This window comes from Janthinobacterium sp. EB271-G4-3-2 (assembly GCF_020858035.1).
GTDB classification, from domain to species: Bacteria; Pseudomonadota; Gammaproteobacteria; order Burkholderiales; family Burkholderiaceae_D; genus Janthinobacterium; species Janthinobacterium aestuarii.
Genome location: NZ_JACYMG010000005.1, coordinates 249,872 through 362,970, shown reverse-complemented (window position 1 = coordinate 362,970; position 113,099 = coordinate 249,872). Strand labels below are relative to the sequence as shown.

At 64.2% G+C, this 113,099-nt stretch carries 107 protein-coding genes and 2 tRNA genes (2 of these 109 running past the window's edge); 52 read left to right on the top strand and 57 right to left on the bottom strand.

From position 1 onward, the window contains the following. Positions 1-88, bottom strand: the 5' portion of a protein-coding gene (locus IGS55_RS13895; RefSeq protein WP_230519506.1) for a LysR family transcriptional regulator. It extends 833 nt beyond the left edge of the window; 88 of the gene's 921 nt are visible here — the first part of the coding sequence; it begins with the start codon at positions 86-88; its stop codon lies off the left edge, out of view. A gap of 118 nt (positions 89-206) precedes the next feature. On the opposite strand from IGS55_RS13895, the gene IGS55_RS13890 reads away from it, so the two are divergent. Together IGS55_RS13890 and IGS55_RS13885 are read left to right on the top strand one after the other, a co-directional pair. Continuing rightward, positions 207-1,145, top strand: coding sequence for a zinc-dependent alcohol dehydrogenase family protein (locus IGS55_RS13890; protein ID WP_230519507.1), 939 nt, complete (start codon positions 207-209; stop codon positions 1,143-1,145). Positions 1,146-1,216: 71 nt separating this feature from the next. Further along, positions 1,217-1,540, top strand: coding sequence for a tetratricopeptide repeat protein (locus IGS55_RS13885; protein WP_230519508.1), 324 nt, complete (start codon positions 1,217-1,219; stop codon positions 1,538-1,540). 11 nt (positions 1,541-1,551) lie between these two features. Here the strand turns inward: IGS55_RS13885 and IGS55_RS13880 are convergent, their stop codons facing one another. From IGS55_RS13880 to IGS55_RS13820, 13 genes are all read right to left on the bottom strand, one after another. Further along, positions 1,552-2,520: an IS1595 family transposase gene (locus IGS55_RS13880; RefSeq protein WP_230537215.1), complete on the bottom strand. Its 969-nt coding sequence runs from the start codon at positions 2,518-2,520 to the stop codon at positions 1,552-1,554. A gap of 93 nt (positions 2,521-2,613) precedes the next feature. Next, the gene (bla, locus tag IGS55_RS13875) at positions 2,614-3,576 is read right to left on the bottom strand and encodes a subclass B3 metallo-beta-lactamase (protein WP_230517586.1); all 963 of its coding nucleotides are present in this window, start codon (positions 3,574-3,576) and stop codon (positions 2,614-2,616) included. 57 nt (positions 3,577-3,633) lie between these two features. Beyond that, positions 3,634-5,391: a M56 family metallopeptidase gene (locus tag IGS55_RS13870; protein WP_230517585.1), complete on the bottom strand. Its 1,758-nt coding sequence runs from the start codon at positions 5,389-5,391 to the stop codon at positions 3,634-3,636. After that, the gene (locus tag IGS55_RS13865) at positions 5,388-5,780 is read right to left on the bottom strand and encodes a BlaI/MecI/CopY family transcriptional regulator (protein WP_034757543.1); all 393 of its coding nucleotides are present in this window, start codon (positions 5,778-5,780) and stop codon (positions 5,388-5,390) included. Before IGS55_RS13865 ends, IGS55_RS13870 begins: the two co-directional genes overlap by 4 nt. Before the next feature lie 61 nt (positions 5,781-5,841). After that, entirely contained in the window at positions 5,842-7,362 is a 1,521-nt protein-coding gene (locus IGS55_RS13860) for a hypothetical protein (protein ID WP_230517584.1), read from the bottom strand. Positions 7,363-7,435: 73 nt separating this feature from the next. Continuing rightward, positions 7,436-8,782, bottom strand: coding sequence for a DUF3422 family protein (locus IGS55_RS13855; RefSeq protein ID WP_230517583.1), 1,347 nt, complete (start codon positions 8,780-8,782; stop codon positions 7,436-7,438). A 121-nt stretch (positions 8,783-8,903) separates the two neighbouring features. After that, entirely contained in the window at positions 8,904-10,112 is a 1,209-nt protein-coding gene (locus tag IGS55_RS13850; RefSeq protein WP_230517582.1) for a multidrug effflux MFS transporter, read from the bottom strand. Beyond that, positions 10,109-10,783 carry a CerR family C-terminal domain-containing protein gene (locus IGS55_RS13845; RefSeq protein ID WP_230517581.1) on the bottom strand — a complete coding sequence of 225 codons (675 nt, stop codon included), beginning with the start codon at positions 10,781-10,783 and terminating at the stop codon, positions 10,109-10,111. The genes IGS55_RS13850 and IGS55_RS13845 overlap by 4 nt, the downstream gene beginning before the upstream one ends. A 123-nt stretch (positions 10,784-10,906) precedes the next feature. Continuing rightward, positions 10,907-11,377 carry a copper chaperone PCu(A)C gene (locus tag IGS55_RS13840; protein ID WP_230517580.1) on the bottom strand — a complete coding sequence of 157 codons (471 nt, stop codon included), beginning with the start codon at positions 11,375-11,377 and terminating at the stop codon, positions 10,907-10,909. Positions 11,378-11,396: 19 nt separating this feature from the next. Next, the gene (locus tag IGS55_RS13835) at positions 11,397-11,993 is read right to left on the bottom strand and encodes an SCO family protein (protein WP_230517579.1); all 597 of its coding nucleotides are present in this window, start codon (positions 11,991-11,993) and stop codon (positions 11,397-11,399) included. Between the two features lie 61 nt (positions 11,994-12,054). Continuing rightward, the gene (locus IGS55_RS13830; protein ID WP_230517578.1) at positions 12,055-12,441 is read right to left on the bottom strand and encodes a DUF2946 domain-containing protein; all 387 of its coding nucleotides are present in this window, start codon (positions 12,439-12,441) and stop codon (positions 12,055-12,057) included. A 35-nt stretch (positions 12,442-12,476) separates the two neighbouring features. Further along, a complete protein-coding gene (locus IGS55_RS13825) occupies positions 12,477-13,070 on the bottom strand; it encodes a helix-turn-helix domain-containing protein (RefSeq protein WP_230517577.1) in 594 nt (197 codons plus the stop codon). Positions 13,071-13,132: 62 nt separating this feature from the next. Continuing rightward, complete coding sequence (locus IGS55_RS13820) at positions 13,133-13,804, bottom strand: Crp/Fnr family transcriptional regulator (RefSeq protein ID WP_230517593.1); 672 nt, start codon at positions 13,802-13,804, stop codon at positions 13,133-13,135. Positions 13,805-13,948: 144 nt separating this feature from the next. Here IGS55_RS13820 and IGS55_RS13815 point away from each other — a divergent pair, with 144 nt between their 5' ends. Further along, a complete protein-coding gene (locus tag IGS55_RS13815) occupies positions 13,949-15,583 on the top strand; it encodes an acyl-CoA synthetase (protein WP_230517576.1) in 1,635 nt (544 codons plus the stop codon). A 2-nt stretch (positions 15,584-15,585) separates the two neighbouring features. Here IGS55_RS13815 and IGS55_RS13810 read toward each other — a convergent pair whose 3' ends face one another. From IGS55_RS13810 to IGS55_RS13800, 3 genes are all read right to left on the bottom strand, one after another. Next, positions 15,586-16,992 (bottom strand): MFS transporter, encoded by a 1,407-nt coding sequence (locus tag IGS55_RS13810; protein WP_230517575.1) that lies wholly within the window; start codon positions 16,990-16,992, stop codon positions 15,586-15,588. Positions 16,993-17,073: 81 nt separating this feature from the next. Next, positions 17,074-17,790, bottom strand: a complete 717-nt coding sequence (locus tag IGS55_RS13805; RefSeq protein WP_230517574.1) for a ribonuclease T2 family protein — start codon at positions 17,788-17,790, stop codon at positions 17,074-17,076. Positions 17,791-17,857: 67 nt separating this feature from the next. Then, positions 17,858-18,958: a branched-chain amino acid aminotransferase gene (locus IGS55_RS13800; protein ID WP_230517573.1), complete on the bottom strand. Its 1,101-nt coding sequence runs from the start codon at positions 18,956-18,958 to the stop codon at positions 17,858-17,860. A gap of 330 nt (positions 18,959-19,288) precedes the next feature. On the opposite strand from IGS55_RS13800, the gene IGS55_RS13795 reads away from it, so the two are divergent. From IGS55_RS13795 to IGS55_RS13780, 4 genes are all read left to right on the top strand, one after another. Beyond that, the gene (locus IGS55_RS13795; protein ID WP_230517592.1) at positions 19,289-21,667 is read left to right on the top strand and encodes a PepSY domain-containing protein; all 2,379 of its coding nucleotides are present in this window, start codon (positions 19,289-19,291) and stop codon (positions 21,665-21,667) included. A gap of 111 nt (positions 21,668-21,778) precedes the next feature. Next, entirely contained in the window at positions 21,779-21,964 is a 186-nt protein-coding gene (locus IGS55_RS13790; protein WP_139143467.1) for a hypothetical protein, read from the top strand. Between the two features lie 151 nt (positions 21,965-22,115). Further along, positions 22,116-22,271, top strand: coding sequence for a hypothetical protein (locus IGS55_RS13785; protein WP_219328335.1), 156 nt, complete (start codon positions 22,116-22,118; stop codon positions 22,269-22,271). Positions 22,272-22,474: 203 nt separating this feature from the next. Beyond that, a complete protein-coding gene (locus tag IGS55_RS13780; RefSeq protein ID WP_070304367.1) occupies positions 22,475-22,873 on the top strand; it encodes a bacteriohemerythrin in 399 nt (132 codons plus the stop codon). 3 nt (positions 22,874-22,876) lie between these two features. Here the strand turns inward: IGS55_RS13780 and IGS55_RS13775 are convergent, their stop codons facing one another. Continuing rightward, on the bottom strand, positions 22,877-23,737 hold the full coding sequence (locus tag IGS55_RS13775) for a hypothetical protein (RefSeq protein ID WP_230517572.1): 861 nt from the start codon (positions 23,735-23,737) through the stop codon (positions 22,877-22,879). Positions 23,738-24,062: 325 nt separating this feature from the next. On the opposite strand from IGS55_RS13775, the gene IGS55_RS13770 reads away from it, so the two are divergent. Then, complete coding sequence (locus IGS55_RS13770; RefSeq protein WP_230517571.1) at positions 24,063-26,297, top strand: TonB-dependent siderophore receptor; 2,235 nt, start codon at positions 24,063-24,065, stop codon at positions 26,295-26,297. On the opposite strand, the gene IGS55_RS13765 is transcribed toward IGS55_RS13770, so the two are convergent. Continuing rightward, positions 26,294-27,043, bottom strand: a complete 750-nt coding sequence (locus IGS55_RS13765) for a nucleotidyltransferase domain-containing protein (RefSeq protein WP_230517570.1) — start codon at positions 27,041-27,043, stop codon at positions 26,294-26,296. The genes IGS55_RS13770 and IGS55_RS13765 overlap by 4 nt on opposite strands. Before the next feature lie 94 nt (positions 27,044-27,137). On the opposite strand from IGS55_RS13765, the gene IGS55_RS13760 reads away from it, so the two are divergent. After that, on the top strand, positions 27,138-27,704 hold the full coding sequence (locus IGS55_RS13760) for a methylated-DNA--[protein]-cysteine S-methyltransferase (protein ID WP_230517569.1): 567 nt from the start codon (positions 27,138-27,140) through the stop codon (positions 27,702-27,704). 59 nt (positions 27,705-27,763) lie between these two features. Beyond that, positions 27,764-28,138 (top strand): DUF1294 domain-containing protein, encoded by a 375-nt coding sequence (locus IGS55_RS13755; protein WP_139092482.1) that lies wholly within the window; start codon positions 27,764-27,766, stop codon positions 28,136-28,138. A 2-nt stretch (positions 28,139-28,140) separates the two neighbouring features. Here IGS55_RS13755 and IGS55_RS13750 read toward each other — a convergent pair whose 3' ends face one another. Next, complete coding sequence (locus IGS55_RS13750) at positions 28,141-28,860, bottom strand: hypothetical protein (RefSeq protein WP_230517568.1); 720 nt, start codon at positions 28,858-28,860, stop codon at positions 28,141-28,143. A 164-nt stretch (positions 28,861-29,024) separates the two neighbouring features. Here IGS55_RS13750 and IGS55_RS13745 point away from each other — a divergent pair, with 164 nt between their 5' ends. After that, entirely contained in the window at positions 29,025-29,204 is a 180-nt protein-coding gene (locus IGS55_RS13745; protein ID WP_230517567.1) for a hypothetical protein, read from the top strand. Between the two features lie 80 nt (positions 29,205-29,284). Here IGS55_RS13745 and cydX read toward each other — a convergent pair whose 3' ends face one another. The 5 genes from cydX to cydD all read right to left on the bottom strand — a co-directional run bounded on the left by cydX (position 29,285) and on the right by cydD (position 35,607). Then, positions 29,285-29,410 carry a cytochrome bd-I oxidase subunit CydX gene (gene cydX, locus IGS55_RS13740; protein WP_070258990.1) on the bottom strand — a complete coding sequence of 42 codons (126 nt, stop codon included), beginning with the start codon at positions 29,408-29,410 and terminating at the stop codon, positions 29,285-29,287. 22 nt (positions 29,411-29,432) lie between these two features. Then, entirely contained in the window at positions 29,433-30,587 is a 1,155-nt protein-coding gene (gene cydB, locus IGS55_RS13735) for a cytochrome d ubiquinol oxidase subunit II (protein WP_230517566.1), read from the bottom strand. A 13-nt stretch (positions 30,588-30,600) separates the two neighbouring features. Beyond that, a complete protein-coding gene (locus tag IGS55_RS13730; RefSeq protein ID WP_230517565.1) occupies positions 30,601-32,178 on the bottom strand; it encodes a cytochrome ubiquinol oxidase subunit I in 1,578 nt (525 codons plus the stop codon). A 67-nt stretch (positions 32,179-32,245) separates the two neighbouring features. Continuing rightward, on the bottom strand, positions 32,246-33,928 hold the full coding sequence (locus IGS55_RS13725; RefSeq protein WP_230517564.1) for an amino acid ABC transporter ATP-binding/permease protein: 1,683 nt from the start codon (positions 33,926-33,928) through the stop codon (positions 32,246-32,248). Next, positions 33,925-35,607 (bottom strand): thiol reductant ABC exporter subunit CydD, encoded by a 1,683-nt coding sequence (cydD, locus tag IGS55_RS13720; protein WP_230517563.1) that lies wholly within the window; start codon positions 35,605-35,607, stop codon positions 33,925-33,927. The genes IGS55_RS13725 and cydD overlap by 4 nt, the downstream gene beginning before the upstream one ends. A gap of 139 nt (positions 35,608-35,746) precedes the next feature. Between cydD and IGS55_RS13715 the strand changes: the two genes are divergently transcribed. The 3 genes from IGS55_RS13715 (at position 35,747) to IGS55_RS13705 (ending at position 37,526) form a co-directional block, all read left to right on the top strand. Next, entirely contained in the window at positions 35,747-36,298 is a 552-nt protein-coding gene (locus IGS55_RS13715; protein WP_230517562.1) for a GbsR/MarR family transcriptional regulator, read from the top strand. 321 nt (positions 36,299-36,619) lie between these two features. Further along, the gene (locus tag IGS55_RS13710; RefSeq protein ID WP_230517561.1) at positions 36,620-37,186 is read left to right on the top strand and encodes an FxDxF family PEP-CTERM protein; all 567 of its coding nucleotides are present in this window, start codon (positions 36,620-36,622) and stop codon (positions 37,184-37,186) included. A 160-nt stretch (positions 37,187-37,346) separates the two neighbouring features. After that, positions 37,347-37,526, top strand: coding sequence for a hypothetical protein (locus IGS55_RS13705; RefSeq protein WP_034757449.1), 180 nt, complete (start codon positions 37,347-37,349; stop codon positions 37,524-37,526). 81 nt (positions 37,527-37,607) lie between these two features. Here the strand turns inward: IGS55_RS13705 and IGS55_RS13700 are convergent. From IGS55_RS13700 to IGS55_RS13675, 6 genes are all read right to left on the bottom strand, one after another. After that, positions 37,608-37,682, bottom strand: a tRNA-Arg gene (locus IGS55_RS13700). 94 nt (positions 37,683-37,776) lie between these two features. Then, positions 37,777-37,853, bottom strand: a tRNA-Pro gene (locus IGS55_RS13695). A gap of 81 nt (positions 37,854-37,934) precedes the next feature. Further along, entirely contained in the window at positions 37,935-39,272 is a 1,338-nt protein-coding gene (gene glmM, locus IGS55_RS13690) for a phosphoglucosamine mutase (RefSeq protein WP_072454632.1), read from the bottom strand. A gap of 39 nt (positions 39,273-39,311) precedes the next feature. Next, complete coding sequence (folP, locus tag IGS55_RS13685; protein ID WP_230517560.1) at positions 39,312-40,145, bottom strand: dihydropteroate synthase; 834 nt, start codon at positions 40,143-40,145, stop codon at positions 39,312-39,314. Between the two features lie 115 nt (positions 40,146-40,260). Continuing rightward, positions 40,261-42,141 carry an ATP-dependent zinc metalloprotease FtsH gene (gene ftsH / locus IGS55_RS13680; RefSeq protein ID WP_077402824.1) on the bottom strand — a complete coding sequence of 627 codons (1,881 nt, stop codon included), beginning with the start codon at positions 42,139-42,141 and terminating at the stop codon, positions 40,261-40,263. Positions 42,142-42,343: 202 nt separating this feature from the next. Further along, a complete protein-coding gene (locus IGS55_RS13675; protein WP_034757436.1) occupies positions 42,344-43,027 on the bottom strand; it encodes an RlmE family RNA methyltransferase in 684 nt (227 codons plus the stop codon). A 42-nt stretch (positions 43,028-43,069) separates the two neighbouring features. Between IGS55_RS13675 and IGS55_RS13670 the strand changes: the two genes are divergently transcribed. Further along, positions 43,070-43,540, top strand: coding sequence for a YhbY family RNA-binding protein (locus tag IGS55_RS13670; RefSeq protein WP_010397237.1), 471 nt, complete (start codon positions 43,070-43,072; stop codon positions 43,538-43,540). A 195-nt stretch (positions 43,541-43,735) separates the two neighbouring features. Here the strand turns inward: IGS55_RS13670 and IGS55_RS13665 are convergent, their stop codons facing one another. From IGS55_RS13665 to IGS55_RS13640, 6 genes are all read right to left on the bottom strand, one after another. After that, entirely contained in the window at positions 43,736-44,179 is a 444-nt protein-coding gene (locus IGS55_RS13665) for a DUF4149 domain-containing protein (protein ID WP_230517559.1), read from the bottom strand. Beyond that, the gene (greA, locus tag IGS55_RS13660; RefSeq protein WP_034757428.1) at positions 44,179-44,655 is read right to left on the bottom strand and encodes a transcription elongation factor GreA; all 477 of its coding nucleotides are present in this window, start codon (positions 44,653-44,655) and stop codon (positions 44,179-44,181) included. The genes IGS55_RS13665 and greA overlap by 1 nt, the downstream gene beginning before the upstream one ends. A gap of 163 nt (positions 44,656-44,818) precedes the next feature. Continuing rightward, the gene (carB, locus tag IGS55_RS13655) at positions 44,819-48,049 is read right to left on the bottom strand and encodes a carbamoyl-phosphate synthase large subunit (RefSeq protein WP_230517558.1); all 3,231 of its coding nucleotides are present in this window, start codon (positions 48,047-48,049) and stop codon (positions 44,819-44,821) included. Then, a complete protein-coding gene (gene carA / locus IGS55_RS13650) occupies positions 48,042-49,220 on the bottom strand; it encodes a glutamine-hydrolyzing carbamoyl-phosphate synthase small subunit (protein ID WP_230517557.1) in 1,179 nt (392 codons plus the stop codon). Before carA ends, carB begins: the two co-directional genes overlap by 8 nt. Before the next feature lie 295 nt (positions 49,221-49,515). Next, on the bottom strand, positions 49,516-49,923 hold the full coding sequence (locus tag IGS55_RS13645; protein ID WP_034786036.1) for a GlcG/HbpS family heme-binding protein: 408 nt from the start codon (positions 49,921-49,923) through the stop codon (positions 49,516-49,518). A 59-nt stretch (positions 49,924-49,982) separates the two neighbouring features. Next, positions 49,983-50,894: a patatin-like phospholipase family protein gene (locus IGS55_RS13640; protein ID WP_230517556.1), complete on the bottom strand. Its 912-nt coding sequence runs from the start codon at positions 50,892-50,894 to the stop codon at positions 49,983-49,985. A gap of 184 nt (positions 50,895-51,078) precedes the next feature. On the opposite strand from IGS55_RS13640, the gene IGS55_RS13635 reads away from it, so the two are divergent. From IGS55_RS13635 to IGS55_RS13620, 4 genes are all read left to right on the top strand, one after another. Further along, a complete protein-coding gene (locus tag IGS55_RS13635; RefSeq protein WP_230517555.1) occupies positions 51,079-51,522 on the top strand; it encodes a hypothetical protein in 444 nt (147 codons plus the stop codon). A 77-nt stretch (positions 51,523-51,599) separates the two neighbouring features. Further along, positions 51,600-51,887 (top strand): barstar family protein, encoded by a 288-nt coding sequence (locus IGS55_RS13630; protein ID WP_230517554.1) that lies wholly within the window; start codon positions 51,600-51,602, stop codon positions 51,885-51,887. Between the two features lie 351 nt (positions 51,888-52,238). Next, positions 52,239-53,945, top strand: coding sequence for a 2-isopropylmalate synthase (leuA, locus tag IGS55_RS13625; RefSeq protein WP_230517553.1), 1,707 nt, complete (start codon positions 52,239-52,241; stop codon positions 53,943-53,945). A gap of 168 nt (positions 53,946-54,113) precedes the next feature. Then, positions 54,114-55,706 (top strand): methyl-accepting chemotaxis protein, encoded by a 1,593-nt coding sequence (locus tag IGS55_RS13620; protein WP_230517552.1) that lies wholly within the window; start codon positions 54,114-54,116, stop codon positions 55,704-55,706. Between the two features lie 5 nt (positions 55,707-55,711). Here the strand turns inward: IGS55_RS13620 and egtB are convergent, their stop codons facing one another. Together egtB and egtD are read right to left on the bottom strand one after the other, a co-directional pair. Then, positions 55,712-56,953, bottom strand: a complete 1,242-nt coding sequence (egtB, locus tag IGS55_RS13615; RefSeq protein ID WP_230517551.1) for an ergothioneine biosynthesis protein EgtB — start codon at positions 56,951-56,953, stop codon at positions 55,712-55,714. Positions 56,954-56,960: 7 nt separating this feature from the next. Further along, positions 56,961-57,953, bottom strand: a complete 993-nt coding sequence (gene egtD, locus IGS55_RS13610) for an L-histidine N(alpha)-methyltransferase (RefSeq protein ID WP_230517550.1) — start codon at positions 57,951-57,953, stop codon at positions 56,961-56,963. 322 nt (positions 57,954-58,275) lie between these two features. Here egtD and IGS55_RS13605 point away from each other — a divergent pair, with 322 nt between their 5' ends. The 3 genes from IGS55_RS13605 (at position 58,276) to IGS55_RS27890 (ending at position 65,169) form a co-directional block, all read left to right on the top strand. Continuing rightward, positions 58,276-58,968, top strand: coding sequence for an ABC transporter ATP-binding protein (locus IGS55_RS13605; RefSeq protein ID WP_070219534.1), 693 nt, complete (start codon positions 58,276-58,278; stop codon positions 58,966-58,968). A gap of 180 nt (positions 58,969-59,148) precedes the next feature. Then, on the top strand, positions 59,149-59,436 hold the full coding sequence (locus IGS55_RS13600; protein ID WP_034757399.1) for a hypothetical protein: 288 nt from the start codon (positions 59,149-59,151) through the stop codon (positions 59,434-59,436). A 267-nt stretch (positions 59,437-59,703) separates the two neighbouring features. After that, positions 59,704-65,169, top strand: a complete 5,466-nt coding sequence (locus tag IGS55_RS27890; protein WP_268991946.1) for a DUF7379 domain-containing protein — start codon at positions 59,704-59,706, stop codon at positions 65,167-65,169. Here the strand turns inward: IGS55_RS27890 and IGS55_RS13590 are convergent. Then, positions 65,102-65,863: a GNAT family N-acetyltransferase gene (locus IGS55_RS13590; protein WP_046683713.1), complete on the bottom strand. Its 762-nt coding sequence runs from the start codon at positions 65,861-65,863 to the stop codon at positions 65,102-65,104. The genes IGS55_RS27890 and IGS55_RS13590 overlap by 68 nt on opposite strands. A gap of 144 nt (positions 65,864-66,007) precedes the next feature. Between IGS55_RS13590 and IGS55_RS13585 the strand changes: the two genes are divergently transcribed. Further along, positions 66,008-68,332, top strand: a complete 2,325-nt coding sequence (locus tag IGS55_RS13585) for an FdhF/YdeP family oxidoreductase (protein WP_230517549.1) — start codon at positions 66,008-66,010, stop codon at positions 68,330-68,332. On the opposite strand, the gene fdhD is transcribed toward IGS55_RS13585, so the two are convergent. From fdhD to IGS55_RS13565, 4 genes are all read right to left on the bottom strand, one after another. Then, positions 68,308-69,135, bottom strand: coding sequence for a formate dehydrogenase accessory sulfurtransferase FdhD (gene fdhD, locus IGS55_RS13580; RefSeq protein WP_230517548.1), 828 nt, complete (start codon positions 69,133-69,135; stop codon positions 68,308-68,310). The genes IGS55_RS13585 and fdhD overlap by 25 nt on opposite strands. Before the next feature lie 68 nt (positions 69,136-69,203). Beyond that, positions 69,204-69,902 (bottom strand): hypothetical protein, encoded by a 699-nt coding sequence (locus IGS55_RS13575; protein WP_230517547.1) that lies wholly within the window; start codon positions 69,900-69,902, stop codon positions 69,204-69,206. A 100-nt stretch (positions 69,903-70,002) separates the two neighbouring features. Continuing rightward, positions 70,003-71,460 carry a Ppx/GppA phosphatase family protein gene (locus tag IGS55_RS13570; RefSeq protein WP_139092521.1) on the bottom strand — a complete coding sequence of 486 codons (1,458 nt, stop codon included), beginning with the start codon at positions 71,458-71,460 and terminating at the stop codon, positions 70,003-70,005. 163 nt (positions 71,461-71,623) lie between these two features. After that, the gene (locus IGS55_RS13565) at positions 71,624-72,706 is read right to left on the bottom strand and encodes a calcium:proton antiporter (RefSeq protein ID WP_230517546.1); all 1,083 of its coding nucleotides are present in this window, start codon (positions 72,704-72,706) and stop codon (positions 71,624-71,626) included. Positions 72,707-73,010: 304 nt separating this feature from the next. Here IGS55_RS13565 and IGS55_RS13560 point away from each other — a divergent pair, with 304 nt between their 5' ends. Then, entirely contained in the window at positions 73,011-73,355 is a 345-nt protein-coding gene (locus IGS55_RS13560; RefSeq protein WP_230517545.1) for a hypothetical protein, read from the top strand. Positions 73,356-73,376: 21 nt separating this feature from the next. Here IGS55_RS13560 and IGS55_RS13555 read toward each other — a convergent pair whose 3' ends face one another. Both IGS55_RS13555 and IGS55_RS13550 read right to left on the bottom strand, forming a co-directional pair. Then, entirely contained in the window at positions 73,377-74,528 is a 1,152-nt protein-coding gene (locus tag IGS55_RS13555; RefSeq protein ID WP_230517544.1) for a GGDEF domain-containing protein, read from the bottom strand. Between the two features lie 37 nt (positions 74,529-74,565). Further along, a complete protein-coding gene (locus IGS55_RS13550; RefSeq protein ID WP_034757372.1) occupies positions 74,566-74,841 on the bottom strand; it encodes a hypothetical protein in 276 nt (91 codons plus the stop codon). 157 nt (positions 74,842-74,998) lie between these two features. Between IGS55_RS13550 and IGS55_RS13545 the strand changes: the two genes are divergently transcribed. Continuing rightward, on the top strand, positions 74,999-75,775 hold the full coding sequence (locus IGS55_RS13545; protein ID WP_230517543.1) for a transferase spermidine synthase: 777 nt from the start codon (positions 74,999-75,001) through the stop codon (positions 75,773-75,775). 154 nt (positions 75,776-75,929) lie between these two features. Further along, positions 75,930-78,815 carry a bifunctional diguanylate cyclase/phosphodiesterase gene (locus IGS55_RS13540; RefSeq protein WP_230517542.1) on the top strand — a complete coding sequence of 962 codons (2,886 nt, stop codon included), beginning with the start codon at positions 75,930-75,932 and terminating at the stop codon, positions 78,813-78,815. A gap of 16 nt (positions 78,816-78,831) precedes the next feature. Here the strand turns inward: IGS55_RS13540 and IGS55_RS13535 are convergent, their stop codons facing one another. The 4 genes from IGS55_RS13535 to IGS55_RS13520 all read right to left on the bottom strand — a co-directional run bounded on the left by IGS55_RS13535 (position 78,832) and on the right by IGS55_RS13520 (position 83,228). Beyond that, a complete protein-coding gene (locus tag IGS55_RS13535) occupies positions 78,832-79,713 on the bottom strand; it encodes a LysR family transcriptional regulator (protein WP_230517541.1) in 882 nt (293 codons plus the stop codon). An 80-nt stretch (positions 79,714-79,793) separates the two neighbouring features. Beyond that, complete coding sequence (gene trhA / locus IGS55_RS13530) at positions 79,794-80,411, bottom strand: PAQR family membrane homeostasis protein TrhA (RefSeq protein WP_230517540.1); 618 nt, start codon at positions 80,409-80,411, stop codon at positions 79,794-79,796. A gap of 101 nt (positions 80,412-80,512) precedes the next feature. Then, entirely contained in the window at positions 80,513-81,985 is a 1,473-nt protein-coding gene (locus IGS55_RS13525) for an NYN domain-containing protein (RefSeq protein ID WP_230517539.1), read from the bottom strand. Positions 81,986-82,097: 112 nt separating this feature from the next. Continuing rightward, positions 82,098-83,228 carry a dienelactone hydrolase family protein gene (locus IGS55_RS13520; RefSeq protein WP_230517538.1) on the bottom strand — a complete coding sequence of 377 codons (1,131 nt, stop codon included), beginning with the start codon at positions 83,226-83,228 and terminating at the stop codon, positions 82,098-82,100. A gap of 225 nt (positions 83,229-83,453) precedes the next feature. Between IGS55_RS13520 and IGS55_RS13515 the strand changes: the two genes are divergently transcribed. Continuing rightward, complete coding sequence (locus IGS55_RS13515; RefSeq protein ID WP_230517537.1) at positions 83,454-83,825, top strand: flagellar basal body protein; 372 nt, start codon at positions 83,454-83,456, stop codon at positions 83,823-83,825. Here IGS55_RS13515 and IGS55_RS13510 read toward each other — a convergent pair. After that, the gene (locus IGS55_RS13510; RefSeq protein ID WP_230517536.1) at positions 83,815-84,450 is read right to left on the bottom strand and encodes a TetR/AcrR family transcriptional regulator; all 636 of its coding nucleotides are present in this window, start codon (positions 84,448-84,450) and stop codon (positions 83,815-83,817) included. The two genes, IGS55_RS13515 and IGS55_RS13510, sit on opposite strands and share 11 nt — an antisense overlap. 140 nt (positions 84,451-84,590) lie before the next feature. Here IGS55_RS13510 and IGS55_RS13505 point away from each other — a divergent pair, with 140 nt between their 5' ends. From IGS55_RS13505 to IGS55_RS13455, 11 genes are all read left to right on the top strand, one after another. Further along, positions 84,591-85,652: a sugar phosphate isomerase/epimerase family protein gene (locus IGS55_RS13505; protein WP_230517535.1), complete on the top strand. Its 1,062-nt coding sequence runs from the start codon at positions 84,591-84,593 to the stop codon at positions 85,650-85,652. 13 nt (positions 85,653-85,665) lie between these two features. After that, positions 85,666-86,520 (top strand): alpha/beta fold hydrolase, encoded by an 855-nt coding sequence (locus IGS55_RS13500; RefSeq protein WP_230517534.1) that lies wholly within the window; start codon positions 85,666-85,668, stop codon positions 86,518-86,520. After that, positions 86,517-87,446: an alpha/beta hydrolase gene (locus tag IGS55_RS13495; protein ID WP_230517533.1), complete on the top strand. Its 930-nt coding sequence runs from the start codon at positions 86,517-86,519 to the stop codon at positions 87,444-87,446. Before IGS55_RS13500 ends, IGS55_RS13495 begins: the two co-directional genes overlap by 4 nt. Positions 87,447-87,732: 286 nt before the next feature. Beyond that, positions 87,733-88,557, top strand: a complete 825-nt coding sequence (locus IGS55_RS13490) for an IclR family transcriptional regulator (RefSeq protein ID WP_230517532.1) — start codon at positions 87,733-87,735, stop codon at positions 88,555-88,557. A gap of 50 nt (positions 88,558-88,607) precedes the next feature. Beyond that, on the top strand, positions 88,608-89,762 hold the full coding sequence (locus tag IGS55_RS13485; RefSeq protein ID WP_230517531.1) for an acyl-CoA dehydrogenase family protein: 1,155 nt from the start codon (positions 88,608-88,610) through the stop codon (positions 89,760-89,762). 11 nt (positions 89,763-89,773) lie between these two features. Further along, positions 89,774-91,312, top strand: coding sequence for a class I adenylate-forming enzyme family protein (locus IGS55_RS13480; protein WP_230517530.1), 1,539 nt, complete (start codon positions 89,774-89,776; stop codon positions 91,310-91,312). A gap of 60 nt (positions 91,313-91,372) precedes the next feature. Then, on the top strand, positions 91,373-92,539 hold the full coding sequence (locus tag IGS55_RS13475) for an ABC transporter substrate-binding protein (protein WP_230517529.1): 1,167 nt from the start codon (positions 91,373-91,375) through the stop codon (positions 92,537-92,539). A gap of 106 nt (positions 92,540-92,645) precedes the next feature. Further along, a complete protein-coding gene (locus IGS55_RS13470; protein ID WP_034757323.1) occupies positions 92,646-93,518 on the top strand; it encodes a branched-chain amino acid ABC transporter permease in 873 nt (290 codons plus the stop codon). After that, complete coding sequence (locus IGS55_RS13465) at positions 93,515-94,477, top strand: branched-chain amino acid ABC transporter permease (RefSeq protein WP_230517528.1); 963 nt, start codon at positions 93,515-93,517, stop codon at positions 94,475-94,477. Before IGS55_RS13470 ends, IGS55_RS13465 begins: the two co-directional genes overlap by 4 nt. Next, complete coding sequence (locus tag IGS55_RS13460) at positions 94,470-95,183, top strand: ABC transporter ATP-binding protein (RefSeq protein WP_034757316.1); 714 nt, start codon at positions 94,470-94,472, stop codon at positions 95,181-95,183. The genes IGS55_RS13465 and IGS55_RS13460 overlap by 8 nt, the downstream gene beginning before the upstream one ends. Further along, on the top strand, positions 95,176-95,877 hold the full coding sequence (locus IGS55_RS13455) for an ABC transporter ATP-binding protein (protein ID WP_230517527.1): 702 nt from the start codon (positions 95,176-95,178) through the stop codon (positions 95,875-95,877). The genes IGS55_RS13460 and IGS55_RS13455 overlap by 8 nt, the downstream gene beginning before the upstream one ends. Positions 95,878-95,903: 26 nt before the next feature. Here the strand turns inward: IGS55_RS13455 and IGS55_RS13450 are convergent, their stop codons facing one another. Next, positions 95,904-96,899, bottom strand: a complete 996-nt coding sequence (locus IGS55_RS13450) for an HDOD domain-containing protein (protein WP_230517526.1) — start codon at positions 96,897-96,899, stop codon at positions 95,904-95,906. A gap of 151 nt (positions 96,900-97,050) precedes the next feature. Here IGS55_RS13450 and IGS55_RS13445 point away from each other — a divergent pair, with 151 nt between their 5' ends. After that, positions 97,051-97,635 (top strand): DinB family protein, encoded by a 585-nt coding sequence (locus IGS55_RS13445; protein ID WP_230517525.1) that lies wholly within the window; start codon positions 97,051-97,053, stop codon positions 97,633-97,635. 1 nt (position 97,636) lies between these two features. Here the strand turns inward: IGS55_RS13445 and IGS55_RS13440 are convergent, their stop codons facing one another. Continuing rightward, positions 97,637-98,029, bottom strand: a complete 393-nt coding sequence (locus IGS55_RS13440) for a VOC family protein (RefSeq protein WP_230517524.1) — start codon at positions 98,027-98,029, stop codon at positions 97,637-97,639. An 83-nt stretch (positions 98,030-98,112) separates the two neighbouring features. Between IGS55_RS13440 and IGS55_RS13435 the strand changes: the two genes are divergently transcribed. The 9 genes from IGS55_RS13435 (at position 98,113) to IGS55_RS13395 (ending at position 103,947) form a co-directional block, all read left to right on the top strand. Continuing rightward, on the top strand, positions 98,113-98,652 hold the full coding sequence (locus IGS55_RS13435; protein ID WP_230517523.1) for a GNAT family N-acetyltransferase: 540 nt from the start codon (positions 98,113-98,115) through the stop codon (positions 98,650-98,652). 130 nt (positions 98,653-98,782) lie between these two features. Then, positions 98,783-99,034 (top strand): hypothetical protein, encoded by a 252-nt coding sequence (locus tag IGS55_RS13430; protein WP_230517522.1) that lies wholly within the window; start codon positions 98,783-98,785, stop codon positions 99,032-99,034. Beyond that, a complete protein-coding gene (locus tag IGS55_RS13425) occupies positions 99,031-99,276 on the top strand; it encodes a hypothetical protein (protein WP_230517521.1) in 246 nt (81 codons plus the stop codon). Before IGS55_RS13430 ends, IGS55_RS13425 begins: the two co-directional genes overlap by 4 nt. 161 nt (positions 99,277-99,437) lie before the next feature. Further along, positions 99,438-100,109 carry a signal peptidase I gene (gene lepB, locus IGS55_RS13420; RefSeq protein WP_070304325.1) on the top strand — a complete coding sequence of 224 codons (672 nt, stop codon included), beginning with the start codon at positions 99,438-99,440 and terminating at the stop codon, positions 100,107-100,109. Between the two features lie 48 nt (positions 100,110-100,157). After that, on the top strand, positions 100,158-101,021 hold the full coding sequence (locus IGS55_RS13415; RefSeq protein ID WP_230517520.1) for an NAD-dependent protein deacetylase: 864 nt from the start codon (positions 100,158-100,160) through the stop codon (positions 101,019-101,021). A 56-nt stretch (positions 101,022-101,077) separates the two neighbouring features. Further along, on the top strand, positions 101,078-101,950 hold the full coding sequence (gene fghA, locus IGS55_RS13410) for an S-formylglutathione hydrolase (RefSeq protein WP_329958143.1): 873 nt from the start codon (positions 101,078-101,080) through the stop codon (positions 101,948-101,950). Between the two features lie 297 nt (positions 101,951-102,247). Next, entirely contained in the window at positions 102,248-102,631 is a 384-nt protein-coding gene (locus IGS55_RS13405) for a hypothetical protein (RefSeq protein ID WP_230517519.1), read from the top strand. A gap of 72 nt (positions 102,632-102,703) precedes the next feature. Beyond that, positions 102,704-103,729 carry a hypothetical protein gene (locus tag IGS55_RS13400; protein ID WP_230517518.1) on the top strand — a complete coding sequence of 342 codons (1,026 nt, stop codon included), beginning with the start codon at positions 102,704-102,706 and terminating at the stop codon, positions 103,727-103,729. Then, a complete protein-coding gene (locus tag IGS55_RS13395) occupies positions 103,726-103,947 on the top strand; it encodes a hypothetical protein (protein WP_230517517.1) in 222 nt (73 codons plus the stop codon). The genes IGS55_RS13400 and IGS55_RS13395 overlap by 4 nt, the downstream gene beginning before the upstream one ends. 36 nt (positions 103,948-103,983) lie before the next feature. Here IGS55_RS13395 and IGS55_RS13390 read toward each other — a convergent pair whose 3' ends face one another. The 4 genes from IGS55_RS13390 to IGS55_RS13375 form a co-directional block, all read right to left on the bottom strand. Then, entirely contained in the window at positions 103,984-104,649 is a 666-nt protein-coding gene (locus tag IGS55_RS13390) for a dienelactone hydrolase family protein (protein ID WP_230517516.1), read from the bottom strand. 138 nt (positions 104,650-104,787) lie between these two features. Beyond that, positions 104,788-107,106: a xanthine dehydrogenase family protein molybdopterin-binding subunit gene (locus IGS55_RS13385; RefSeq protein ID WP_230517515.1), complete on the bottom strand. Its 2,319-nt coding sequence runs from the start codon at positions 107,104-107,106 to the stop codon at positions 104,788-104,790. Continuing rightward, complete coding sequence (locus IGS55_RS13380; protein ID WP_230517514.1) at positions 107,099-107,566, bottom strand: (2Fe-2S)-binding protein; 468 nt, start codon at positions 107,564-107,566, stop codon at positions 107,099-107,101. The genes IGS55_RS13385 and IGS55_RS13380 overlap by 8 nt, the downstream gene beginning before the upstream one ends. Positions 107,567-107,581: 15 nt before the next feature. Next, positions 107,582-108,880 (bottom strand): c-type cytochrome, encoded by a 1,299-nt coding sequence (locus IGS55_RS13375; RefSeq protein ID WP_230517513.1) that lies wholly within the window; start codon positions 108,878-108,880, stop codon positions 107,582-107,584. A gap of 191 nt (positions 108,881-109,071) precedes the next feature. On the opposite strand from IGS55_RS13375, the gene IGS55_RS13370 reads away from it, so the two are divergent. From IGS55_RS13370 to IGS55_RS13355, 4 genes are all read left to right on the top strand, one after another. Beyond that, complete coding sequence (locus tag IGS55_RS13370) at positions 109,072-110,724, top strand: Na+/H+ antiporter (protein WP_230517512.1); 1,653 nt, start codon at positions 109,072-109,074, stop codon at positions 110,722-110,724. Positions 110,725-110,919: 195 nt separating this feature from the next. Beyond that, positions 110,920-111,501 (top strand): YfiR family protein, encoded by a 582-nt coding sequence (locus tag IGS55_RS13365; RefSeq protein WP_230517511.1) that lies wholly within the window; start codon positions 110,920-110,922, stop codon positions 111,499-111,501. A gap of 8 nt (positions 111,502-111,509) precedes the next feature. Then, positions 111,510-112,769 carry a diguanylate cyclase domain-containing protein gene (locus tag IGS55_RS13360; RefSeq protein ID WP_230517510.1) on the top strand — a complete coding sequence of 420 codons (1,260 nt, stop codon included), beginning with the start codon at positions 111,510-111,512 and terminating at the stop codon, positions 112,767-112,769. A gap of 16 nt (positions 112,770-112,785) precedes the next feature. Then, positions 112,786-113,099 carry the 5' portion of an OmpA family protein gene (locus tag IGS55_RS13355; protein ID WP_230517509.1) on the top strand. 190 nt of this gene lie beyond the right edge of the window, so 314 of the gene's 504 nt are visible here — the first part of the coding sequence; the start codon lies at positions 112,786-112,788; its stop codon lies off the right edge, out of view.

Here is a 113,099-nt window from a genome sequence, read left to right as displayed (position 1 = left end):
TCGAAATACCGAGGCGCTGCGCCGCCTTGCTGAAACCGCCCGCCTCGACCACGGCGCAAAACACTCGCATCGCTTCCAGCCTGTCCATGCATTCCCTCCTGTTTGACTATGATTATCCACGATATCGAAATAGTGCATGGGGCCGCGCCCCGTTTTTCTTTGCGCCATCTCCGCCTAGACTGGGGCATCAACCACAGGAGAACCCCATGCAAACCCTCGTCCTCACCACCTTTGCCGCCCCCATGACCGTCGCACACCTGCCCGTGCCGCAGCCCGGTCCCGGGCAAGTCCTCGTGCGCATCGCCGCCAGCGGCGTCAACCCGCTCGACACGAAAATCGCGGCCGGCGCCGCCCCGCACGCCCGGCCCCGCCTGCCCGCCATCCTCGGCATCGACGTGGCCGGCACGGTGGAAGCCGTCGGCGATGGCGTGACGACTTTTCATATTGGCGAAACAGTGTATGGCATGGCTGGCGGCATCGGCGGCATCCAGGGCTCGCTGGCCGAGTACGGCGTCTTCGATGCAGCCCTGCTGGCGCCCGTGCCGCCAGCGCTGAGCATGCGCGAAGCGGCCGCCCTGCCCCTCGTCTTCATCACGGCCTGGGAAGGTTTAGTGGACCGCGCTCACGTGAAAGCGGGTGACAGCGTGCTCGTGCATGGCGGCGCGGGCGGCGTGGGCCACATGGCCGTGCAGCTTGCCGTCACCCTTGGCGCCACGGTGTATGCCACGGGCAGCGCCGCCAGCCGCGATGCCATCGAAGCGCTGGGCGCCCGCTTCATCGATTACCGCACCAGCACGGTGGATGACTACGTGGCCGAACACACGGGCGGCGCCGGCTTCGACATCGTCTATGACACGGTGGGCGGCGCCACCCTCGACGCCAGCTTCCAGGCGGCACGCCTCTACGGCGGCCACGTCGTCAGCTGCCTCGGCTGGGGCACATTCACCCTGCTGCCCCTGTTGAGCGGTGAGCATCATGCGCGCCATGGCGCCATCTTGCGCGAAGCCAACAAGTTAATCGAGGCTGGCAAGCTGCAGGTGCGGCTCGATCCACGCCGCTTTACCTTGCACACGGCGCACGATGCACATGCGGCGCAAACCGACGGCAGCGCGCGCGGCAAGCTCGTGGTGGAGCTGCGGGATTGAACGCGGGCTTGTTACTTGCAAGCGGAAACGCTAATATACAAGAATAGACTTGCATATTAACGGGACTCTTGATGCGTGAAAATCTGGAAAAACTGCTGGCGCAGGGGCGCGACAACGCGCTGCTGCGCTTTGGCTTGGGAGATGCCTGCCTAAAAGACCATGACGCCGAGCAAGCGGCCCTGCACCTGGCGCAAGCCACCGTGCAACAGCCCGGCTATTCCGCCGCCTGGAAACTGCTGGGCAAGGCCATGCACCAGCTGGGCCGGCTGGACGAAGCGCAGGCCGCGTGGACCACCGGCGTGACAGTGGCCCAGCAGCAAGGCGACCTGCAAGCCGTCAAGGAAATGACGGTGTTCCTGAAACGCCTGCACAAACAGCGCCAGGCGGCAGAGTAAAAAACTTAAGGCTATGTCACCGTCAGATGTGGGAATGCGCCCAGCGTTGCTTTCAACAGCGTTTCCGGTGAACGGATGCGCCCGGCGTCGAGTATCCAGCGCCAGCCCAGGTAGTTCGGCAGGTAGCGCGTCGCCACGCCGTGAAACGGCCCCATCCATTGCCGCAGACGGCGGTGATAGGCGTTGACGTTCTGCACGTGGGCGGCGCCCTGCACGCGGATGCCGGCACGCAAGTTGACGGCCTGGTGGCTGATACGAGCTTCACGGGCGAAGGCCCGGTAGGCGGCATGGCCGTCGGTGACTAGCAAGACATCCTTGTCGATCATGGGCAACAAACAATGGTGCAGCTGCGCCTTGGTCAGCGCTCCTTTGCCCGTGACGAAATCGAGGGTCTGTCCCGTGCGGTCGCGCGCCACCAGGATGCAGACCTGTTCGTTCGATATGCCGCGTTTATGGGCATGGCCGCCCCGGCGGCGCGCCGGACGCATCATCTGCCGCGCTCCCTTCTCCGATTCCAGTACATACAACTCGTCGGCCTCGGCGATGCCGTGCAGGCCATGCGGCCGGTCCGTCTTGGCCAGCGATAAAAACCGGTGGCGCCAGCGAAACGTGGTGTTGCGGTGCACGCCCAGTTGGCGCGCCGCCTTGCGCACGGAATCCGATGCCAGCAGGCAATCGGCGTAGTCGAGCCACAGCGATTTATGGCGCAAGCGCGCCAGCGGCGTGCCGGTGAGCGCATTGAAGGTGCGCCCGCACGGCACGCAACGGTAGCGCTGCAGGCCGTGCGCATGGCCATGCCGGTGAGCATGGTTGCTATTGCAGGCAGGACAGTGCAATCGCTGCCGGGCCACGCTTTCGACCAGTGCCACGATTACGTCTTGCGATGCGGCCCCGCGCAGCAGAGCGATGCCCGCCAGGCGCTGGCGGCGGTTCAATTCGGCGAACTGGACGATGAACGTTTTCCATTGGGCTGGCTGCATGGAAGGCTCCCGTTTGTCTGGTATACACAGTCAGACAGCAGGGACACGGGAAGATTCCTGGACTTCCCCTACTTAGCGGAGACAGAGCCAAACTTAATGCACGTGCGCGGCGCCCTTGGCGTCAAGAGGCGCCGGCTCACCCCGCTCTTTCGCCAGGCGCTTGGCCAGCAAACCGCCCGCTTCGGCCGCATAGGCGCGGCAGGCATTGGCGTCGATCAGGGGATTGTCCGAGCCGCTGCGCCTGGCGGCCTTGCCCAGTACGTCCGTCGTGCCCGGATGCACGGGGATGATGATGTCGCATGGTAAGGCGGCCACCTTGGCGATGCTCGCTTCGAACGAGGCCGAGATATCGGGCGTGCCGCCTTTGCCCGCGCCTTTGCCCGTATAACGGAAATCGCCGCTCGCATATGGGTTCAGGCTATCCGCATACACGACGTCCAGGCAGCGCTGGCCTTCGCACGACGTCCACGTCCACGTCGTGCCGCCGGGAGTGTGGCCCGGCGTCATGTGGGCCGTCAGGGTCAGCGGTCCTACCTTGACGGTGTCGCCCTCGCCCACCAGGCTGACCTTGCTCACCTTGGCCACATGCACGACGGGATTGGCCTGGTACTGCGGATCGTCCTTGCCATTGGTGCCGCTTTGCAGCACCGGCGCGGCCGCCGCGCTGGCCATCACGGTGGCGCCGCTGGCCCGCTGCAGCGCGGCGATGCCGCCCGCATGGTCCCAATGCGCGTGCGAATTAAGAATGTATTTCACATCCTCGATGCGAAAGCCCAGCGCCTTGATGTTTGCGATGATCAACGGCGCCGATTGCGGCAGCGCGCCGTCGAGCAGGATATGGCCTTGCGGACTCGTCACCAGCACGGCCGACAGGCCGGCCGTGCCCACATACCAGGTATTGCCAAAGACATTGAACGGCTTGACGGGCGCGTTCCATTCCTTGCAATTGTCGCAATTAACCGGTTTATCCTGCACAGCCGCCGGCGTCTTCGCCTGCACCGTGCCAGCCGCCATGGTCGCAACCGCAGCCAGCATCAACTTCGCCAATAGTGTCATCTTCATCTCCAGAGTGTAAAAAGAAGGGCGCCCGCACTGGCGCGCCCGGGGGGGGTATCAATGCATGCGGCCGGTCCTGTCGGCCAGAGTGTCGCGGATGTGCCCGGCGTCGAGCGAGCGCCGCTGCGCGCCATCGGCGTCCAGCAGCACGACGGTGACGTGCTTGCCGCCGCTGCGCATGCGCATGCTCAGGCAGCTGCCCGCCTCGCTGCTGCTGCCCGTCTTTGACAGCACAATGTCCCAGCCCTTGCCACCGACCAGCGGATTGGTGTTGTGCAAGGTGCGTGTCTTGCCATTGACCGCCACGCTCGCTTGCGGGTGACTGGTGATGCGCGCGATGTCCGGATAGCGCGCGGCGGCCGCGACGATCTTCGCCACCTCGCTGGCCGTGGAGGTATTCGCGGGCGAGCTGCCGACGGGGTCCAGCAAGGTGGTACGGCTCAAGCCCAAGCTGCGGATCTTCGCTTGCAAGGCGTCATTAAAAGCCGCGCTGCCGCCCGGATAGGTGCGCGCCAGCGCGGCGGCGGCGCGGTTTTCGGATGGCAGCAGCGCCAGTTGCAACAGCGCGCCGCGCGACACGGCCACGCCATCGGCCAGCAGGCTGTGGCGCTGCAAGGACGCATCGCCGTCGGCGCGCACGATGCGCACCTGCTCATCCCTATCCTGCCCCGCATCGAGCACCACCATGGCCGTCATCAGCTTGGTGATCGAGGCGATGGGCACGACGGCGTCCGCGTCTTTCGCCATCAATACCTTGCCGCTGGCGTCATCGAACACCAGCATGTGTTTGGCGCTGACAGGCAAGTCCAGCATGCCGGCGGCGGCCTCGGCCAGGGTCGCCCCGCTGACGGCAGGCTTGCCCTGCGTCTGCAGCAACAAGGTGGCGCAGGCCAGCAACAAGGCGGGCACGGCCATCTTCCAGCTGCCGGTGTCAAGGCCGGGCGCCATCAAGCGTTCTATGCGCGTGAGCAATGCTCCGCCCCGGGCCGACATCAGCAAGCCAGAATGGTTTGGCGCGGCCGTCTGCAAGGACAGCGCATGCAGCGCCGTGGCCAGCTGCTGCGGATCCTGCAGCGCTTGCGCAGCCAGGGCGTCGGCCACCTGTTCGCGCTCGGCCCGCATGCGCGCCGACAGCCACCAGACGACGGGGTGAAAGAACAGCAGCGCCTCGGCCACGCTTTGCAGCAGGTTGACCAGGTAATCCCAGCGCCGCACGTGGGCCAGCTCATGCGCCAGCAACGCTTCGAGCAAGGCGACGGGCATGCCGCTCAGCAAGGCGGCCGGCAGCAGGATGACGGGGTGCCAGAAGCCCACAGTCACAGGACTGGCCAGGCCCGCATGCAGCTTCAGCGGCGGCCGCCGGTGCAAGCCCATGCGCTGCGCCAGCGCATCGAGGCGCGCCTGCCAGATGGCCGGGGCGGCTACGGCCTGGCGGCGCAGCTTGCCGACCCACGCCAGGCCCAGGCACAGTCGCAAGCTCATCAGGCCAACGCCGGCGCTCCAGGCCAGCACCAGGGCCGGCATCCACGCTTGCAGCGCGGCGCGCCAGGCGGGCGGCGCGTCCACGGGCAGCTGGGCCGGCGAAATGCCCGACAGCAGAGACAGCAGGTGGACGATGGGAATACACAGGCACAGCAGCAGCGCCAGCGCGCAGACGGCATAGCGCCAGCGCGCGCTGGCGTGGCGCAGCAGCCAGAGCAGGACAGCGGAAACGGCGCCGACGATCACGCCCTGCCAGACGAAATACAGCAAGACCCAGCCCAGCGCAGGGACAAGCTTGCCCAACTCAATGCCCAAGCTCGTATCCAGGCTCATGGCGCGCCGCCATCCTTGCTGCGCAGGATTTTTTCAATTTCCAGGCGTTCCGCGTCGCTCACGTGCTCGCGCAGGGCCGTCAATACGAGCGCCTTGCCGGAACCGGAAAACACCTTGCCGATCAAGTCCTTGAGCAAGCTGGTCTGTAACTTTTCCTGCGCTTCGACGGCCGCATACAGCTGGGGACGCTGGCTTTCATCGCGGCTCAGCAAGCCCTTGCCATGCATCAGCTGCAACTGGCGCAGCACGGTGGCGTAACTGGCGTCGGCACGCTCGGCGGCCAGGGCGTCGTACACGGCGCGGGCGTCGGACGGACCGCGCTGCCACAAGATGCGCAGCAGGTCCAGTTCGGCGGCCGTGGGATGGGGAGTGGAGGTATTTTTTAACATGCCGCCAGAATACCGATTCTAGAACTCGATGTCTAGAACTTTTTTTCTAGTTCGTGAAAAACTAAAATTCGCGCAAGCGGTTGAACGAGTCCAGCAAGGCCGCCTCATCGACGAGCGCCGCACCCTGCCCGCCCAATTGCTGCCGCAGCTGTGCCAGCAGTTCCGCCAGCACCGAGTAGATTTCCTCGCGCTCGACCGTCTCGATGATGCTGGCCCGCCGCTCGATCTTGTTGAATGCATCGACATAGGCGGCGACCATCGCCTCCAGCGCGGCGGCGGCCGCCGTCGCGTCCATGGCGGCATCGATGCCGCGCGTCACGGCCAGCAAGTTCTTGTAGGCCAGCGCGGCCTTTTTTGCATACGCAGGAGAAATATGTTCGCGGCCATCCCAGTCGCGGAACGGGTTGAGCAGGTTGTCCGCCAGCCATTCCGGCTTGCGCGCCTTGGTCACCGACAAGTCCAGTCCCAGAGCCGCCGCCCTCTTGTAACCGGTCTTGATGGCCTTGGCCACATCGGCGGGCAAGCTGGTCAGCCACAAGGCCGACAGCTGCGGCAATTGCGTGGCCGATGGAAACTCCTCCGCCGTGTAACCGAACAGGTCACAGGCGGTGAACATCCGCAGCTGGCTCAGCTGCGCCAGGCTGGCTATCTGCGACGCCAGCCCCGGCTTGCCCCAGATGCGCAAGGCCGTCAGATGGGGAAAACGCCGCGCCACTTGCGCCAGGTCAACTTCCTTCATGCTCACCAGCGACAGGCCGCCCAGCTGGCCGAGACCGTGGAACGGCGGCAGCGTCTGCGTGCACTGCAGTGTCAGATGGCGGCCATCGGCGCCATCGTCGATGCCCAGCGCCGGCGATGGCGCGCCGCGCAGCGCGAGCAAGCTCAAGCCTTCGTTCAAGACCAGGCTGGTAACGCCATCGGGTTGCAGGATCAGCCGGCTCAAGCCGCTGCCGCTGAAATCGAGCGCATGCACCGTCGATGACTGCCACTGCAGCTCATTGATGAAGGGATTGCCCTGGATAAACTCCATCAAGGCTTGCGTGCCTTCGCTGGTCTCGATCGACATCAGGCAAGGCAGTTGCTCCAGCTCGGATATGTCGCCCAGCGCCTGCAAGACGCTGTCATCGATTTTCGTCGCGTCCTGCCGGAAGACCTGGCCGCCGACTGTTACTTCACGCTCGTCCGACGCAGCCTTGAATTGCTGGCGCCGCAACGGATCGATGCGCTCCCAGTTGCGCTGGCGCAGCACGCTGTCGCCCACGTTCCAGCCGCTGCGGTAGCTGTTGACTTCCACATCGACCAGCGGCGCGATATTGCCCACGAGGGTATGGCCAGGCGGCACGTTTGCCGTGGCATAGCAGTGGTCGTGGCGATTATTCCAAAAGAAATAATCGCACAGCAGCGGCCGCATGGCTTGCACGGCCGCCGCATCGGGCAAGGCGTCGCCGGTCCAGTCCAGCTCCAGCACGGCAGCGACCGGCCTGGACGATGAAACGTCCTTGATGCGAGTGACCTGGCAAGCCACATACTGCTGCAGCTCGGACGAAAACACACTGTAAACATCGCCAACATTCGGTAGCACGCAACTTCCTTTCAAAACACCTGACGGTCAAATGTTGAAAGATAGCAAAAATGACAGCGTAGTGTCGTCCTGCTCAGTCCGCGTGCAGCTTGTGGTGCATGCGCCGCAATCCCAGCCAGACGGCGGCCGCCACGAACGGTACCAGGGCGCCGACGAGGATTTCCGGATTCACGGGCAGCCCCATCACCTTGGCCGCCTTGCCCGTATAGCTGAACAGGCCGATCACGTAATAGGAAATGGCGGCCACGGACAAGCCTTCCACGGCTTGCTGCAAGCGCAACTGCTGGGCCGCGCGCGCGTTCATCGATTGCAGGATTTGCCGATTCTGCAATTCCTGCACGATGCCCACGCGCGTGCGCAGCAAGTCGTTGGTGTTGGCGATGCGCTGCGCCATCGCTTCCTGGCGGCTGGCCATCGCTTCGCACGTGTTCATGGCGGGCGTCAAACGGCGGTCCATGAATTCCTCGACCGTCGGGATGCCTTCGATGCGCACTTCGCGCAACTCGTCGATGCGCGCCTTGACGAGGCCCATGTAGGCTTTCGAGGCGGAAAAACGGTAGCTATTATCGAGTGACAGCTTTTCAATACGGGCGGCCAGGCGCGTGATGCGGTCGAGCAAGCCTTGCTCGGAGACGCCGTCGTCCGTCTTGGCCAGGCCCGGTGCGTTGTCCGTGTCGACCATGGCGGCGGCCAGGGTCGCCAGTTCGTTTTCGATGGCGTTCAACGATGGCGCCGCCTGCATGGCGTAGGGCAAGCCCAGCAAGGCCATCATGCGGTAGGTTTCGATTTCCAGCACGCGCTGCACGAGGCGGCCCGACTGCTGCGAGCGCATGCCCGCGTCGCGGATGACGAAACGGCTGAAGCCATCGGACTGGATCGTGAAATCCGTCCACAATTCTCCACCCTGCAATACTTTGCTGCCGGCCAGGGTATTGCCCTCGAACACGCGCGACAAACCCTGCATGAAGATCTCGGCAGGCTCGGTCGCCTGCTCGAGCACCACGTGGGCCGCCACCATCAGCTTGCCCTTCAAGCCCACCAGCCACTGCTGCGGCAATTGCTCTAGGGGCATGCGCTCGAACGCTTGTTCCAGGGGCAAGGCCTGGCCCGGATGCTCGGCAAAGGTAAACGTGGCAAATTCCGTGTGGCATTCCCATTTCAGGCGGAAGCGTCCAAAGTCGTAATAAAAATACTTGGCTTCGGCATTTGGCGGCGTGACGCCGAAATGCGTGCACAGGGCCGCCAGGGTGGCGTGCTGGGCCGCCATATTCGACGCGCCAGTCACCGCGCTGTCATCTTTATACACGGCCAGATGGGTGATCAGCTCGGGGGCGTCGAGCTGCAAAAACGGCCGCGAGTGGATTTCCGCAGCCAGCGGCACGCGCAAGGCGTGGTTCAAACTGGAGTTAATCAAGTGCATGATAGCCAAAGGTAAAGTTGCAAAACTGCTTAGACCCACGCGGGTGCTGCGCTGCCGCAGCAGGGGTCTGATTGTCACAGTGTAACAAAGCAGGAAGCATGCCTACCTTTTCAAACCCCGATCATGCCGCTTTGGCAACTCCGGTAGCACCGTGCGCCGCGGTCTGGCGCGTGCCCAGCCACCAGAAAAACGCGGCCAGCGCCACGGCCGAGGCTTGCCCCAGCGCCAGCTTGAATGCGCTGTCGAACAGCAACGGCGCGACAAAACCGGACACCAGCGCAAACACCAGCATTTGCACGAAGTTTTGCAAGGAGGCGGCCAGGCCCCGCATCTGCGGGAATATGTCGAGCGTGGACATGGTCATGCCCGGCAAGGCCAGCGACATGCCGAACGCGTACAGCATCACGGGCACGACGGCGAACGGGATGCTGGCCGCGAACCAGTGGTTGTAAGCAATATTGAGCGCGCCCGTGGCCGCCATGGCCAGCAAGCCCCAGCGCACCAGCACGGTGCTTTTCACCGCGTGGGCCAGCTTGCCCGACAGCGCCGAGCCGCCCACCAGGCCCGCCACCATGGGGATGAACATCCAGCCGAACGCCGTTTCCGGCAGGCGCAGCAGTTCCAAAATAAAATGCGGTGCCGACGCGATGTACAGGGCGAAGCCGCCAAAGGCGAAGGCGACGGCCAGCGAACGCAAGAGGAAAGCCCGGTGGCGCAAGGCCAGCCAGTAATTGCGCGCGATGTTGCCCGGATGAAAAGGCTGGCGCTGTTCGACGGCCAAACTTTCCGGCAAGCCTTTCAGGCAGGCCAGCAACAGCAGCACGGTGACGGAAAAGGTGAACACGAACGTCGATTGCCAGCCGTAGGCCACATGCAGCCAGCCGCCGATGATGGGGGCGATGGCCGGTGCGATGCCGAACACCATCATGATATTGGCCAGCATCTTTTGCGCGGCCGCGCCCGACAAGCTGTCGCGCACGATGGCTTGGCCGATCACCCTGCCCGCCCCTGCCGAAGCGCCCTGCATGCCGCGGAAGAACAGCAACCAGCCAAAGCTGGGCGCGAACGCGGCGCCGATGGAGCCGGCCGCAAAGATCAGCAGGGAAGCGAGGATCACGGGACGGCGGCCAAACGAGTCGGACAAGGTGCCGTAGAACAAGGTCATGAAGGCATAGGCGGCCAGGTAGACGCTCAGGGTCTGCTGCACCAGCACGCTGCTGACGTCGAAATGCGTGCCGATCGCGGGGAACGACGGCAAGAAGGTATCGGTGGCGAACGGGCCCAGCATGGCCAGCCCGGCCAGCACGAGGGTCAGGTTTCTCGTCTTCATGCGACCGCCTGCGCAGCATATTGGCGGCGCAAGCCGTCGAGGGCCGCCAGCGAAAACGCGGCGACATGCCGCGCGATGCTGGCGGTGCCCGCCTCGTCATAGGTGATCTCGGGCGCCACCAGCTCATGCACGATGCGCGAACGGGCATAGAACACGGCCTGGCCGATCACGCTGAACACGCATTTCTGCACCACGTCGTCCGGCAAGGCCTCCCCCACCACGCCACGGATCAAGCCAGTAAACAGCGCATGGTGCGCGCGCACGTCGCGTTCGGCCAGCAGGTGGATGGCGGCCGTCGGCTCGATCAGTTCGCGCGCCACCAGGCGGCTGAACAGCGAAGCCGCACCCGGGCGCAGCATGTCGCATACCATCGCTTCTATCGCCAGGCGCAACTGCTCCACGGGCGCCACGGCCACCGCTGGGCCCGCATCCGGCGCGGCAGCGGCCGAGGCACGCGCCAGCGCGCGCGCATGGTCGAAGGCGGCCAGATACAGCTCTTCCTTGCCATGAAAGTAATAATTGACCATCGCCACGTTGACGTGGGCCGCCTCGCAGATCCTGCGCACGGATGCGAGCTTGTAGCCCTCATCGGCAAACAGCTGGACCGCCGCCTGCAGGATGCGCATGCGCGCCGGTTCGCTTTCTCTTTCGTTTCCCTTGTCTTGCCTCATGCCATTCCCATCGTTTAAACAACTGTTTAATATTGTGCGGAATTATATCAAACAGTCGTTTAACTTTCAGGCTGGCGCAAAAAAGCCCGGCGAACCGGGCTTTCAAGGGGGTAGCGGCAAAGCTTAGTGCTTCATCGCCGGCATCGGCGCCGAAGTGGCGCCCAGCGGACGGGCCACGGCGTGGACTTCGATGGTTTCGCGGCGCTTGTCCTCGCCTTCGACGACGAGGGTCAGCGGGATATTGTCGCCCGCCTTCACCTGCCCTTTCAGGTCCAGCAGCATGACGTGGTAGCCGCCCGGCTTCAGTTCGACGGCCTTGCCGGCTGGCAAAGCGATTTCCTTGACCTGACGCATGCGCATCATATTGTCCGCCATGCTCATTTCATGGATTTCCGCCACGCCGGCCACGGGCGAGCGCACTTCCAGCAGCCGCATGGCTTTCGGCGCCGTGATCTGCATGAAGGCGCCCGTGGCTTTTTGCTGCGGCACGGTGGCGCGCACCCACGGGTCGGTGATCTGCACGGAAGTCTGGGCAGCGGCGGAGAAGGACAGCACGGCCAGGGCCGTGGCCAGCAGGGTTTTCAGATGGGTCATGATTATTTCCTCGCAATGGTTATAAGGTGTATTTCGATTTCATCAGGGTCTTGATGTCCCGCACGCACTCGTCGCCCGTCAACTGGTGCTTCAAGCCCAGGCGCATGCGTCCCTCGGTATCGAGCACATAGCTGATGGCCGTGTGGTCCATCGTGTACGAACTGCCGCTGGGCACGCGGCGGTAGAAGACCTTGTAATTGAAGGCCGTCTGTGCCGTCGCCTGCGGGTCCGTGCGCAAGCCGAGGAAGCTGGGGTCGAAGGCGCGCATGTACTCGCTCAGCAACTCTGGTGTATCGCGTTCGGGGTCGATGCTGATGAAGATCACTTGCAACTTATCGGCGTCCGGCCCCAGCTTCTGACGGATTTCCAGCGCGCGCGACAGGGCTGTCGGGCACACATCCGGACATTGCGTGAAGCCAAAGAAGACCATCACATACTTGCCCTTGAAGTCGGCCAGGGTATACACCTTGCCGTCGGGGCCGCTCAATTTGAAGTCGGGCTTGTAATCGCCTCCCGTCAAGTCGAGGCCGTTGTAATGGGGTTTCGGCGCTTGTTCGCAAGCGGCAAGCGTGAGCAATCCCGCCGTGCCGGCGAGAAGGAAAAGACGACGTTTCATGGCATTCTGGCCCGAGGGGCGTAGTGGATACAGTTAAGACAGGGAAGGCGTGACTGGGCGTTCAGGCAGCCGAAGGGGGACCGCGGGGGCTGGCGGCCAGCCACGCGAACGGGGCTGGCGGCGCCTGGTAAAACACGGGCGGATAGTGGTCGTGGCCCGTGATGACGGGTAGCGGCGAGGAAGATGGCGGCGGCAGGCCCACGCTGCCCGCATGGCTGATGCAGAACGGGCAATGCTCGATGTGGTGCAGCACGGAACCGGTGGTGGATGTAGCGGCAGGCGCCAGATCGGCCTGCGTGTAGACGGCGCCGCTGGCCGAGCAGATGTCGACGGCGGCATTGTTCGCGTTCGCATGCTGCGAGGCAAACGCATATGACAGGGACGGCGACAGCGCATTGAGCAGTATCGCCAGGCAGGCGAACCACATGTGCCACTGTTTGCGCTTCAATAAATATCCCATGGCCCGATTATAACGGAGTCTGGCTATCCGGGCGCCTGGCCGCGCAGGAACAGGCTGGGGCGCACCCCGGCCACGTCCACGCAGGCGTCGCAAAACGCGGGGATCGAGGCAAAACCGGAGCCGGCCGCCACTTGCGCCAGGTCGCGCCCGCCGTCTTTGCCATCGGCGCCCGCTTGCGCCGCCGTGTGCAGCGCATGCGCGAGGCGCTGTTCGCGCACCAGGCTCAACAAGGCCTCGCCCTCGGCAAACAGGCGCGCCCTGGCCTTGTGCGGCGTCACTTGCCACAGGGTGGCCAGGCGCGCCGCCGTCCATTTGCCTTGCGGCGTATCAAAGATGTGCTGTGCCAGCGCCTGGCTCCAGCGCTTGCCGCCGCCGTGGCCGCCATCGGACTCATCGTCTTCCAGCGCCAGGGTAAACACGGCCGGCTTGCCCCGCCCCGGCATCACGTCGCAGGCGAAGCGCAAGAAGGCGGGCACGACGAAACTGTCGCCGCTGGCCAGCTTCTTGGTGGTGATTTCATTGTGCAAGGTCACAAAACCCTGGCGCACGGTGACGCGCAGCCGGAGCGGAAAGCGCAAGCCCAGCAGGTGCAAGGGATGATCGGAAACGAGGGCCATGCGTCAGGTCAATATGGTGAACGAGCCGCCAGCATGCCACACATCGCGCGTCCGGTCTGTCATCACAGCGACGCTACGCCATAACGGCGCAAGCCATCGAGGTCGACGACGCGGATCGACTGATAGGCAATGCTGATGAGTTTCAATTCGGCCAGATGGCCCAGCGCCTGGTTCACGCGCTGGCGGGAAATGCCGGTCAACAAGCCGATTTCTTCCTGTGACAGCTCAAGCACGCTGGAGGTGCGCGGATATAACATGGGGTGGAACAGCTGCGCGATGGCTTGCGCCACTTGCGCGTCGACGGCCAGCAGGCGCTGGTTCTGGATGGTGGCGATGAATTGCCCCATGCGTTCGTTCAGCTGGCGGATGACGAAGGCGTTAAAGGAGAGGCTCTCGGCCAGCAGCAGATGGAACAGGTCCACCGGCACGAGGATGATGCTCGATGCGCGCACGGCCACCACGTCGTAGCGGCGCAATTCGCGCTTGAGCACGCTGCCCTCGCCGCACCAGCCACCGGCCGGCACGCCGGAAAAGGTGGCGCCGCGCCCATCGGCGTTGTAGACGGCCAGCTTGATCAAGCCCGTGTGCACGCCGATCCAGTGCACGGACGGTTCGCCGCGCCGCGTGATGACGGCGCCCGCCTCGTAATGCCGGAGCACGCTGCCGGCACGCAACAGGGTCTGATGCCGGGGATCAAGGGCCGCGAACCAGTCGTGACTGTCGAGTTCCGGCATCGCACGTTCTACACTATCGTTGCTATCCATTCCATCCTTCAGACCTGTCACTAAGATGACAGTGATTTTCCAGCACCGGTGCTATGCTAACCGGTATCAATCCCGAAACAGGGAGCTACAAGATTCTTTTACCAGGAGACAAGCATGACAGCTGATTTCAACACCGGCCTCGGCAAAAACAGCGCCAACTACGCCGCCCTCACCCCGCTCGACTATATCGCCAGGGCAGCCGCAGTATATGGCAATCGCCTGGCAATTGCACATGGCAGCCTGCGCCAGACGTGGCAAGAAACGTATGCGCGCACGCGCCGCCTTGCGTCCGGCCTCATCAAGCTGGGCGTGGGTACGGGCGATACCGTGGCCGTGATGCTGCCGAACACGCCCGCCATGGTGGAAGCGAGCTTTGGCGTCCCCATGGCCGGCGCCGTCCTCAATGCCTTGAATATCCGCCTCGACCTGGCTTCGCTGACCTTCATGCTGCGCCACGGCCAGGCGAAAGTCTTGCTGGCCGACACGGAATTTGCCGAACTGGCGCGCCAGATGGCGGCGCAGATTCCCGGCCTGCGCGTGATCCAGGTCAACGACGTGCTGGGACCGGAGGTGGAAGCATTTTCCGACCTCGACTATGAAAGCTTGCTGGCCAGCGGCGACCCCGATTACGACTGGCAGCCGCCAGCGGACGAGTGGGACGCCATTGCATTGAACTACACGTCCGGCACCACGGGCGACCCGAAAGGCGTGGTCTACCACCACCGCGGCGCGGCCCTGAACGCCCTGTCGAACATCCTGGAATGGGACATGCCCAAGCACGCCGTGTACCTGTGGACCTTGCCGATGTTCCACTGCAATGGCTGGTGCTTCCCGTGGACCGTTGCCGCGCGCGCCGGCGTGAACGTGTGCCTGCGCAAGTTCGAGCCGAAACTCGTGTTCGACCTGATGCGCGAATTGCGCATCACCCACTATTGCGCCGCGCCCATCGTGCATGCGGCCCTGGCCAACGCGCCCGCCAACTGGCGCGACGGCATAGCCTGGACCGTGCGCGGCATGGTGGCCGGTGCGCCGCCGCCGGCGGCCATGGTGGCGAAGATCGAAGCCATGGGTTTCGACTTGATCCACTCGTATGGCTTGACGGAAGTGTATGGCCCGGCCGCCATCTGCGCCGAGCAGGACGAGTGGGCGGCGCTGTCGCAGGAAGAGCGGGCCGTATTGAAATCGCGCCAGGGCGTGCGCTACCACTTGCAAAGCGCCGTCGCCGTGCTCGATCCGGACACGATGGAACCCGTGGCGGCCGACGGCGAACAGATCGGCGAGATCATGTTCCGTGGCAATATCTGCATGAAGGGCTATCTGAAAAATGAAAAGGCGACGCTGGAAGCGTTCGCCGGTGGCTGGTTCCACACGGGCGACCTCGGCGTCATGTATCCGGACGGCTATATCAAGCTGAAGGACCGCAGCAAGGACATCATCATTTCCGGCGGCGAAAACATTTCCAGCGTGGAAGTGGAAGATGCGCTCTACCACCACCCGCAAGTGCTGGCCGCCGCCGTCATCGCCCAGCCGGACGAGAAATGGGGCGAGACGCCGTGCGCCTTCGTCGAATTGCGCGAGGGCGGCACGGTGACGGAAGCGGAATTGATCGCCTTTTGCAAGAACAACCTGGCCGGTTTCAAGGTGCCGAAAGCCATTTATTTCGGCCCCCTGCCCCGCACGTCGACGGGCAAGATCCAGAAGTTCGAACTGCGCAAGCGCATGCAGTCGGACAAGGCCATCGACGTCTAGACTTAACCGCCCTTGCCCGACAGCCACGCCGGCTGCGACACCACCAGGCGCGAGAAGCTGGCGATGCTGGCCACGGCGGCGAATCCTGCCGCCAGACACAGCGCATACGTCGTGCCCCGGCTGGCTGAAACGGTAAAGCAGTACGCGACCAGCGCCGCGCCCGTGGCTTGCCCGATCAGGCGCGACGTGGCGACCACGCCGCTGGCGCCGCCGGCCCGCTCGGGCGGCGCGCTGCCCATGATGGCTTTCAGATTGGGCGCCTGGAAAAAACCGAAGCCGATGCCGCACAAGGCCATGCGCCAGCCGATATCAAAGACGCTGGGGTGCGCCGGGATCCACACCAGGGTCAGCAAGCCGCCGGCCAGCGCCGCCAGGCCGATGCCGCCCAGCACGCCCGGCGAATACCGGTCGCTCAGCCGTCCCGCCACGGGCGCCATCACGGCCACCAGCACGGCCCACGGCGTCATCAGGAATCCTGTCTCGACGGGCGAGCGGCCCAGTGTCACTTCAAAATAGAATGGCAGCGAGACGAAGGCCAGCCCCTGCGCGGCGAACGTGCAAATGGCCGTCAGCGACGACAGCAGGAATAATGGACGGCGAAACAGGTCGATCGGCAGCATCGGTGCAGCGTGCCCCGCCTGGCGGCGCAGCAGCAAGACAAAGAAAATCACCACGGCCACCAGTTCCGGCAGCAAGGTCGACAGGGCCGCGTGATGGGCCGCGTCGCCAAACAACAGGATCAGCAAGCCGAAGGCGCCCACGTTGTACAGCGCCGTGCGCGCATCGAGGATGTGGCCGGACAATTTGGTGGCCGGCAACATGCGGCTGGCGAGGAAAAAGCCGGCCACGCCCAGCGGCACATTGATGGCGAACAGCCATGGCCACGAGGCCGTCGCCAGGATCAGCGACGCGGCCGTGGGCCCGATGGCGAACGCGACGGCCACCACCAGCGCATTGTTGCCAAACGCGCGGCCCAGCAAATGTTTCGGATACAGGGCGCGCAGCAGCGCCGTGTTGACGCTCATCATGGCGCTAGCGCCGACGCCCTGGAACAGGCGCGCCACCACCAGCGACGGCAAGGACCAGGCCAGCGCACAGGCGAGCGACGCCAAAGTAAATAAAAACATGCCGGAGATAAACACGCGCCGGTAGCCGGTGATTTCGCCGAGTGCCGAGAACGGCAGCAAGGTCGCCACCATGGCCAGTTGATAGACATTCACGATCCAGACGGAGGCGGCCGGCGTCGTGTGCAGCTCGCTGGCGATGGCCGGCAAGGCCGTGTTGGCGATCGCCGTATCGAGCGAGGCCATGCCCACGCCGATGGCCAGCGCCAGCATGGCCCATAAACGGGCATTCGGCGGCAAGCCGTCCTCGCCTACCATGACGGCTTGCGTGTGCTGCTTCTGCATAAATACACTACCTGTTCATCTTGCTGATCCGGGCAATACACTAGCATGGATGGGCGGACTCTGCCGGGCAGGCAGGCGCCATCACTTCTGGCAGTCGATCACCTTGAAATCTTTCGAATAACAGATGCGCAATTCTCCCGAGTGCTTTTCATAGCCGAGCCAGCGGCCTTTCAGCTGCGGGTTATGCTGCTTCATCCACTGGAACAGCTCATTCTTTGGCATGGTGGAATCCGGCAACTTCAAGGCCTGGAACAGTTCGCGTTCCTTCTCGAAATATTCCTTCGCCGTATCGAAATCGCAGGCGCCATGCTTTTCCCATTCGCCCTGCAGCAAGGCTTCGCCCGGCTGCATGCACATGTAGGGCAGGATGTCGGACGGCGCCAGTTTCGGCAAATTGCCCTTGCAATAGCGCGGGTGCATGTCCGTCTTGCGCGGTGGCGTCACGGAAATGTCTTCGCACGTGGCAGGATTGTTCGACTGCGCCCACAGCCCATGCACGATCCAGCCGAACTGATTGCTCTCGGCGCACTGGAAGGCCGCTTTTTTCGACACGGCGCCACGGCGGCGCTGGCTGTCGCAAAAGCCTGGCGACCACGACAGCGCCAGCATGAAGTAATCGGTGGGCACGTTCGTGCTTTGCTTGTAGCAGGTGTTTTTCTCGTCCGACGGCTTGACGTCGTAATCGTAGTAACTGACGTTGCGCGGAATGGCGCAACTGGCGTCGGCCGCATGGACGGCGCCAGCGGACAGACTGAGAAAAACGGCGGCCAGCGCGGGCAGGACAGAGCGAATTTTCATCGTATTCCTTCAAGATATAAAAACGCCGGCAACTGGGTGCCGGCGCGGTAGCAGTCAAACAAATGCATTAACAGACTTTATGCATCCAGCCGTGGGTGTCTGCGGCAGTGCCATGCTGCAAGCCCAGCAGCGCTTCGCGCAGGGCCAGGGTGACGGCGCCGTTTTCATTGTTGTTGATGGTCATTTCAAAGCCGTTGGCCTTGGCCACGCCCACCGGCGTGATGACGGCGGCCGTGCCGCAGGCGAACACTTCCGTCATGCGGCCCGAGGCGATATCGTCGCGCCATTGCTGGACGGACAATTTACGCTCTTCCGTCGCGTAGCCGAGGTCTTTTGCCATTTCCAGCAGGCTGCGGCGGGTGATACCTGGCAGCAAGGTGCCCGTCAGTTCCGGCGTCACGACGGTGATCTTTTCGCCATCCTTGTAGACGAAGAACAGATTCATGCCGCCCATTTCCTCGATGAACTCGCGGTGCACGGCGTCCAGCCACACGACCTGGTCGCAGCCTTTCTCTTGCGCTTGCGACTGGGCCATCAGGCTGGCCGCGTAGTTGCCCGCGCACTTGGCTTCACCGGTGCCGCCCGGCGCGGCGCGCACGAAGTCTTCGCTGATCCACACGGTGACGGGTTTCACGCCTTTCGGGAAGTAGGCGCCGGCCGGCGAGGCGAACAGCACGAACAGGTATTCTTCCGATGGACGCACGCCCAGGTACGGGTCGGTAGCGATCATCAGCGGACGCATGTACAGGCTCTCGCCCGTATTCTTCGGCACCCAGTTGCGGTCTTGCGCAATCAGCGCGTCGCCCGCTTCCAGGAACAGCTCGACAGGAATGGCCGGCATGGCCAGGCGCGCGGCGCTGCGGTTGAAGCGCTCCGCGTTTTGTTCCGGGCGGAAAGTCTTGATGCTGCCGTCCGGCTGGGCAAACGCCTTGTAACCTTCGAAGATGGCCTGGCCGTAGTGCAGGGACGAGGCGGATGGGTCCAGCGTCAAAGGGCCGTAAGCCTTCAGTTCGCCCTGCTGCCACTTGCCGTCGCGGTAAGGAATCACCACCATGTGGTCGGTAAAGATGCGGCCAAAGGCGGGATTGACCATGCGCGCGGCGCGCTCGGCGTCGGACAAGGGGTGGGCGGACGGGGTGACGACGAGATTCGGTGTGGAAGTGGTCATGGCGGCAATGGGAACTAGTGAACAGTATCCCTATTGTAGCGCCTATGACGCCCGATCAGGCAAACGGGGATGGCGCCCGCCTCGTGAACACAGGCTGCCATCATTTGCGAATGATTCTCGTTTGCGTTAAAATGTCAGCCTTCCTTCTTCCCGCCATGCCTGACGCACTGCATAGCGGCGCTATCGAAAGCCGCCATGACCACTTCCTCCCTCCCCCAGTTGCGCGCCAGCACCGACGCCGTGTCCGCAGTGCGTCAGCCAAGCGCCGCCCCACAACAACGGCGCTGGCACTGGACCTGGAAGCAGGTATGGTTTCAATTGCACTAGTTTATCGGCATCACTGCCGGCACGGTGCTCGTGATCATTGGCCTGAGCGGCGCCACCCTGGCCTTCAAGGATGAGTTACTTGATGTCATGAACCCCGGCGTGCGCCATGTACCCGTGGAAACGCGGGCCCCGCTGACGCCGGCCCAGTTAAGTAGCATTGCCGCAGCCGAACACGGCCAGCGCGTGGCCTCGATCACCATGTATGCGCAAGCGGGCACGGCGCCACGGCTGTTCTTCGCGCCGAAGAACGGCCAGCGGCGCGGCGAGTCCATCTATATGCATCCGTACACGGGCGCGACCCAGCCTGCGCTGGCGGGTGCGGAATTTTTCGAGTGGACGGAATCGCTGCACCGCTGGCTGCTGCTGCCGCGCGATCCGGGCCGGCAAGTGGCGGGGGCGCTGGCGCTGTGCCTGCTGGGCCTGGCATTGTCGGGCCTGTATCTGCGCTGGCCCCGCCGTCCGCTGGACTGGCGCACATGGCTGACCTTCGATCCCGCCCTGAAGGGCCGCTCGTTTTTGTGGAATCTGCATGCCGTGGCCGGCACCTGGTGCCTGGTCGTCTACGTGGCGCTGACCCTGACGGGCATTTACTGGAGCTATGACGTGGTGCGCGACAATATCGACGCCTGGGCCGGCAAGCCGCCAAGGATGGCACAGGCGCCCGCGAAAAAAGGCGGCGGCAAGGAGAAGACGCCGGCCGCCGACATCAGCCTGGCCTGGACCAGCTTCCAGCGGCACGCCGCCGGTTGGACGCTGGCCAGCGTGCGCCTGCCCGTGCGCGCCGGCGAAGCCGTGCAATTCACGTGGCTGGCCAGCGACGCGCCGCACGAGCGGGCGCGCGGCCGCATGAGCATTGCGCCGGCCGATGGCACGGTCACGGAAAACGAACCGTACGGCCAGCAGGCGCTGGGCTCGCGCCTCGTCAACATCATTTATCCGCTGCACATGGGCACGTATTTTGGCTTGCCCGGCCGCATCATCGTCACCTTGGCCAGCCTGGCCCTGCCCCTGTTCGCCATCACGGGCTGGATGCTGTACCTGGGCCGCCGCAAAGCCAAGCGGGCCGTGCAGGCGCAGCGCGCGCTGCTGGGCGCCGGCGCAGCGGACAAGCAAAATACCGGCTTGCCCACCCTCGTCGCCTACGCCAGCCAGTCGGGACAGGCCGAGCGCCTGGCCCTGGAAAGCGCGCGCGCCCTGCAGCAGGCCGGGGGCGCCGTCGACGTGCGGTCGCTGGACCGGTTTGATCCCGCGCAATTGCGCCAGTACGAACGGGCCCTGATCGTCGCCAGCACCTTTGGCGAAGGCGAGGCGCCGGACGGCACGCGCCGCTTCGCGCGCCTGCTGCACGCAACATCGGGCACGCCGCTGGCGGGCCTGGAATTCGGCATGCTGGCCCTGGGCGACCGCCATTACAGCGCCTTCTGCGGTTTTGGCCATGCGCTGGCGCAGCAATTGCAAGCGCTGGGCGCCCATCCGTTATTCCCGCTGATCGAAGTGGACAAGCACGACCCCGCCGCCCTGGCCGGCTGGTCCCAAGCGCTGGCCCGCTGCAGCGGCAGCGCCATCGACGCCATCGGCGTACAGGAAGAAGCGTCGTATGCCGAGTGGCGCCTGGCGCGCCGCGTGCTGCTCAACCCGGGCAGCCTGGGCGGCGAATTGCATGAAATCACCTTGACGGGTCCTGCCGGCGCCACCTGGGAAGCGGGCGCGCTGGCCGAAATCATCGGGTGCAACGCGGATGGCAGCGATGGCGATGCAGACCATACCCACCACGCGCCCCGCAGCTATTCGCTCGCTTCGCTGCCGTCCGATGGCGAACTGCAGTTGCTGGTGCGCCAGGAACGCCATGCGGGCGAGGACAACCAGGGATTTGGCGTCTGTTCCGGCTGGCTCACGCGTTTCGCCCCTCTGGGCGGTCCCATCCGCTTGCGCCTGCAAGCCAATCCCGCCTTCGCGCCCGCCCTGGTCGATGTGCCCTGCATTTATATCGGCAACGGTTCCGGCCTGGCAGGCCTGCGTGCCCACCTGCGCGCGCGCCAGCGGGCGGGGCTGGCCCGCAACTGGCTGCTGTTCGGCGAGCGCCAGCAAGCTTTTGACAGCGTCTGCGGCGAAGAGTTGCAAGGCTGGCTAGACGCTGGCCACCTGGCGCGCCTGGACAAGGTCTTTTCGCGCGATGGTGAAACCCGGCAATACGTGCAGGACCGCCTGCGCGCCAACGCTGACGAGCTGCGCGAGTGGCTGGCGCAAGGCGCCATCGTCTACGTGTGCGGCAGCCTGCAAGGCATGGCCACAGGTATCGATGCTGTACTGCAAGAAGTGCTGGGCCAGGATGGCGTCGACGCCCTGCTGGCGGCCGGACGCTACCGCCGCGACGTGTATTGATCTGCCTCAGCCTATCGCCAGTACCGCCCGGCTATGTGGGCAGGCGCACGGACAGCGCCCGCCATCGGACTAGAGTGGAGTCATCCCCACCCACTGCCTGCGAGGCTAGTCATGAAAAACCCCTGGATGAGCATGTACCTGAGCGCGGCCAACCGCATCGCCAACACGGCGCGCGGCCATGCGACGGCCGCCGTCAAGCGCGAGGCGGCGAAAAATACGCGGCAGTTGACGCAAGTGTGGTTCGATTCCTTCCTGCCTCCCGCAAGCAAGCCACGGCGCAGCCGCAAGGCAAAATAGGCCGCTGGCAGCGGGCGAACTGGTGCAGTGCACCACAGCAATAAGTTGAAGTTACGACCAGATGAACTAAACTGCAAGCATGGTAGTACATAAGGAAGTGACCGGCAGGCGCCGCATCCCCGCGCCGCCGCCGGGACACCGGGAGACGACCATGTTGACGCTCAAAGTGCTGGCCTGCCTTGCCCTGTCGGCCCTGATGCTTGCGCCCCTCGTGTTGAGGGATACGATGCAGCTATCCGCCGGGCAGCAGTTGCAGGTGCCCAATGTCGATGCGCATGCCATGTGGAGTCATTGGCCCAAGCAATAATACGCGCTCGGTAACACGTCGCATCGAGGAAAACCGCTATATTGCGGATGGGGATTTGTTCCCCATTTTCCTTCATTTCTCAGTGCCTCAGCCCTCCCCCTCTTCAGCATATTTTTGATCCAGGTCATGGATTTGAAGCGTGGCTGCGTCCACACTGGAACAGTCCGCTTCGCACCGCGACGGACTTAACCGGGAGCATCGGCATGGGTAAATCGCATTGGAAGGATGAGATGGCGCTGGGTGTTCCCGTCATCGACGAGGCGCATGAGGCGCTGTTTCAGGAGCTGGCGCGGCTGCAGCAATTGGGCGACCAGCATTTCAGCGTGGCGTTTCGCGAGCTGATTGCGGCCGTCGAACGCGATTTCCGCGAGGAAGAGGATTTGATGGAACAAATCGCTTTTCCCTCGCTGGCCAACCACCGCGAACAGCATGCGCGCGTGCTCAGCGGCTTGCACCATGCCTGGGCCGCCGTCGATGAAGGCGACCTGGAACAGGGACGCCATGCGCTGTCGCTGTTGCCGCAATGGCTGATCTTCCACCAGGCCACCATGGACCTGGCCCTGGCGGCGGCGCTGGAACTGGTGCAGCGCCAGCCCAACTAGCCTCTACAGCAACAGCACCGTCGCCTGCTCGGGCATGACCACGCGGTAGTGTCCCGGGTACTTGTCTTCGCCATCGAAAATCTTGCAAAACACGGGCTGGTTGATGTCGTTGACGGCCGCTTCGTTCATGGGCAAGGTGGCAATCAATTGCTCGCCATCCATCAACTGCAAGGCACTGCCCCGCTCGGCCGCGCAAAAGGCCAGCGATTGCACGTCGCTGGCGAACGGCCGCTTGTACCACGGCGTGATGGCCCGCACGGCGCGCCGGGCGTCGTGCAAGACTTGCCCCACGCGCGTGACGTTCCACGCATCGCGCGCCACGGCGGGCTGAAGCACGATATTCGCCGTCAGCTCGCCCCTGCCCTTGTTCACCAGGAAAGTGCCATCTTGCGCGGCGATATCGTCGTTGAGCGGCACGACAAACACGCCGCCGTCGGACACCTTGATCGGCATGGGCGCGCCATTGCCTTGCAAGGCCACGCGCACGTCGTCGATGGTGGCGCTCAGCTTGGCAGGAATCAGGCGCAGGGCCATGACCACGCTGCCGCTCGACACTTGCCACACTTTCCTGGCGGTCAGATAACTCTCGCGGTAAGCCGTGAAGCGCACGCGCGGCGCCTTGGCGTCGCTGCTGGCCGTGATCGTCACCGTTTGCGCAGGCAAGGCTTCCTCGGCGGGCGCCGTTACCTCGGGCGCCGACGCTGCGGATGTGGCTGGCGCAAGGGGTGGCGACACGGTATCGGCGGCGGGCGGCACGCTGGCGCTTTGCAGCGGCGCGGGAACAGCCGGCGGCGCCGCGTGGTCCTGGGCCTGGCCCAGCGACACGACACACAACCATCCGGCACAAGCGATCCATGTACGCATGCATTTCTTTCAATGAGGAAAATATTTTGTCAGCGCCTGCATTATCGCAGAAGGCCAGACGTTACGCCGCCATGGGCTTTCTGCACAGTTTTGGTGCGCACGCTTGATTATTTGGCAAATACCACCTATATTGATAATGATTCCTATTCAATAAATTGACGGGAATCGCGCGCCTTTCCTTTCCACTGCCCGTCCGCGCCGGGCCTTGCGGTGGAACTGCTATCCAAGCCAGACCACGGGCCAGCGTCACGCCATCCCCCCAGCTACTGCGCACCTCGCCAGACGAGATAGGAACACACACGACTAAAAATATTCCAGGAAAATGATGCAATCAACGACAGTCCTCCCTTCTTCGCGCCAGCCCGCCTTGCGCCCCCTCCCCCATCTGTTACACCTTGCCCTGCTGAGCCTTGCGGCCGGCGCGGCCCTGCCGGCACAGGCTGCCGACGCCGCCGCGGCCGACGTCACCATGCCGGCCGTCACCGTGCTGGGCCAGTCGACGGCGACGACGGAAGGCACGCAGTCGTACACGGCAGGCGAAGCGCGCAGCGCCACGCGCATGGAGCTGACTTCGCGCGAGACGCCGCAATCGGTCAGCGTCATCACGCGCCAACTGCTCGACGACCTGGGCGCCGTGCGGCTGGACCAGGCGCTGGCGCAGACGACGGGTATCCAGGTGGGCCAGAACGACACGGAACGCACGCGGTTTTATGCACGCGGCTTCGGCATCAACAATCTCCAGATCGACGGCATGGCGCGCGGCGGCAATGCGCCGCTGCAAGACACGATTTTGTACGACCGCATCGAGGTCGTGCGCGGCGCCACGGGCTTGATGGGCGGCACGGGCGACCCGTCGGCCACCATCAACATGATACGCAAGCGGCCAACGAAGGCATTCCAGGCCAGTGCCGGCCTGATCATGGGCCGCTGGGATGACCAGCGCTTCGAGGCCGACCTGTCCACGCCGCTGAACGCGGAGGGCAGCGTGCGGGCGCGCACGGCCCTGGCCTGGCAAAAACGCGATTCCTACCTGGACATGTATCACGAGCGCAAGACGGTCAGTATGGTCATCGTCGAGGCGGACTTGCGCCCCGGCACCCTGCTGACGGCCGGTGTCGACTTCCAGAACAACAAGCCCACGGGCGCCACCTGGGGTGCCGTGCCTTACTGGAATACGGATGGCAGCCTGGCGAACTTGCCGCGCAACACCAGTTTCACGACGCCATGGAGCACCTGGGCCAACAAGCAGCACACGCTGTTCACGTCGCTGGACCAGCGCCTGCCCGGCAACTGGAATATGCATCTGGGCTACGCGCGCACGGAAAGCACGAACCGCACCACCGTCGCCTATGCGGGCGGCGGCCATCCAGACCCGGCCACGGGCGCAGGCATGCTCCTGTGGACGGGCGCCTATGGCCCGGGCAAGACCACCAACGACAATTTCGACCTGTACGCCAGCGGCCCGTTCACCTTGCTGGGGCGCAAGCATACGGCCATCGTCGGCTGGAACGGCGGCAACCAGCGCGCCCGTTCGCTGGGAGGCGAGGCGGACATCGATTACCCGGCCTTCGTTCCCGATTACCGCAGCTGGACGGGCAACATTCCCCGCCCCGTCTTCCATCCGGACGGTTCGCACTCGGAAACCGTCACGCGCCTGACGGGCGGCTATGTCGCCACGCGTTTGAGCCTGGCCGACCCGCTGCACGTCATCATCGGCGCGCGCACGAGCACTTACCGCACGGACACGCGCAACTACGATACGCGCGGCGTACACACGGACAATAGCGACTTTGCCGAGACGCGCAATGAAGTGACGCCTTATGTCGGCGCCGTGTTCGACATCAACAAGCAGTATGCGGCTTACGCCAGCTTCACGCAGCTGTTCAACCCGCAATCGAGCAAGGACCGCAACAACAAGTTCCTGGCGCCGGAAACGGGCGACAATGCGGAGCTGGGCATCAAAGGGGAATTCTATGAAGGCAAGCTGAACGCGTCGGCAGCCCTGTTCCACACGAAGAAAAAGAACCTGGCGGAACTCGACCGCACGGTGCCGCCCGGCTTCTTGCTGCCCGACGGCGGCCAGGCCATGGTGGCCAATGGCAAAGGCGTGACGGCCAAGGGCGTCGAGTTCGACGTTTCCGGCCAGATCACGCCCGCCTGGGAAGCGAGCGGCGGCTATACCTATCTGCACGCGGCCGAGGCCGATGGCCGCCGCGCCGCCACCACGCAGCCGCGCCATTTGCTGCGCCTGGCCGCCAGCTACCGTTTCGACGGAAAGCTGGCCGGCTTGAGGGCGGGCGCCAGCATGACGGCGCAAAGCGCCACCTACAGCGAATCGTGGTATGGCCGTCCGCCATCGAACGCGATCACGAATATCCCGCAAGCCGGTTATGCGCTGGTCAACGCCATGGCCAGCTACGCGCTGAACCGCCACGCCAGCGTGCAGCTGAACGTGAATAACTTGCTCGACAAAAAGTACTACCGCAACGTGGGCTTCTTCGATGGCGTGTTCTGGGGCGAGCCGCGCAACATCAGCCTGTCCGTGCGCACGGCGTTTTAAGCACGCCAGTGCGCGGGCGCGGGCAGGGTAAAGCCGGCGAGCAAGGGACCGCCCACGGGCGCCAGCACGGCGGCGGCGACTTGCTCGAAGGCGCGCTGGCCGGCCGGCAAGTCGCTGGCGACCAGGCGCAGCGCACCGTCAAGCTGCGCGGCGATCGTGGCGTCGAACGTCTGCAGGCGCCGGAACAGATGCTTGCCGCCGCCGCTCCATTCGCCGGCCGCGCGCAAGCGCAGGTCGGCCAGCGCTTCGTACAGCTGGCAAGCGACGGCCAGCGCCTCGCCCGGGTGCGTGCCGTCGACCAGGTCTTCCAGCGCGGTGGTGATGGCATAGCGGCGGCGCTGCAGATTCTCCACGTCGAGCACGGGCGGCCCTGCCGTCTCGATGGCCTGCGCCAGCGCATGCAGCCGGGCGTAAGCGTCGCCGGCGGCGACGATGTTTTCCCCTTCGACCACCATCATCGCCAGCGGCACCGTGCCGCGAGGCGCATCCATTTCCTTGCAAAAATACGTGAACGTGGCCATGTCGTGCCCGAACAGTTCCACCGTGCGTCCTTCGGCCACGAGCGTGTCGCGCCAGGCGCAGTCGACGTGGTCGAACAGCAGCAGCAAGTCGATATCGGAAGTGGCCGTTTGCCGGCCCGTGGCGAACGAGCCGCCGATGATGGCCGCCACGGCCGAGGGATAGCGTTCGTGCACCAGCCGCAGGGCAATCGCGCGGATGGCGTCATAAGTGGGGATCGTCGTCAAAGCCTGTGCTCCATGCCGAAAAACGCCATCCTACACGCAATATGCGGCATGCCGCCATCCTGCTACACTGGCGCCATCTGACCGAGGAACAAACATGGAATACGACTGCATCGTGGTGCCCTCGCCCGTGGGCGAGCTGACCCTGGTGGCGCGCGGGGAAGCCCTGACCGCCATCCTGTGGGAAAACGACAAGCCGAACAGGGTGCGCCTGGGTGCGATGCGCGTCGATGACGGTTGCGCCGTGCTGCAGGAAACGGCGCGCCAGCTCGCTGAATATTTCGCCGGCACGCGCCAGCAATTCGACGTGCCGCTCGACTTTGCCGGCACGCCATTCCAGCAGGAAGTGTGGCGCGCGCTGCTGACGATACCGTACGGCCAGACGCGCAGCTATGGCGAGATCGCGCGCCAGATCGGCCGCCCCGCCGCCGTGCGCGCCGTGGGCGCCGCCAACGGCAAGAATCCCATCTCCATCATCGCCCCCTGCCACCGGGTCATCGGCGCCACGGGCGAGCTGACGGGCTTTGCGGGCGGCCTGCATGCGAAGGAAACCTTGTTGGCGCTGGAAGGCATCGCCCTGTCGAGCGACCGCGAAGCGCTGAAGACGGGGCACGCCCGGCGCCGCGCCTTGCAGATCGATACGGCGCAAGGCTGTCTGTTTTAGGCTGCGGCATGGCGCCCCTTGTGGGATACTGACGCCCTTCGCTCAAGCAAACACATCCTATGCCCTACCTTGTCATCCTGTTCTTTGTCGTTCTGTATTTACTGGCCACATTCTTTTTCCACATCCCCGTCCTGGTCGCCCTCGTGTATGGCGTGCTGAGCCTGAGCTGCTTCGTTGCCTATGCGATCGACAAGTCGGCCGCCAAAGAGGGCCGCTGGCGCACGTCGGAGCGCACCTTGCTGCTGCTGGGCTTATTGTGCGGCTGGCCCGGCGCCGTACTGGCCCAGCAATGGCTGCGCCACAAATCCAGCAAGCGCTCGTTTCGCGTGCTGTTCTGGCTCACGGTCGCCATCAATATCGGGGCCTTCGTGTATTTCAGCATGCATTACGCGGCGCCCGATATCGGCACGGAAGTCGCACCGATCGAGCTGTAGGCCTACTCGCCCAGCAGGCGCAGCGATTCCAGCCAGTCCGCCTTCCATTCGCGCAGCAACGGTTGCGTGGCGAACGCCTTTTTCAGATGCGCCATCGGCACGCGGTGCACGTCGTGCAGGCCGAATGCCAGGGTCACCGGATGCCACAGGTGGCTGTTCTTGCCGCCGCGCGAATTCTTGCGCACGCGCGCGCCATCGTCGCCAAAAATGCCCACGCCACTGGCCAGCCCCTGCTCCAGGTCGACCTTGCCCACACCGGCAAAGGCCATCAATATCTGCTCGCGCCCCAGGCCCTTCAGGGCGCTGGGCAGAACGACGGGCGCCTTCTCCGCTTCCGTTTCGGCCGGCTGCGGGTGCTGCAACTCCTTGAGCAAACGCAACAGATCGCGCTCCTGGAAATGCAAGCCGTCCAGCGGCACGCGCAGTCCCGGCGCCTTCAGTTCGATGGCGATGTTGCTTGAATCGCGCGTAAAACGCAGCCACACATCGCCGGCGCCCGAAGCCAGGTGCTGCTTGTCGCCAATGAACACGACGGGCGCCGCATAGCGCGTCACGCCGTCATGGAACAGCTCGGCCCACGCTTCGCTGTAATCGAGCCAGACGTACGGCAAGCCGCCCTGCTCCAGCAGAAGCGCCAGGGTCCACGGCGTGCCCGTCTGTTGCGCCAGCCAGGCACAGGCGTCAAGTGCGGTAGCGCGATATGGCAGGGAAAGGGAGGTCATGGCGGTTCCGTCGATAAAAGTGGAGCGCAGTGTAGCAGACGCCGCCATCATCGCTTCGGCAGGCGCATCCGGCGCGCCATTCCTGCGCGATGTGCTAGGCTGGAAACAGCAGCACGCGCCACAGCCACCTCGGCAGCATGGCGCACCACCGCGAGGAGATCATCATGCATTCGAGCACCAACGCCGCGACAGCACCCGCCCCGCCGCCTGAGCGCGATTCACCTACGCCGGCCAACGAAAGCCACGCCGAGGAAATCCTCGATGAAGCACTCAAGGAAAGCTTTCCGGCCAGCGACCCGATCGCCATTGCCGTGCCGAAACCGCCGAGCAAGGCGCCGGCCTGACGGCCACCGGCCGCATCCAGAATAAAAATGCCCCGCCAGGCACGCAAGCGCCGGGCGGGGCAAGTCAGGCCGGCACGCGACTACTTCGGCGTGTCGCGGTATTGCTCGGGCGTCGTGTCGCCATCGGCAATTTCATACCACATCGCATTGAGTACGGCGAAGGTCGCCGCCAGCGGCAGACCCAGTATCCAGGCGAAATACCACATAGTTAATTCCTTTCGTAAATTCTTAGTAGGCGTGACCGCTGTCGTCTTCGATGGCTTTGCCGTCAACCTTACCCCACAGCACTTTATACACCCACGTCGTGTACGCCACGATGAGGGGAATGAAGACGGCCGTGACGACCAGCATGATGAACAGGGTCATGTGGCTGGACGAGGAATCCCACACCGTCAGGCTGGCGCGCGGGTCGATCGACGATGGCAGGATAAACGGGAACATGGCCGCGCCCACGCTGAGGATGATGCCGGCGATACCCGCCGCGCTGGCCAGCAAGGCGGGCACTTCGCGGCGCGTGCGCAGCAAGGCGAACGCCAGCAAGGGGCCAAGCAAGCCCAGCGCAGGGGCGATCCAGGTCCACGGATGGGCGGCAAAATTGAGGAACCAGGCCCCCACGTGCACTTGCGCCGTTTTCAGCATGGGGTTCGACGGGCCATCGGTGACGACGGCGCTGGTGACGCGGTAGCCATCGACCCACAGCCACAGGGCCACGCCGGCCAGCGCATACAGCACGACGGTGGCGATTGCCGCCACGCTGCCGTAGCGGCGCGAGCGTTCAGCCACGGCACCGTCCGTTTTCACTTGCAGCCAGGTGGCGCCGTGCATCACCAGCATGGCCACCGAGACGAGGCCGCACAGCAAGGCGAACGGGTTGAGCAGCGCAAAGAAAGTGCCGTCATAGAAGATGTGCATGTCCGGCGAGAAACGGAACGGCACGCCCTGCAGCACGTTGCCGATCGCCACGCCGCTGATCAGGGCCGGCACGAAGCCGCCCACGAACAGGGCCGCATCCCAGCGGGCGCGCCAGCGCGGATCTTCGCGCTTGCTGCGGAATTTGAACGCCACGGGACGCACGATCAGCGCCACGAGGATGACAAACATGGCCAGATAAAAGCCCGAGAACGAGACGGCGTACAGCTGCGGCCAGGCGGCAAAGATGGCGCCGCCGCCGAGGATCAGCCACACCTGGTTACCCTCCCACACGGGGCCGATACTGTTGATGATGACTCTGCGCTCGAGGTCCGTCTTGCCGGCGAACGGCAGCAGGATGCCCGTGCCCAGGTCGAAGCCGTCCGTGATGGCAAAGCCCACCAGCAAGATGCCGATCAGCAGCCACCATATCAGGCGCAGGGTTTCATACGAAATCATTTCATGCAAAATCATGGTCTGGTCCTCCTCAGGCGCGTTGAGTATGAATGGCTGCGGCCGCTGGCACGGGGGCCGGCGCCGTCTCTTCCGGCCCCTTGCGGATGGCCTTGAGCATGAGCTTCATTTCAATAATCAACAGCACGGTATAGATAGCGGCAAAGCCGGCAATGGTGATGAGCAAGGTCGTCGCGCCCAGGTTCGAGACGGCCACGGCCGTCGGCAGCACGCCTTCGATGACCCACGGCTGGCGGCCCACTTCGGCCACGATCCAGCCCGCCTCAATGGCCACCCACGGCAGCGGGATGGCGAACACGGCCAGCTTCAGCAGCCAGCGGTGCTTGTCCAGCGTGCGGCGCGTCGACAGGATGAAGAACGTGCCGGTCAGCAAAATAAAGAACATGCCCAGGCCCACCATCACGCGGAAGGACCAGAACAAGGGTCCCACGGGCGGCACGGTATCGAGCGCGGCCTTGCGGATCTGCTCGGGCGTGGCCTGGCGCGGGTCGTCGACATAGCGTTTCAGCAGCAAGGCATAGCCCATGGACTGGCCTTTCGATTCAAACACGTCCTTCGCGTCCTGCGGCACGGGCGCGCCTGGCGCCACGCTGCGGATGGTTTGCAGCGCGTCATACGCCTTGATGCCATCCTGGATCAGCAACTCGCCGCGGTCGACCAGTTGCTCGATGCCGGGAATTTCCGTCGTCAGCGAACGCGTGCCGATCAAGCCCATCACCATCGGGATGTGCACGGCGTAATGCGTCTCGCGCGCTTTCGCGTCGGGGAAACCGATGGCCGTAAAGGCGGCTGGCGCCGGCTCCGTTGTCCACATGGCTTCGATGGCGGCCAGTTTCATCTTCTGGTGTTCCGACGACAGATAGCCGCTTTCATCGCCGAGCACCACCACCGACAAGGTCGCGGCCAGGCCGAACGAGGCGGCCACCGTCATCGAGCGCTTGGCCAGTTGCACATGGCGGCCCTTCAGCAGATACCAGGCGGAAATACCAAGCACGAAAATCGATGCTGCCGTGTACCCGGCCGACACCGTGTGCACGAATTTCGCCTGCGCCACGGGGTTCGTCAGCACGGCGCCGAAATCCGTCACTTCCATGCGCATGGTCTGTGGATTGAAGGCCGCGCCGACGGGATTTTGCATCCAGCCGTTGGCGATCAGTATCCACAGGGCCGAGAAGTTCGAGCCGATGGCCACCAGCCAGGTCGTGACCAGATGGCCCCGCTTCGACAGCTTGTCCCAGCCGAAGAAGAACAGGCCGACGAAGGTCGCTTCCAGGAAGAAAGCCATCAAGCCCTCGATGGCCAGCGGCGCGCCGAAAATGTCGCCCACATAATGGCTGTAATAGCTCCAGTTCATGCCAAACTGGAATTCCATGACGACGCCCGTCGCCACGCCCATGGCGAAGTTGATGCCGAACAAGACACCCCAGAACTTGGTCATGTCGCGCCAGATGGGACGGTTCGTCATCACGTAGACCGTCTCCATGATGGCGAGCAGCACTGACAGGCCGATCGTCAGCGGAACGAATATAAAGTGGTACAGAGCTGTCAGCGCGAACTGCAGTCTGGATAAAGCGACAATATCGAAGTCCATATGATTTCCTTGGTGTTACCCTACTGTGTGTAAACTTGCTACCTTTCCAATACTGACCGGTTGCCCGTCAGTCCCCCCGCAAGCCCGCCAGAGCAGTCTCGAAGGCATCCGTGCCACGCCGCGCGTCGCCCACGATGTAGCCATCGCGCAGGCTGAGCAGCCGGTCCGCCAGCGCCGCTTCGCGCCGCAAGTGGGTGGCGATCAGCAAGCTGCGCCCTTCGCTGCGGGCGCACAGGCGCTGCAGCACATCGATCGCCGTCTGCGCATTGAGCGCTTCCGTCGCTTCGTCCAGCAGCCACAAGGTCGATGCATGCAGGAACAGCCGCGCCAGCGCCAATCGCCGCGCCTGGCCGCCCGACAAGCCCAGGCCGCCCTCGCCCAGCATGGTGTCGAGGCCGCCCGCAAACGCGCGCACCTCGTCGTCCAGGCCGGCCGATTGCAGCGCCGCCCACAGCTGTGCATCGCTGGCGGACGGGTCGGCCAGCCGCAAGTTGTCGCGCAAGCTGTCCTGGAACAATTCCGTCTTCTGCGTGAACAGGCAGGCGCGCGGCGCGGCCACCGTGCCCGACAAGGGCGCAAGCTCGCGCGCGGCGATGGCCAGCAAGGTCGACTTGCCCGCGCCGCTGGGGCCGATCAAGGCGACGCGCTCGCCGTGCGCGATGTGCAGCGATACGTCATGCAAGATGGCAATATTGCTGCCCGCATGCGCGGCGCTGACGTGTTCCAGGCGCAGGCCCGGTGCGGCGTCGACAGGCGGCGCAGCGATCTCTTCAACATCGAGGCGCGGCGCCAGGCGGCGCATGGCCAGCAGCATGCGCCCCGCTTCCAGCGCGCCGCGGCGTAGTCCGGCGAACGGCTCCACGGCCGTCAGGGCGATCAGCAGGGCCAGGGCCGCCAGCGGCAAACTCATCGTTTGCTGTTCCACCAGCACGGCCACGGCCAGCAGCACGCCAGCCAGAGTCGCGCTGCCGGCCACGCCATACGCGGCGCCGGCCGCCGTTTCCAGGCGCAGCAGGGCAAAATCGGCTTGCGCCAGCGAACGGTCGATCTGCCCCAGCGCCGCGCACTGGGCGCCGACGCGGCCCGCCATCACGAGATCCGTCTGGCCTGCCACGAGGTCGATGGTGCCGGAACGCAGTTTTTCGATGGCGCGCGAGCGCACGATGGCGGGACGACGGGCACCGCGCGCCACAAGCCAGCTGATGCCGCCACCGGCGGCCAGCAACCACACGGCCAGGCCCAGGCCCAGCTGCCACTGCATGACGCCCAGCGCCACCCCGGCCAACAGGGCCGCGCACAGGGCCGTGAAGGCGGGCACGAGCAGGCGCAAGTACAGCGATTCGAGCGCGTCGATATCGGCCGTCAGGCGGAACAGCAGCTTGGCGGGCTGGCGCAGCAAGCGGCCGGCCGCTTCCGGACGCGACCAGCCACGGAACAGGCGCACGCGGATGCTGGCCAGCGCGGCGAACGTGGCGTCGTGCGTGACGAGGCGCTCCGCATAGCGCGAACCCGTGCGGCCGATGGCCAGCAGACGGATGCCGGCCGACGGGCCGAAGACGTCGAAGACGATGGCCGTCGAGGCGTGCAGGCCGGCAATCGACGTGGCCGTGATAAACCAGCCGGACAAGCCCAGCAAGGCCATGCCGGCCACCGCCGTCAGGGCCGCCAGCAAGGCGCCCGCGATCAGCTTGCGGGGCTGGGCCAGCAGCAATTGCCGCAGCACGGGGTTCAAGCTAAGTGAGTTTTTCATGCGCTCAACTCCTGCGTCGGAGCAGCGACCTGCACCGTGCGCTGCAGCCGGGCGGCCAGCACGGGGTCGTGCGTGGCGACGATCATCGTCTTGCCCTTCGCCAGTGCCAGCAAGGCGTCCGTCACGCGCGCCGCCGTTTCGCTGTCCAGGTGGGCCGTCGGTTCATCGACCAGCAGCAAATCCGCATGCGGATGCAGGGCCACGCGGGCCAGGGCCAGGCGCACGGCTTCGCCGCCGGACAAGCCCTGGCCGCCATCGCTGAGCATGACGGCCGGCTGCGCCTGCGCCACCTTGGCCAGGTCGGCCAGGTGCAGCGCCTGCGTCACCTGCGCGGCGTTCGCCCCAACGCGGCCCAGGGTCACGTTCTGGCTGACGGAAGCGGCAAACACGTGCGGACGCTGTCCCATCCAGGCCATGCGCTGGCGCAAGGTGTTGACCGTGCTGTCGGTCAGGCGCACGCCGCCGATACGGATGTCGCCGCCGCTGGCGGGCAGCAAGCCGGCCAGCAGGGACAGCAAGGTGGTCTTGCCGGCACCGCTGGCGCCCAGCAGTGCCACGTGTTCGCCGGCGCGCACGGTCAGGTCGAAGCCGTCGAACACGGGCGCCTCGCCGGGATGGGCAAAGCGCAGTTGCCGGAGTTCCACGGCGGGCGCCGCCGCCACGGCCATGGCGGCGGCGGAAACGGCCGCGACTTTCACGCTGGCGCCAGGCAGGGGCACGCCATTGGCCGCCAGGTCGTGCAAACCGGCCAGGCCCGCTTCGCCGGCCGCCTTGTCGTGCCAGACGGCGGCCAGTTCGCGCAGCGGTTCGAAGAACGCGGGGGCCAGCAGCAGGATGAACAAGCCCTGCCCCAGGCCCAGCTCGCGGCCCCAGGTGCCGAAATTGATGCTGCCCAGCAGAGAGAAACCGATGAAGGCCGCCACCATGGCCACGCCGAGCGCGGAAAACAGTTCCAGCACGGCGGACGACAAAAAGGCGATGCGCAGCACCACCATCGTGCGCCGGCGCACGGATTGCGACGAGGCATCGAGCCGTTCGGCCGTGGCGTCGACGGCGTCGAGCGCGCGCAAGGTGGCCAGGCCGCGCAGGCGGTCCAGCAGAAAGGCATTCATGCTGCCCATTTCCACCATCTGCGCGCGGCTGGCCGCTTGCGCGCCCATGCCGACGAGCGCCATGAAGACGGGAATCAAAGGGGCGGCGATGAGCAGGATCAAGGCGGCGATCCACGACAGCGGCGTCACCACGGCGAGGATCACGAGCGGCACGAGCATGACTTTCCAGCGCGCGGGTTTGTAGCGCACCAGATACGGCACGATGGCTTCGGCCTGCTCGGCAATGACGCTGGCCGCCTGGCCCGACTGGGCACGCTGGCGGTCCAGCGGCGAACGCTGCGCCAGCGCCTGCGCCACTTGCGCGCGCAAGGTGGACAGGTGTGCGCGCGCCGCCGCATACATGCGCCGCGCGCCCCACGCTTCGCAGCCGGCGCGCAGCACGCCCAGCAGCAGCACGCCGGCGGCCGGCAGCAGGGCCGCGCGCCAGGGTGCGCCGCCCTGCATGGCTTGCACGGCCCAGGCCAGCAAGGCCGCTTGCGGCAGCCACAGCAAGGCGGCGCCGCCTTGCGCCAGGCTGGGGAGACGGGGAAGAATAAAGCGGGGCAAGGACAAGGGCGTGGTCGGCATCTTCTATACTTCTTGAGTTTTCAGAATTTTCTGTAAATTCGATATTTTGTATAATACTGCGAAACATGACATATATCAATTGACCCCACCAGTATGGCGTGAAAAAATTCAGATAATTATGAAAACTCAACATATCCAAATGACGCCGCTGATCCTGACCTTCGTCAGCCATTTCGGCGAGATGGGCAGCCGCTGGGGCTTTAACCGTACCGTGGGTCAAGTGTACGCCTTGTTATTTGTCGCGGAGCACCCTTTACACGCGGATGAAATCGCGGAACACCTGAGTTTTTCACGCTCGAACGTGAGCATCGGCCTGAAGGAGTTGCAGGGTTGGGGCTTGATCCGCCAGTCGCGCATCCCTGGCGACCGGCGCGAGTATTTTTCCTCGCTGGGCGATGTGTGGCAAATCTTCCGCGTGGTGGCCGCCGAGCGCCGCCGCCGCGAAGTGGCGCCTACCCTGACGGTGCTGCGCGAAGCGCTGCTGGCGCCGGCCACGGAACCGGTGGATCAATATGCGCAGGAACGCATGCGCGAAATGTATGAACTGGTCGACCTGGCCAATACCTGGTTCGACGACTTGCAGCGCCTGTCGCCCGAATCGATGGCGCAGCTGATGAAAATGGGCGCCAAGGTACAAAAGTTGCTCAACGCTAAGGATCGCCTGTTTGGCGTCAGCAACAACAACGACTGAAGCACCCGCCTCGCCTCACCTCCCCAAAAAAGCCGAGACGCCGCTAGCACAAGCTGGCGCGCCTTGTCACGCCATTTCCTGACGTCATGTTGCCTATCGATAACACAAGCGGACATAGCCGTATGCGATGTTGTCAACAAAACCAATAGTATTATTTAAATTGTATTAATTTACATCAAGAGTAAGCTTGCATTTGCGTACTCGCTACGTGCAGGAAAGAACTAAAAGCAGCTAAAAACGGGCAATGGGATGACTTCCCCGGTATGCAGGGACGGCCTCCCAACACTATGAAGCGACTGTCTCAAGCACAAGGGGATTTTCATGAAAAGCGTAAAGAGCATTGCCATCAGGGCATCCATGCTGGCCGCAATGACCGTACTGGCAAGTGCGGCCCAAGCCGCCACCTGGGTGGATGTGGGCCCGGCCAGCGGTTTTGTCATTGATGGCAGCACCGTCACTTATTCGCCATCGCCGGCACTGCAGGTGAAATATTATGACGACAATCTGGTGCCACAGGATCCCTCGGACATCCAGGGTTATATCAATGGCGTGTTCGGCACCAGCCTGGGCGCCGCCGTGTCGTTTTGTGAAAGCGCCACCTCGGGCTGCACTGCCGGCACCACGGCAGACGTGAGCGGCGGCGTCAATTCGTACACGAGCGCGGCCGCCTATGATTACCTGGCCATCCACTTCGGCCAAGGCGAACTGGTGTTCCACTGGGCCGCTCCCGTGGCTGCCGGCACGACCTTCACGATCTCGGGTCTGCCCAAGGATCTGAGCAACTACCGGGCTTTCATTTCCGCCGTGCCGGAACCTGAAACCTATGCCATGCTGCTCGCCGGTCTGGGTCTGCTGGGCTTCATGGCGCGCCGCCGCCAGGGAAAGTAAGCCTCATCTGCGGCAGCGGCGCACCGGCGCCCGCTGCCGCCCTCAGCGCCAGCGGCCTGTTTACGCCGCGCTTGCGGCGAAAGTCCCGCTTTTTACACCATCTTTAGACTCTCCTCGCTATGCTCGACGGCATCCACTGCTGACCGACGAGGGAGTACTCATGCATGAACAACCGTTTCAGCCACGCGCGCGCAGCGTGATCCGCCAGCATCTGCCTGTGCGGGAACGGCTGCGCCTGGCCCGACTGGCCAACAGGAAAATCATTTCGGCATGCTCGGCGCTGCTGTGCGCGGCGCCGCTGTTGTATTTGCTGAGCGTGGTGCTGTTTGCGCAGCCGTGACACGGCTTGCATGCCAGCGATGAACAGAGATGAAAAGTGATGGCAATGCGGCAGGCTGTCGCATGCATGACCAGCATGAGCTGGTCCGCCCAGAGGGAATCGAACCCCCATTCACGGTTTAGAAGACCGTTGTCCTATCCGTTGAACGATGGGCGGAAAGGTGCAGTATTTTAATCCATGCGCGCCAGCAATGAAATGCCAGCGCGAAATAGAAAACGGGCTGTCATTTCTGACAGCCCGCTTATGACTTTGGTCGGAGTACAAGGATTCGAACCTTGGACCCCCTGGTCCCAAACCAGGTGCGCTACCGGGCTGCGCCACACTCCGAAGACAAGATAATAACGCCCCCACCCAATTTCGTCAATTGCCATAGACGAATTAGATGGAAATAACTATCGCCCCTGCCCCTTAAGCGCCAACTTTATCGGCGATGCGGCGCGCCATGCTCTCGGCCTTTTCCTTGTCCTTCGCTTCCACCATCACGCGGATCAGCGGTTCCGTGCCCGAAGCGCGGATCAGCACGCGGCCCGTGTCGCCCAGCTCGGCCTCGACCAGTTCTTTCTCGGCCACCATGGCGGCATTTTTCTGCCAGTCGAAACCGGGCGCCACGCGCAGGTTGATCAGGGTTTGCGGGAACAGCACCAGTTCGGCCAGGCATTGCTGCAGGCTCTGGCCGCTGCGCTTGAGCGCGGACAACACTTGCAGCGCGGAGACGATGCCGTCGCCCGTCGTGTGGCGGTCCAGGCACAGCAAATGGCCCGAGCCTTCGCCGCCCAGTATCCAGCCCTTTTCCTTCATGACTTCCAGCACGTAGCGGTCGCCCACCTTGGCGCGCGCAAAGCCGATACCCTGCTGCTTGAACAGCACTTCCAGCGCCATATTCGTCATCAACGTGCCGACGGCACCGGCCACGGGGCCCGTCGCCAGACGGTCCTTGACCATGACGTACAACAACTCGTCGCCGTTGTACATACGGCCCGTGGCATCGCACATGATCAGGCGGTCGGCGTCGCCATCGAGCGCGATGCCCAGGTCCGCACCGTGCTCGACGACGGCTTCGGCCATGGCCTTGGTCGCCGTGGCGCCGAAGCCCGCATTGATGTTGAAGCCGTCGGGCTTGTTGCCGATGGCGATGACTTCCGCACCCAGCTCATGGAACACGTGCGGAGCGATATGGTAGGCGGCGCCATGCGCGCAATCGACGACGATCTTCAGGCCGCGCAAGTCCAGCTCGTTCGGGAAGGTGCTCTTGCAAAATTCGATGTAGCGGCCCTGGGCGTCATCCAGGCGCTTGGCGCGGCCCAGCTTGTCCGATGGCACGCAAGCCATGGGTTCGTCGAGCGCCGCCTCGATTTCCAGTTCCACGCTGTCAGGCAACTTGGTGCCCTGGCCGGAAAAGAACTTGATGCCATTGTCATGGTACGGATTGTGCGAGGCGGAAATGACGACCCCGGCCGCCAGGCGCAGCGCCCGCGTCAGGTAAGCGATCGCCGGGGTCGGCATGGGGCCGGCCAGCATCACGTCCACGCCGGCAGCCGACAGGCCCGCTTCCAGCGCCGCTTCCAGCATATAGCCGGAAATGCGCGTGTCCTTGCCGATCAACACGGTCGGGCGCGCCTTGCCGCCTTGCGACTTGGCCAGCACCTTGCCGGCTGCATAGCCGAGGCGCATGACGAAATCGGGGGTGATCGGAGCAGTGCCCACGAGGCCGCGAATGCCATCGGTGCCAAAATATTTACGCGTCATAGTTTTCTCTTTTTGTTGTTTATAATAAATCTTACAGGCTCAGTGCGCCATGCGCCATACCTTCAGTGCATCGACGGTTTCCGCCACATCATGCACACGGATGATTTCCGCACCTTGCGCTACCGCAGCAAGCGCACCGGCAACGCTGCCGGCCAGGCGCTGCTCGACGGAACGTCCCGTGACGGCGCCGATCATCGACTTGCGCGACAGCCCGGCCAGCACAGGCAGGTTCAGTTCGCCGCGCAACTGGCGCGTGGCGCGCAGCAAGGCATAGTTCTGTTCCACCGTCTTGCCAAAGCCAAAACCGGGATCGACGCACAGGCGTTCGCGTGCGATGCCGGCCGCCGTCATCGTGTCGATGCGCTCGCGCAGGAAGGTCATCACTTCGCGCACCACGTCTTCGTACTGCGGCTGGTCCTGCATGGTTTGCGGCACGCTTTGCATGTGCATGATGCACAGCGCGCAGTCGCTGTCCCGCACGGCTTCAATGGCGCCCGGCGCGCGGAAACCGTTGATGTCGTTGATCATGTCGGCGCCCGCCAGGATGGCTTCGCGCATCACTTCGGGCTTGTACGTGTCGACGGACAGGGGCTTGCCGCAGTCGCGCAAGGCGTACAGCACCGGCATGACGCGCGCAAGCTCGTCCTGCAGCGGCAGCGGCGGCGCGCCGGGGCGGCTCGATTCGCCGCCGATATCGATGATGTCGACCCCGTCAACAATCATCTGCTCGGCGCGCGAGATGGCAAATTCCAGGTGCTGGTACTGGCCCGCATCGGAAAACGAGTCGGGCGTGATGTTCAGGATGCCCATCACCAGCGCCTGCGTGCCCTGCAGGTTGAAGCCGAAACGGCCGAATTGCAAATAGTGTCGCATGTGAATCTTTGTAGTCGTCAGGAAAAAACTGCTGCGGCAACGAAAAAGGGCAAGGATCGCTCCTTACCCTCGTTCTGGCCATACCCTTGCGCGCCGCCGGTCGGGGCGGCCGTTATCAGGCCGGTGCCGTCACGTTTGGCGAGATGCCGCCCGTGCCGCTGTCGCCCGCATTGCGGCGTGGCGGAATAACTTTCGGTGGACGCGGCTCCAGGCCGGCCATGATGTCATTGATTTGCTCTGCATCAATGGTTTCCCATTCCAGCAAGGCTTTGGTCATCATTTCGACCTTGTCGCGGTTGCTTTCCAGCAAGGTACGCGCCAAAGCATATTGCTTGTCGAGAATGTTGCGGATTTCAGCGTCGACCTTTTGCTGGGTCGCTTCCGAGATCGTCTTGGTGGCGCCACCGAAGAAACCTTCGTTTTCGCTGTCTTCGTAGACCATCACGCCCATGCTGTCGGACATGCCGAAGCGGGTCACCATGGAGCGGGCCAGCTTGGTGGCACGCGAGAAGTCGTTCGACGCGCCGGTGGACATTTGCCCCACGAAAATCTCTTCGGCGATACGGCCACCGAACAGGATGGAAATTTCTTCCAGCATCTTGTCCTTGTAGGCGGACAGATTGTCGTGTTCCGGCAGCTGCCACGTCAGGCCCAGAGCCCAGCCGCGCGGCATGATCGTGACTTTATGCACGGGATCGGCCTTCGGCAGCAGCTTGGCGACGACGGCGTGACCGGACTCATGGTAAGCCGTATTGCGACGCTCTTCCTCGCGGATGATCATCGATTTACGCTCAGGACCCATGTAGATCTTGTCTTTCGCATCTTCGAAGTCAGCCATTTCCACCAGGCGCTTGCTGCGGCGTGCCGCGAACAGGGCTGCCTCGTTGACCAGGTTGGCCAGGTCCGCGCCCGAGAAACCAGGGGTGCCTCGGGCCAGGATATCGGCTTTCACGTCGGTACCGATAGGTACTTTGCGCATGTGCACGTTCAAGATCTGTTCACGGCCGCGGATATCGGGCAAGCCGACGGAGACCTGGCGGTCAAAACGGCCCGGACGCAGCAAGGCTTTGTCGAGCACGTCGGCGCGGTTGGTGGCGGCCACGACGATCACGCCGGAGTTCGCTTCAAAACCGTCCATCTCGACCAGCAACTGGTTCAAGGTCTGTTCGCGCTCGTCATTGCCGCCGCCCATGCCGGCACCGCGGTGACGGCCGACAGCGTCGATCTCATCGATGAAGATGATGCACGGCGAATGCTTTTTCGCGTTTTCAAACATGTCGCGCACGCGGCTTGCGCCCACGCCGACGAACATTTCCACGAAGTCGGAACCGGAAATCGAGAAGAACGGTACCTTGGCTTCGCCGGCGATGGCGCGCGCCAGCAAGGTTTTACCCGTGCCAGGAGGACCGACCATCAGCACGCCGCGGGGAATGCGGCCGCCCAGTTTCTGGAATTTGCTCGGGTCCTTGAGGAAGTCGACCACTTCGTTGACTTCTTCTTTCGCTTCGTCGCAACCGGCGACATCGGCGAAGGTGACGGTGTTGCTGGCTTCATCCATCATGCGCGCCTTCGACTTGCCGAACGAGAATGCCCCGCCCTTGCCGCCGCCTTGCATCTGACGCATGAAGAAGACCCACACGCCGATCAACAGCAGCATGGGGAACCAGGAAACAAAAATAGTTTGCAGGAAAGACGCTTCCTCAGGCGGACGCACATCGAAATGCACGCCATTGTCGCGCAGGTCGCCGATCAGGCCCTTGTCGAGACTGGTGGCGGTGGTACGCACCTTGGTGTCGTCCATCAGCTTGGCGGTGATCGACGAACCTTCGATCACGACATCCTTGACGCGCTTGGCTTTGACTTCATCCAGCAAATCGGAATAAGCGATGGCCTTGCTGCCGCCTGTGGCGCCATGACTGTCGAATTGCTTGAACAGCATGAACAACAGCAGCAATACGACTACCCAGATGGCAGATTTGGAAAACATGTTATTCACGAAGACTCCTTGGATGCAGTGCGCATCTCTTTACCTATAGCTAGAAACACGATTTTACTCGCAATAAGCGGGCCGTGCCAAAGCCCGCCGATCCGTGCGCGCGAAAAAATCGCGTTCACGCAAAAAAATGCAGTATAAACAATTTAGGCTTTTATACCATCAGACGCTACTGCACTTCTCGTTCCCATGTGCGGATTCCCTCTTAAATATCAAGGGCGGAATCATCTTCTTCAACGGCATTTTTCAGCGGATTCTTGATTCCACGCCCCATCAGGAAGATTTCCGACGATTTATCGCGGCTGGCCTTGGGCTTTTTCTGCACCACGACTTTGAATTCAGCACGGAATTTCTCCACGATCTGGCTGAAACCCATGTCTTTGAAGCATTTCACCAGCAGCACGCCAGACGGCTTCAGGTGCAATTGCGAAAATTCAATGGCCAGGTCGATCAGGTGTTCCATGCGCGCGGCGTCCGCCGTGGCGATGCCCGACAGGTTGGGCGCCATGTCCGACAAAACCAGGTCGACCTTACGTCCCTGCAACACCACTTCCAGCTGGCGCAGCACGCGCGCTTCGCGGAAGTCGCCCTGGATGAAGTGGAAATCGGCGATCGGTTCCATTTCCAGCATGTCCAGGCCAATCAGGGTACCATTGACCCCGCCGCCGTCCTTGCCGGCCAGCTTGCGCCGCGTGTACTGGGCCCAGCTGCCAGGAGTGCAACCAAGGTCGACGATCACCTGGCCAGGTTTGATCAGTTTCTCGTCTTCATCGATTTCTTTGAGCTTGTATGCTGCCCGGGCGCGGTAGCCCTCTTTTTGCGCCAACTTCACATAAGGATCATTTATGTGGTCGTGCAACCAGTTTTTGTTTAATTTCTTCTTTGCCATTCGCGTAGAATACTGCTTTTAAGGGAATTACTAAATATTATTATGCTAAAACTTACACCCGTAGAGCGCAGCGCACTGCGCGCCGAAGCACACGCGCTGAAGCCTATCGTCATCATTGGCGAAGCGGGCTTGACACCTGCTGTCCTCAAAGAGATCGACCTTGGCCTGGATTCGCACGGTCTGATTAAAGTCCGCGTGTTCGGCGACGACCGCGAAGCCCGCGTCGGAATGTACGATACGATTTGCGGCAATCTCGGCGCCGCCCCGGTACAACATATTGGCAAACTGCTGGTAATCTACCGTCCGAAAAAAGAAGTGGTTAAGGAGAAGGTCAGCGCCGGCAAAGGCATGCGCGAAGTGACCATCGTCAAGGCCAGCGCCAGCGGCACCAAGCGCCCGAGCGTGACGAAAGTCATGATCAAGGGCAATGAGCGCGTTACCGAAGGCGGTTCCATCAAGCGTGCCAAGCCACGTCAGAAAAGCGCCAAGAAAAGCGCACTGGGCAGCAAGTAAGCCTGTTCACCCGGCCACCGCGAGGCGGCCGGGCTTGAAACAAGAAGCGGAGCACGGGATATCCCCTGCTCCGCTTTTTTATTGCCGCTGCGGCATTTGTCGGATTACGCGTGGCCTACGGCCTCGCTAATCCGACCTACGTGTTGTCATGCAGGTCGGATTAGCGCGCAGCGCGTAATCCGACAAGCACAGCAATTACTGCTGCTTCCAGATCAGCACGCCCGCCAGCAAGCTTTGCACGGCAAAGATCACGGTCGACACGCCATGCAGCATGCCGAAGCGGCTGCGCATGGCCTCGTCCATGATGCCCGACGGCGCTTGCGCCTTGAGTTCGGCCATCAGCGGCGAAATGCCGAAATGGCTGAGCAGCGCGCACACCAGCATGGACAGCACCAGCGCGCCCAAGAGGCGGCGGCGTTTCAGTTCCAGCGCGCCGGGCGCCCATTGCAGCAGGGCCAGCAGTATCAAGGCGCAGACGATGGACAGCCAGGCCTCGGCGCGGAACATGCTGCCGGCGATATTGCCTGCCAGCACTCTGTCGCTCAAGGTGCCGAACAGGGTGGGCGCGACGATGAAGCCGATGGTCCACAAGCTGCCGGCCCACAGGGCGGCAACGAGGAGGCGCACGCGGGCGAGCATCAGATGTACAGCACTTCCAGGATTTCGTATTCGCGCGGGCCGGACGGCGCCTGCACTTCCACCACGTCGCCGGCGTACTTGCCGATCAGCGCGCGGGCGATCGGGGACGTCACGGAAACCTTGTTCATTTTCAGATCGGCTTCATCGAGGCCGACGATCTGGTACGTGACTTTCTGGCCCGATTCCAGGTCTTCCAGGTTCACGGTCGAGGCAAACACCACGCGGCCTTCCGCGTCGAGCGCGGTCGGGTCGATGATTTGCGCTGCGCCCAGCTTGCCTTCGAGTTCGGCGATGCGGCCTTCGACGAACGCCTGGCGCTCCTTGGCGGCATCGTACTCGGCGTTTTCCGACAAATCACCGTGCGAACGCGCTTCGGCGATCGCATCGATGACGATGCGGCGTTCCTTGGTCTTCAAATGATGCAGCTCTTCTTTCAAGAGTTCTGCGCCGTATTTGGTCAATGGGACTGAGGTCATGTTATCTCTACTATCTGCTAGTTATCGGCGCCGTTGTCCGTGTTGTGCCACGGTTAACGGACTTACCAAGTGAAAACCACAGAGGCCGCGCGCTGCTCTGCACGGAACTCTGTGGTTGATAAGCATGCAGTGTACCGCCTAACGGCGGTCACTGCAAACGCACTTAGTTCAAGGTCTTGTGCAGGCCTTGCAAATCGTACACACGCAGCTCATCCAGGTGACGGATGCCTTCGACGGCCGCTTCCGCGCCCGCGATGGTGGTGTAAGTCGTCACGCGCGACGCCAGGGCCGAGGTGCGGATAGCCCGCGAATCGACGATGGCGCTGCGCTTTTCTTCCACGGTGTTGATCACCAGCACGATTTCATGGTTCTTGATCATGTCGACCACGTGCGGACGGCCTTCAATCACCTTGTTCACTGGCGTGACGGCGATGCCGGCAGCAGCGATCACGGCGGCGGTACCCTTGGTGGCGACCACGGTGAAACCGGACTCGACCAAGTCACGCGCCACTTGCACGGCGCGCGGCTTGTCCGACGCTTTCACGCTGATGAAGACCTTGCCCGATTTTGGCAGGTTGACGCCGGCGCCCAGTTGCGATTTCACAAACGCTTCGCCGAACGTCAGGCCCACGCCCATGACTTCTCCCGTCGATTTCATTTCAGGGCCCAGGATGGTGTCCACGCCAGGGAACTTGACGAACGGGAACACGGCTTCCTTGACGCTGAAGTAAGGCGGCACGACTTCCTGCGTGATGCCTTGCGAGGCCAGCGATTGACCGACCATGCAGCGCGCGGCGATCTTCGCCAGTTGCAGACCGGTGGCTTTCGAGACGAAAGGCACGGTGCGCGACGCGCGCGGATTGACTTCCAGCACGAAGACGACGTCTTTCATTTCGCCATCGATCTCCTGTTTCTGGATCGCGAACTGCACGTTCATCAGGCCGACCACGTTCAAGCCCTTGGCCATCAGCGCCGTCTGGCGTTTCAGTTCTTCGATGGTTTCCGGCGCCAGCGAGTACGGTGGCAGCGAGCAAGCCGAGTCGCCCGAATGGACGCCAGCCTGTTCGATGTGTTCCATCACGCCGCCGATGAACGTCGTTTCGCCGTCGGAGATGCAATCGACGTCGCATTCAATGGCGTCGTTCAGGAAGCGGTCCAGCAGCACCGGCGAATCGTGCGAGACCTTGACGGCTTCGCGCATGTAGCGCTCGAGGTCGCGTTGCTCGTGGACGATTTCCATGGCGCGGCCGCCCAGCACGTACGATGGACGCACGACCAGCGGGTAGCCGATTTCCTGCGCCAGCGCCAGAGCGTCGGCTTCCGTGCGCGCGGTGCGGTTAGGCGGCTGGCGCAGTTCCAGCTTGTGCAGCATCTGCTGGAAACGTTCGCGGTCTTCGGCCGCATCGATCATGTCGGGCGAGGTGCCGATGATCGGCACGCCATTCGCTTCCAGGTCCAGCGCCAGTTTCAATGGCGTCTGGCCGCCGTACTGCACGATCACGCCGACCGGTTTTTCGATGGCGACGATTTCCAGCACGTCTTCCAGGGTCAGGGACTCGAAGTACAAACGGTCCGAGGTATCGTAGTCGGTCGACACGGTTTCCGGGTTGCAGTTGACCATGATGGTTTCGTAGCCGTCTTCGCGCATGGCGAGGGCAGCGTGGACGCAGCAATAGTCAAACTCGATACCCTGGCCGATACGGTTCGGGCCACCGCCCAGCACCATGATCTTTTTCTTGTCGGTCGGGTTCGATTCGCACTCTTCGTCGTACGTGGAATACATGTACGCCGTGTCGGTCGAGAACTCGGCCGCGCAGGTGTCGACGCGCTTGTAGACGGGACGGATGTTCAGCGCATGGCGCTGCTGGCGCACGGCCGTGTCGGTCGTCTGCAGCAAAAAGCCCAGGCGGCGGTCCGAGAAACCCTTCTGTTTCAGCTTGTACAAGGTGTTCTTGTCCAGGTTTTCCAGCTTCTGCGTGTCCAGCCACAGTTCCAGGTCGACGATTTCCTTGATCTGGATCAGGAACCATGGGTCGATCTTGGTCAGCTGGTGCACTTCTTCCAAAGTAAAGCCCTGGGCGAATGCGTCGCCCACGTACCAGATGCGCTCAGGACCAGGCTCGCCCAGTTCTTCTTCGATCTTTTCGCGGTCCTTGGTTTTTTCGTTCATGCCGTCCACGCCCACTTCCAGGCCGCGCAAGGCTTTCTGGAACGATTCCTGGAAGGTACGGCCGATGGCCATCACTTCGCCGACGGATTTCATCTGCGTCGTCAGGTGGTGGTCGGCGGTCGGGAATTTCTCGAACGTGAAACGGGGGATCTTCGTGACGACGTAATCGATCGACGGCTCGAACGAAGCCGGCGTGGCGCCGCCCGTGATTTCATTGCGCAGCTCGTCCAGGGTGAAACCGACGGCCAGCTTGGCGGCGATCTTGGCGATCGGGAAGCCCGTCGCTTTCGATGCCAGGGCCGACGAACGCGATACGCGCGGGTTCATCTCGATGACGATCATGCGGCCATCGACGGGGTTGATCGAGAATTGCACGTTCGAGCCACCGGTGTCGACGCCGATCTCGCGCAGCACTGCCAGACTGGCATTGCGCATGATCTGGTATTCCTTGTCCGTCAGGGTTTGCGCAGGCGCCACCGTGATGGAGTCGCCCGTGTGCACGCCCATCGGGTCGAGGTTTTCGATCGAGCAGATGATGATGCAGTTGTCCACCTTGTCGCGCACCACTTCCATCTCGTACTCTTTCCAGCCCAACAACGATTCTTCGATCAGCAGCTCTTTCGTCGGCGAAGCTTCCAGGCCGCGCTTGCAGATGGTTTCGAATTCTTCTTCGTTGTAGGCGATGCCGCCGCCGGAACCGCCCATGGTGAACGATGGACGGATGATGGTCGGGAAGCCCAGCGTGCGCTGCACGGCCCACGATTCTTCCATCGAGTGCGCCACGCCGGAACGGGCCGAACCGAGGCCGATCTTGGTCATCGCGTCCTTGAATTTCGAACGGTCTTCCGCCTTGTCGATGGCTTCCGGCGAAGCGCCGATCAGCTCGACGTTGTATTTCGCCAGCACGCCATTGTTGAACAGGTCCAGCGCGCAGTTCAGCGCCGTCTGGCCGCCCATCGTCGGCAGGATCGCGTCAGGACGCTCCTTGGCGATGATGCGTTCAACGACCGACCAGGTGATCGGTTCGATGTAGGTCACATCGGCCATTTCCGGGTCCGTCATGATGGTCGCAGGATTACTGTTGACCAGGATAACTTTGTAGCCCTCTTCGCGCAGGGCCTTGCACGCTTGCGCGCCGGAATAATCGAATTCGCAGGCCTGGCCGATCACGATCGGGCCAGCGCCAATAATCAGAATACTTTTAATATCTAAACGTTTAGGCATTTTTCTTTTTCTCCTCCGCAGCCATCAAGTTGATGAAGCGGTCAAACAGGTAAGCAACATCCATCGGGCCCGGCGACGCTTCAGGGTGGCCCTGGAAGCAGAAGGCCGGCTTGTCCGTGCGGGCAAAGCCCTGCAGGGAACCGTCGAACAGCGATTCATGGGTCACGCGGCAATTCGCGGGCAAGGTAGCCGCGTCGACTGCGAAACCGTGGTTTTGCGAGGTAATCAAGACCTGTTTCGTTTCCAGGTCCTGCACCGGATGGTTGGCGCCATGGTGGCCGAACTTCATCTTCAAGGTTTTCGCGCCGGAAGCGAGCGCCATGATCTGGTGGCCGAGGCAGATGCCGAAGGTCGGGATGCCCTTCTCGATCAGTTCCTTGGTGGCCGCGATCGCGTAGTCGCACGGTTCCGGGTCGCCGGGACCGTTCGACAGGAAGATGCCGTCCGGGTTCAGTGCCAGGGCGTCGGCGGCCGTCGCTTGCGCAGGCAGCACGGTGACTTTGCAGCCGCGTGCCGTCAGCATGCGCAGGATGTTGCGCTTGACGCCGTAGTCGAAGGCGACCACGTGGTATTTCGCGTCCGCGTCAGCCAGCTGGCCATAGCCTGCGCCCAGCGTCCATTCCGTTTCGCGGTATTCGTAGGCAGCCTTGCTTGAGACTACCTTGGCCAGGTCCATGCCGGCCAGGCCGGGGAAGGAGCGGGCCAGTTCCAGCGCTTGGGCGCTAGATGGCTCGTTGCCTTGCGTACCGACGAGGATGGCGCCGCCCTGCGCACCTTTTTCACGCAGGATGCGCGTGAGCTTGCGTGTATCGATGCCGGCGATGGCGACGATATTTTCAGCTTTCAGGTAATCGGACAGGGAGAGGGTGGAACGGAAATTGGATGCCAGCAATGGCAGATCGCGGATGATGAGGCCAGCGGCGTGTACCTTGGAAGATTCGACGTCTTCCGGATTGACGCCCGTATTGCCGATATGCGGATAGGTCAGGGTGACCATCTGGCGGCAATAGCTTGGGTCGGTAAGGATTTCCTGATACCCGGTCATCGAGGTGTTGAAAACAACCTCGCCCGTGGTATGACCGGCGGCACCGATCGAAAAACCTTTAAAGATCGTTCCATCAGCAAGCGCTAATATGGCTGGAACGGCAGGGCCAGAAAAAAATGGCGGCAAGGGCAACTCCTGATAAAGTTACCGTAGCTGCGCCACGTCAGACCGACCGCCTAGATACCCGAGCCAGATGCACTCAGGGTGTTTCAACGGTCATTTTGAATGAGGGGATGGGTAGTCGCTACGGTATATGTGTGATTGGCTAAACCTTTGAATTATAACCAAAAGGAAGCTTTTCCACAAGGAAGAAAATACGGAAGCCCCGGCATTTTTTTGCGCGGCAGCATAAATCCTGCGCCCCATGAAAAAAGCCGCCCGGCTTGCGCGAGGCGGCTGGTTCTGCAACTGCGGCTACTACTTAGGCCGTCAGAGCGGCAATGCCCGCCTTGGCAATTTGCGCATCTTCCGCCGATTTGACGCCCGAGACGCCGACGGCGCCCACGTAGTGGCCGTCGAACACGATGGGCACGCCGCCTTCGAGCAAGCCGTCGATTTCCGGCGCGCTCAGGAACGACACGCGGCCGCCGTTGATCATCTCTTCATAGATGCGCGATTCGCGGCGGCCCAGCGCGGCCGTCTTGGCTTTCGATGGGGCGATATGCGACGAGATCGGCGCCACGCCATCCATGCGCTGCAGCCACAGCAGGTGGCCGCCGTCGTCGACGATGGCGATCGTGACCGCCCAGTTATTCTTGACCGCTTCCGCTTCGGCGGCGGCAGCGATTTTCTTTACGTCGTCCAGGGTCAAAATCGGTTTCGATTGCATGGTGCATCCTTGTTATGTTGAAACAAAATTGTATACGAAATGCGCGGCGGCGCGATCGCTTACTGCTCGCGCTTGGCTTTCAGTTTTTGCTTGAGCTGTGCCATCACGGCAAAGGTCGCCTGCTCGCCCGCCAGGATCGCCTGGTTGCGGCTATTGAAATCGTTGCCCTTCATGGTGCCCAGGCTGGGCTGGATCACCACGTCCGCATCTTTCAATTCAAACTGATTGATGCGCTGGCCCATGATGGCGAACGTCTGCATCAGCACTTCCATCGAGCTGATGGCTTTCTGGGTATCCGTTTGCGACGAAATATTCACGGCGATGATGAAATCGGCGCCCATGTCGCGCGCAAAGCGCACGGGGACGGGAGCGACGAGGCCGCCATCGACATAGGTGTGGCCGGCAATCGTCACGGGCTGGAACACGCCGGGCACGGCCGACGAGGCGCGCACGGCCATGCCGGTGTTACCGCGCTGGAACAGGATCGGCTGGCCATTTTTCAGATCGGTCGCCACCACGCCGAATGGAATCTTGAGTTTTTCCAGCGGCACGCCGCCGACGGCCTTGTTGACGTAGCTTTGCAGCGCCTCGCCCTTGAGCACGCCGGACGACTTGCCGAACAGGGGCAAGGCCCAGTCGGAAATGGCCGCCTCGTCCATGTCGAACGCCATCTTTTGCAGGGCAAAGCCGGAATTGCCCGCCGCATACAGGGCGCCCACCACGCTGCCGGCGCTGGTGCCGGTGACGATGTCAGCCTGGATGCCCTGCGATTCGAGCGCCTTGATCACGCCGATATGCGCGAAACCGCGCGCCGCGCCGCCGCCCAGGGCCAGGCCAATCTTGATCTTGCGCGGCGTGACGACGATGGGTTCGGGCGGCGTCAATACTTGTATCGGTTTCGGGGCGGTGGTATCGCAACCGGCCAGCACAAAGGCGGCCAGAGCAAGCAGGGTCAGGCGTTTAGGGAACATGGTGGAGAGGGGGAACCGCGCGCGGCAGTGGCAATAAAGGAGAGCCGATTGTAGCGCAAGCGGGGCCGCCCGCACTGAAGGCGGTCTTAAATGTTTACAAATGACAATGCTCCGAACCGTGCGCACCCCTGCGGCTGCTAGACTGGCGCCTGGCCTCCCCCTCCCCACCTCCATTTGGCGACTTATGAAAACAGACCTGTTCCGCCTCATCGCGCCCCCACGCTTGCTCGCTGCCGCCCTGCTGGCTGCAAGCTGCGCCAACGCCGTCGCGGCGACGGAGCAACCCGATAGCATCGCGGCAAAAATGGAGGGTTTTACGTGTACGGGGAAGCTGCAGATTCCCAATGATCAGGAGGAGCACACGATAGAGCTCAGCTTCGACGCCCCCGACCGGCATGGCGCGCAAGGCACCCACCTGATTGACGGGCGCGGCAAAGCGGGCAACTTCTACGGCTGCCGGCAAAGCGGCGACAACCTGTCTTGCACATACGACGCGGGGCCGGCCAGCGGACCGCTGACCATGCGCTTTAGCAGCGACTTGACGCAAGTAAGGGGCGAGTTCAATTCCCCCTTTGAAAACAGCGCCGCCATGCAATTTTCCGCACGCTGTCAAAAATCGGCGCCGTAGCTGTATCCAGTCCATTTTACCGAAACGGTCAAGGGCGGCATGCGCGAAAACCTGCGGAACTTGCTCAAGGAAATAGTATGAATCGACAAGCCCTCGTGACAATCGACTTGAGCGACATCAACTCACCGCGCCAGCTGCATGCGGCCCTGGCTACCGCGCTGGGCTTCCCTTCCTTCTATGGCATGAACTGGGATGCGTTCTGGGATGCCGTCACGGGCCTGGTGGATATGCCGCAACAGATCGAGCTGCGCGGGTGGACAGCCTTTGCCGCACGCCTGCCCGGCGAAGCCGCCATCCTGCAGCGCATCCTGGCGCGCATGGCACAGGAAATGCCGGACGTGGCAGCGCACGTGCTTTACGTGTAGCACGGAAACGCTTGACAGCCCGGCCCGACTTCCCTTACATTGGGTGCATGTCCTCCTTCAAACATCCATCCCCTTCCCTGCTGTCGCTATCGCGACTACACCTAGCACGCGCATAAGTTTGCCGCTTTGCTTCGCCTGGCCACACGCCGGCGTGTTTCAAAAACCCTGGAAGGTTTGATGATGTTTGCACCATCCCCATTCGTACACGTAATCCCCACTGCGACCGCCCCCGCTGGCATCGCAGCCGCTCTGCTACCGCTACCGATCGCTTGCCTGGCCTAGTGTCTCGTGGCCGCCCGGCAAGCTTGCGCCACAACCATTGATTCCCCCTATCTTCAGGAGTACCCGATCATGATGTTGCAAAACCCAGCTTCCAAATACCGCGCCTTTCCTCCAGTTAAATTGACCGACCGTCAATGGCCGAACCAGATCATCAGCAAACCGCCTATCTGGATGAGCACCGACTTGCGTGACGGCAATCAGTCGCTGATCGAGCCGATGAGCGCGGAAAAGAAGCTGCGGTTCTTCGAGATGCTGATCGCCATCGGCCTGAAGGAAATCGAAGTGGGTTTCCCATCGGCGTCGCAGACGGATTTCGATTTCGTGCGCAAGCTCGTCGATGAAGGCCGCATCCCGGACGACGTCACCATCATCGTGCTGACACAGTCGCGTGAAGAATTGATACGCCGCACGGTGGAATCCGTCGTCGGCGCCAAACGCGCCATCGTCCACCTGTACAACTCCGTGGCGCCCGTGTTCCGCAAGGTCGTGTTCGGCATGTCGCGCGAAGAAATCACGAATATCGCCACCACCGGCACCACCTTGGTAAAACAGCTGGTGGCCCAGCATCCGCAAACGGAATGGGGCTTTGAATACACGCCGGAATCGTTCTCGACGACGGAACTCGATTTCTCCAAGCATATCTGCGACGCCGTCAGCGCCATCTGGAAGCCGACGCCGGCCAACAAGATGATCATCAACTTGCCGTCGACCGTGGAATGCAGCACGCCCAACGTGTATGCGGACCAGATCGAATGGATGTCGCGCAAGCTGGCGCGCCGCGATTCCATCATCATCAGCGTACACCCGCATAACGACCGCGGCACGGCCGTCGCGTCGGCCGAGCTGGCAGTGATGGCGGGCGCCGACCGCGTGGAAGGCTGCTTGTTCGGCAATGGCGAGCGCACGGGCAATGTCGACCTGGTGACGCTGGCGATGAACTTGTACACGCAAGGCGTGCACCCGGGCCTCGATTTCTCCGACATCGACAGCGTGCGCAAATGCGTGGAAGAGTGCAACCAGTTGCCCGTCCACCCGCGCCACCCGTATGCGGGCGACCTGGTATTTACGGCCTTTTCCGGCTCGCACCAAGATGCGATCAAGAAAGGTTTCGCCAAGCAACAACCGGACAGCATCTGGGAAGTGCCGTACTTGCCGATCGACCCGGCCGACCTCGGCCGCAGCTACGACGCCGTGATCCGCGTCAACAGCCAGTCCGGCAAGGGCGGCATGGCGTACTTGCTGGAACAGGAATACGGCCTGGTCTTGCCGCGCCGCCTGCAGATCGAATTCTCGCGCGCCGTGCAAGCCGTGGCCGACGCCACGGGCCGCGAAATCGCCGCGCAGGATATCCATGAGATCTTCCAGAAGGAATACCTGGAGCAGACGGCGCCGTACGCCTACGCTTCGCACCGCATGGTGGAAGACACGAGCAGCGACGAATCCGTGCAAATCGACATCAGCCTGTCGCACCGCCAGACGCCGCTGGCCCTGCAAGGCGGCGGCAACGGCCCCATCGATGCCTTCGTCAACGCGCTCGGTCTCGACATCAAGCTGATGGATTACCACGAGCACTCGATCGGTTCCGGCGCCAACGCGCAAGCGGCGTGCTACGTGGAATTGCGCCTCGATAACGGCCCGACCCTGTTCGGCGCCGCCATCGACAGCAACATCGTCACCGCCTCGTTCAAGGCCGTGCTGTCGGCCGTGAACCGCCGCATCAAGCAGACGGACGCCGAAAAAACAACAGCGGCCGACGTGGCGGCGAGCGCCGTCTAAGGACTGCGTTCCCTCTCGCACAGGAAAAAAAAGCGGTACGGCTTGATCGCCGTGCCGCTTTTTCATTTCCGCAAGGCAATTGTTGCTGCAAAAGAAGTATCACGCGCCGTATAATCGACTCATAATAAGACCACCGGGGACAGATCATTAGCTACCGAGGGAATCAGTATGAAATTGACGGATATGAAGATAGGCGCGCGCCTGGGTGCCGGCTTTGGCGTGGTGCTGCTGCTGATGGCAGTGCTGGTGGGAACGGGCCTGTTCCGGCTGGACAAGATCGGTGCGCTCAGCGAGTCCATCATCGAGAAAGACTGGGCCAAGGCCGACGCCATCGCCACCATCCGCAGCACCACGCGCTCGAACGCGGCACTGGTGCTGGAACTGTTCATCCATGAAGATCCGGCCCGCGCCAACGCCATCCACGGCGAAATCGACGCCAACAAGGCCACCATCACCGATGCGCTGGCCATCCTCGACCGCCTGATCGTGCTGCCTGAAGGCAAGGAACTGCTGGCCACCCTGAAGCAGCAGCGCAAGGCCTATGTCGTCTCGTTCAGCCAGGCCGACAAGCTGCTGGTGGCGGGACAGCGCGCGGAAGCGGCCGCGCACGTGCGCGACGATACCCTGCCCGCCCTGAATCAATTGCAAAAGTCCGTGAACCGCCTCAATGAACTCCAGCGCGAAGTGGTCGTGCAGGGCGGCCAACAAATCAAACAGAATATTTCCGCAGCCAATGTGCTGATGGCCAGCCTGGGCACGGCCGCCCTGCTGCTGGGTGTGCTCTTTGCGTGGCGGGTCACGCGCTCGATCACCACGCCGATCGCGTATGCCCTGCGCGTGGCGCAAGCCGTGGCCGGAGGCGACTTGAGCAGCAAGATCGTGGCCGACGGCAAGGATGAAGCGGGCCAGCTGCTGCAGGCGCTGCGCGACATGAACACCAACCTGGCCACCCTGGTGGGGCAAGTGCGCGGCGGCACGGGCACGATCGCCGTGGCGTCGAGCCAGATCGCCAGCGGCAATGCCGACCTGTCGGCCCGCACGGAAGCGCAGGCCAGCGCGCTGGAAGAGACGGCCTCGTCGATGATCGAACTGACGGGCACCGTGCGCAGCAACAGCGACAATGCGCGCCAGGCAGACAGCCTGGCCCGCTCGGCGTCAGCCATCGCGCAGCGCGGCGGCTCGGCCATGGCGGAAGTGGTCGGCACCATGGACGCCATCAATGCCTCGTCGCGCAAGATCGTCGACATCATCGCCGTCATCGACGGCATCGCTTTCCAGACGAATATCCTGGCCTTGAACGCGGCCGTCGAGGCAGCGCGTGCCGGCGAACAGGGTCGCGGCTTTGCCGTGGTCGCATCCGAAGTGCGCAACCTGGCGCAACGCTCGGCCGCGGCCGCCAAGGAAATCAAGGAACTGATCGCCGACTCCGTCAACCGGGTCGGCCAGGGCGCGCAGCTGGTCAGCCAGGCGGGCGCCACGATGGATGAAGTGGTGGCCAGCGTGGGCCGGGTCAGCGCCATCGTCGGTGAAATCAGCGTCGCCAACCACGAGCAAAGCGAAGGCATCGAGCAGATCAATGCCGCCATCATGCAGATGGACCAGACGACGCAGCAAAACGCGGCCCTCGTCGAGGAAGCGGCCGCGGCTGCGGCGGCCATGCATGAACAGGCGGGCGAACTGGAAACCCTCGTCAGCCAGTTCAAGCTGGAACAGAACGCCGGTGGCAAAGTGCCCTCACCCGCTGTCCCGCGTTTGCACTAAGCCGATTACTCCACCTGGCGTGCCAGGCGGATGCCGGAGAACTGCCAGCGCGCGCCGGCCGGGAAGAAATTGCGGTAGCTGGCGCGCGCATGGCCGGCCGGCGTGGCGCAGGACGAGCCGCGCAGCACATACTGGTTCAGCATGAACTTGCCGTTGTATTCACCGAGCGCCCCGGGCGCCGTGCGGTAGCCCGGATACGGCGCGTAGCTGCTGCTGGTCCACTGCCAGCAGTGGCCGAACATTTGCCGCAAGCCCGTTCCCGGCGCGCCGGCGGCCGGATGCAGTTGGCCGACTTCCACGGCGACGCCTTGCGCCGCCAGTTCCCACTCCGCTTCCGTCGGCAGGCGCGCGCCAGCCCAGTGCGCATAGGCGTCCGCCTCGAACAGGGACAGATGCGTGGCCGGCGCCCGCAGGTCGAGCGGACGCAAGCCGAACAAGGTGAATTCCTGCCAGTGTCCCGCCTCGTCGCGCCGCCAGTACAGCGGGCATGCCAGCTGCTGGCTGCGTACCCAGTCCCAGCCTTCGGCCAGCCACAAATGCGCCGTGCGGTAGCCGCCCGCCTCGATGAAGGCGAGAAATTCCCCATTCGTCACGAGCGCGCTGGCCAGTTCGAACGGCGCCACGTATTGCGGGTGGCGCGGCAATTCATTATCGAAACAGAAGCCATCGCCCGCATGGCCGATCTGCGCCAGGCCGCCGTCGAAGGCGAGCCAGGCCGTGGGTTGCGCGGCTTGCCGCGCTGGCGGCGCCGCGCTGTCCACGCTATCCAGGTAAGCGGGAAACAGGGCGCTCTGCGCCAGCAGGTGCTTGACGTCCGTCAACAGCAACTCCTGGTGCTGCTGCTCATGCTCGAGGCCCAGCGCCAGCAGCATGGTCAGCCGTTCACGCTCGTCGCGCGCCAGTTCGCCCGCCAGCAGGCGCGCGATGCGCGCATCGACGTCGGCCCGGTAAGCGCGCACCTGCGCCATGCCGGGGCGCGTCAGCAAGCCGCGCTGGGCGCGCGGGTGCTTCTCGCCCACGCCGTTGTAATACGAGTTGAACAGCACGCGGAAGGCCGGGTGGAATGGCGCGAACGCCGCCTCCATGCTTTCCAGGATAAACGTTTCGAAAAACCAGGTCGTATGCGCGAGATGCCATTTCACGGGACTGGCGTCCGGCATCGACTGGGCGCCGCAATCCTCGTCGGACAGCGGTTCGGCCAGCAGCAGCGAGCGCTGGCGTACCTTGTTGTAGTGATCGATCAGCATCTGTCTCTTAATCCCTGATCACGCGTGCGTAAATCACGGCAAACCACTGCTGCGGGTCCGTCCAGACTTGCACGGTGGAAAATCCGGCCTGTTCCAGCAAGCCGACGAAGGTGGCGCGCGTGTATTTGTAGCTGTCTTCCGTATGGATGCGCTCGCCTTTCGCGAAGCGCCGCTGGCCGCCTTTCCAATGGACAAACTGCTCGCTGCGCGCTTCCAGGTGCATTTCGACGCGGCGCTCGTCGGCGTTGAAAAAACCGTGGTGCCGCCACGCGCGCACGTCGAAGTCGGCGCCGATCAGGCCGTTCACATGGCGCAGCATGTTCAGGTTGAAGGCGGCCGTGACGCCCAGCGCATCGTCATAGGCGGCGTCGAGGATGGCGTCATCCTTGATCAGGTCGACGCCGATCAGCAGGCCGCCATCGCCGTCCGCATTCGCGCGCAGGCGGCGCAAAAAGGCGGTCGCTTGCTCAGGCGCAAAATTGCCGATCGACGAGCCGGGGTAGAAGAACAATCGCCGCGCGTCGCGCACGCTGTCGGGCAAGTCCAGGCGGCTGGAGAAATCCAGGCCCAGGCCCGTCATCTCGATGTGCGGAAAGCGCTGCTGCAGCCGGCTCAGCGATTCACTGAGGAATTCGTAGGAAATATCCACGGCCACGTACTGGGCCGGGTGCAGCAGCGGGAACAGGCTGGCGGCCTTGGCGCAATTGCCCGCGCCCAGGTCGATCAGGGTGCTGCCCGGCCCCACGGCATGCGCGATTTCGGCGCCGTGGCGGGAGAAGATGGCAGCTTCCGTGCGCGTCGGATAGTACTCGGGCAAGGCGCAGATGGCTTCGAACAGTTTCGAACCGAGCGCGTCGTACAGGTATTTGGGCGAGGTCCAGGCATCGCGCGCCAGCAGGCCGCTGCTGATCTCGGCTATCGTGGCAGGAGTGGCGCTGGCCGCTTCTGCGTTGCTGGCGGGATACAAATTGGACTGCTGTTGCGCAAGTGGCATGGTCATGGGCTGGCGTCGTCAATGTTAGGTTCACGAAGGGCTTGCACGGTCAGCCAACGGGCGCGCCGCCCCTGCCATAGCGGTTTGCAGGCGCCTTGCCGATGACTTTTTTCCATCATAGCGGAATCCGCACAAGCCAGCCGTGCGGCAGGTAACTTAAGGTCAAACAGCCGGCGTGCACATAAAATTGGTATTACCCAGCAAAAATGATAAGGCTGTCGTATACTACACATTGCCGGCCAAACAATCCGCGCGCCATTGCAGTTCCCAGGCCCCCCTCTCCCCCGCGTGCCTCCCTTTACGATAGCCGTTATTAATCAAGATCACCATGCTCGAATTGCGCCATCTGTCGAAGTCCTATGCCAATGCCCGTCCCGTGCTGGCCAACATTTCCTGCCGCTTCAAGGCCGGGGAATTCATCGCCATCATGGGCGATTCGGGCGTGGGCAAGTCGACCTTGCTAAACCTGATCGCCGGCCTCGATACGCCCGATGCGGGTGCCGAAGCGCACCCTATCCTGGTGGACGGCATTGCCATGTCCAGCCTCGATGACGCCGCCGCGACCCGGCTGCGTCGCGCCCGCATGGGCTTTATTTTCCAGGCCTTCCACGTCTTGCCGCACCTGACCCTGCTGCAAAACGTGGCCCTGCCGCTGCTGCTTAACGGACTGCCCCAGGAGCGTGCCGCCAGCATGCTCGAGGCCGTCGGTCTGGGCGGACGCGGCGGCGACTTTCCGCAGCAGTTGTCGGGCGGCGAGATGCAGCGCGTGGCCATTGCCCGCGCGCTCGTGCACAAGCCGGCGCTGGTGCTGGCCGATGAGCCCACCGGCAACCTCGACCCTGACACGGCGCACAGCATCCTGCAATTGCTGCGCGCCGAAATCAAGGCCAACGGCAGTTGCGCGATCATGGTCACGCATTCGCTGGCCGCCGCTGAAATGGCGGACCGGACCATGATTCTGACGAAAAGCGGCTTACAAAATACAACAACGGTCAACCAAATTGATCAAACAATCAGTTAATTTAACTGACCATCTGTCACAAGTTTTGTTATCGTAGTATTATTGAAAACACTTGCCTGGTTATCAATGTTGTAACGCGCATGTTGTCACGTCACCTCAGACAGCCGTACTGCGATGACGAACTTTAGCCGGGACCGCATACAGCGGTCTCGTCCCTTGCATAACCTGAAGGAGGAGTAAATGAACGTTCGGCAAAAGAAGCTGGAAATGATTGAAGCGATGAACCGGGCGCGTGCGCTCGAACCATCGAGTTTTGTCCCCAACAAGCTGCTCGATACCTTGATCGAGAAGTTGAACTTGAAAAATGATGCGGAATTGTGCCGTGTCCTGGAAGTTCAGCCTCCCATCATCAGCAAGATTCGACACGGCAAACTGTCGGTCGGTGCAACGATTTTATTGCGCATGCATGAAAAATCGGACATCACCATCCGCGAACTGAAGGAACTGTCCGCCACGCCAGTCCATTAACTTGCCCGCTGTTGTAATGCCATGCCAGGTACCCCAGGTTCCCGGCGCAATGAACTTTTGCCATACAATTCGCGTAGTTCGCTCACCGCACAACATCCGAGCACGATAGCGAAGAGACCCAGCCCAAACCATGCTGACCGTTTCTCTGCCCTGCCGCTCCAGCCCTCCCGGCTTCTCCCCCTGCATTTCCACTCAAACTTGATCTGACACAACACGCATAGTCGCCGCAGGCATCAAGGTCAGCTTTTAACCAGCGATCCCAACCGCATGTCCAGCGATCCCCTTGCGCCGCCCGTGCTGCGCCTGACGCTCACGCGCGACCCCCTCGCCAGCGCCGGCGACTGCCCCGCCGCGCCCGGCTGGCACGCCGAAACGCATGTGCTATCCAGCGCGCGCGGCATCGGCAGTTGCCGCACCGTGCTCGACCTCGGCCCCGACGACGTGGTGCAACTGCTGCTGTGCGACGGCAGTTCGCTGCTGGCGGGCAGCCTCGACCTGCCGCGCTACCTGGGTCCGGTCACGGTGGCGCGCGACGGTGCGCCCGCCAGCATCGAAGTGGGGCTGGCCCTGCGCCCGCAAGCGGCGCGCCAGCCGCCCGGCGCCAGCCGCGACGGCCTGGGCGCCTGGATGCTGCGGGCCGTGCGCGTGTACCGCTGCGGCGCCGCCGCCATGACGGCGCTGGCGGCGGCGGGCGCCTTCCAGGACCGCCAGCTGGAACAACGCCTGGGCCTGTACCGCTGCGGCATCGAGGCAGGCAGCATGACGTCCGTCGCCAGCCTGCCCGCCGGGCCGGAACCGGTACTGCTGCTGTTGCACGGCACGGCCTCGTCGACCCAGCGCAGCTTTGGCGGCCTGTGGCGCAACGGCATGGCGCCGCAACTGGCGGCGCAGTACGGCAACCGCATCTACGGCTATGAGCACCGCAGCCTCAGCGACAGCCCCATCGAGAATGCGCTGGCGCTCGTGCGCCAGTTGCCGCACGGCGCCGTGCTGCACCTGCTGGCCCATTCGCGCGGCGGCCTGGTGGGCGAATTGCTGGCGCGCGCGCAGCGCATCGACAGCCGCGGCGCCGTCGACCTGGCCGGCGACGGCCTCGAGCGGTTGAGCGAAAACACGGTGGGCGGCGAAGCGTTCAACAGCCACGATATCGAGCATTTCACGGCGCAGGCGCGGCTGGGCGGACGCGGCGGCTACGACGAGGATGCGGCGCGCCTGCGCGCGCTCAGCGTGGAACTGAAGACGCGCGCCATCCGCATCGCCCGCTTCGTGCGCGTGGCCTGCCCGGCGCGCGGCACCACCCTGATGTCGGGCCGCCTCGACCGCTGGGCCAGCGTGATGTTCAACCTGCTGCTGCACGGCGGCGTTCCCGATGGCGCCATGGCCTTCCTGCTGGCCGTGGTGCGGCAGCGCTGCGACGCGCGCATCCTGCCCGGCCTGGAAGCGATGATGCCCGACTCGCCCCTGGTGGCGCTGCTCAACGCGCCCGACGTGCGCGTGGCCAGTCCGCTGCACGTGCTGGCCGGCGCCTGCAGCGGCGATGGCTTGCTGGGCTGGCTGGGCGACTGCCTCGGCGACCAGCTGTACGGCGGGCAGAACGACCTGGTGGTCAATTGCGCCTCGATGGCCGGCGGCGCCACGCGCAGCACGCCGGTGCGGCAACTGCTGCTGCGCGGGCCGCACACGCATCACCTGAACTACTTCGAGCGCGCGCCGTCCAGCCAGGCCGCCGTGCAGGCGCTCACCGGTGACGAGGCAGCCTACCAGCCGCTGCCCGGCATCGAGCACGGCCCGCTGGCGCGCGGCGGCGAAGTGCCGAAACGGCGCGCGCACGCGCCCATCGTGCTGCTCTTGCCCGACATCATGGGCAGCCATCTGCAAGTGGGCAGCAACCGCATCTGGTTCGACCCCGTCAACCTGGTCGAAGGGCGCATCGAACGCCTGGCAGTGGGCCAGCCGCACATCATCAGCGCCGGCTGGATCGAATCGTGCTATGAACCGTTTGCCCGCTTTCTCGCGCAAAGCCAGGAAGTGCGGCCCTTTACCTATGACTGGCGCCTCTCGCTGCAGGAGTCGTGCCGCGCCTTCCTGCCCGTGCTCGACGACGCCATGCGCGACGCCGAACAGCGCGGACAACCGTTGCGCATCGTTGCCCACGGCATGGGCGGGCTGGTTGCACGCCTGGCCCTGAAAGACCGCTGGCAGCGCTTCGGTGCCCTGCCCGGCAGCCGATTGCTGCAGGTGGGCACGGCCAACCGCGGCACGCAGGCGATGGTGCAAGTGCTGCTGGGGCGCGACCGGCTGGTGCGGATGCTGGCCTGCTGGATAGGCTGGAAGCACACGCGGCGCCAGTTTCTCGGCTTCGTGCGCGCCTTTCCCGGCGTGCTGGACATGCTGCCGTGGCCGCAGGCGGCAGGCGGTGTCGATTATTTCGACGCCAGTACATGGGCCCAGCTGGCCGCCGGCGACGCGCAAGCGAACCTGCCCGGCGGCTGGCAGGCGCCCGAGGCCCAAGCGCTGGCGGCGGCGCGCGCCACCGTCGCCTTGCTGGAAGCGGCACCGCTCGAGGCCCGCCTTTGCAGCTACCTGGCCGGCTGCGCCGCCACGCCGGTGGCGCTGCGCCTGCGCGACGGCGGCATCGAGACGGCCTGGTCGCCGGACGGCGATGGCCGCACGGCCTGGCAAGGCGCGGTGCCCGACGGCGTGGCCGCTTGCTACCTGCCGGTCGCGCATGGCGACCTGCTGCTGCAAAAGGAAACCTACCCGGCCATCGCGCAGCTGCTCGACAGCGGCCATGCCGCAGCCCTGCCGCGCCACCCGCCGCATGCGCCCGGCGGCGCCCCGCCCCGCTTCCACCCCTACGTGCCAGAGGCGACGCCGCTGTATCCGCAGCCGCAGGAATTGCTCGACGCGGCCATCGGCGCCGCCGGCCCGGCCAGCGCGCCGGAAAGCCGCGCGCCGCAACTGAGCCTATCCGTCATCCACGGCAGCATGGCCTCGGCCGACGCGCCCGTCATGAGCGGCTGCTACGCGTCCGAATCGCTGCGCGGCAGCATGAGTTTTCTCGACCGCCTGCTGGCGGGCAAGCTGCAGGAAATCCACGCGCTGGGCCGCTTTCCGCAACGCCCCGACTCCGCCCTCGTGGTGTTGCAGCCCGATGCGGCGCGCCGGCCCGGCGGCGCCATCGTCATCGGCCTGGGCGCGCTGGGAGAACTGACGCCGGGCGAACTGGCGCGCGCCTTTGCCGGCGGCCTGCTCGAATACGCGTGCGTCTGCCTGCAGGTGCGCGCCGCCGGCCACGTGGCCGCGCCGCCGATGGGCGAACACGGCCTGCGCGTGGCCAGCCTGTTGTCCGGTTCCGGCTATGGCGGCTTGAGCATCGCCCTGTGCGCGCGCGCCCTGATCGACGGCGCGCGCAGCGCCAACCGGCGCCTGGAAGACGCGGGCATGGCGTGCCGCATCGGCCACATCGCCATCTACGAACAGTCCGAGGCGCGCGCCATCGCCGCCGCCGTGGCCATCGAGCAGATCATGGCCGAAGCGCGCTACCAGGGCAGCTTCACGTTCGAGCGGCGCATCCGCCACAGCCCGGGCGGCTACCGGCGCATCCTGCCCAGCCTGAGCGGCGACAATGGCTGGCGCCGCGTGCAGATCGTCGCCGCCGACCTCTCCGGCGCCCTGCGTTTCACCGTGCTGACGGACCGCGCCCACAACAGCGTCGACGAGGAGCCGAACCAGCGGCAAGCCGTCGATGGCCTGATCATGGATGCCACCGACAACACCACCGACCAGCCGGGCCTGTCGCGCGCCCTGTACGAACTGATGCTGCCCAATGGCCTGAAGGCGGCCATCCCCGAAATGCGCGGCCTGATCCTGGCCGTCGACCAGAGCGCCGCCATCTATCCGTGGGAACTGATGCGCGACGAGGCGGGCAGCGAGGAAAGCCCGCTGTCGACGCGCATCGGCATGGTGCGCCAGCTGGCCAGCCTGCGCGAGCAGCCATCCGCCGTCAGCCCGCCCAGCAACAGCGTGCTGGTGATCGGCGACACCGATTCCGGCCTGCCCGAACTGCCCGCCGCGCAGGCCGAGGCGCAGGACGTGGCGCACATGTTCGGCACGTACGGCTACCAGGTGCGCGAGCTGCTGCGCCCGCAGGCCCAGCGCGTGCTCGTGCACCTGTTCGACGAGCGCTATTTCGCCATCCACCTGGCCGGCCATGGCGAAGTGGCCGGGCCCGGCATCGCCCATACGGGCCTGGTGCTGGGACCGAAGACGCGGCTGACGGCGGCGCAGGTGGGTAAATTGAAGCGCGTGCCGCAATTCGTCTTCATCAATTGCTGCCACCTGGGCGACATGCGCCCGGACGCCATCGCGCCGTGGTCGAAACTGGCCGCCAGCCTGGCCACGGCCTTCATTGAAATGGGTTCGCAGGCCGTGATCGCGGCCGGCTGGCGCATCGACGACCAGGCGGCCAGCATCTTCGCGCACAGCTTTTATCACGCCATGCTGAGCGGCGAATATTTCGGCGACGCCGTGCGCCTGGCGCGCGAGGCGGCGTACCTGCAGTTCCCGGCCTCGAACACCTGGGGCGCCTACCAGGCGTACGGCGACGACCGCTACCGCTTTCCGAACACCCAGAGCCGGCCCTGGCAAGCGCCCGACTACCACTACCACGGCCATTTGCTGGCCGACCTGGAAACCCTGCACGCGCGCCTGGCCGGCGCCGATCCTGCACGCCGCGCGGCCATCGAGGAAAAGCTGGGCAGCATCGAGGAAGCCGTGCGTGCGCGCTTCTTCGGCTGCGCCGACATCCGCGAAAACATGGCCGCCACGCGCGCCGGCCTCGGTGGACTGGAGAACACCCTGCGCGCCATCGAACACTACCGGGCGGCGCACAGCGCGGCCGACGGCAAGGTGGGCTTGCGCGCGCTGGCGCACTGGGCGGAACTGGAGATACGCCAGGGCGCGGCCCTGTGCGGCCTCGATGCGGGCGCCGGCATCGAGGTGCCGGCCGTGCCCGATATGGCGCAGGGACGCCAGTTGCTGCAGGATGGAAAACAGCATATCGACCTGCTGGTGGCGCTGGCGCCCACGGCACAGCGCCTGGCCCTGCTGGGACGCTACTGGGCCTTGCAGGCACGCCTGGCCTGCCGCGAAGGAAACTCGGGCGCGCCGGCCCTGCGCGCCATGACGGATGCCTGCATGGCCGCGCTGGAAGAAGCGCGGCGGCGCAGCGGCGTGGCCGACTGCGACCTGATTTTCCAGGTGCTGGCGGGGGCCCTGCTGCTGAAAGCCCATGGCGACGGCGGCGCCTGGCGCGCGCTCGATCCGCAGCTGGGCGACTTGCTGCACGACGCCATCGCCTATGCGCGCCAGCGCCATGCGGACGAACACCGCGCCATCGACGCCGGCGCCCCCGTGCGCGCCGTCCTGCTGGCGGCCTTGTGGCAGGTGCCGGACGGCCAGCCCTTCGACGCGCCCGCGCGCGCCGCCTTTCTGGCCCTGTACCACGACGCCGTGCGGCGCCACGGCAGCATCGGCGAACCCGAAACGATCACGGCGCCGCTGCGCTTCCTGCTCGACCTGCTGCCGTCCGACAGCCCGGACACCGGCTTGCGCAGCGCCGTGCAGGCGCTGGCCGGCCAGCTGCAGGCATCATTCCCCGCTATCAGCCAGGTACTACCCCGTAGTGGCGCGCATAGCGTTCGTCCAGATTCGCCAGCGGCATCATCATGAACATGTCGGCGCTTTCGAAATCAGGATCCCACGCCGGTTCGCCGCAAATCCAGGCGCCCGAACGCAGGTAACCCTTGATCAGCGGCGGCACTTGCGGCTTGTGCGCCGCTTCCACCTGGTGGATGGGGAAAGGCAGATGCGGCGTGACGCGGTATTCGCTTGGGGCCATGTGCTTTTCGGCCAGCGCCTGGTACACGGCGACGGCGTTATGGCCGCCATCGGCCAGGCTGATGCTGGCGCAGCCGACCAGGTAGTCGCAGCGCTCGCGGCGCATGTACTCGGCCAGGCCCGACCACAGCAGCATGATCACGCTGCCGCCCCGGTATTTCGGATGGATGCAGGCGCGGCCCGCTTCGACCATGCGTCCGCGCAGGTTCTTCAGGCGGCTCAGGTCGAACTCGTTTTCCGAATACAGCCGGCCGATCTTGGCCGCCTTGGCCGCGCTCAGCACGCGGTAGGTGCCCACCACTTTCAGGGTATCGGCGTCGCGCACGATCAGGTGATCGCAGTGCGCGTCGAATTCATCGCTGTCGAGGCCATCGGCGTTCGCCAGCGACGTCAGCCCCATGGTCTCGATAAACACCTTGTAACGCAAACGCTGCACTTCGCGCAATTCCGCCGCTGTCGTGGCCTGGCTCAGCACCAGTTGGACCGGACGGGCCTTGGCTTCGTTTGATGCGATTATGTTTTGCATGGTTTCATCCCTGTGATCAAGACGGCTCCAGCGTACTTGCCTAATATGTCAGGAAAATGACAGCCGAATGTCATTTCCGTGACGCAAGTCAATGTCATTCGGGGATCGTGCATAATTACCACACTCGCCCAGCCGAAAGAGCCCATGAAAGACCAGGACGCACCGCACATCACGCCCTACACCAAGCCGGCCGCCGGCTGGGACGCCCTGAAACACGTGGCCATCAGCCTGCGCCAGGAACGGGTCGCGCCCGAGAATCTGAAGGCGCTGCTGGCGCAAAACCAGCCCGACGGCTTCGATTGCCCCGGCTGCGCCTGGCCCGACCGCAACCACGCTTCCACGTTTGCCTTTTGCGAAAACGGCGCCAAGGCCGTCGCCGCCGAAGCGACCAGCCGCCGCGCCGGCCCCGAGCTGTTTGCCAGCCATACCGTCACGCAGCTGCTGGAGCAATCGGACTACGCGCTCGAACAGCACGGCCGTTTGACGGAACCGATGGTGTACGACGCCGCCAGCGACCGCTACGTGCCGATCTCCTGGGATGACGCCTATGCCCTCGTGGGCCGCCACCTGCGCGCCCTGCCCGATCCGAACCAGGCCGCCTTCTACACGTCGGGCCGCGCCAGCAACGAGGCCGCCTTTCTGTACCAGCTGATGGCGCGCCTGTACGGCACCAACAACTTCCCCGACTGCTCCAACATGTGCCACGAGGCGACCAGCCGCGGCTTGCCGGCCACCGTGGGCATCGGCAAGGGCACGGTGACCCTGGCCGACTTCGAACTGGCCGACACCATCCTCATCTTCGGCCAGAATCCCGCCACCAACCACCCGCGCATGCTGGGCGAACTGCGCGACTGCGCGCGCCGCGGCGGCAGCATCGCCTCCATCAATCCCCTGCGCGAACGGGGCTTGCAACGCTTCATGGACCCGCAAAGCGCGCTGGAAATGGCGACCCTGGGCAGCACGCGCCTGGCCGGCCTGTTCGTGCAACCGACGCTGGGCGGCGACTTCGCCCTGCTCAAGGCCGTCGCCAAGAGGATCGTCGAGCATGACGATGCGGCGCAGGCGGCAGGCAGGCCCGCCGTCATCGACCACGCCTTCATCGCTGAACACTGCAGCGGTTTCGACGCCTTCCGCGACGACCTGCGCGCGGAAAACTGGGAACTGCTGGTGCGGGAGTCGGGCGTGGCGCGCGCGCAGATCGAGGCATTGACCGACATCTTCATCAAAGGCCAGCGTGTCATCGCCACCTGGGGCATGGGCCTGACGCAGCACAAGCACAGCGTGGCGGCCATCCGCATGCTGTCGAACCTGATGATGCTGCGCGGGCAGATCGGCAAGCCGGGCGCCGGCCTGTGTCCCGTGCGCGGCCACTCTAACGTGCAGGGCGACCGCACGGTGGGCATCGAGGAAAAACCGACGGCGGCCTTCCTCGACCGCCTGGGCCAGGTGTATGGCTTCAATCCACCGCGCGCGCACGGCCACGACGTGGTGGCGACCATCGCAGCCATGCAGCGCGGCGACGTCAAGGTATTCATCGCGCTGGGCGGCAATTTCGCGGCCGCCACGCCCGACACGCCGCTGACCTTTGCCGCCCTGCGCCAGTGCGCGCTGACGGTGCAGGTGGCCACCAAGCTCAATCGCAGCCACCTGGTCATCGGCAAGGAAGCCCTGCTGCTGCCCACCCTGGGGCGCACGGAAATCGACCTGCAAGGCGGCGTGGCGCAGGGCGTGACGGTGGAAGATTCGATGAGCATGGTGCATATCTCGTACGGCCGCAATGCGCCCGCTGCGCCGCAGCTGCGCTCGGAAGTGGCCATCGTGGCCGGCATGGCGGAAGCGACGGTCGGTAACAGCCTGGCCGACTGGCGCGCCTATGCGGCCGACTATGCGCGCATCCGCGACGACATCGAAAAGGTGTTTGACGATTTTTACGACTACAACGCCAGGGTGGCGCAGCCGGGCGGCTTTCATCTGACGGTGGCCTCGCGCGAACGCGTATGGAAGACGGCCAGCGGCAAGGCCAGCTTCCTCGTCGCTCCGCTGGACCTCGATACGCCGCTGCACCGCGCCCGCGCACGCCATGGCAAGCGCCTGATGGTCTTGATGAGCACACGCTCGCACGACCAGTACAACACCACCATCTACGGCATGGATGACCGCTACCGGGGCGTGTACGGCACGCGCAAGGTCGTCTTCGCCAATGCGGACGATATCGCTATGCTGGGCTTTGCCGATGGCGAGCTGGTGGACCTGATCGGCGCCTGGGACGATGGCGTGGCGCGCCGCGCCGACGGCTTCCGTCTCGTCGCCTACGGCATCCCGCGCGGCTGCCTGGGCGCATATTACCCCGAGACGAACGCGCTGGTACCGCTGTCCAGCACGGCCGACGGCGCCGGCACGCCCACGTCGAAGTCCGTGCCCGTGCTGCTGGAACGCAGCGGAAGCTACAAGGTAACGCCGGGCGTGTAATCGACGTAGGCATCCTGGCGGCAGAAACCCGCCAGCTTCATGCCCGCCTGCGTGGCGATGGAAATGGCCAGCGAACTGGGGGCGGAAATCGTCGCCAGCAGCGGAATCCGCATGCGCGCCGCCTTGCGCGCCAGCTCGTAACTGCCGCGGCTGGACAGGAAGACGAAGCCGCGCCGCATGTCGGCTCCGCTCAGCGCAAGGTGGCCGATCAGTTTATCGAGGCCGTTGTGGCGGCCGACATCCTCGAACACGTGCACGATATCGCCATCGGGCGTGCACCACGCGGCCGCGTGCACGCCGCCCGTCTCCCGCATCAGCGTCTGGTGCTCGCGCAAGCCGGCGGAGGCACGCGCCAGCGCGGCCGGCAAGTCGACGCGGATCAGGGATGGCGGCAGCGGCGCCGGCTGCAAGTCGAGCATCTCGATACTGTCGATGCCGCACACGCCGCAGCCCGTGCGGCCCGTCAGCTGGCGGCGCCGGTCCTTCAGGCGCACGAAATCTTCCTGGGCGATGCGCAAGGCCACTTCGGCGGAATCGGGACGCAGGAACACTTCGCAATCGAAGATGGCATCGGCGGAAGCGACCACGCCTTCCGTCAGCGCGAAGCCGTAGGCAAACGCTTCCAGGTCGCGTGGGGTGGCCATCATGACGACGTGGGAAATGCCATTGAAGACCAGCGCGACGGGGATTTCCTCGGCGACGCGGTCGATGGCGGGGGTAGCAGCGCCCGCCTGATGGCGGACGATGGCGCGCTCGACGAAGCCGGCGCGTTCGATCTCTGTATCTTCTGTCATGGCAACCATGGGGGAACTTTCACAGGCCCCATGGTAAACCAGAACGGCCAGGCAGGGGGCGGCCCCTGCCCGCGCCATCAATCCTTCTTCGGACGGCCCGTCTTCAGCTGCGGCAAGCCGGCCAGCACGTTTTGCAGGGTGGCCAGGTCGATCTGGCTGATCAGCGCTACGCCGATGCGCAGCAATTCGCTTTTCTTGATCTCGAAACCGGCCTTCAGGCAGGCTTTTTTCACCTGGCCCAGGACTTCATATTCCGCTTCCGGCATGGTGAAGCTGTCGCGCACAAGTTTCGGCTTGCGGGCTTTTTCCTTGACGGCGGCGACCTTGGCGGCCGGCGCTTTTTTCGCTGGCGCAGGCTTGGCGGCTGCTTTGGCGGCCGGTTTGACGGCGGCTTTCGCTGCCGGCTTGGCGGCAACCTTGGCCGCTGGCTTGGCAACGGCTTTCACTGCCGCCTTGGCGACCGGCTTGGCAGCCGGCTTGGCGACGACGGCCTTGGCCGCCGGCTTGGCGGCTGGCGCCTTGGCAGCGGCAGGCTTGGCGGCGGCAGGCTTCGCTGCTGCCGGCTTCACTGCTGCCGGCTTCGCTGCTGCCGGTTTGACGGCCATTGGCTTGACGGCGGCTTTTGCCACCGGCTTGGCTGCGGGCTTGGCGGCAGGCTTCACTGCCGGTTTGGCGGCCGGTGCCGCCTTGGCCGCTGCCGCGTTGATCGAGGCGCTGGTGGGGAACATCGAAACGGGCGCGGTGTCGGTTTTTTTCGCCGGGACGGTTTTGCTCATGGATTTTCCAATCTAGTAAATAATATAAACAATATATACTGTTTTTTGAAAACTTGCTTGCCACACATCAAGTCATGCAATGGCATGACCCAATGACCCCTTACGCGCTGGCGCGGATGGTGAAATCGACCCCCACCTCGTCCCAGAATTCCTGCTCTTTCTCGATCCAGAACGACACGGTCGGATGGTGCGCCACCCAGCCGCGCTTGATATCGAGTTCGATGCGGTTCTTCATGCGCAGGCGCAGTTCGCTGAAATCGGCTTCGATGCGCGCATGCATGAGCAAGATCGACAGGCGCAGCGCCAGCACGGCCTTGGCGAAATCGGGGTCGGACAGCACTTCGCCGATCTTGCGCAAATTGCCCTTCTGCGCCAGGATCAGCCGGCTCATGGTCTTCTGTTCGCGCGTGGTAAAACCGGGCAAGTCCGCGTTTTCCACGATGTAGGAGGCATGCTTGTGGTAGCCCGTCTGCGACACGGCCAGGCCCACTTCGTGCAGCAGGCTGCTCCAGCGCAGGCATTTCACCAGGGCGTCCGACGTGGGCTTGAGCTGCGCATACATGGCCAGCGCCTGCTCGGCCACCCGGCCGGCGCGCTGCTGGTCGATATGGAATTTCTCCATGCAGCCCTGCACCGACTGCTCGCGGCGGTCGCGCTTGGTCGAACGCAGGTACAGGTCCCACATCACGCCCATGCGCAAGCCCGCCTCGATCGGCGTCATGGCCGGAATGGCCAGTTCGCGGAACAGGCCGATCAAGATGGCCAGGCCGCCGACGATGGTGCTGGCGCGGTCGGGCCGCAAGCCGGGCATGTCGATGCGGCTTGTGTGGCCGAGTTCGATGAAGCGGCGCGCCAGCGCGTCGAGGCTGGCGCTCGTGAGCAAGCCGTCGCCGAGCTTGTTGCGGGCGATGATGTCGGCGATGGTGCGGATGGTGCCGGAAGAGCCGTATGCCGTCTTCCAGTGCTGCGGATGGTATGGCGGCGCGGCATCCTCGAAATGGCTGCGCGCCGACAAAATGGCCGCCTCGAACGACGGCGCGTCGATGCGCCCGCCGATGAAGAACGACAGGCTTTGCTTGACGGTGCCCAGGCTGAACGACTCGACCCGCTCGATATCGTTGCCGCGCCCCAGTATCAGTTCCGTCGAGCCGCCGCCGATATCCATCACCAGCCGGCGCTCGCCGGGTATGGCCAGCGCATTGGCCACGCCCATGTAGATCAAGCGCCCCTCTTCCTCGCCCGAGATGATTTCAATCGGGTAGCCGATGGCTTGCTCGGCCAGCGGCAGGAAGACGGCGCCGTTGCGCGCCACGCGCATGGCCGACGTGGCCACCACGCGCACGGCATCGAGTTCGAAACCGGCGAGAATGGCGCGAAAGCGCTGCAGGCAGGCCAGCGCGCCCTGCATGGCCGCGTCGGTCAGGTCGCCATTGGCGTCCAGGCCGGCGGCCAGGCGTATCGGATCGCGCACGCTCTTGACCACGCGGATCGTGTCGCCATCATGCTTGCCGACGTGTAAACGAAAACTGTTGGACCCCAGGTCCACCGCTGCATACATACTGGCCTCTTGTCTTGTCATTGCAATGCCAACTGGAAAAGCTGGCGAACTCAGTTGCTAAACTATATAAATCATTTAAACGATTTAAAAATCCTACCACACTACCGCCATCGTATGACAGCGGCGTGACAGGATTGTGACAAAACGGCAGCGGTGCGGCAGCTTACGGGACGATGGTAGTAAAGAGATACACGGCGAAAATCACCAGGTGCACCGTGCCCTGCATGACCGTGGTGCGGCCCGTGCCCAGCGACAGGGTAGCCACCATCAGCGACAGCAGCAACAGCACCGTCGACTTGATATCGAGCCCCAGGGTAATCGTCAGGCCCGTGGCCAGCGACACCACGACCACGGCAGGTATCGTCAGGCCGATGCTGGCCAGCGCGGAACCGAGCGCCAGGTTCAAGCTCGTTTGCAAACGGTTGGCACGTGCGGCGCGCACGGCGGCCAGGCCTTCTGGCAGCAGCACGATGGCGGCGATGACGATGCCGACCAGGGTTTTCGGCGCGCCCATGGCGGCAATCGCCGTCTCCAGCGCGGGCGCCAGCGACTTGGCCAGCAGCACCACGGCGCCCAGGCACACGAGCAGCGCGCCGGCGCTGATCCAGGCGACGGCGGGCGTGGGCGGCGCCGCATGCACCTCCTCGTCGCCGACGGCTTCCTTGGGCAGGAAGTAATCGCGGTGGCGTACGGTCTGCACCAGCACGAAGGTGCCGTACAGGACCAGCGAGATGACGGCGATGAAGATCAGCTGGCTCGAGTTGTAGTACGGGCCGGCGGCACTCGACGTGTAGTTCGGCAGCACCAGGGTCAGAATGGCAATGGCCGCCAAGGTGGCCAGCGAAGCGCTCACGCCCAGCAGGCCGAAGGTCTGTTCGCGGTGGCGCCCGGCGCCCAGCAGCAGGCAGATGCCGACGATGCCGTTCAGGATGATCATGATGGCGGCAAACACGGTGTCGCGCGCCAGGCCCGTCGTTTCCGGTCCGCCGGCCAGCATCAGCGAGACGATCAGCGCCACCTCGATCAGGGTCACGGCCAGCGCCAGCACCAGAGTGCCATACGGTTCGCCGATGCGGTGCGCCACCACTTCCGCGTGGTACACGGCGGCCAGCACGCTGCCGATCAGGCCAGCGACCAGCAGGATCTGGTAGGCGCCGCCGACATCGAAGGTGGAACCGAACAGGAACAGCCAGCCGGCAAGCGGGGCGGCAAGCGGCCATACAGGCAGGGATTTAGGTATTTTCATTATGGGCCTGGCAAGAGTAAAAAAGGGGAACTGCGATGCGGACGGCAAAGGACAACAAGGGCAGCCTGGCGTGCATGCCACAGCATAACTTGCCTAGCTTAAATGAAAGTTAGGGAATGCACATGTTCCGGTGACGGCGCCCCGCGCCTGGTTCACCGTTCAATCACCTTGCCGCGGTGCACCTGCCTGATACCAGCAACTATAGTCCCTTTAGTAACATGCCGTTGCAATTTCCTTGTCTTTTTGCTTCCGGCTGCCGTCATAATGCAGGGTCCGCCTTCGCGGCACCGACCAAGGACAGACCATGATTACGATCAACAGCACAGCCATGCGCACGTTCTTCTTCGCGGGCAGCTTGCTGTGCGCCGCCGCGCACGCGGACACGCCGCCAGCGGACGCCGCGCAAGTTGACGCGGACTGGGCCACAGCGGCCGCGCCGGCAGCCGCGTCAGAGTCACGCTGGCAAGACAGCCTGCCGCCCGCGCCGCCCGTGGCGCCACGCGAAGAAAAGATACTACCGAAGAGCGAATGGCTCACCGTCGAACCGATGAAGGCGCCCGACCGGCGCTGCGATCCGGGCCTCGATGCCCTGTTCCTGCCCAAGGAATGCGGCAAGGAACCGAGCTGGCTGGGCTCGCGCAAAAAGTAAGCTGATAAAAACTAAGCTGATTTACACGTCCAGGGTGCCGGCGCCCTGCGCTTCCGCTACCCTGTTGCGGCCCGCCTGCTTGGCCGCCTGCAGCGCCTCGTCGGCCCGTTTGAACAGGCTGACGGTACTGTCTTCGGCGCGGATGGTGGTCACACCCAGGCTGGCCGTCAGTTGCAGCACGGCGCGCTCCGTCTTGACGGGCAGCGCTTCGACGGCGGCGCGGATGCGCTCGGCCACCATCAGCGCATCGACCAGGGTCGTGCGCGGCAGCTGGATGGCGAATTCGGCGCCGCCCAGGCGGCCCATCAGGTCGCTGTCGCGCAACTGCTGGCGGCACGTGTCGACGATGGTTTTCAGCACCGCATCGCCCACCGGATGGCCATAGCTGTCGTTGACTCGTTTGAAGTGGTCGATATTGAGCACCACCAGCGCCGTCGGCAAACCGGGCCGGCGCGCCAGCGCCATCCATGGCGCCAGCGCCTGGTAAAAGCCGCGCCGGTTCGGCACGCCCGTGGCCGCATCGAGCACTTCGAGGCGCGCCAGCTCGCCGCCCAGTTTTTCACGCGACAGCAGCAGATAGCCGAAGGCGTTCGTCAGCATCATCAGGTACAGGGCGCCGAAGCCGGCCAGCTGCATCAGCTCCGCGTCAAAACCGGGGACGGCGGCGGCCAGCACGCCGCGCGCGGCGATCAGCAGCGACAGGATGCCCATGCTGACGACGAGGAAGCGGCGCAGCATGCTCGCCTCGCGCCACTTCAGGCACAGCGCGGCCACGCCGGAGAGGAAGAAGCCGGCCACGATCAGCGAACCGCCGGCGCTGCGCAACAGCGGCGCCACGTCGAACAGGTAGCAGGCGGCAAACAGCGCCACCGACAGGCCCAGCGCCGGCAGCACGGTGCGGCGCCAGCCGCTGCGCCCGGCCGCCTGCCACAGCGCGCCCGCATCGAGCGCCATGCCGGCAAACAGCAGGCTGTTGCCGAGCAGGATGGAAAGGAAATCGGGCAGCACGCCGCGGAAATACAGCAGGCACCAGGCCACGGCCTGGCATTGCTTGGCCACCGCCCAGGTGGACATGCTGAGCGACTTCTTGCGCTCGTACTCGAAGAAGAACAGGGCCGCGCACAGGCTCAGGTTGCCGAGCGCCAGGGCCAGTACCAGGGTCTTGATATCCATGGGCTACGCTATCGATGCGCAGGCGCGGCGCGCCAGGTCAGATTTCGTGTTCGACATTGGTGCTGCCGTCGCCGATCTTGCTGGCCCACGCCTGCACGAAATACTGCTTTTCCACTTCGCTGGGCGCCTCGTGCCAGAACACGATGAGGGTGCCCTTGTGGTCGTGAATCTGCGCCACTTTTTCAATGAATCCGACATTGGCGGCCTGGTCGGCCAGCGCCGCCGCGTAGCCATACACGCGCGTCAGCCGCTCGATGCGGTCAGGCTCCGTAAAACTGTTCGTCGCCGTAATGATGGGGTGATCCAAAAACATGCTTGTCTCCATGGTGCCCGACTGCGCGGCCGTGCCGCCGCGCGCCGTACATATACGCATGCTCGGCGCGGATTAATCGGGTATGCTCACGGGAGCTTATCAGATTTCTCTGAATGCAACAAAGCATCTCCCCCAGCCTACTCAGCGAAGTCGTCCCATGCCGGAAAACAGAAGCACCACCCCACTTGCCCCGCAGGTGCATACCTGCGGCGACCGGCGCCGCCTGGAATTCCAGCCCGGCATGATCCAGAGCGAAATGCTGCTGTCGCGCCCCGACCATCTGCTGCTGCGCTATGCGCGCGCGATGATGTGCTTTACCCTGTTCGTGCCGCGCCCGCGGCACATCCTGATGGTGGGACTGGGCGGCGGTTCGCTGCTGAAATTCTGCCACCGCCACCTGCCCGACACGCGCATCACGGTGCTGGAACTGCGCGCCGACGTGATCGCCCTGCGCGGGCAGTTCATGCTGCCGCCCGACGACGCGCGCCTGCGCATCATCGAGACGGATGCCGTCAGCTACATCCGCCAGCATCCGGGCTGCGCCGACGTGCTGCTGCTCGACGGCTATGACGAAACGGGCTTGCCGCCCGCCCTCGGCAGCGCGCGCTTCTATGCGGACTGCCTGCGCGCTCTGCTGCCCGGCGGCGTGCTGGTGACCAACCTGTTCAGCTATGACGAGCACTACCCCGCCATGCTGGCGCGGCTGATGCTCACCTTCCGCGGCGCCGTCTGCCACTTCGACGGCATCGCCGGCAATAACCGCATCGTCTTCGCCGCCAAGCCCGAGCAAGGCCAAGGTAGCGACGGCCGCGCCGTGCGCGTGGTGCGCCTGGTGCGCTGGCGCCGGATGGCCGGCCTGGCATTCCTGAACCGCTTTCTGCCGGCATGGCAATTGTGGCGTTTACGCCGCCAGTCCGGCGCGGGCAGCGACTGAAAGTCATCTTCCCCGGCCATAGATATTGTTGCTTATTTGCAGTGTTTTGGTACAAAATCAGCATGCTGGATGTGGTTTATGACAAACTACGGCCTGCGTGGGGCCGGCAGGCGCCGCCGAACCCAAGTGACCATGAAGTGAGATAGGAAAAACCATGCTGCGTGGCCGCCTGCCATTGTCGATTTCCGCCGCGGCCGCGCTGACCTTTGCCTGCGGCGTCAGCGTGACGGCCGTGCTGTTCGCCGCCATCAGTCAGCTCGAATACGACAAGATGAGCCTGAGCCTGCAGCAGCGCGCCGGCGCCAGGGTGGCCGCCATCGAGCAGGGACTCGACGATGCGGTCGAGGTGCTGACCACGACGAATCAGCTGTTTGCCGCCGTCGTGCCCGTCACGCGCGAACAATTCCACGACTTCACCACGCCGCTGCTGCGGCGCCACCCGTTCATCCAGGCCTTCAATTTCCACCGCGTCGTGCCGCATGCGCAGCGCGCCGCATTCGAAGCGGAGCTGCGGCGCATCGTGCCCGACTACGCCATGACGGAAATGCGCGATGGCGTCGTCGTGCCCGCAACGACGCGCGCCAGCTACCTGGTGGTGGACTACCTCGAACCCTTGCAGGGCAACGGCCCCGCCTTCGGCCTGAACGTCAGCCCGAACGGCGTGCTGGCGCGCGCGCTGGAACAGGCGATCATCAGCGGCCAGACCACCGCCACCGGCTTGCTGGCCCTGGCGCAGGGACCGCAGCAAGGCTTCGTCATGGTGCATCCCGTGTACCGCCACGGCATGCCCCTGCGGACGGTGCAGCAGCGGCGCGCGGCGCTGATCGGCGATACGGCGGCCGTCATCCTGGCCGGGGAACTGGTGCAGAAAATCCTCGCCGGCGCCGACCTGCTGGGCGACCCGCAACTCGAACTGAGCGTCTACGCGGACGCCAGCGCCGACCCGCGCCAACTGATCTTCCGGCATGGCCAGGCCCCCGTCGATGAGCAGCATGGCGCCTGGGAATCCTTGCCCCGCTGGCTGCACTTTGCCTACCACAACCATTATGACCGGGCCTTTGCTTCCGCCGGCCGGCCCTGGCACGTGCGCGTGGTGGCCCATCCGCGCCCCTTCCTGGCCGACCACCTTGGCTCCCTGTTCACCCTGATCACGGGCTTGCTGTTCAGCACACTGACGGCCGCCTTCGTGCAGTCGCTGACGCAGCGCTCGCGCCGCGTGCAGCTGCTGGTGGAGCAGCGTACGGCCGACCTCAAGCGCAGCAACGAGCTGCTCAGCGCCGACGTACGGGCGCGCCAGCGCACGGAGCGCGCCCTGCAGGAAAGCGAAAAGCGCTTCCGCCGCCTGCTGGCCCTGTCCTCGGACTGGTACTGGGAACAGGATGCCAACTTCTGCTTCACCCACATCACCAGCGGCTTCACGGACAAGTCGAACATGCCGCTGGAACGCTTCATCGGCATGACGCGCTGGGACAACAACCCGGAAATGCGCAATTCGCGCTGGGGCAAGCAGCATATCGCCAACCTGGAAGCGCACCTGCCCTTTTCCAACCTCGAGTATGCGATGCACGACCGCGATGGCCAGCTGCGCTGGTTCAGCATCAATGGCGAGCCGCTGTTCAACGAGCTCGGCGAATTTCGCGGCTACCGGGGCACGGGTTCCGAAATCACGGAACGCAAGCTGGCCGAGCAACAAATCCAGCACATCGCCCACCACGACGTGCTGACGGGCTTGCCCAACCGCGCCCTGCTGCGCGACCGCCTGGCGCAAGCGATGGCCCTGTCGCGCCGCAAGAACCGCGCGCTGTGGGTACTGTTGATCGACCTCGACCGATTCAAGTTCGTCAACGACAGCCTCGGTCACAAGGCCGGCGACCTGCTGCTGAAAACCATCGCCACGCGCTTGCAGGCCAGTCTGCGCGAAAGCGATACGGTGGCGCGCCTGTCGGGCGACGAATTCGTCGCCATCCTGTGCGAACAGGCGGACGAAGTGCTCAGCAGCGCCATCGTGCAGCGCGTGATGGATGCCGTGGCCCAGCCGGTACTGTTGGATGGCAAGGAATTTTTCGTCACCTGCAGCATCGGCGTGGCCGTCTACGACATCTCGCGCTACGACGCGCCCGGCGACGTGACCCTGAATGGCGAGACGCAGAACCTGATCGAACAGGCCGACATCGCCATGTACTGCGCCAAGAAACAGGGCCGCAACAACATCAAGTTCTATACGACGGCCATGAACCAGGCCACCCTGGAGCGCCTGCGCATCGAGACGGCGCTGCGCAACGCGCTCGAGCGCGAACAGTTCGTGCTGCATTACCAGCCGCAGGTGGACCTGGCCAGCGGGCGCATCGTCGGCGTGGAAGCGCTGCTGCGCTGGCGGCATCCGGACCTGGGCATGGTGGCGCCGCAGCGCTTCATCGCGCTGGCGGAAGACACGGGCCTGATCGTGCCGATCGGCGCCTGGGTCATGCGCGAAGCGTGCGCGCAGGTGAAACGCTGGCATGCGGCGGGACTCGATACCTTGCGCCTGGCCGTGAACCTGTCGGCGCGCCAGTTCAACGAACCGAACCTGGTCGCCACGATCGCCGAAGTGCTGCTGGAAACGGGCTTGCCGCCCGCCTGCCTGGAACTGGAACTGACGGAAAGCCTGTTCATGCACGACGTGGCGCTGGCCGTCAGCCAGCTGCACGACATGAAGGCGCTGGGGGTGCAGCTGTCGATCGACGACTTCGGCACCGGCTATTCCAGCTTCGCCTACCTGCGCACCTTCCCCATCGACGTGCTGAAGATCGACCGCAGTTTCGTCGGCGACGTGGCGCGCGACGCGGACGACGCGGCCATCGTCGTCTCCATCATCGCCCTGGCGCACAACCTGAAACTGCGCGTGGTGGCCGAAGGCGTGGAAACGGCCGAGCAGCTGGATTACCTGCGCCGCCATGGCTGCGACGAGGCGCAAGGCTATTACTTCAGCCACCCGCTGCCCGCGCACGAAGTGGAAGCGCTGCTGCATACGGCGGTGCAGGACAGCGGCGTCCTGTCCTGAGCATCCGGCGCGGGCCTTACAGCTTCTGCTGCAGGAATTCGAGGAAGCAGCTGATGCGCTGCGCCAGCTGCGTGTTGCGGTAGTAGACGGCGTGGATCTGCTGGCGATAGCCCGTATAGAACGGCTGCAGCACTTTCACCAGGCGGCCGGCCGCGATGTCGTCCTTCGTCATGAAGTCGGACAGGCAGACGATGCCCTGGCCGTGCAGGGCCAGCTGGCGCAGGGTTTCGCCACTGGAGGCGGCCAGCGCGGGCACGATCTGCAGGCTGTTGCCCGCTTCGTGGCGCAGCGGCCAGTTGTTGCCCAGGTCATACTGAGCAAAGCCCAGCAGCGCGTGGCCGGACAGCGCTTCCGGTGTGGCCGGTTCGCCATGGCGCGCCAGGTAGGCGGGCGTGGCCAGCACGTGCAGCGGGCTGGCAGTCAAGGCGCGCGCATGCAGGGTCGAATCGACCAGGGCGCCGATGCGGATGGCGATATCAGTGCGGTGTTCGAGCAAGTCGGCGATCTGGTCGTTGCTGGTCAGTTCCAGGCGGATGTCCGGATACATGGCGCGAAATTCGGCCACGTGCGGCACCACGCAATGGAGCATGAAGGGCGAGGCGGCATCGACGCACAAACGCCCGGCCGGCTTTTGGCGGCGGATGCGGATCGATTCCTCCACGTCTTCCATCGAGGCGAGAATGGCGCGCGCCTTGTCCAGGAACAGCTGCCCTTCTTCCGTCAGCTCCATGCGCCGCGTGGTGCGGGTCAGCAGCGAGGTGGCCAGCTTGTCTTCCAGCCGCGACAGGGCCCGGCTGACGCCCGACGTGGTTTGTCCCAGATGCACGGCGGCCGCGCTCAGGGTGCCGCTGTCGATGACGGTGACGAAGATTTTCAGGTCGTCCGAATTGATATCCATTGTTGCCCTATTATTGCCTGCGCTTCACATATCGCGCCATTATAATGGAACCATGGCAACAGTGAGGGCAGGCAACAACGTCAGGCAACGTAGAACAAAATGGCGACAAAATGGCAGCTGCTGCCGGCCAGCACGAACAGATGCCAGATGCCGTGGCCATGGCGCAGCTTGTGGTCGGTGGCATAGAAAGCGATGCCGCCCGTGTAGCACAGGCCGCCCGCCACCAGCCACAGGAAGCCGTTCCACTCGAGCGCCGCCAGCAGCGGCTTGATGCCGACGACAATCAGCCAGCCCATGGCCACGTAAATCACCAGCGACAGGATGCGCGCGCCTTTCGCGTACACATATTCCTGCACGATGCCAAACAGGGCCAGGCCCCAGACGATGCCGAACAGCGACCAGCCCCACGGCCCGCGCAGGGTCACCAGCATGAATGGCGTGTAGGTGCCCGCGATGAGCAGGTAGATGGCGCAGTGGTCGAGCCGCTGCAGCACGGCCTTGGCCTTGCCGCGCACACTGTGGTACAGGGTGGACGTCAGGTACAAGGTCAGCAGCATGGCCGCATACACGCTGCAGCTGACGATTTTCCACGGGTCGCCCGTGCGGGCCGCCACGACGATCAGGATGACGCCGCCGATGGCCGCCAGCGCGGCGCCCACCGTATGGGAGATGCTGTTGAAGCGTTCGCCGTGGTACATGGCTTAATACCGCTTTGCCAAGACACCGCAGACATCCGGGGTCAGACCCGCCGGGACTCGGCGTCCCCGTCTGACCCCAGTCTTCCGCTGGGAGCGGTCAATCAAGCTTCTTCCGCCTTCTTGCGCGCAGGGCGGCGCGCCGGCGTCTTGCGTGGCGCCTTGGCCGGCTTGTCTTCGGCCACGACAGCCACTTCGACCGGAGCAGGCTCGATGGTTTCGACCACGGCTTCAGCCGCCTTCTTGGCCGGCTTCTTCGCCGCTGCCGCCTTGCGGGCCGGCGTGCGCGGCTTGGCCTTCGGCTTCGCTTCGGCGACGGCTTCCACGATCGCTTCAACTACCGGCTCAGGCATGGCTTCCACAGCAGCGACTTCGACAACTTCGGCGCGCGCTTCGCGGGCGCCATCGCCATTCTTGCGGCCGCCACGGCCATTGCGGCGCGAACCGCGCTTGGCGTTGCCGTCTTCCGCCACCACCTCGGCGACCGCTTCCGCTACCTCGTGCTGTACATCCGGCTGCGGCGCCGGCGCATACTGCTCGACGACTGCTTCGGCGTCGGCCACCGGCACGAAGGCCTGTGGCGCGGACTCGCCGCGGCGTTGTTCGTTCTGCTTGCGGCCGCCACGGCCATTGCGGCGCGAATCGCGGCGGCTACCGCCTTCGCGCTGATTGCCCTCTTCCGCCGCCACGCCGGTCTCGCCGGTGACGATGGCTTCGCCGGCGACTTCCCCGTTCACGGGCGCGGCGACAGGCACCAGGCCGCTGCTGCGGTAGACATAGGCGCCTGATTTTTCATCGCGGCCAAATTCCAGCAAGCCGCGCGTCTGCGCTTCTTCCAGCAGGTTGCCGAAGGTGCGGAAACCGTAATACGATTCGCTGAAGTCCGGCTTGCGGCGCTTGATCGCTTCTTTCAGCATCGAGGCCCAGATCTTGCCGCTGTCGCCGCGCTCCGAGACCAGCGCGTCGAAGGTGGCAACGGCCATCTCGATCGCTTCCGTCTTGCGCGACTCGTATTTTTCCTTGCGGCGCACTTCTTCGTCCGGCGACCGCTTGGCCGCCGGGGTTTCGCGCGCATCGCGCTTGGCGGCCGTGCGGCGGCTCTCGCGCACCAGGTCATCGTAGAAAATGAATTCGTCGCAGTTGGCCACCAGCAGGTCGGAGGTCGACTGCTTGACGCCCACGCCGATCACCTGTTTGGCGTTTTCGCGCAGTTTCGACACGAGCGGCGAAAAGTCGGAATCGCCGCTGATGATGACGAAGGTGTTGACGTGGGCCTTGGTGTAGCACAGGTCCAGCGCATCGACCACCAGGCGGATGTCGGCCGAATTCTTGCCGGACTGGCGCACGTGGGGAATTTCGATCAGCTCGAAATTCGCTTCGTGCATGGTGCCCTTGAAACTTTTATAACGGTCCCAGTCGCAATATGCCTTCTTGACAACGATGCTGCCCTTGAGCAGCAGGCGTTCGAGGATGGGCTTGATATCGAATTTTTCGTAATTTGCATCTCGCACGCCGAGCGCGACGTTCTCGAAGTCGCAAAACACGGCCATGCTGAGGTTTTCTGGGGATGACGCCATAAGGGTGAATTCTCGCTGATGATAAGGGCGGACGGGAAGCGCAACGCCTCCCTTTTCCCCTAGTATATTCGCCCATCCCCTGTTTCGGCGACAACTATCGTGCGCGGCAGCCTTATTGCGCGCCGCCGGCGGCGCTCGCGCTGGCGCCGTCGACGGGCCAAACGACGCTTTCATCGACCGAATACAGCTGGCATGGCAGGCTGCTGCGCCGCTGGCACGAAGCGAGCGCGCGCACGTCGGGGCTTTCGCCCTCCTCGGCCCAGGCCCAGGCGCCGCTGGCCGACAGGGCGAAGGCGCGCGGTGCGGTTTTTTCCAGGAAGTCGCGGTAGCCCGCGCGCCCCTGCTCTTCCAGATAGGGCACGGCGGCGATATCGTCCTGCGGCGCGAAATGCGTGGCGGGCGGCGACGGCGCATCGGCCACGCGGTAGACCTGGCGCACCGGCATGCCGATTTTCTGCAGGAAGCGCTCGGTGGCCGGCAGCCACACGGCCACCCCGTCGCGGCTGCCCAGGGTCAGGTGGGCGTCGCGCTTGAACGGGCCATAGGCGACCAGCTGCGCCCGGCCGCCTGAACCGGTAAAGGAATTGAACAGCCGCCGCGCCAGCGCCGGCGAAAAGTACGAGTCATTCGCGCCATACAGCCACAGGCTGGGAATATGGTTGTAGGCGCCCAGGGTGGCGAAGGTCTTCGCCAGCGCCCCTTGCCAGTCGCAGCCGGGCATGTCGACGCGCAAGCCGCCGGAAAAATTGAGCACGCCGCGCACGCCGGGCACCACCCGGGTGGCCAGCGCCAGCGCCGCCATGCCGCCGTACGACTGGCCCGCGACAACGATGCGCTGCGGGTCGACCCAGCTCTGGCGGCGCGCATACGCGAGCGCGGCCAGCATGTCGCGCGCCTGGCCCTGGGCGTTGCCCAGCATGTCGCAGCCGAAATCGCGGTAGGCACCCGTGGAACGGGCAAAGCCGGCGCGCATGGGCAGCATCACCGCATAGCCGCGGCGCACGAACTCGGTCGCCATATAGATAAAGCGCTCGCGCTGCTGCAGCCGGGCCGGGCCGGCCTGCTTGCCGTGATTCATCAGCAGCAGGGGAAACGGGCCGGGGCCGGCGGGACGAAACACCGTCGTCTCCAGCACCTCGCGCAAACCGTCGCCGGCCGGCACCATGATGACTTGCTCGTTCAGACGAGCGTCGAGCGGCAACGGCGAGGGGGCAAGCTGGGCTTTCAGTGGCGGACAAGGCATGCTGAGCAGCAAACCCAGCAAAATGGGGCGAAACAGGTGAAAAATGGCGGACTCCGTGGATGACTTCCCTGCCAGTCTAGACAGTGAAATGCCACAGAACAATATAAAAAAATTACGTGACGCACATATTTTTTACGGCAACCACCTGCGGGAAAAATTGTTGCCTTGCACCAACCACTTTTCCTGTTGACGGGAGTACACTGGGCGCACACTGAAGGAGTTGCCATGTCCATATCCGCCCTCACCACCGGTACTTCGGGGCTGACCGCCAACCAGCGCGCGCTGGATGTGGCCGCCGACAATATCGCCAATGCGAATACGCCGGGCTTCCAGCCGCAGCAAGCCCAGTTCCAGGAAGCCAGCCCGGCCGGCACGGGCGTCACCCTGTCCGTCGAAGGACGCAAGCTGGCCGCCAGCGAAAGCGTCAGCGGCGCCAATGCGAATGCGGCCAAGGCGGCCGAAAGCCGGCCAAACGGCGTGGGCCTCGCGTCCGAACTGACGGATAACCTCGTCTACAAAGCGGACTTCAACCTGTCGGCGAATGTCGTCAAGGCAGCCGACCAGGCCCTGGGCAGCCTGATCGACGTCAAGACCTGACCGCAGCGACTATCGGCAAGATAGTCTGGTTTTTCATGTCCAGCACCAAAGGAGCCATGGCCGGCCGGATCAGCGCCAGCAGCCGTCCGGCGGGAATGCCGTCGCGCGCCTGCACCGACAAGCCGTGCAGCAAGGCCGCATAGTAGTCGCCCAGCGCCTGCACGTCCGCTTCCGCTTTTAACTCTCCCGCCAATTGCGCCGCGCGCAAGCGCTCGATGAGGGCTTGCGTGCGTGCGCGGCGGTGCTGCGCCAGCCAGTCGGCGATGCCCGCGTTTTCCGCACTCGTGTTGGTGGCGGCCGTGACCACCATGCAGCCTTGCGGCTGGCCGCTGCGCGTGTACAGCAGCACGGCTTCTTCCAGCATGCGCGCCACCGCGTCGCGCACATTCAGGCTGGCGGCCAGCGCGTGCACGGCGAACGCGCCCTCGCCCGTTTCATACAATTCCACGGCTTCGCGGAACAGCTGCTCCTTCGAGCCGAATGCCGCATAGATGCGCGCCGAGGCGATGCCCAGCGCCGCCACCAGATCGGCCATCGACACGCCCTCGTAGCCGCGCGTCCAGAACGCGTCGCGCGCTTTTGCCAGCGCCAGCGCGCGGTCGAATTCCCTCGGTCTTCCTGCCATTTTTATCCTCTGCTTGCGAACTGGCGGCCAGTATAACGCCTGGCACCCGCAGCGCATTCGCGATTTATTTTGCATGGCTGTCTTGACCGCGCAAAAAATTTCGCCTATTCTTTGTCGATCGACAAACAATAGGAGCCGATATGAAAACCATCCAAGGACCGAGCCTGCACCTGGCCCAATTCGCCGCCGACACGGCGCCCTTCAACACCCTGCCCGCCATCGCCGCATGGGCGGCCGGCATGGGCTTCAAGGCCCTGCAGATTCCCGCCTGGGATGCGCGCCTGTTCGACGTGGCGCAGGCCGCGCACAGCCAGCAATACTGCGACGATCTGGTCGCCATGCTGGCCGGCCATGGCCTCGTCATCAGCGAACTGACGACGCACATCTTCGGCCAACTGGTGGCCGTGCACCCGGCCTACGACGCGCTGTGCGACAGCTTCGCGCCGGCACACCTGCATGGCCAGCCAGAAGCGCGCACGGCGTGGGCCATCGAGCAAGTCAAGCTGGCGGCCATGGCGTCGAAACGCCTGGGCCTGACCGATATGGGCACGTTTTCCGGTTCGTTCGCCTGGCCCTACCTGTTCCCGTTCCCGCAGCGCCCGCCCGGCCTGATCGAAACGGCCTTCGATGAACTGGCGCGCCGCTGGCTGCCCATTCTCGACGTGTGCGAAGAACAGGGCGTCAACCTGTGCTACGAAATCCACCCGAGCGAAGACCTGCATGACGGCATCAGCTTCGAAATGTTTTACGAACGCGTGGGCCGCCACCCGCGCTGCAAGATGCTGTTCGACCCCAGCCACTTCGTGCTGCAGCAGCTCAATTACCTGGAATTCATCGATATATACAAGGACCACATCCGCATGTTCCATGTGAAGGATGCGGAATTCAATCCGACGGGTAGGCAAGGTATTTACGGCGGCTACCAGTCGTGGGAAAACCGCGCCGGGCGTTTCCGCTCGCTCGGCGACGGCCAGGTCGACTTCAAGGCGATCTTCTCGAAGATGGCGCAGAACGACTACGCGGGCTGGGCCACGCTGGAATGGGAGTGCTGCCTGAAGGACCAGGAAGTGGGCGCGCGCGAAGGCGTCGCCTTCATCAATGCCCACATCATTGCCGTGACCGACAAGATCTTCGACGACTTCGCCGGCGCCCCCGTCAGCGCGCAACAGATCAATACCCTGCTGGGCATCCGGCACAACTAATCAAGGAAACCATATGAACGACTTCATTCACGACTACGTCCGCATCGATGGCCAGCGCCTGCATTGCGTGATTGCCGGCGAAGGCAAGCCCGTGCTGCTGATCCCCGGCTGGCCGCAGACCTGGTATGCGTGGCGCCACGTGATGGCGGCGCTGTCCGCCAGCGGCTACCAGGCCATCGCCATCGATCCGCCGGGCAGCGGTTACTCTGACCGCCCGGCCGGCGGCTACGACACGGGCGCCGTGGCGACCACCTTGCACCGCGCCATGCTGGCCCTGGGCCATGCGCAGTACGACGTCGTCGGCCACGACATCGGCATGTGGGTCGGCTATGCGCTGGCCAGCGACTTCCCGCAAGCCGTGACGAAACTGGCGCTGACGGAAGCCGTCATTCCCGGCCTGGCACCGGCGCCGCCGATTTTTGTCGCGCCGTCCGACAACATCTTCCTGTGGCACTTCATGTTCAACCAGGTGCTGGACTTGCCGGAAATGCTCACGGCGGGCAAGGAGCGCGAATACATCCGCTTCATTTTCGACCGCTGGTCGTACCGCCGCGACAAGGTGGCCGTCGACGTGTATGCGGACGCCTACGCCACGCCGGGCGCCCTGCGCGCCGGTTTCGCCTACTACCGCGCCATACCCGAAACCATCAAGCAAAACCTCGAGCGGGCCAAGCGCAGCCTGGCCATGCCCGTGCTGGCCATCGGCGCCGATCATGCGACCAACGACGCGCCCCTGCTGACCATGCAGGGCAAGGCGGAGAATCTGCAAGGCGCCATCGTCGCCGAATGCGGCCACTTCATCATGGAAGAACAGCCGGAAGCGTTCATCGCCCACCTGCTGCCCTTCCTGGCGGGAGAGCTGGCGTGAGCCTCGATCCGCTGATCGCCGCCTGGCTGGAGGAAACAAAAGATGCGCCGCCGCCCGCCTCGCTGGCGGACTTGCGCGCATCCACGGAAACGGGACTGCGCCAGCTGCACGGGCCATTGGAAGACGTCGCGGCCATCAAGGATTACGTGCTGCCCGGCGAGCATGCGCTGACCGTGCGCGCTTATGTGCCGGCCGGCGCGGACACGGGCCAGCCCTTGCCGGCCATCGTCTTTGCGCATGGCGGTGGATGGTGTCTGTGCTCGCTGGACCTGTACGACAATCCGTGCCGCGCGCTGGCCAACGCCACCGGCTGCGTGATCGTTTCCGTCGACTACCGGCTGGCGCCCGAGCACAAGTTTCCCGTGCCACTCGACGATTTTTACCGGGCAGTGTGCTGGGTCGCCGAACATGCGGCGGCGCTGGGCATCGACGCGCGGCGGCTGGCCGTGGGAGGCGACAGCGCGGGCGGCAACCTGGCCGCGGCAGCGGCGCTAATGGCGCGCGACCAGGCCGGTCCCGCGCTGGCGCACCAGCTGCTGCTGTATCCGGCGCTCGATTTCGCCTTCGACACGGACTCGTACGAGCGCTATGCGCAGGGCCATTCGCTGACCCGGGACGCCATGCGTTTTTGCTGGTCGGCCTACCTGAACGAACCGGCCGATGGTGGCAGCCCTTACGCGGCGCCGCTGCGGGCGGCTTCGCTCAAGGGCTTGCCGCCGGCCACGGTGCTGTTATGCGAGTACGACCCGCTGCATGACGAAGGCGCGGCATATGCGCGGCGCCTGCGCGACGATGACGTGGCGGCGCAGTGCGTGCAGCTCGACGGCATGATCCATGCGGCTATGCACATGCCGGGCTTGACGCCAGCGGCGCGGGGATTGTTCGACGCGGCAGGCCAGGCGATGCGAACAGCGCTGGGAGTGTAAGAAAAATCCGTCGCCGGGGATGGCTCCACGGCGGCGGCCTGCTGCGCCAGCATCACGGCGCCGCCAACAGCCATGGTGTTCTCTTCCGCCGCATTTCGTCTTGTTTGGCTCTACTCAGGCGACAAGCGCCGAAACGCTGGCGCACGTCAATTTTTCAGACATTTCTCCCGCACAATTTCATGCACCGCAGCATTTCGCTGTGCGAACGAATGTTTCACAAAACGATTGACACGCTCCAGTTGGCTAGGCAAACTGATTTCCAGGGAGCCTGAAAATGAATGCAAATATGACAAATATTCAGACCGCGGCAGATCCGGAACTGATCGTCTTTGGCGATGACGAGGAAGGCAAGGACCGCCAGTTCGTCAACGCGCTGGCGCGCGGACTGGAAGTGCTGCGTTGCTTTCGCCCCGGCGAAGTCTATCTGTCGAACGCGGACATGGCCAAGCGCACGGGCATCCCGAAGCCGACGATTTCGCGCCTCACCTATACCCTCACCAAACTCGGTTACCTCAATTATTCGGACAGCCTGGGAAAATACCAGCTGGGCGCCGGCGTGCTGGCCCTCGGCTACCGTATGCTGTCGAATCTCGACGTGCGCAAGATGGCGCGCCCGCTGATGGAGGAGCTGGCGGAACACGCGCAGGCGTCAGTCTCGCTGGGCACGCGCGACCGTCTCAGCATGGTCTACGTGGAAACGTGCCGCAGCAGCGCCAACGTCACCCTGCGCCTCGACGTCGGCTCGCGCATTCCGCTGATGACGACGGCCATGGGCAAGGCCCTGCTGTGCATCCTGCCGCAGGCCGAGCGCGACTACCTGATGGACCACGCCAGGGTGCACGAAACGGAGCGCTGGCCCCGCATCAAGGCAGGCATCGAACAAGGCTTCAAGGATTACCAGGACCGGGGTTTTTGCATCTCGGCCGGCGAGTGGCAGAACGACGTGCATGCCGTGGGCGTGCCCATGCTGGGCTTCGACGGCGAACAGGTGATGGCCTTCAATTGCGGCGGCCCCGCCTTTTTGCTGTCGCGCGAAAAACTCGAATCCGACCTGGGACCGCGCCTGGTGGCCCTCGTCAAGACAGTGGAAAAAAACCTGGGCCGCGGTTAGACTGCGCGCCCCTCCCAACGACAGCTCAAATCTAAGCGCCGAGGAAACCGATGATACGCGACGAAGAAACCCTGAACATCCTGCTCGACAGCATCGCCCGTTTCGTGCGCGAAGTGCTGGTGCCGAACGAGGCGCTGGTAGCTGAAACGGACACGATCCCGCCCGCCATCGTGGCGCAGATGCGCGAACTGGGCCTGTTCGGCCTGTCGATTCCGGAAGCGTACGGCGGCCTGGAACTGAGCATGGAAGAGGAAGTGCGCGTCGCTTTCGAGATCGCCCGTACCTCGCCCGCCTTCCGCTCGCTGATCGGCACCAACAACGGCATCGGCTCGCAAGGCATCGTCATCGACGGCACGGAAGCGCAGAAACAGCACTACCTGCCCAAGCTGGCGGCCGGCGAGATCATCGGCTCGTTCGCTCTGACGGAAGCGGGTTCCGGTTCCGATGCGGCCTCGCTGCGCACGACGGCCGTGCGCGATGGCGACTTTTATATTCTCAACGGCAGCAAGCGCTATATCACCAACGCGCCCGAAGCGAGCATCTTCACGGTGATGGCCCGCACGGACCTCGTCAAGCGCGGTGCCTCGGCCATTTCCGCCTTCATCGTGGAAAAGGATACGCCAGGCCTCTCGCTGGGAAAAATCGATAAAAAAATGGGCCAGCAAGGCGCGCATACCTGCGACGTCATCTTTGAAAATTGCCGTGTCCCGGCCGCGAATATCATCGGCGGCAAGGAAGGCGTGGGTTTTAAAACAGCCATGAAAGTGCTCGACAAGGGACGCCTGCACATCGCCGCCGTCTGCGTGGGCGCGGCCGAACGCATGCTGGCCGATGCCCTTGCCTACGCCATGGAGCGCCAGCAGTTCGGCCAGCCCATCGCGGAATTCCAGCTGATCCAGGCCATGCTGGCCGACAGCAAAGCCGAAATTTATGCGGCGCGCAGCATGGTGCTCGACGCGGCGCGCCGGCGCGACAACAAGGAAGACATTTCGACGGAAGCGTCGTGCTGCAAGCTGTTCGCCTCCGAAATGTGCGGCCGGGTGGCCGACCGCTCCGTGCAGATCCACGGCGGCGCCGGCTACATCAGCGAATATGCGGCCGAGCGTTTCTACCGCGACGTGCGCCTGTTCCGCATTTACGAAGGCACGACGCAGATCCAGCAGATCGTCATCGCCCGCAACATGATCAAGGCAGCGCAAAAGTGAAGGAGGCCGCGATGGACATTCCTTCCCTGCTGGCCGGCTTGCCGGCGCGCCTGTCGGCCATCCCCGCCTACTGGGCGGCGCGCGCGCCCGACGCGCCGGCGCTGCATGAAGGCGGCCGCCACTGGACCTATGCGCAGCTGCAGCACAGTGTGGAACATGCGGCGCTGCTGCTGCGCCAGCTGGACGTGCGCGCCGGCGACCGCTTGATGGTGGTGGGCGAGAACTGCGCTCTGCAGGTGGCGCTGATTTTTGCTGCCGCCAGCATCGACGCGTGGATCGTCAACGTCAATGCCCGCCTGTCGGCGCGCGAAATCGACACCATCGCCACGCACAGTTCCGCACGGCGCGTGCTGTTCCTGGCCGGCACCTCGCCGGAAGCGGCCGCCCATGCGGCGCGGCGCGGGGCCAGCGCCGTCACCGTCGATGGCATGGGCGAGCTGCTGGCGGACGGCTTGAACGCGGCAGCCATCGCGGAAGACACGGTCCCCGGCAACGAACAGGTGGCCGCGCTGATCTACACGACGGGCACGACGGGACAGTCGAAAGGCGTGATGCTCACGCACCGCAACCTGCTGTTCATCGCCGCCGTCTCCAGCGCCTTGCGGGGCTTGACGCGCAGCGACCGCGCCTACGGCGTGCTGCCGATTTCGCACGTGTACGGCCTGGCCTCGGTGGCCCTGGGCACCCTGTATGCGGGCGCCGCGCTGTACCTGGTGCCGCGCTTTTCCGTCGACGGCCTGCTCTCGGCCCTGAAGGACGATGAACTGACCATCGTGCAGGGCGTGCCGGCCATGTACGCCAAGCTGCTGCAAACCCTGGGCGGTGCCGGCACGCCGCTGCCGACACGGCTGCGCTTTGCGTATGCGGGCGGCTCGCCGCTGGCGCCGTCGCTCAAGCACGAGGTGGAAAAACTGCTGGGCACCGCGCTGCACAATGGCTACGGCATGACGGAAAGCGCGCCCACCATCAGCCAGACCCGGCTCGATGCGCCGCGCCATGACAGTTCCGTCGGCATGCCGATCCCCGGCGTGGAAGTGCGCGTGGTGGACGTGGGCGGCCTGGACGTGGCGCCAGGCGAAGCGGGCGAATTGTGGATACGCGGGCCGAACATCATGGCCGGCTACTACCGCGAACCGGCCATGACGGCGGCCACCATGCGCGACGGCGGCTGGCTCAATACGGGCGACATGGCGCGCCAGGATCCCGACGGCGCGCTCTTCATCGTGGGACGCACCAAGGAACTGATCATCCGTTCCGGTTTCAATGTGTATCCGCTGGAAGTGGAAACGGCCCTGAACGCCCACCCGTCCGTGGTGCAGTCGGCCGTGGTGGGACGCACGCTGGACGATGGCAACGAGGACGTCATCGCCTACGTGGAACTGGACCCGCGCCAGCCCGCCAGCGTGGCACAATTGCAGGCCTGGCTGGCGCAGACCCTGTCGCCATACAAGTGCCCGTCCGCCATCATCGTCATGGAAACGCTGCCGGCCGCCGCCACGGGCAAGATTTTAAAGGGGCAGCTGCGGCAAATGGCGCAGAATACCCTGTGAATTAACCCTGCTGTACCAGACCCGACAATAAAACCAAGCCACATCACCGGAGGAGACACGATGAAACGCACCTACACACGCATCGCCATGGCAGCGCTGGTTGCAAGCGCCTGGATGGCGCAGGCCAGCGCCGACGAATTCCTGGTCGGCGCGGAAATCCCGCTGACGGGCAACCTGGCGCGCGTCGGCGCCGGCATGCAGGAAGGGATCATGGTCGCGGCCGAGGTATTCAACAAGACCAACGGCAAGCACACGATCAAGATCATCACCGTCGACGACGAATCGGCGCCCGCCAAAGCCATCGCCGCCGTGGAAAAGCTGGCCAGCCAGGGCGTGGTGGCCATCACGGGCGGCTATGGCTCGAACAATATCTCGCCCGCCTCGGACACGGCGAATAAACTGGGCCTCGTCTACATCACTTCGGGCGGCGTGGACGACAGCCTGGTGACCAGCGGACGCAAGAATTTTTTCCGCATCAATAACACGGCCGGCTACGAAAAAGCCATGCTGGGATTGCTGCAGGACGTGGGCGCCAAGTCCGTCTCCATCGTGTACTCGACCAAGGACGCCACCACGGGCCTGGCGAAAGACGTGGAAAAGGCCCTGGCCGCCAGGGGCGTGAAAGTGACGACGCACTCGTTCGACCCTGCCATTACCGACTTCAAGCCCATCATCAACAAGATCAAGCTGCAGGATAAATCGGAAGTCGTCGCCATGGTCGGCTACGAAAACGATTACGTGGGCATCATCCGCGCCGCCCGTGTGCTCAAACCGAAGATCAAGGCCATGGTCGGCGTGTGGTCGCTGGCCACGCCGAAGATGGCGGCCGACTTCCCCGACCTGATGCCGAACGTGTTCGGCACGGCACTGCTGCCCTTCCCCACGGAATTCAAGACAGCCGACGGCAAGGCCTTCAGCGACGCCTACAAGCAGCTGTACAAGAAGGAGCCGGACTACCTGGGCCAGTTCGGCTATGTGCAATCGATGCTGCTGTTCGAAGCGATCGCGCGCGCGGCCGACAAGGGCACCATCAAGAAAGGCGGCGTGGCCGACGAGATGCGCAAGACGGACCGCGAAACCCTGATCGGCCGCGTGCAGTTTGCCGCCAATGGCGACAACCAGAACTTCGTGCACCGCATGGCGCAGCACCAGGACAAGAAGGTGGTGATCGTCTGGCCGAAGGAACACGCGACGGGCAAGATCGCCTATCCAGCCCTGCCCTGGTAGCAGCAGCCTCCCGCTGCACATGCGCGCGTCCGCCAGGACGCGCACCGATGAACGGCAGGCCGGCGCATCATGCGCGATGCGCCGGCCTGCCTGACGGGATGACGACATGACAGAATTAATCTTGCAAGCCCTGTATTCTGGCTTGCTGCAGGGCGGCTCCTACGCCCTGATCGCACTGGGACTGGCGCTGGTCTTCGGCACCATGAAAGTGATCAACCTGGCGCACGGCGAGCTGGTGCTGCTGGCAGCCTACATCGCCTACAGTGTGGAATCAGGCCTGGGACTCGGTCCCATGTTCGCCATTCCCATCGCGCTGGTGATCGTCAGCCTGACGTCCGTGGGCGTGTACCTGATCGTCAGCCGCATCAAGAAAGACCGCGAAATCAATTCGCTGATCCTCACCTACGGCATCGGCGTGATCCTCACCAATTTCATCCTGCTCGTATGGAAGGCGGACATCCGCTCGACGTCGTCGAGCTGGCTGCAGGAAGGCATCGAGATCGGCCCGTTTTTCAGCATGCGCAGCGAAGTGATTTTCTTTGGCGTCAGCCTGGTGCTGATGGCGGCCCTGTGGCGCTGGCTGTCGACCAGCTGGTATGGCCGCGCCGTGCGCGCCGTCTCCAGCAACCGCGACGCGGCCAAGCTGATGGGCATCGACCCGGGCCGCACGGAACTCGTGTCCTTTTTAGTCGCCGGCATCCTGGCCGCCTTCGCCGGCGTGGCCCTGTTCAGCTATGGCGTGATCCAGCCGGCCTACGGCGGCGCGCTGACGGTGAAAGCCTTCATCATCACGGTATTGGCCGGCATCGGGTCCATCCCCGGCGTGCTGCTGGCCGCCGTGCTGCTGGGCGTGGCCGAAGCCTTGACCGTCACCCTGGCCAGCTCCGCGCTGCAGGAATTGTCGGGCATGGTGCTGTTCCTGCTGGTGCTGTTCATCATGCCGAACGGCTTGTTCGGCGCACAACGGAGGCGCGGATGAAGCGCTCGACTTTGATTTCCACGGCGGGCCTGCTGCTGGCCGCCTATATCGCCGTGCCGCTGGCCCTGGGCGCCAACCAGTATGTGATGAGCATGGTGGTGGCGGCCCTGGTCATCGGCGGCGTGGCCATGTCCTGGGCCCTGCTGGGTAACTTGGGCGGCATGGTCAGCTTCGGCCACGCGGCCTTCTTCGGCGTGGGCGCGTATGTCTCCGCGCTGGCCACCGTGAAACTGGGCTTGCCGGTGTTTGCCGCCATGCTGCTGGGCGGCGCGGGCGCGGCTATCGCCGCCATCATCATGCTGCCCGTGCTGCGCCTGCGCGGGCCGTATTTTGCGCTGGCCATCCTCGCCTACGCCCACATCTTCCGCATCCTGGCGACGGAATGGAGCTCGGTGACGGGCGGCGCCGGCGGCATCAACAATATTCCCACCTTGCCCACCGTCTTCGGCTTCGACCTGGCCAGCAAGACGGGCGCCTACCTGGTCGTGCTGACCCTGGTGGTGGCATGCGCGTTTGCCTACAGCCGCATCCGCGCCAGCCACTACGGCATCGCCCTGCGCGCCATGCACGACAGCGAAGACGCCACGCGCGTCGTCGGCGTCAACAGCACCTTGCTGAAAGGCGCGATGCTGCTCGTGTCGGCCTTCATGGCAGGCCTGTTCGGCGCCTTCAACGCCCATTACATCAACTTCCTGGAACCGGACTACGCCTTCAACAGCCTGTGGGTGACCTTGCCGATCGTGGCGGCCATCTTCGGCGGCTACCGCACGATACTCGGCCCCGTGCTGGGCGCTGTGGTGGTCTACCTGGTCGACCAGCTGATTTTCAAGTCGCTGATCCCCACGGGCCACCAGCTGGTGCTGGGCGTGCTGCTGGTGGCGATGATCGTCTTCAGTCCGAACGGCTTGCTGCCGCTGCTACGCAAAATGTTCAAAGCGAAGGAGAAAGCACATGCTTGAACTCGATAATGTGTCCGTGCGCTTTGGCGGCCTGACGGCCGTCGATTCCGTCACGTTGAAAGTGGCAAGCCACGACGTGATCGGCCTCGTGGGCGCGAATGGCGCCGGCAAGACCACCCTGTTCAATGCGATCTCGGGCCTCGTGCGCCCCACCAGCGGCAGCATCCGCTTCGAAGGACGCGACATCATGGCCACGCCCATGTACCAGCGCGCCCGCCTGGGACTGGGCCGCACCTTCCAGATTCCGCAACCGATGCATGAATTGACGGTGCGCGAAAACCTCGTCGTGGCGCAGCGCTTCGGCACCGGCAAGGTCGACATGCGCAAGATCGATGAAATCCTCGATTTCACCAGCCTGCTTGACAAGGCCGGGCGCGACGCGGCCAGCGAACTGGCGCTGACGGAATTGAAAGCGCTGGAAGTGGCCAAGGCGCTGGCCACCAATCCGAAACTGCTGCTGCTCGACGAAGTGCTGGCCGGCCTGGAAACGAACGGCAAGCGCCGCTTCATGGGCATGCTGAAGGACTTGCACGCGGCCTTTGGCGTGGGCATCGTCATGATCGAGCACGATATCGAAACCATCAGCAATCTGTGCCAGCGCGTGGCCGTGCTCAATTTTGGCCAGCTGATCGCCGACGGCACACCCGACGCCGTCTTCCGCGATCCGGCCGTCATCGAAAGCTATACAGGGGCAGCCCATGCTTAAAGTTGAAAACCTGCGCGCCGGCTATGGCGCCATCAATGTGCTGTGGGATGTGTCGCTGTCGATCCAGAAGGGCAAGCTGACCACCATCATCGGCCCGAACGGGGCCGGCAAGACGACCCTGCTGCGCGCCATCATGGGATTGCTGCCCGTGGGCGCGGGCAGCATCGCGCTCGACGGCGTGGCCATCAACGGCACGCCGACGTGGAAGATGAGCGATGCGAGGGTGACGATGATACCCGAGGGGCGCATGACGTTCCGCGACATGAGCGTGGAAGAAAATCTGATCATGGGCGCGTTTCCGAAGGAGCACCGCAGCCACATGCCGGCGCGCCTGGCCGAAGCCTACGCCATGTTCCCGCGCCTGCACGAGAGGCGCCGCCAGCTGGCCGGGTCGCTCTCCGGCGGCGAGGCGCAGATGCTGGCGATGGCGCGGGGCCTGATGTCGGATCCGTCGCTGCTGATCATCGACGAACCGTCGCTGGGCCTGGCGCCGCTGGTGGTCAACGAACTGTTCGAGATCCTCGCGCGCCTGAACGACGGCAAGCGCACCATCATTTTAGTGGAGCAGAATACGGCGCGCGCCGTCGGCGTGGCCGATCACGTCTACCTGATGCAAAGCGGTAAAGTGGCGCTGTCGCAAAAAGCCGATGAGGTCGACCTCGAACACCTGCACGAACTGTATTTTGCGCGCTGAGCGATATCGGCCGCACGCGGTTGCCATCAGTCCTCGTCGTCGGCCAGTTTGCCAAACGCCAGCAGGGCGTTCTTGTCGAGTCCGCTCGTCACGAAAGGATCGTCGGCGGGGAAGCGGCCCGTATCGGCCAGCATGCGCAGCTTGCTCAAGCGTTCGCCCAGTGCCAGCGCTTGCGCCTGCGGATCGGCATCGGCCTGCCCCACCTGCCCGATCGCGCGGGTCACGGACTGGGGGAACTCCCACAATTCGGCGATCCGCACCGACAGGATGCGCGCTTGCGCAAACACCTGGGCAATGAAGGCGTCCGATTGCGGGAAGACATCGGGCGCATGCATCTGGTCGATCAGCCGGAACGCCACCACCAGGCCGACATTGGCCATCAGTCCCGCGAGATAGGCGTCGAAGGCGTTGGCATGCATGGCCGGCGCGACCAGGCTGGCCGCCAGCGCACATTTCTCGGACTGGCGCCAGATCAGCGGTGCCGTGCGCACGGTCAGTCCGCCGCTTTGCATGCTGACGATGGGACGGAAGGCGACGCGGGCGAGCAGCATGCGCATGCCGTTTTGCCCGAGCAGCATGATGGCGCCTTCCATATTGCTGATCGACGGGCTGGCGTTATAGCGCGACTGGTAGCAGGGCCGGTTCGCTTCGCGGTAGACCTCGGCGACCAGCAGCACGTCCTGGGCCAGCTGGGCCGACAGCTTGGCCGCGCTCATGTTTTCATCTTGCAAGGTACGCATCAACTGCGGAATGATGGCCGGAATGCGCGGCACCAGCGCAGCGCCAGCGATCGGTTCACGGGCCAGGCGCGCCAATTCGTCCAGAATCTGCTGTTCGGTCTCCTCCGGCGCCTGCGCCGCACTCGCGGCCGCCAGCCAGCGGTAGTACATGGCATCGATTTCGGTGATGGTGGCTGGCTGCCGTGTCGCCTCGGCAGCCGCCGCTGCCGCGACTGCCGCAGGCTTGTTTTTTTCGTCGCCGCCGTTCAGTAATTTTCCTATCCAGCCCATTTTGCTATCCAAGCCCTATCTGCATCACTATCGCGCAATCCGCTCCATGATTTTACTTGATGATGGCAGCGCTGGTGCGGCTGGCGTGAGCGCTTTGTCCATCTGCCGCAACATGCTAAAGTGGCATTGAATGACCCCTGCCCTGCTCGACCAGCGATCCATCATGAACAATCCACTTGCGCACTACCTCACCAGCCAGGCGTATAACAACGGCTGGGCCAACCACCGTCTGCTGAAGGCTTGCGGACAGCTGACCCAGGCCGAATTCGAGGCCACGCGCGTCAGTTTTTTCCCCACCATCCAGTTCACCCTGAACCACATCCTCACATGCGACTGGTTTTATCTCGATGCGCTCGAACGCGAGCTGCGCGGCGAAGCACCGCATGCCGACTGCTACGTCTTCTTTGAACACGATGAACCGTTCACCGATTGCGCGGCCCTGCATGCGGCGCAGCGCGCGTCGGACCTGCGCCTGATCGCCCATTGCCGCAGCCTGTGCGACACGGACCTGGCGCGGCCCGTGACGATATTGCGCGACACCCCGCAAGTCGACACGCGCCAGCGCCTGCTGGCGCACCTGTTCCAGCACCAGATCCACCACCGGGGGCAAGTGCACGCCATGCTGGCCGGCACGCGCATCGCGCCGCCCCAGCTCGACGAATTCTATTGCGCCGGCGAGGCAAGCGAGCGGGCGCAGGATTTCCTGGAACTGGGCTGGACGGAAGACGACGTCTGGGGCCCGCGCTGAACTATTCCTCGGCGTGGCAGCAGACGCACAACTTGTTGCCGTCGAGGTCGCGGAAATAGGCGCCATAGTAATGGGCGTGGTAATGCGGGCGCAAGCCGGGCGGCCCTTCGCACGCGGCGCCCAGCGCCAGCACGGCCTGGTGGCAGCGGTCCACCTGCGCACGGCTGGCGGCCAGCAAGGCCGTCATTTGGCCATTACCGGGCGCGGCCGGCAAGCCGTCATGCGGCGCCGTCAGCACGAACAGGGGCCGCGGCGCCTGCTGCGCCATCCAGCCCGCCCAGGGCTTGGCCGGATCATGAAATTTTTCGATCAGACCGAGTTCTCCCAGCAGGGCCGTATAGAAAGCGTAGGCGCGGGGAAAGTCGTTGGTGCCGAGGCAGATATGGGACAGCATGCTGCTCCTTCATGAGTTCAAACGGGTGTGCGGCGAAATACGCCAGTTGATTATAATGGCGCATCGCTTTCCGACACGCTCCCATGCCAGACCTCGACCGCCTTCAGCTGCACCCGCCCTCCAGCGCCGACCTTCCCGCTTTGCTGGACTTCGAACTGGAAAACCGCGCGTATTTTGAAAACTGGGTCACGGCCCGCGCGCCGTCCTACTACCAGCAGGAAGCCATCGCCGCCGCCATCGAACAGGCGCAGCGCGAACGCGAGCAGGACCGCGCCTACCAGTACCTGGCCAAGCTGGATGGGCAAATCATCGGCAGGGTCAACCTGACGGGCGTCACGCGCCCTTATTTCAACAAGGCAGCGCTCGGCTACCGCATCGGCGAACGGTTCGGCGGACGCGGCTACGCCACGCGCGTGGTGGCCCTGCTGCTGGATGAAGCGTTTGGCGCGCTGGATCTGTGGCGCCTGGAAGCGACGGCGCGGCCGCAAAACCTGGGCTCGGTCGCCGTCATGCAGCGCAACGGCTTTCACCAGTACGGGCGCTCGGAAAAAGCCATGCTTTTCCAGGGTGACTGGTCGGACTTGCTGTATTTTGAACGGCGCAACGACAAGGCCACGGGCTAAGACGCGGCATTTTCCAGCGTCAACGCGACTTTCAGCCTATCGGTTGCGACTTTGTCACAACGCAAAGCAGGACGATATTGGGCTGATAACGTCAAGGCTCGGGAATTTTTAATATCTTGCCAAGTCCAACATGAAACTGCGGCTACGCCTGTTCGAACATGTGCTGCTGGTACTGACCTTGGCCATCGTCATCTTTGCCGCCGCCATCGTGCTGGCACGCATGACGCAATGGGCGGAAGCGCAGGAACTGCCCGCCTACCTGATACAGGGCATGCACCTGGTGGGCAAGGTGCTGTTTTTCCTGGACGGCGGCATCGTCGTCGCCGTCAGCAGCATCCTGGCCGCCCGGCTGTTCCGCATGCTCACCAAGGAGGATATATGAAGCACCTTCATTACCTGTTCACACTCCGGCATCCGCGCCGTTTCTGGTGCAGCGCCCTCGTCATCGCCGTGGCCTCGGCCATCCTGCTGGGCCCCTGGCTCGACAGCATGCCATGGCTGGTGGCGATCCCCCTCGTCGCCGGCGGCCTGCTGGTGGCGCTGGGCGAACTGTGGGATGAAATGCATGGCAAGCGCCTGCCGAACGGCAACGACGATACGCAAGCGCCGTGCCGCCATCCCTGATGGCTTGCACGGTGATGCGTGCACGCAACAGCGGTCACGCCATCGGCCCCGCATGCACTTGATTTAAGACTGGCTTCAGCCTCGCCGTGCATCGTGATATGGTGCCAGCAGCCATGGCGCCTCCCCCACCATCACGGGCACAGCCCAGCGAAAGAGCCAATATGAGCACATGGATGCGCGCCAACAAAGGTTTTTTGATGTTTCTCCTGCTGTTCGGCGTGTTCCGCACGGCCGTGGCGGACTGGAATCCCATCCCGTCGGCGTCCATGCGCCCCAACCTGCTCGAGGGCGACGTGGTCTTCGTCAACCGCCTCGCCTTCAACCTGAAAGTGCCGCTCACCGATATCGTGCTGCAGCGCCTGGGGGAACCGCAGCGGGGCGACATCGTCACCTTTTCCTCGCCGAAAGACGGCACACGCCTGATCAAGCGCATCATCGCCCTGCCCGGCGACACGGTGGAAATGCGCAATGAACAGCTGGTCATCAATGGCCAGCCTGCCCAGTACACGGCGCTCGACACGGCGCCTGAAACCATCGCCCACGTGGGCCAGCTGACGGCCCAGCGCATCAGCGAACGCAACCAGACGGAACAGCACCGCATCCAGGTCTTGCCGCAAATCGCGGGCGCGGCCCGCAGCTTTGCCCCCGTGACGGTGCCGGCCGACCATTTCCTCATGCTGGGCGATAACCGCGACAACAGCGCCGACTCGCGCTACTTCGGCTTTGTGCCCCGCGCATTGCTGATCGGCAAGGCCGAGCGCATCCTCGTCTCGGCCAATATCCAGGAGCATTGGCAGCCGCGGCTGCAGCGTTTCGGCATGAAGCTGGAGTAAACACGACCATTGCAACAGCGCCATGCTTTTCGGTTAGCATGGCGCATCATGCAAAACTTTTCCTCAGCCAGCCAGCAGTCCGCCAGCGACAATCGTCCCCTCGAGCAGCTGGCGCAGTTCCTGCAGCGCCATCCCGACGTGCTGCTGCTGACAGGCGCCGGTATCAGCACGGCGTCCGGCATACCGGCCTACCGCGATACGGAAGGCGTGCGGCGCGGCAATGCCCCCGTGCAAGGACCCGATTTTCGCCGCCAGGAAGCCGTGCGCCGCCGCTACTGGGCGCGCAGCATGGTGGGCTGGCCGACCCTGGCGCGCGCCACGCCGAATGCCGGCCACCTGGCCATCGCGCAACTGGCCCAGCGCCAGCAGGTCGGCGGCCTGGTCACGCAAAACGTCGATGGCCTGCATCAGCAGGCCGGCAGCCCCGCCGTCACGGAGTTGCACGGCAGCATACATGGCGTCGTCTGCCTCGATTGCCGTACCCGCCACACGCGCCGCCTGATCCAGGAGCAGCTCGAACGCGACAATCCCCAACTGCTGGGCGCCACGGCCACGCCGGCGCCCGATGGCGACGCCTTGCTCGAGCCGTCCCAGCTGGCCACTTTCCACGTGCCCGTGTGTCCCCGCTGCGGCGGCACCCTGCAGCCCGACGTGGTGTTTTTCGGCGATGGCGTCCCCGCCGCCTGCGCGGCCGAGGCCGAAAGCAAGATGCACGCGGCCAGCGCCCTGCTGGTGGTGGGCTCGTCCGTCATGGTGTATTCGAGCTTTCGCCTGTGCCGCATGGCGGCCGAAACGGGCAAGCCCGTGGCCGCCATCAACATGGGCAAGACGCGCGCCGACCATTTGCTGGCATTCAAGACCGATGCCCCGGCACAAGACATCTTGCCTGCATTAGCGGCCATGCTGGGCTGATCCTGTGCCGGCCCTGCGCCGCTCTGGCTATACTGTGGCATTAACGAGGAGAATTCATGCTGGAACTGTTGAGTGAACACGCCTGTTTTGGCGGCGTACAACGCTTTTATCGCCACGACGCGCAAGCCATCGGCTTGCCCATGCGTTTCTCGGCCTTCATTCCCGACACGGTGCCAGGCGCCACGGTCACTACCAAGCGCCCCGCCCTGTTTTACCTGGCGGGCCTGACCTGCACGGAAGAAACGTTCATGATCAAGGGCGGCGCGCAACGCGTGGCGGCCGAGGAAGGCCTGATCCTGGTCACGCCTGACACCAGCCCCCGTGGCGCGAACATCGCGGGCGAAAGCGACTCCTGGGATTTCGGCGCGGGCGCCGGCTTTTACGTGGACGCCACCGAAGCGCCGTGGCGCAGCCACTACCGGATGTACAGCTATATCCTGGAATTGCGCGCCCTGCTGGAACAGGAATTGGCGATCGATGCGCAACGCACGGGCATTTTCGGCCACTCGATGGGCGGCCATGGCGCACTGGTGCTGGCCTTGCGCAATCCTGGCCTGTTCCGCTCCGTGTCCGCCTTCGCCCCCATCGCCGCACCGAGCCAATGTCCGTGGGGCAAGAAAGCATTCACGGGCTACCTGGGCAGCGATGCCGCCAGCTGGCAGCAGTACGACGCCAGCGCGCTGATGCGCGGCCTGCAGGGCCAGCCGCCGCTATTCCCCGAAGGCATCCTGATCGACCAGGGCCTGGCCGACAAATTCCTGCCCGAACAACTGCACCCCGACGTCTTCGAAGCGGCGTGCCGCGACGCCGGCCAGCCATTACGGCTGCGCCGCCATGCCGGCTATGACCACGGCTATTACTTCATCGCCAGCTTCATGGAAGACCATGTGCGCTTCCATGCGCGCAACTTGCGCGCCCTGATGGCATAAGCCAGCAAGGCACCGGAACACGTCAATGCCATCAATACCGGTTTTTTTCGATTCTTCGCTCACGGCCCGTGACGGATCGGATCAGCTTGAGCCTGGCTAGTCGAAGCAAACTTGCATGCCAGACCGCCGGGGCCGATTCGGGTGCCGCAAGCTTTTTCAAGATGCCTGATTGTGTAAAACGGTACACCCGAATAGCAAATAGACCGGCAATACCTGCGCTCCTACAATGCGGGCAGCAGTTCAGGAAAAGGCCGTCTTTTTCTGCTCGATATTCTGCTCACTACATAGGAGAAGGTCATGGGTATGTTTGATTTTATTGGCGAGATCATGGATGCAGCCGTGGATGCCATAGGCTCTGCCGTGGACACGATCGCGGAAAATCCCGTCAAGTCCATTGCGATCGGTGTCGCCACGGTCGCCACCGGCGGTACCGCGCTGGCGTTTGCCGGCCCGATTGCCGGCGTGATCGGCACGACAGGCTTGCTGGGGGCCGCCAGTACCGGAACGCTCATCAGCACCACGGCTGGCGCCGCACTGGTCAACGGGTCCCTCGCAGCCTTGGGCGGCGGCGCTCTCGCTGCTGGTGGCGGAGGCATGGCGGCGGGCGCCATGGTTGTCGGCGCAGGGGGAGCGACGTTGGGAGCGGCGGTTTCCGGCGCGGTGGCGGCCGCTGCCACCTGAGCTGTACCACGCCAAACCTTCATGAAACACACTCAGGCGGACACTGAGCCGCCTTCACTTTGGAGCATGGGCATGGCCCGCATATCGGCATCTCACACGGCTGGCCTGGATCTGCTGGATCAATTATTCTTCAACCAGATTCTGGTGCATTGCCTTTTTACCCAGGAACATCGCTGGCTGAAGAGTCTCGCCGAGGATCTGGCTCGCGAGCTTACGGACAAGGGCATGGCCGGCGTACAACGGCAGGTCGTCAAACATGGCGTCTTGTGCCTGATGGAAGCAGAATTGTCCGACTCGCTATTTTTACTGAAAGAGACTTATCCTGACAATGTTCCTCCACTGCCCGAGGACATCACCATGGAGCGGCTTGAGGCAAGCGAAAGATACAAGCTGAACTTTTTTGAAGGGTATGTACTCGCCGTTCTGAGTAAGGCCCATGCGTGCGACAAGGACGTGATCATCGACATCACGAACAATTTGCTGGAAAAATACGCACAGGCACCATCCACCGTGCGTTACCGTTTGATGGAGCGCATGTTTGCTTTTGAGTTTATTGCCGCGCCCATCGATTGCTTTGCCTGGTTGTCCAGGATGGGCGTGCTGAAAAGCGTCAAGCATCCCGGTGCCGCCTTGACATCCTGCCATGCGCCGGAATTCCTGCCACGCCTCGCACTGCTTTGCGAATTCAATGTGCTGCGCGACCACATACGGCGCCAGGTAAAACTGGGCACGCAAGCGGCAGACGTGAGCGTGGAAAACATCAGAAAAATCGTAGAAATCTCTGATAAGACGATACGCTTGTTATCCGAAAATAAGAGGAAAGAAACGGATGTCAATAACATGGCCAGTACGAAAAACAGCTTTGCCATCATTGATCTTGCCGAAATAGAAAATCCAGCCAAGGTGCATCTTTTTTTTGCCCGTTTGCATGCGTACACCGTACGGTTCCGGGTTTTTCAAGGCTCCTTGGCTAGCTGGGTTGGCATGCTATGTGGCGGCACAGTGGAAGTCTTGCAGCAATCTCAGGATAAAAAAAACCCATCTTTACGGGTGAGTTCAATGAAGGGACCTCGACGCAAGAGGTATACGAGCAGATGAGCAAGCGCGGCTTTGAGATCACACCGCGTGCCATATACGATCGCCATCGTGATTTCAAGGAAACAGCGCTGCGGGCAGTCACGATTTACTACAAGATGAAACTTTTCGAAAACACAGCTCCCCCTCCCGACGTCAAGGATCTGACCTACGAAGCGGTTTCCTGGCAATGTGAATGCCTGACGCCCACCCCGCAGCGCAATGTCAGCTCGCCAAGCTGACAAGGCCTTGCCTCCACAGCAAGCGGACGGTGATCCCTACTGCGCCGTACTGGTATGTCCGTTGAAATGGCGCGTGTACCAGTCCGTGGCCAGCAGGGCCGCCTGGTGGCGCGTGTCGGGGCCGCCGGGCGCGGCGATCTGTTCCAATTGCTTGTCGCAACGCAAGGTGGCAAATGCCATGCGGTTCAGGCCGGCCACGTCGGGGTCGCGTCCGCCCACGATCAGCAGCGATGGCACCCGCACGTTTTCCAGCGCCGCCTTGCCGGCCATTTCCACCTGGCCATCGCAGACGGCCAGCGCGGCGATCTCCGCGCTGCGCCAGGCCGCCAATTGCATCACGACGGCCGCGCTGGTGCCATAGCCATACAAGCCGCAGGGCAAGCGCCGCGTGGATGGGTCCACTTGCAGCCAGCCCAGCGCTTTTTCCAGCTGGCGCGCCAGCAGCACGATATCGCCGCGCACGAAATACGCGTGGCCATTGCTGCCGCCGCCAGGCCCGACACCGCCCTGGTCGAAGCGCAAGGTGGCGATGCCCGCTCGCAAAAAATCCTGGGAGGTGGCGTGGCTGGAAGCGCCCAGATAGTCGCTATCGGCGCCCGCCCCGTGGGCAAACAGGACGATGCCCACGGGCCGCTCGGGCATTTCAAGCACGCCGTCCATTTGAAGTTCATCGGCCGTGATGCTGACAAATTGTTCTTGCATGGCTGCCTCCGCTATCGAGCTGGAATGACGCTGACATCAAGCTGAAATCACGCTGCTAATGCGCTGATCGGCAAGCATCAGTGTACCAGCCTGCGCCAGTTCTCGCGCGGCGCACGTCAAATTCGCCACGCGCGCGCATCAGACGGCGCCGTGCCGGTCCAGCCCCTTCAGCACGGCTTCCGGGCGGATCGGCAAATGCCGCACGCGCGAGGCCACGGCGGCAAAAATGGCGTTGCCGATCGCCGGCGCCACGGCCGTCGTGGGCGGCTCGCCCATGCCCGTCGATGTTTGCGTGCTTGCAACGAATTCGATGTCGAGCTCGGGCACGTCGGCCATGCGCAGGGGCGTGTAGGTATTCAGGTTGGTATCCTTCACCTGGCCGTTGAGGAAAGCCGTGCCTTCATGCAAGGCCATGCTCACGCCCCACAGGGCGCCCCCTTCCGCCTGCGCCAGCGCGCCATCGGGGTCGACGATGCTGCCCGCGTCGATCACCATGAACAGCTTTTCGACTTTCACCATGCAAGTGCTGCGGTCTACTTTCACTCTGGCAATGCAGGCCGTCCAGGTCGGCATGTCACGTTCCTGGCCAAACGTGGCGGCGATGCCCAGGCCCGTGTCGGGCGGCATGGCCGTGCCCCAGCCCGCTTTTTCCGCCACGCGCCGCAGCACATGGGCCAGGCGCGCGGCGCCGCCGACGGCGTTCGGCGCGCTGCCCGCATTGCGCCCCGTCGCCTGCAACAGTGATAAACGGAACGCCAGCGGATCGACCTTGGCCGCCTGCGCGGCCTCGTCCATGAAACTTTCCACAGCCCAATTCGTCCAGCCAGGCCCCACGGAGCGCAGCCAGCCAGGGCGGAAACTGCTGTTGGCCAGGTCGTTCGACACGGCCCGCACGCGCTGCGCACCCACCGAATACCAGTGGTCGGCGCCGGCGATGGCGAACGGGTCATACGGATGGCCCTGCTTATCCTTGGCCAGGAAGGCGGGGATCATCACTTGCGTGGGCCAGCCCGCGCTGGCCTCGTGCACCATCGCCGACACCTTGCCGGCGTCGTCGAAGGCCATGCGCACGTGCTGCACGGAGGGCGAACGGGGCGAATCGAAACGGGTGTCGTCGGCCCGCGTGCATATCATCTTGACGGGCCGTCCCAAGGCTTGCGCCGCCAGCGCGGCCGGCACGCAATAATCACCATTCAGGCGCCGCCCGAAACCGCCACCGAGCAGATAGGTGTGCAGCATGACATGGCTCTCCGGCACCTTCAACGCCTGCGCCAGCACGGGCAGTATCAATGATTGCCACTGGTTGCCCGCATGGATATGCCAGACGCCTTCGATTTCCTGCGCCAGGGCATTGACGGGTTCCAGCTGGAAATGCAACACGGTGCTGGTCGTGTAGTGGCGTTCCAGCTGCAGGCTGGCATCGTTGAACGCTTGCTCCACGCCATCATCATCGACCACGCGGGCGCCCAGGCCGGCATCGGCCAGCTGCTTGGCGGCGTAGTTGACAATATCCTGCTCCGCCACGTGGGCCGCCGCGCCGGCCCGCCATTTCACTTGCACCAGCTCGGCCGCGCGCATGGCGGCCGCATACGTTTCGGCCACCACCATGACCCAGCCGGGTACCGTGCCGCTGGGATCCTGCAAGGCGAACGAACGCAAATAACCCTGCACCTTTTTCGCGTCCGTATCATCGATGGAGACCACTTTCGCGCCGTAGCGCGTGGGCGGGATCTTCGGGCGCGCAAACAGCATGCCCTCGACTTCCGCATCGATGCCGTACACGGCCGTGCCATTGATTTTCGCGGGGATGTCGAGCGCCTGCACGTGCTGGCCGATCAGACTGCGCTGCGGCGGCGTTTTCAACACGATGGCTTTCAGTTGCTCGCGCGTGTACTGGCGCGCCAGCTTGCCACGGCGCACGATGTCGCCATAGCTGATCGAGCGTCCCCGGCCATGCACGACGCCCAGCCGGGCGTGGCAGGCGGACACGGGCACGCGCAGCAGGCGCGCGCCCTCCTCGACCAGCGCCAGGCGGCCGGCCGCGCCGGCACGGCTGAGCGGATCGAAATTCTGCCAGACGGACCAGCTGCCGCCCGTCACCATCAAGCCCCATTTCGGATCCGTGTCCACGTAATGCAGGCGTACTTTGCTCCAGTCCGCTTCAAGCTCCTCGGCCACGATGCGCGCCAGGGCCGTGCCGATATGCTGGCCCATTTCCGCCTTGGCGATGTTGACGGTGACGATGCCGTCGCGGCCGATCTGGAACCAGATGCTGGGATCGAACACGGGTGCGGCGCTTTGCTTTGGCGGCACGGGCGCCGCCTTGCCTGCGGCCAGGGTGCTGTCGGCGCGCAAAAAGGCGAGCGTAAATCCCGTGCCGGCGGCGGCGATCAGGAAACCGCGCCGGCCCAGCGCGCTGGGGCGGGTCCCTGAATTTTCCTTCGGTAACTTATACACCAGGCGCCTCCTGCATGCCGGCCGCCAGTTTGATCGCCTTGCGGATGCGCACATACGCCATGCAGCGGCACAGGTTGCCGCTCATGACGGCGTCGATATTCGCATCGGTCGGCTGCGGATAATCTTTCAGCAGGGTGGCCGCCTGCATGATCTGGCCCGACTGGCAATAGCCGCACTGGGGCGCCTGCGTGGCGAGCCACGCCCGCTGCAACGGGTGCGTGCCATCGGGCGACAGGCCTTCGATGGTGGTGATGGCGCAGCCGGCCACGGCGGCAATCGGCGTGATGCACGAGCGCATGGCGCGGCCATCCACGTGCACGGTGCAGGCGCCGCACATGCCGATGCCGCAGCCAAACTTCGTGCCTTTTAATTTAACTTCGTCGCGCAGCACCCACAGCAGGGGCGTCTCGGCATCGGTCTCGGTGCCGAAGGGCTGGCCATTCACGGTCATGTTGTACATAGAGTCTTTCAGTAATTACTTACTGGCGCGGGCGCGTGCCACGGCCGCTTCCAGATTCGTCCAGGCCGGCTGGTGGCTGCGGCTGCGGCGCAAATAGGCGGCCAGCTGAGCCACGTCGTTATCCGTCAGCGAGGCGGCAAAGCCGGGCATCAGCACGCCGGGCATGGCTTCGTCCTTGCTCAAGCCGTGCAATATCACCTGGATCAGGTTGGCGGGATCGGGCGCGCTGACGGCGCTGTTCAGGCTCAGTTCCGGCCGCAGCGCCGCGGGCTTGCCATCGCTGTTCGAGTGGCACGACGCGCAGGCGGCCACGTACAGGCTGGCGCCACGGTCGTTGTCGACGAGGCTGACACGCTGCGAGCGGACGATGCCGGCCTTGATCACGGCATCCGCATCCACCTTGCGCCGATCCGCCCCGGCCACGCCCGCAAAATACACGGACAAGGCGCGGATGTCGCTATCGGGCGAGGCGCCCATGCCTTCGTGCACGATGGCCGACATGGGCCCCGCCGCCACGCCGTGCAGGGCCGTCGCCCCCGTGCGCAAAAAGGCGTACAGCTCGTCCTGCGTCCACGGCAAGGGCGCCGTGTTGGCGCCGGTCAAGGCCGGCGCATACCAGTGGTCGATGGACGCGCCCAGATAGGATGAGCCGGCAAGTTCGGCGCCCAGCGCATTGCGCGGCGTATGGCAGGCGGCGCAATGGGCCAGGCCTTCGGCCAGGTAGCGGCCCCGGTTCCAGTCCGGCCCTTGCGCGGGATCCAGTCGATAGCTGGCCGGCTTGAAAAACAGCAGCTTCCAGCCCGCCTGCAGCGGCCGCACGTTCAGGGGGAAAGGCACGCTGTTGGCGGGCGCCACCGCATACACGGGCGGGCGCGTCATGAAATACGCGTACAAGGCCGCCAGGTCGGCGTCCGAGACGAGGTTGAAATGGGTGTACGGAAAGACGGGATACAGATGGGCGCCATCGCGGCCCACGCCTTCGCGCATGGCCCGCTGGAAGGCGGCCAGCGACCAGCGGCCGATGCCCGTTTGCCGGTCGGGCGTGATATTCGTCGCATAGATCGTGCCGAACGGCGTGGCCAGGCCGTGGCCGCCCGCGTACCCGGCACCGCCCCTGGCCGTATGGCAGGCGGCGCAATTGCCCATGCCAGCCAGGATGCGGCCCCGCTCCACCGCTTGCGGCGAAAAGGCCGTGGCGGCGGGCGGATCGATGGGCGCCAGCGCGGGGCGCCAGTAGTACAGATATGCGGCCAGGGCCGCCACGATGAGCAATGCCAGCGACAGCAGCAGGCCGGTGAAGATTTTCTTGAGCAAAACAGGCGTCCGGTAAAAGGCCAAGCACGCGCCTGCCGCGCACGGACGGCGGCAGCAGGGCAGATTGTGACAATGAATGGGAGAATCTTACCGCGATTGTGACTTGTTGTATGTACGCAATGACACGCAGATGCCGCCTGCAGGCGGGCTGCGCCTTATAATCAGCGTTTCAGCACGCCGCCTCTCCCTTCATGCATACCGTTGCCATCATCCTCATCCTCGTGTTGACCGTCGTCCTGTGCGGCTTTCTCGCCCGCTCGCGCTGGGTCAAGCTGCCGCTGCCGCTGATCCAGATCGCCGGCGGCACGGGATTGGCCGTGTTTGGCGTGCAAGTGCCGCTCGATCCCGACATTTTCTTCCTGCTCTTCATCCCGCCGCTGCTGTTTCTCGACGGCTGGCGCATTCCCAAGGGCGCCTTCTTTTCCGACGCGCGTTCGATCCTGATGCTGGCCATCGGCCTCGTGCTGTTCACCGTGCTGGGCATGGGCTTTTTCATCGACTGGCTGATTCCCAGCGTGCCGCTGGCCGTCGCCTTCGCGCTGGGCGCCATCCTGTCGCCGACGGACCCCGTGGCCGTCTCGGCGATCGCCGCAGGCAATCCGATCCCGCCGCGCCTGATGCACATCCTCGAAGGCGAATCGCTGCTCAACGACGCGTCGGGCCTCGTCTGCTTCACGTTTGCCGTGGGCGCCATGATGACGGGCGGCTTTTCCATCGGCGCAGCCTCGCTGAGTTTCCTGCAGGAAGCGGGCGGCGGCATCGTCATCGGTCTTGCCATCTCCTGGGGCGTGGGCCTGGCGAATAAATGGCTGGTGAGCAAGGTGGGCGAAGAGCCGGGCCTGCAAATCCTCATCAGCATCCTGATCCCGTTCGCCGCCTACCTGGGCGCCGAGCAAATCCACGGCTCCGGCATCCTGGCCGCCGCCACGGCGGGCGTGTCCATGCATTACGCCGACCTGATCGGCCGCCCGCTGGCCGCCACGCGCACCCAGCGCAAGGCCGTGTGGGATACCGTGCAACTGGTCTTGAATGGCGTGATTTTCGTCATGCTGGGCGCGCAGCTGCCCACCACCGTTGCCGGCTTGCCGGCCGCATCGGCCGAAATCGGCGCCGGCAGCGCCTGGAAACTGCCGCTGTTCGTCATCGCCATCACGGTGGGGCTGACCTTCATGCGCTTCCTCTGGGTCTTCATTTCCATGAAACTGACCCTGTTCAAGCACCACAAGAAGGTGGCCGGCGAATCGAAGGACGCGGCGCTGCTGGCCCGCCCCAGCCTGCGATTGCTGCTGGTGGCGTCGTTCGCGGGCGTGCGCGGCGCGCTGACCCTGGCCGGCATCCTGACCCTGCCCTTGTTCCTGCCCGACGGCACGCGCTTTCCCGCGCGCGACCTCGTCATCTTCCTGTCCATGGGCGTGATTTTGCTGTCGCTGCTGCTGGCCAGCGTCACCTTGCCCCTGCTGACCAAGGGCCTCGTCTTCGCGCCCCCCGCGCGCCGCTCGACGGAAGAGCGCAATGCCCGCGCCGCCGCCGCCGAAGCAGCGATCGCGCGGCTGGAAAAAGTGTGCGAAGGCATCGACAAGAATGACAAGCAGCAAGTCGTCACGGAAGCGGCCAACCGCCTGATCGAAGCCTACCGGCGCCGCCTCGCGTATGGCGAGAGCAGCAACGACGAGGCGATGCGCTTGCAGGAACTGGCCAGGGCCGAGCGCTCGCTGCGCCTGGAAGCGCTCAATGCGGAGCGCGATGAGCTGTTCCGCCGCCGCATCTCGGGCGAGCTGGACGACACCATCCACTTGCGCCTGCTGCGCGAAATCGACTTGCTGGAAGCGACATTGGAAGAATAACAACGATCTGTTGCGGGAAACAATGTTGATCAGGTAATTCTCATGGCAAAGAATGCAAGTTTCCACATTCGTGTTTATAATGCAAGGTTTTATGGCGTCATGCCGTGATTTACTTTCAACATGGACTTCCGTAGAGTATGTGTTGCAGAGTAACTATTTGAATAGCCACCCGACCTGCATAAAGACACCGACGCCGTGCCCTTCTCTCCTCGCCACCGGCAGCGCCCCGCGCCGCCCGTCCTGCTCGCTGTCGTGCTGCTGGCCTCGCTGCTCGCCTGCGCTGCGCTGGCGCCGTGCGCGGCGGGGGCGCAAACGGGCGCGGCTGCCGATGCCAGGCGTCACGCCGAAGTGGCCCAGGTCCTGTTTGGCATCATCAGTTATGTGCGCTGGCCCGTGGCGCGCCAGGAAGTGCGCGTCTGCATGCTCGGCGCACCCCGCTACGGCGCGGCCATCGTCGACACGCCCGCCTCCAGCCTGGGCCCGCGCATCCGCGTGAAAAGCCCGGCGATGGCCAGCGCAGCCAGCGAATGCGACGTCGTCTACCTGGGCAGCCTGCCCGAAAGCGAACGCGAGCACCTGCTGGCGCAGATCATCGGCAAACCGATTCTATCGGTCGCCGAACCGGGCACGTCCTGTACCGTGGGCACCATGTTCTGCCTGCGCCTGACCGAGGCGCAGATCGGTTTTGACGTCAACCTCGACGCCATCGCCCGCAGCGGCCTGCGCGTGCATCCGAACGCCTTGCAAATTGCACGTCGCAAGGGACCGCCGCCATGAGCGCCCGCATGAGCAACAAGCCTGCCCGCCAGCCCCGCCGCACGCTCGACAGCGTGCTGCGGCGCGCCCACCTGAGCGTGTCGCTGATCGCCGTGCTGGCGGCCGGCCTGACGCTGACGGCCGTGGCGCTGCTGGCCCTGCGCGTGTATTCGGACCAGAACCTGCGCCTGGTGGCCCGTTCGATGAGCTATACGGTGGAAGGGGCCGTCGTCTTTGGCGACTCCATGGCCGCCAGGGAAGCGCTGGCCCTGATCGGCGTCAATGAAGATATCGACCAGGCGCAGGTAAGCGACCAGGCCGGCAAGGTGCTGGCCCGCTGGGAACGGGGCGAACACGGCACGCGCTACTACATCGAGCGTGCGCTGACGGGCTGGATGCTGCCCGATTCGCTGACCTTCCCCATCACGCGCAATGACCAGGCCATCGGCAGCATCAAGCTGGTGCCGCACAGCCGCAGCCTGCTGCCCTTCCTGCTCAGCGGCCTGAGCTGCCTGCTCGCCTGCCTGGTGCTGAGCCTGGTCGTCGCCGTGCGCCTGTCACGCAGCATGGAAACGGAAATCACGTCGCCCCTGCGCCATCTGGCGGAAACGGCGCACCGGGTGCGGCGCGACCGTTCGTTCGAACTGCGCGTGCCGCCCGCCAATATTGCCGAACTGAACCAGATCAATGACGACTTCAACGCCCTGCTCGACGAACTGGAAGCGTGGCAAAGCCATCTGCAGAAGGAACACGCCTCGCTGTCGCACCGCGCCAACCACGACAGCCTGACGGGCCTGTCGAACCGCGCCTTCATGGAAGCGGAGCTGGAACGCGCCATCCTCGACGCGCGGGTCGGCAATGGCAAGGTGGCCGTGCTGTTCCTCGACAGCGACCGGTTCAAATACATCAACGACACCTTCGGCCATGCCTCGGGCGACCGCGTGCTGGTGACGATCGCCGCGCGCATCAAGCAGCAATTGCGCGAAGGCGACCTGGTGGCGCGCCTGGGCGGCGACGAATTCGCCATCGTGCTCAAGCCGCTGCGCAACAGCAGCGACGCCATGCACATCGCCGACAACATCATCGCCGCCATGGCGCAAGCCATTGAACTGCCCACTGGCAACAGCATCGTCAGCTCGCTGACCATCGGCGTGGCCGTCTTTCCCGATCACGCCATCGACGCCATCTCGCTGGTCGGCGCGGCGGACGAAGCCATGTACCGCGCCAAGCAGGCGCAGCGCGGCACGCGCCAGGTGGCGCGCCTGCCGCAACCCCATATTCACCCCTGAACCAAGGAGCAACACCATGCAATTCATCTACACGCAATTACGCCGCGGCTTACTCGGCTTGTTCATGCTGGGCCTGCTGGCCGCCTGCCAAAGCACGCCAGAGACCAAGCCGCTGTTCAGCCCCGAGCAAGTCGCCACCCTGAAAGAACAAGGCTTCAACCAGACGGACGAAGGCTGGGAACTGAGCTTTACCGACAAGCTGCTGTTCGAATTCGACGCCGCCAAGCTGGTCCCGCCGAGCCGCATGGCCATCCAGAAAATCAGCGCCGCCCTGCTGAAAGTGGGCATCACGCACATGCGCGTGGAAGGCCATACGGACAACGAAGGCAC

Excerpts from the sequence above, each read along its gene's own strand:
- IGS55_RS13435 (WP_230517523.1), top strand. The coding sequence starts at position 98,113 with ATGCCAGACCTCGACCGCCTTCAGCTGCACCCGCCCTCCAGCGCCGAC.
- IGS55_RS13835 (WP_230517579.1), bottom strand. The coding sequence starts at position 11,993 with ATGAAACGTCGTCTTTTCCTTCTCGCCGGCACGGCGGGATTGCTCACG.
- IGS55_RS13780 (WP_070304367.1), top strand. The coding sequence starts at position 22,475 with ATGGGTAAATCGCATTGGAAGGATGAGATGGCGCTGGGTGTTCCCGTC.
- IGS55_RS13415 (WP_230517520.1), top strand. The coding sequence starts at position 100,158 with ATGCAAAACTTTTCCTCAGCCAGCCAGCAGTCCGCCAGCGACAATCGT.
- IGS55_RS13575 (WP_230517547.1), bottom strand. The coding sequence starts at position 69,902 with ATGAGCAAAACCGTCCCGGCGAAAAAAACCGACACCGCGCCCGTTTCG.
- IGS55_RS13400 (WP_230517518.1), top strand. The coding sequence starts at position 102,704 with ATGGCCCGCATATCGGCATCTCACACGGCTGGCCTGGATCTGCTGGAT.
- lepB (WP_070304325.1), top strand. The coding sequence starts at position 99,438 with ATGAGCACATGGATGCGCGCCAACAAAGGTTTTTTGATGTTTCTCCTG.
- glmM (WP_072454632.1), bottom strand. The coding sequence starts at position 39,272 with ATGACGCGTAAATATTTTGGCACCGATGGCATTCGCGGCCTCGTGGGC.
- IGS55_RS13810 (WP_230517575.1), bottom strand. The coding sequence starts at position 16,992 with ATGCAGAAGCAGCACACGCAAGCCGTCATGGTAGGCGAGGACGGCTTG.
- IGS55_RS13760 (WP_230517569.1), top strand. The coding sequence starts at position 27,138 with ATGGAATACGACTGCATCGTGGTGCCCTCGCCCGTGGGCGAGCTGACC.
- IGS55_RS13460 (WP_034757316.1), top strand. The coding sequence starts at position 94,470 with ATGCTTGAACTCGATAATGTGTCCGTGCGCTTTGGCGGCCTGACGGCC.
- greA (WP_034757428.1), bottom strand. The coding sequence starts at position 44,655 with ATGACCTCAGTCCCATTGACCAAATACGGCGCAGAACTCTTGAAAGAA.
- IGS55_RS13745 (WP_230517567.1), top strand. The coding sequence starts at position 29,025 with ATGCATTCGAGCACCAACGCCGCGACAGCACCCGCCCCGCCGCCTGAG.
- folP (WP_230517560.1), bottom strand. The coding sequence starts at position 40,145 with ATGCGACACTATTTGCAATTCGGCCGTTTCGGCTTCAACCTGCAGGGC.
- IGS55_RS13590 (WP_046683713.1), bottom strand. The coding sequence starts at position 65,863 with ATGCAAAACATAATCGCATCAAACGAAGCCAAGGCCCGTCCGGTCCAA.
- IGS55_RS13890 (WP_230519507.1), top strand. The coding sequence starts at position 207 with ATGCAAACCCTCGTCCTCACCACCTTTGCCGCCCCCATGACCGTCGCA.
- IGS55_RS13585 (WP_230517549.1), top strand. The coding sequence starts at position 66,008 with ATGAAAGACCAGGACGCACCGCACATCACGCCCTACACCAAGCCGGCC.
- IGS55_RS13825 (WP_230517577.1), bottom strand. The coding sequence starts at position 13,070 with ATGGCCCTCGTTTCCGATCATCCCTTGCACCTGCTGGGCTTGCGCTTT.
- IGS55_RS13520 (WP_230517538.1), bottom strand. The coding sequence starts at position 83,228 with ATGCCTTGTCCGCCACTGAAAGCCCAGCTTGCCCCCTCGCCGTTGCCG.
- cydX (WP_070258990.1), bottom strand. The coding sequence starts at position 29,410 with ATGTGGTATTTCGCCTGGATACTGGGTCTGCCGCTGGCGGCGACCTTC.
- IGS55_RS13545 (WP_230517543.1), top strand. The coding sequence starts at position 74,999 with ATGCCGGAAAACAGAAGCACCACCCCACTTGCCCCGCAGGTGCATACC.
- IGS55_RS13845 (WP_230517581.1), bottom strand. The coding sequence starts at position 10,783 with ATGAGGCAAGACAAGGGAAACGAAAGAGAAAGCGAACCGGCGCGCATG.
- IGS55_RS13425 (WP_230517521.1), top strand. The coding sequence starts at position 99,031 with ATGAAGCACCTTCATTACCTGTTCACACTCCGGCATCCGCGCCGTTTC.
- IGS55_RS13705 (WP_034757449.1), top strand. The coding sequence starts at position 37,347 with ATGCATGAACAACCGTTTCAGCCACGCGCGCGCAGCGTGATCCGCCAG.
- IGS55_RS13675 (WP_034757436.1), bottom strand. The coding sequence starts at position 43,027 with ATGGCAAAGAAGAAATTAAACAAAAACTGGTTGCACGACCACATAAAT.
- IGS55_RS13770 (WP_230517571.1), top strand. The coding sequence starts at position 24,063 with ATGCAATCAACGACAGTCCTCCCTTCTTCGCGCCAGCCCGCCTTGCGC.
- IGS55_RS13800 (WP_230517573.1), bottom strand. The coding sequence starts at position 18,958 with ATGACCACTTCCACACCGAATCTCGTCGTCACCCCGTCCGCCCACCCC.
- IGS55_RS13645 (WP_034786036.1), bottom strand. The coding sequence starts at position 49,923 with ATGCAATCGAAACCGATTTTGACCCTGGACGACGTAAAGAAAATCGCT.
- IGS55_RS13480 (WP_230517530.1), top strand. The coding sequence starts at position 89,774 with ATGGACATTCCTTCCCTGCTGGCCGGCTTGCCGGCGCGCCTGTCGGCC.
- IGS55_RS13730 (WP_230517565.1), bottom strand. The coding sequence starts at position 32,178 with ATGGACTTCGATATTGTCGCTTTATCCAGACTGCAGTTCGCGCTGACA.
- bla (WP_230517586.1), bottom strand. The coding sequence starts at position 3,576 with ATGACACTATTGGCGAAGTTGATGCTGGCTGCGGTTGCGACCATGGCG.
- IGS55_RS13370 (WP_230517512.1), top strand. The coding sequence starts at position 109,072 with ATGCATACCGTTGCCATCATCCTCATCCTCGTGTTGACCGTCGTCCTG.
- IGS55_RS13475 (WP_230517529.1), top strand. The coding sequence starts at position 91,373 with ATGAAACGCACCTACACACGCATCGCCATGGCAGCGCTGGTTGCAAGC.
- IGS55_RS13635 (WP_230517555.1), top strand. The coding sequence starts at position 51,079 with ATGAAAACAGACCTGTTCCGCCTCATCGCGCCCCCACGCTTGCTCGCT.
- IGS55_RS13360 (WP_230517510.1), top strand. The coding sequence starts at position 111,510 with ATGAGCAACAAGCCTGCCCGCCAGCCCCGCCGCACGCTCGACAGCGTG.
- IGS55_RS13785 (WP_219328335.1), top strand. The coding sequence starts at position 22,116 with ATGTTGACGCTCAAAGTGCTGGCCTGCCTTGCCCTGTCGGCCCTGATG.
- IGS55_RS13505 (WP_230517535.1), top strand. The coding sequence starts at position 84,591 with ATGAAAACCATCCAAGGACCGAGCCTGCACCTGGCCCAATTCGCCGCC.
- IGS55_RS13555 (WP_230517544.1), bottom strand. The coding sequence starts at position 74,528 with ATGGATATCAAGACCCTGGTACTGGCCCTGGCGCTCGGCAACCTGAGC.
- IGS55_RS13485 (WP_230517531.1), top strand. The coding sequence starts at position 88,608 with ATGATACGCGACGAAGAAACCCTGAACATCCTGCTCGACAGCATCGCC.
- leuA (WP_230517553.1), top strand. The coding sequence starts at position 52,239 with ATGATGTTGCAAAACCCAGCTTCCAAATACCGCGCCTTTCCTCCAGTT.
- IGS55_RS13715 (WP_230517562.1), top strand. The coding sequence starts at position 35,747 with ATGACGCCGCTGATCCTGACCTTCGTCAGCCATTTCGGCGAGATGGGC.
- IGS55_RS13665 (WP_230517559.1), bottom strand. The coding sequence starts at position 44,179 with ATGCTCGCCCGCGTGCGCCTCCTCGTTGCCGCCCTGTGGGCCGGCAGC.
- IGS55_RS13455 (WP_230517527.1), top strand. The coding sequence starts at position 95,176 with ATGCTTAAAGTTGAAAACCTGCGCGCCGGCTATGGCGCCATCAATGTG.
- IGS55_RS13775 (WP_230517572.1), bottom strand. The coding sequence starts at position 23,737 with ATGCGTACATGGATCGCTTGTGCCGGATGGTTGTGTGTCGTGTCGCTG.
- IGS55_RS13880 (WP_230537215.1), bottom strand. The coding sequence starts at position 2,520 with ATGCAGCCAGCCCAATGGAAAACGTTCATCGTCCAGTTCGCCGAATTG.
- IGS55_RS13670 (WP_010397237.1), top strand. The coding sequence starts at position 43,070 with ATGCTAAAACTTACACCCGTAGAGCGCAGCGCACTGCGCGCCGAAGCA.
- IGS55_RS13755 (WP_139092482.1), top strand. The coding sequence starts at position 27,764 with ATGCCCTACCTTGTCATCCTGTTCTTTGTCGTTCTGTATTTACTGGCC.
- IGS55_RS13540 (WP_230517542.1), top strand. The coding sequence starts at position 75,930 with ATGCTGCGTGGCCGCCTGCCATTGTCGATTTCCGCCGCGGCCGCGCTG.
- IGS55_RS13820 (WP_230517593.1), bottom strand. The coding sequence starts at position 13,804 with ATGCCGGAACTCGACAGTCACGACTGGTTCGCGGCCCTTGATCCCCGG.
- IGS55_RS13850 (WP_230517582.1), bottom strand. The coding sequence starts at position 10,112 with ATGAAGACGAGAAACCTGACCCTCGTGCTGGCCGGGCTGGCCATGCTG.
- IGS55_RS13865 (WP_034757543.1), bottom strand. The coding sequence starts at position 5,780 with ATGTTAAAAAATACCTCCACTCCCCATCCCACGGCCGCCGAACTGGAC.
- IGS55_RS13500 (WP_230517534.1), top strand. The coding sequence starts at position 85,666 with ATGAACGACTTCATTCACGACTACGTCCGCATCGATGGCCAGCGCCTG.
- IGS55_RS13470 (WP_034757323.1), top strand. The coding sequence starts at position 92,646 with ATGACAGAATTAATCTTGCAAGCCCTGTATTCTGGCTTGCTGCAGGGC.
- IGS55_RS13465 (WP_230517528.1), top strand. The coding sequence starts at position 93,515 with ATGAAGCGCTCGACTTTGATTTCCACGGCGGGCCTGCTGCTGGCCGCC.
- egtB (WP_230517551.1), bottom strand. The coding sequence starts at position 56,953 with ATGCTGATCGATCACTACAACAAGGTACGCCAGCGCTCGCTGCTGCTG.
- IGS55_RS13750 (WP_230517568.1), bottom strand. The coding sequence starts at position 28,860 with ATGACCTCCCTTTCCCTGCCATATCGCGCTACCGCACTTGACGCCTGT.
- IGS55_RS13630 (WP_230517554.1), top strand. The coding sequence starts at position 51,600 with ATGAATCGACAAGCCCTCGTGACAATCGACTTGAGCGACATCAACTCA.
- IGS55_RS13805 (WP_230517574.1), bottom strand. The coding sequence starts at position 17,790 with ATGAAAATTCGCTCTGTCCTGCCCGCGCTGGCCGCCGTTTTTCTCAGT.
- IGS55_RS13565 (WP_230517546.1), bottom strand. The coding sequence starts at position 72,706 with ATGAAAATACCTAAATCCCTGCCTGTATGGCCGCTTGCCGCCCCGCTT.
- IGS55_RS13815 (WP_230517576.1), top strand. The coding sequence starts at position 13,949 with ATGACAGCTGATTTCAACACCGGCCTCGGCAAAAACAGCGCCAACTAC.
- IGS55_RS13855 (WP_230517583.1), bottom strand. The coding sequence starts at position 8,782 with ATGCACTTGATTAACTCCAGTTTGAACCACGCCTTGCGCGTGCCGCTG.
- IGS55_RS13395 (WP_230517517.1), top strand. The coding sequence starts at position 103,726 with ATGAGCAAGCGCGGCTTTGAGATCACACCGCGTGCCATATACGATCGC.
- fghA (WP_329958143.1), top strand. The coding sequence starts at position 101,078 with ATGCTGGAACTGTTGAGTGAACACGCCTGTTTTGGCGGCGTACAACGC.
- IGS55_RS13710 (WP_230517561.1), top strand. The coding sequence starts at position 36,620 with ATGAAAAGCGTAAAGAGCATTGCCATCAGGGCATCCATGCTGGCCGCA.
- IGS55_RS13515 (WP_230517537.1), top strand. The coding sequence starts at position 83,454 with ATGTCCATATCCGCCCTCACCACCGGTACTTCGGGGCTGACCGCCAAC.
- IGS55_RS13560 (WP_230517545.1), top strand. The coding sequence starts at position 73,011 with ATGATTACGATCAACAGCACAGCCATGCGCACGTTCTTCTTCGCGGGC.
- IGS55_RS13550 (WP_034757372.1), bottom strand. The coding sequence starts at position 74,841 with ATGTTTTTGGATCACCCCATCATTACGGCGACGAACAGTTTTACGGAG.
- IGS55_RS13490 (WP_230517532.1), top strand. The coding sequence starts at position 87,733 with ATGACAAATATTCAGACCGCGGCAGATCCGGAACTGATCGTCTTTGGC.
- IGS55_RS13440 (WP_230517524.1), bottom strand. The coding sequence starts at position 98,029 with ATGCTGTCCCATATCTGCCTCGGCACCAACGACTTTCCCCGCGCCTAC.
- IGS55_RS13445 (WP_230517525.1), top strand. The coding sequence starts at position 97,051 with ATGAACAATCCACTTGCGCACTACCTCACCAGCCAGGCGTATAACAAC.
- trhA (WP_230517540.1), bottom strand. The coding sequence starts at position 80,411 with ATGTACCACGGCGAACGCTTCAACAGCATCTCCCATACGGTGGGCGCC.
- fdhD (WP_230517548.1), bottom strand. The coding sequence starts at position 69,135 with ATGGTTGCCATGACAGAAGATACAGAGATCGAACGCGCCGGCTTCGTC.
- carB (WP_230517558.1), bottom strand. The coding sequence starts at position 48,049 with ATGCCTAAACGTTTAGATATTAAAAGTATTCTGATTATTGGCGCTGGC.
- cydB (WP_230517566.1), bottom strand. The coding sequence starts at position 30,587 with ATGATTTTGCATGAAATGATTTCGTATGAAACCCTGCGCCTGATATGG.
- IGS55_RS13570 (WP_139092521.1), bottom strand. The coding sequence starts at position 71,460 with ATGTATGCAGCGGTGGACCTGGGGTCCAACAGTTTTCGTTTACACGTC.
- IGS55_RS13790 (WP_139143467.1), top strand. The coding sequence starts at position 21,779 with ATGAAAAACCCCTGGATGAGCATGTACCTGAGCGCGGCCAACCGCATC.
- IGS55_RS13840 (WP_230517580.1), bottom strand. The coding sequence starts at position 11,377 with ATGACCCATCTGAAAACCCTGCTGGCCACGGCCCTGGCCGTGCTGTCC.
- IGS55_RS13525 (WP_230517539.1), bottom strand. The coding sequence starts at position 81,985 with ATGGCGTCATCCCCAGAAAACCTCAGCATGGCCGTGTTTTGCGACTTC.
- IGS55_RS13605 (WP_070219534.1), top strand. The coding sequence starts at position 58,276 with ATGCTCGAATTGCGCCATCTGTCGAAGTCCTATGCCAATGCCCGTCCC.
- egtD (WP_230517550.1), bottom strand. The coding sequence starts at position 57,953 with ATGACCATGCCACTTGCGCAACAGCAGTCCAATTTGTATCCCGCCAGC.
- IGS55_RS13380 (WP_230517514.1), bottom strand. The coding sequence starts at position 107,566 with ATGTACAACATGACCGTGAATGGCCAGCCCTTCGGCACCGAGACCGAT.
- IGS55_RS13620 (WP_230517552.1), top strand. The coding sequence starts at position 54,114 with ATGAAATTGACGGATATGAAGATAGGCGCGCGCCTGGGTGCCGGCTTT.
- IGS55_RS13725 (WP_230517564.1), bottom strand. The coding sequence starts at position 33,928 with ATGAAAAACTCACTTAGCTTGAACCCCGTGCTGCGGCAATTGCTGCTG.
- IGS55_RS13640 (WP_230517556.1), bottom strand. The coding sequence starts at position 50,894 with ATGTTCCCTAAACGCCTGACCCTGCTTGCTCTGGCCGCCTTTGTGCTG.
- IGS55_RS13870 (WP_230517585.1), bottom strand. The coding sequence starts at position 5,391 with ATGAGCCTGGATACGAGCTTGGGCATTGAGTTGGGCAAGCTTGTCCCT.
- IGS55_RS13390 (WP_230517516.1), bottom strand. The coding sequence starts at position 104,649 with ATGCAAGAACAATTTGTCAGCATCACGGCCGATGAACTTCAAATGGAC.
- IGS55_RS13510 (WP_230517536.1), bottom strand. The coding sequence starts at position 84,450 with ATGGCAGGAAGACCGAGGGAATTCGACCGCGCGCTGGCGCTGGCAAAA.
- IGS55_RS27890 (WP_268991946.1), top strand. The coding sequence starts at position 59,704 with ATGTCCAGCGATCCCCTTGCGCCGCCCGTGCTGCGCCTGACGCTCACG.
- IGS55_RS13600 (WP_034757399.1), top strand. The coding sequence starts at position 59,149 with ATGAACGTTCGGCAAAAGAAGCTGGAAATGATTGAAGCGATGAACCGG.
- cydD (WP_230517563.1), bottom strand. The coding sequence starts at position 35,607 with ATGCCGACCACGCCCTTGTCCTTGCCCCGCTTTATTCTTCCCCGTCTC.
- IGS55_RS13535 (WP_230517541.1), bottom strand. The coding sequence starts at position 79,713 with ATGGATATCAATTCGGACGACCTGAAAATCTTCGTCACCGTCATCGAC.
- IGS55_RS13405 (WP_230517519.1), top strand. The coding sequence starts at position 102,248 with ATGGGTATGTTTGATTTTATTGGCGAGATCATGGATGCAGCCGTGGAT.
- IGS55_RS13885 (WP_230519508.1), top strand. The coding sequence starts at position 1,217 with ATGCGTGAAAATCTGGAAAAACTGCTGGCGCAGGGGCGCGACAACGCG.
- IGS55_RS13430 (WP_230517522.1), top strand. The coding sequence starts at position 98,783 with ATGAAACTGCGGCTACGCCTGTTCGAACATGTGCTGCTGGTACTGACC.